Consider the following 112,241-nt stretch of genomic DNA (forward strand, 5'->3'; position numbering starts at 1 on the left):
AAACCGCCCGGCTCCGCACGACAGGCCGTCATTCCCACACCCCGCGCAAGGCCAGCCCGAATGCGACCGCCCATGCCGGGCCGCCCGGCATGCCGGCGGCCGGGCACGGTTGCCCATTCCAGCCGGTGCAGTCGAACGACACCGCAACCGCGCCGAGCACGTCGCCAATCTCGGCGACGGACGTGTCGAAGCGGGCGATACACCGCTCGTCCCCTGACACGAGTACGCAACACACGGCCCCGAGCGCGCGCTGGCGCAATGCATCGGAAAACGCCCCCGGCACGGCGCCGGACAGCGTCAGCACCGGTACGGCCAACGGGCCGTCAATCCGCCAGCCGTGCACGCCCGAGTCATGGAACCAGAGCGCCGCATAGGGGCCCGCCTGCGCGTCGGGTTCGAATTGCGCGGCATAGCGCAGCGCGCGCAGCGCCGCGGCCGACTCGCCGTCGACCACCGTCAGGTCGACACCGGCCTGGGCGGCCACGTCGATCCGCCGTTCGAGCAGCGCCAGCGGAGCCACGGCAATCTCGATCTCGCCGGCTCCCGCGCCGCCGTCCTGCCGCCAGTCGAACGCGAGACTGTCCGGCGCCAGCCCCGAGATGCGTTCGGCCGCCTGCCGCGCGGCGTCCTCGACATCGGCCCGACCGGCCAGGTCGAGCGTCGCGGTGCGCATCTCGTCATCGTGCAACGCCATCACGCCGCGCGTGTCACACCGCACCCCGGCCGCCGACAGTCTCGACACGGCAGCGGCCAGCGCACGCGCAACCGCCGCCCAGCGCGCATCCTCCGGCCCGCCCGCCAACCCGACCGGCTCCCGCTCCAGCCCCTCGACGCACACCTCCGCGCCCCGGCCGCACCGGCTCAGCACGGCCACCCTCACCTCATCCGCACCGACGTCGATTCCCGTCGACCGTTGCCCACCCTGCGCAAACCGCGCTCGCCATCGTCCCGCCATCCCAGCCTCCCGAAATCGTCGCGGCCCATGCCGCGTTTCCGAGACCTGATTCTGCAAATCGGCGCGTGCGGCCGACAGTCGGCCTAACGGCCAGCATCCGCTCGCGACGGCCATGCGCGGGCTATGCTGGAAGCACGCCGGACCGCGTCTTCGCGGCGGGCGCCCCCCGCGTCAGGACCGGTCTTACCGGGCAGCTATAATCGCGGGACTGTTTTCCGGTATGCCTATGCAATCCACGACTCCTACGTCCCCGCCTCCCGCCCCGGAGCCGAAGAAGCGGCCCTGGTGGCAAAAAGTCCTGCTCGGATTCGCCACGATGTGCGTCGCGCTCGTCGTGGCCGGCGGCCTCGTGCTCGGCTATGCGCTCGTCGTTGCATGGCCGAACATGCCGTCGCTCGACGCGCTGACCGACTATCGACCGAAGGTGCCGCTGCGCATCTATACGTCCGATCACGTGCTGATCGGCGAATTCGGCGAAGAGCGCCGCGACGTCGTCCATTTCAAGGACGTGCCCGACTCGCTGAAGAAGGCGATCCTCGCGATCGAGGACGCACGCTTTTACGATCACGGCGGCGTCGACCTCACCGGCATCGTCCGCGCCGGCATCGTCGCGCTGACGAACGGCCATGCGTCGCAAGGTGCGAGCACGATCACGATGCAGGTCGCGCGCAACTTCTTCCTGTCGAGCGAGAAGACCTACACGCGCAAGATCTACGAGATGCTGCTCGCGTACCGGATTGAGCGTGCGCTGACGAAGGATCAGATTCTCGAGGTCTACATGAATCAGATCTATCTCGGCCAGCGCGCGTATGGCTTCGCCAGCGCCGCGCGGGTCTACTTCGGCAAGGACCTGAAGGACATCTCGCTCGCCGAAGCCGCAATGCTTGCCGGGCTGCCGAAGGCGCCGTCCGCGTACAACCCGGTCGTGAACCCGAAGCGGGCGAAGGTGCGCCAGGAATACATCCTGCAACGGATGCTCGAGCTGAACTTCATTTCGCGCGAACAGTACGACGAAGCTTCCGCGCAGCCGCTCGTCGTCAAGGGTCCGGGCCGCGATTTCAGCGTGCACGCCGAGTACGTCGCGGAAATGGTCCGACAAATGATGTACGCGCAGTACCGTGAGGAAACCTACACGCGCGGCTTCAACGTCGTCACGACGATCGACTCCGCGGATCAGCAGGTCGCGTACACCGCGCTGCGCAAGGGCATCATGGATTACGAACGCCGGCACGGCTATCGGGGGCCGGAAGGCTTCATCGAGCTGCCGGCCGGGGCAGACGACCGCGAACAGGCGATCGACGATGCGCTGCTCGAACACCCCGACAACGGCGAACTGATCGCCGCGGTCGTCACGGCCGCCAGCCCGCGCCAGATCACGGTCGCGTTCATCGACGGCAGCAATGCGACGATCGAGGGCGACAACCTGCGCTTCGCATCGGGCGCGCTGTCGGCCAATGCGCAGCCGAATCGCCGCATCCGCCCGGGCGCGATCGTCCGCGTCGTGAAGAACGACGCCGGCAAATGGTCGATCACGCAGTTGCCGCAGGTCGAGGGGGCATTCCTGTCGATCGTCCCGCAGGACGGCGCGATCCGCTCGCTCGTCGGCGGCTTCGACTACAACAAGAACAAGTTCAACCACGTCACGCAGGCGTGGCGGCAGCCGGGTTCGTCGTTCAAGCCGTTCATCTATTCGGCGTCGCTCGACAAGGGCCTCGGGCCGGCCACCGTGATCAACGACGGCCCGCTGTATTTCAGCGCCGCCGAAACGGGTGGCCAGCCCTGGGAGCCGAAGAACTACGGCGGCGGCTTCGAAGGCCCGATGTCGATGCGCACCGCGCTGCAGCGCTCGCGCAACCTCGTGTCGATCCGGATCCTGAACCACATCGGCACGAAGTACGCGCAGCAGTACATCACCCGCTTCGGCTTCGACGCCGAACGCCATCCGGCCTACCTGCCGATGGCACTCGGCGCGGGCCAGGTCACGCCGCTGCAGATGGCGGGCGCGTACTCGGTCTTCGCGAACGGCGGCTACCGCGTCAATCCGTACCTGATCGCCGAAGTCACCGATCCGAACGGCGCGATCGTCGTGCGCGCGCAGCCGCTCGTCGCCGAGCAGAATGCACCGCGCGCGATCGACCCGCGCAACGCGTACGTGATGAACAGCCTGCTGCAGAGCGTCGCGCAGCGCGGCACGGGCGCACGGACCAACGTGCTGAAGCGCACCGACCTCGCGGGCAAGACCGGCACGACGAACGACTCGCACGACGCGTGGTTCGCCGGTTACCAGCACACGCTCGCCGCGATCGCGTGGATCGGCTACGACAATCCGCGCAGCCTCGGCGATCGCGAAACGGGGGGCGGCCTGTCGCTGCCGGTCTGGATCGACTACATGGGCGCCGCGCTGAAGGGCGTGCCCGAGTTCAAGCCGACGATGCCGGACGGCGTCGAATCGCTCGGCGGCGAGTTGTACTTCACCGAGTTCGCGCCGGGCCACGGCTTCGTGTCGACGGTCGGCGTACCGCAGGCACCGGCCGCGCAGAACGTCGACGCCACCGTGCCGCACGTCGACGAGCAGGAAAAGCAAGACATCATGAACCTGTTCGCGCACTGACCACCGGCCGGACATGAAAAAAGCGCCCCGCGGGGGGTAATGCCGTTCAGTTAAGGTCTTTCCGAAGATATCGAACGGCATAACGAGCCGGAAGGGATTTGACGGCCCGATCGCATTTACGATCGGGCCGTTTTACGTTGATGAGCAGTTTGAGGTGCTCACGTAGTCGTTTCAGAACGGCGGGGAGCTTTGCCAATGCTGGCGTACGCGCGGCCCACATCATCTCGTGCTGGATAAGGTGGAAGGAGCGCACGAAACTGAGTTCGGTTGGCTCGCACTTGGCCTCGAAGGCAGCGCAGGCCATTTCGCGACGGATCAGGTTGTAGGCGATCAAAGCGCCCCAGATTTCCTGATAAAGGCCTTCGACAGTCCGGCTGCGTAGCGTCAGTGCGCTGCCAAGCATGGATTGCTTGAGCTCGCGATAGCTGGTTTCAACCTGCCAGCGACGTTCGTAGCAGGCATTCAAATCCGCCACCTTGAATCGACGTCGATCGGTCAGCGAAGTCAGCAGCACCCGCTCACGGCCCGCCGCATCAAGCACGCGAATCGCGCGAGCCATCCACCATTCAGGCAACTCCGGGCACTTCTGCCGCGCCTGCGGTGAAACACGCATTCGCACCAAGGCATCCTCGGATTTGCCAGACACGACTTCCCAGCGCGTATTGGATTTGGCGGGAATCAGGAAGTGGCGATTACGTTCGCCTGCGCTCAGGCCGCACAGGATCTCGGCGGATAGAAAGCCCTTGTCGAAGACCGTCAGCGAATGATCCGGAATCTGTTCCAGCAATTGCTTGGCATACAGCATCTCATTCGTGTCGTAGCGACCAAACGCAATGTTTGCAACGAGGTGAGTCGGAAGCGAGCTCAGGGTCACGGCTCGCACCTGCGGATAGCTCGCCACCTTGCCGCTGGCATAGCCCTGAGCGCCGAAGTGTTCGCGATTGGCCGGACTGTCTGGCGTGCGTAACGTGGTGCCATCCATGGCCCACAAGCTCAACCCCTTGAAGGCGTGGCGTGCCGCGTCTTGCTGGCACCAGGCTTGCGCGGTTCGCTCGAACAACCACGCCATGGGCGCATCACCCAATCGCTGCCGAGCCTGAGCGATGGCGCTCTTGCTGACGAACGTCGCTTCGTTGGGCAACACCAGATCCAGGCTATCGACCACCTCACTGATGGACCAGTGGCGGTAGATCGCCAGCGCGATGACCAACCACACGACTTGTTCGGCCGGTAAGCGTCGGCGACGAATGCTGGCCGTGCCCGTGGCATCAATGGCTTGCTCGATCCACTCCTGCGGCAGATGCTCGCCCAGCCGACTTAGGTCGGCGGGCGCTGCATCCAACAGGAAGGTCAGGTGGTCGCTTAGCATCGCGACCAAAGTTAACAGCTTGCCGCCCCGTTTACAACTCCAAACCCCGAAAACAAAAATGCCGTTCAGGTCTTAACTGAACGGCATTACCCCGCGGGGGGCGCTTTTTCTTTGGCACGACGCGTCGACGCGCAGCCCCGGCTTCGGCCCGAGCGGTTACGGCGCGCTGAACGTGATCGGCAGGCCGGCCTGCTGCGTCGCGTATTCGGTGAGCGCCGAGAAAAACTCGGTGCCCGTGCGCGTATCGCGCCATTCGCCGTCGATGAAACGGTAGTGGAAACCGCCCGCCCGAGCGGCGATCCACACTTCCTTCATCGGCGGCTGCAGGTTGACGATGATCTTCGAGCCGTTCTCGAACGTCAGCGTCAGGACGCTGCCGTTGCGCTCCAGATCGATGTCGTGATCGCCGTCGTTGGCGTCGTCGACAGTACGCTCGACGGCCGCCAGCACGGCCTCGGCACGGGTCAGGTATTCGGTATCGGACATGCTAAACTCTATCGGTTCAATTGTTCAGGGACGATCATGCGAGTCGTTTTCCGGATGAGCGCGATTGTAGCGGCTTTGGCGATTCTTGCCGGCTGCGGTCAAAGCGGCGCGCTCTATATGCCCACCGTGCCTCCGATGCCCAAGCCACTCCAGCAGCAGGACACACCGCCGTCGGACGTGAAGCCGACCGATGAAAACGCGTCGTCCGACAGTGTGCCCGATTCGTCCGGCACGCCGCTCACGCTGTCACCCGAACTGTCGAGCAGCGCATCGTCGATGCCTGCACCGGCGTCGAGCCCGGCCGCGAAGTAACGACGCGCCACCTGCACGGCTCACGAAACAAGGCGATGACTTCCCGTGCATCGCCTTTTGTTTTTTCAGGCTGCGCCGTCACGCGCGCACGCGCCGCCATCCCCATGCGATGAGCCGCCAGCCGAGCAGCACGGCGACGATTCCCGCATACAGCTTCGGCTGCGCCAGATTGTGCTTGCCGGCTCGCATCCACCAGAAGTGCAGCACGGCGAATAGTGCGATCGCATAGATCGCGCGGTGCAGCGTCGCCCAGTGGCGGCCCAGGCGGCGCACCATCGCGCGCGGCGACGTTGCCGCGAGCGGAATCAGCAGCACGAACGCGGCAAAACCGACCGTGATGAACGGGCGCTTGCCGACGTCCTTCAGGATCGCGACGACGTCGAACCACTTGTCGAACCACAGGTAGGTCGTGAAGTGCAGCGTCGCGTAGAAAAACGCGAACAGCCCGATCATCCGCCGAAAGCGCAGCAACGCGGCGAACCCCGTCATGCGCCGAAGCGGCGTGACGGCGAGCGTGATGCACAGGATCACGAGCGTCCAGAGCCCCGTCGAGCGCGTGATGAACTCGATCGGATTCGCGCCGAGCCGGTCGGTCAGCCCGAACAGCACGAGACGCGCGAGCGGATAAAGGCCGGCCGCGAAAACCAGCACCTTGGCCGGTGCGAGCCAGCGCGGCGCGGCGGGACGGACCGCACCCGCCCGGGCGGCACGTGCGGCACCTTGGCCGGTGCCGGCCGTGGGCGCGGCCGTCAGCGTCGAAGGGGGCATGTCGTTTCTCACCGTCGCCCTCAGAAATTCTTCTTCAGGTCCATGCCCTGATACATCGACGCGACCAGGTCGCCGTAGCCGTTGAACATCAGCGTCTTGCGCTTCGGCGTGAAAAAGCCGTCCTCGCCGATGCGCCGCTCGGTCGCCTGGCTCCAGCGCGGATGATCGACGTTCGGGTTCACGTTCGAATAAAAGCCGTACTCGTTCGACGCGTACGTGTTCCAGCTCGTCTTCGGCTGCTTGTCGACGAAGCGGATCTTCACGAGCGACTTCGCGCTCTTGAAGCCGTACTTCCACGGCACGACGATCCGCACCGGCGCGCCGTTCTGGTTCGGCAGCACCTGCCCGTAGACGCCCATCGTCAGCAGCGTCAGCGGATTCATCGCCTCGTCCATCCGCAGTCCTTCCGAGTACGGCCAGTCGAGCACGGGCGCCGAGAGGCCGGGCATCTGCGACGGATCGGCCAGCGTGACGAACTGCACGTATTTCGCGTTGCCGGTCGGCTGCACGCGCTTGATCAGCTCGGACAGCGGCACGCCGATCCACGGGATCACCATCGACCAGCCCTCGACGCAGCGCAGCCGGTACACGCGCTCCTCGAGCGGCGCGAGCTTCAGCAGTTCGTCGAGATCGAACACCTTCGGATGCAGCACCTCGCCCTCGACGCTCACCCGCCACGGGCGCGGCCGCAGCGTGCCCGCGTTCTGCGCGGGGTCGCTCTTGTCGGTGCCGAATTCGTAGAAGTTGTTGTAGCTGGTGATGTCCTTGAACGGCGTCACCTTGTCGGCCGCGACGAACTTCGCATTCGTCTTCGCCGCAAGCTTCGCGGCCCGCGCATCGGGCGACGCATAGGCGGCCAATGCTGCGCCGCTGCCGCCGAGCAACCCGCCCGCCGCCGCGAGGCCAGCCGCCTGCAATACGCGCCGCCGGTTCTCGAACACCGCACGCGGCGTGATTTCGTCGGGCGCAATATCGCCGCCGGTCAGTACGTTCCGCAAAGGGCGTTTGATCCACATCGTGCTGCTCCTCCTGCCTGCGCCGCGCGCAGTTTCATGAGCGTTCGACCCGGCCCGCCCTGCGCCGTTCGACGCCCGGACCACCCGCCCGTTACAAAAGAAAACCGCCGGGCACGCAGTGCACCGGCGGTCTCATAGTCGAACGAGCAGCGGAAATCTTACAGCTTGCCGTAGCTGTGCAGCCCGGACAGGAACATGTTGACGCCGAGGAACGCGAAGGTCGTCACGAGCAGGCCCGTCAGCGCCCACCATGCGGCCACCGTGCCGCGCAGGCCCTTCATCAGGCGCATGTGCAGCCACGCCGCGTAGTTGAGCCACACGATCAGCGCCCAGGTTTCCTTCGGGTCCCAGCTCCAGTAGCCGCCCCATGCTTCGGCGGCCCACAGCGCGCCGAGGATCGTCGCGATCGTGAAGAACGCGAAACCGACCGCGATCGACTTGTACATCACGTCGTCGAGCACGTCGAGCGTCGGCAGGCGATCGGCGAGCACGCCGCGCTCCTTCATCAGGTACGCGACCGACACCATCGCCGACAGCGCGAAGCTGCCGTAGCCGATGAAGTTCGCCGGCACGTGGATCTTCATCCACCAGCTCTGCAGCGCCGGCACGAGCGGCTGGATCTGCTGCGCGTCGCGCGCGACCGAGTACCACATCAGGAAGCCTACGGCCGCGCTGATCACCAGCAGCACGAACGCGCCGAGCGCGCGCGTGCCGTAGTGGCCTTCGTAATACAGATAGAGCAGCGCGGTGATCAGGCTGAACAGCACGAACACTTCATACAGGTTCGATACCGGAATGTGCCCGACGTCCGAACCGATCAGGTAGGACTCGTACCAGCGCACCATCAGGCCGGTGAAGCCCATCAGCACGGCGACCCACGTGAGCTTCTGGCCGATCGCAGAGCCCGACTCCGAGCGCGCGAGCAAGCCGATCCAGTAGAAAATCGTCGCGAGCACGAACAGCGCGCTCATCCACAGGATCGCCGACTGGCTCGACAGGAAGTACTTGAGGAAGAACGCCGAATCGGCGCGCGCGAGATCGCCCTGGTAGATCTGGATCGACAGCAGCGCCAGCACGGCGATCGACGCCATCATCAGCCGCGCGGGCTTCCAGCGCCAGCCGAGCGCGATGAGCGCCGGCACGGTGCCGATCATCACCGCCTTGTCGTAGTAATCCATGTGCGCGTTGTAGTGCACGAGCGCATAGCCCGCGCCCACCACGAGCGCCAGTGCGAACAGCCAGTCGAGCAACGACAGGCGCGCGAGGAACGGACGGTCGTCGAACAGCGGCGCCGTCACCGGAGCCTGGGCCGACGCCCGATGGGAAGAGGAGACTTGCGTGAGATCCATGATGTTACCGGGTGGAATTCTCGGAATCGGAACCGTCGCCGGCAGGCGGACGGGCCGTCGATGCCGCACCGGCCGGCGCGGCGTCGCGAGGTGCGGCGTGCAACGCGGCACCCGCCGCGTCGCGCGTCTGCACGAACTCTTTCTCGAAATCGAAGGTCTTGCGGGCCGTGGACATTGCCATCACCACATCGACGCCCGAACCGGCGTCCTTCAACCAGAACCAGAGGCGCCGCTCGCGCACGTAGAACATCGAGAAGATGCCGGCGACCAGCAGCAGGCTGCCAAGATACACCAGATTCTTGCCGGGTGCGCGCGTCAACTGAAATACCGAAGCTTGCACCTGCTTGAATGAGTCAAGCTGCAAATAGACCGGCGATCCATACAAAAAGCTGTCGGATAGCGCATTGATCGCGTTCTGCACGAAGCGGATCGTGTCGGTGCCCTGCTGCGCCGCCGGCTCGCCCGCACGCTCCCGCGCGATCTGCCAGACCTCCCACATCGACCCTTCGAGCATGCGCAGCAGCAGGCTTGCGGCTTTCTCCTGCTCGGCCTTCGGCACCGAGCGGTCGATGAACGTCGCCACCGCCTGGAAGCCGCCGATCGGCTGGCCATCGGCGCCACGCCCGACGCTGTCGTCGCCCGCCGCAAAAAGGGTCAGCACCTTCAGCGCGCTGTCCTGCAGGCGGCTGCGCAGCGATGCGTCCATGCCCGGCAGCGAACGCTGCGCGAAGCGCGCAGCGGCCTCGGCGCGCGCGGACGGATCCTCGAGCGCGGCACGCAGGTGCATCCATTCGCCGATCGAATCCTGGCTGTCGGCCGGGATCCGCATGTAGCGGAACGGGTCGTTCGGGCTCGCACGCACGCCGGCGAGGAACACGCGCTCGCCGTTCATGTCGACGGGCAGCATGTAGTTGTTGAATTCGCGCGCCTGGCCGTCCTTGCCGCGGATCTTGTACTGCACGGACGGGCCGATGTTGTGGAGCTGCGTCGGCTTCGACGTCTTCGCGCCGGAGCCGAGGCGTTCGTCGAACGCTTCCTTCAGCGAGCTCGTCGTCGCGACGCCGCGCACGTCCGGCTTGCCGTTCGCGTCGGCCATGTTCTCGACGTTGATCGCACGGAAATCGGAGAACTCGATCGTGTCGCCGTCGTTGCCCGGCATCTGCAGCGGCGCCGAACTGCCGATCGTCCCCTTCACGGGGAAGGTTTTCGCGTTGCCGCCGGTCATCGGGTAGGCCGTCATCTGCATCTGCGAGCCGCCGTCCTGGAAGCTCGACTGGTAGATCGACACACCCTTGTACGTGAACGGCTTGTTGACCTCGACGCGCGCCGGGATCTTCTGGCCGGTCTCGCGATCGATCACGACGATGTCGCTCGCGAACAGCTTCGGCATGCCCGTCGTGTAGTAGTCGACGATGAATTTGTTGAGCTGGATCGAGAACGGCAGGTCCTGGATCAGCGAGCCGCTCGGCTGGTTCAGGATCGCGGTCGACACGAACTGCCCCTCGGGCACCCACGCGTAGCCGCGGAACGTCGGGTTCGACGCGGACAGGCGATGGTCGGGCGAGATCTCGCTGATCGTCGCGCTCGTGTTGACCGGGCTCTTGCCGAACATCCACATCTGGAATTTGATCGGCAGGTTGCTGTCGAGCAGGCCGCCGATACAGATCACGACGATCGCGAGGTGCGCGGAGATGTAGCCCCACTTGGTCATCGCACCGCGCTTCGCGGAGATCAGCGTCGCGCCGTCGTTCTCACGCACGATGTGCTTGTAGCCGGCCTTGGTGACGAACGTCGCGAGCGTCGCAGTGACCGTCGCGCGCGTGCCGGACGTCGTGTACTCGGCCTTGTGGTGGAAGGCCCGCAGGCTGCCTTCGCGAACCTTGTCCTTCCAGCTCTTCGCATCGGCGAGCATCTTCGGCGCGTTGCGGATCACGCACAGCGAGATCGACACGACGAGGAAGATCAGGATCAGCATGAACCACCACGCGCTGTACACGTTGTACAGGCCGAGCGAGCGGAAGATGTCCGCCCAGAACGGCCCGAACTGGTTCACATAGTTCGGATACGGATCGTCCTGGGTCAGGACCGTGCCGATGATGCTCGCAATCGACAGCACCACCAGCAGCGCAATCGCGAAGCGCATTGAGCTCAGCAGCTCGACCGCGCGCTTGGACGCACCCTGACCCGACTTCGACTGCAACCCCGACGTGGTAACGCTCATTCAAACTCCGACTCAGGGGAAACAGCCCCCAACGCTCACTTTGATCATTGCCCCGGAAGGGGCGGCCAGCACGCTCGTGACGGCCGGCGCGCGCTGACAAAAAAGAAGGGCGAGGCAACCGCAACGACGCGGCGCCCCACCCTTTTCTTGTTCTGACTCCGGCCGCCCTTCGGGCGCCCGGTCATTCCGCTGGCGGCTGACCGCTCAACGCAGGCCCGCGATGTAATCCGCGACGGCCTTGATCTCGTTGTCCGACAGCCGCGTGGCGATCTGATGCATCGCCTCGTTGTTGTTGCGCGCGCCGGCACCCTGCTGGAACGCGGTCAACTGCGCGACCGTGTAATCGGCCCATTGCCCCGACAGACGCGGATACTGGACCGGGATCCCTTGCCCTGTCGGCCCGTGGCAGCTCGCGCAGGCAGGTACGCCCTTCTCCGCGATGCCGCCGCGATAGATCTTCTGGCCGATCGGCACGGTTGCCGCATCGCGCGCGGTGCCGAGCTTCGTCGTCTGCGCCCCGTAGTACGCGGCGACGTTGCGCATGTCGTCCGCGCTCAGCGCGCTCGCGAATCCGACCATCACCGCGTTGGTGCGCATCGGCCCCTTCGCGCCCGGCTGCGTCTTGAAGTCGTTCAACTGCTTGACCAGATATTCGGGATGCTGGCCGGCGAGCTTCGGGAAACTGCCCGACGCGCTATTGCCGTCGGCGCCGTGACACGACGCGCAGACCTGCCCGGCAATCGCCTTGCCACGGTCGAGATCCGGCTTTGCCGCATCCGCCGCGTTTGCCTCCGCTACGAAACCTACGAACCCTGCTGCAACCTGAAGCACCATCAGAGACTTGCACAGTCGATTCATTCGCACACCCTGTTTCGTCTTGTGGGAATTTGAGGTTCTGCAAAAAACGACGGCGTTCAGTCTACCGCAGAAGCTACATAAAAGCGCGAGGCAGGCGCCCGGTAGCCTTCGGCAAAACCGTCGTATTGTACAATATCGTGTTGAAAGCTCCGGCGCCTATCGGGGCTACCCCGCCTCCACCAAGCGGCTCGCGCCGCCCGTCCTTCCGGTTCCCATGGCCTTTCTGCTCCATCAAGCCCGCTTCTACACGACCGTCAACCATCTGCGCGACCTGCCGCCGACGGTCCAGCCGGAAATCGCGTTCGCGGGCCGCTCGAATGCCGGCAAGTCGACGGCGATCAACGTGCTGTGCAACCAGAAGCGGCTCGCCTTCGCGTCGAAGACGCCCGGCCGCACGCAGCATATCAACTACTTCTCCGTCGGTCCGGCCGCCGAGCCCGTCGCGAATCTCGTCGACCTGCCCGGCTACGGCTACGCGGAAGTGCCCGGCGCCGCCAAGGCGCATTGGGAAATGCTGCTGTCGTCCTACCTCGCGACCCGCTCGCAGCTCTGCGGCCTGATCCTGATGATGGATTCGCGCCGTCCGCTGACCGATCTCGACCGCCGCATGATCGAGTGGTTCGTGCCGACCGGCAAGCCGATCCACACGCTGCTGACGAAGTGCGACAAATTGACGCGGCAGGAAAGCATCAACGCGCTGCGGACCACGCAAAAGGGGCTCGATGCGTATCGTGACCAGGGCGTCCAGGGCAAGCTGACGGTCCAGCTGTTCTCGGCGATGAAGCGCGTCGGGCTCGACGAGGCGCACGAATTGATCGAAAGCTGGGTGCGGCCGTCCGTCGCCGACGAAAAAAGCGAGCCTGTAGCACAATGATCGGGCAACGCGCGGCCGGGATCGGCGGCGCGCACCTGACGGCGCCTGCGGTTTCGGCCGGCTCATAAAAAAACCCGCCGTTGAACGGCGGGTCAAACAGCCTAATCGAAAAACGACAGGCACCCGCTCAGGGAGGAGAAGCGGGGAGCTGCACGCGACGCGTGCCGCTCGATCGCTATCATATACCAACGCTCCCGAAAATGACCTAAGGGTTCCGTAAGGTCTTACTGCCCTGATTTCTACCCAATCGCCATGAGCTTCCATCCGCTTCATCGTCCGCGCCGGATGCGCCGCGACGACTTCTCCCGGCGCCTGATGCGCGAAAACCGCCTGACCACCGACGACCTGATCTATCCGGTGTTCGTCGTCGAAGGCACCCATGAACGGCAGCCGGTGCCGTCGATGCCCGGCGTCGAACGCGTGTCCGTCGATCTGCTGATGCAGGTCGCCGAGCAGTGCGTCGAACTCGGCGTGCCCGTGCTGTCGCTGTTCCCGGCGATCGAGCCGTCGGTGAAAACGCCTGACGGCCGCGAGGCAGCCAATCCGGAAGGCCTGATCCCGCGCGCGGTGCGCGAGCTGAAGAAGCGCTTCCCCGAACTCGGCGTGCTGACCGACGTCGCACTCGATCCGTACACGAGCCACGGCCAGGACGGCGTGCTCGACGAAAACGGCTACGTGATCAACGACGACACGATCGAGATCCTGATCGACCAGGCGCGCGCGCAGGCGGAAGCCGGCGTCGACATCGTCGCCCCGTCGGACATGATGGACGGCCGCATCGGCGCGATCCGCGAAATGCTCGAAAGCGACGGCCATATCCACACGCGGATCATGGCCTATTCGGCCAAGTTCGCGTCGGCGTTCTACGGCCCGTTCCGCGACGCGGTCGGCTCGGCGTCCAATCTGGGCAAGGGCAACAAGATGACCTACCAGATGGATCCGGCGAACAGCGACGAAGCGCTGCGCGAAGTGCGCCTGGACATCGACGAAGGCGCCGACATGGTGATGGTCAAGCCCGGCATGCCGTACCTCGACATCGTGCGCCGCGTGAAGGACGAGTTCCGCTTCCCGACCTACGTGTACCAGGTGAGCGGTGAATACGCGATGCTGAAGGCCGCCGCGATGAATGGCTGGCTCGATCACGACAAGGTCGTGCTGGAATCGCTGCTCGCGTTCAAGCGTGCGGGCGCCGACGGCGTGCTCACGTACTTCGCACTCGACGCCGCGCGTCTGCTGAAAGCACAGCGCTAAGCGCCTGCCGGCAGGTGGAAAGAAAAACGGCGGGACACTTCGGTGTCCCGCCGTTTTTTGTTTGCTGTCGATCGCGGCCGTATGCCTTGTCGATCGTCAATTCATGCCACGCAAGCGCGCCGGTTCGCCACCCGCGCGCCCGCGACGCGCATGGTCATACCGTCGGGACCGCAGCCCGGTCGAGGCTGCGCAGGAACGTTTCGGCCGCCTGATAGCCGACCACGCGCCCGATCTCGTTGCCGCTTCGATCGAAGAAGATGATGCCTGGCGGGCCGAACAGGTTGAAGCGCTTCAGCAGCGCCTGGTCATCCGGGTTGTTCGCGGTGACGTCCGCGCGCACGAGGTGAAGTTGCGCGAGCCGCGCCTGCACGCGCGGGTCGGTAAACGTCAGATGCTCCATCTCCTTGCAGCTCACGCACCAGTCGGCGTAGAAGTCGAGCATCACGGGCTGGCTCGCCGTCTTCAGCAGCGTGTCGAGTTCGCCGCTCGAGCGCACCGATGCGAACGCGGGCCCTTCCTGAGCAGCGGCCGCGCCTGCTGCCGCCGTACCGCCCGACGCAACCGTGCGTGCCGCCAGCACCGCCAGCGGCTTGACCGGATCGGTCGATCCCGCAGCCAGCCCGACGAGCAGCGTGGCCGCCCAGATCGCGAGCGCAGCGCCCACGCCACGGCCAAGGCGACGCCAGATCGACGTGGCGCCGGCATTCGGCGAGAACAACCCGAGCGCCGCGGCCGCGATCAGCAGCCACAACGCAGCGAGCACCATCTTCAGGCCACCCGCCAGCACGGGCCATACGATCCAGAGCGCGGCTGCGAGCAGCACGATGCCGAAGAACACCTTCACGCCGTCCATCCATGCGCCGGCGCGCGGCAGTACCGTCCCGGCCCCGACGCCGACGACCAGCAGCGGCACGCCCAGCCCCAGCCCCATCGCGAACAATGCAGCGCCGCCGAGCAGCGCATTGCCCGTGTGCGCGATGAACGCGAGCACCGCAAACAGCGGCGCCGTCATGCATGCGCCGACGACCAGCGCGGACAGCGCGCCCATCGCCGCGACCGCGATGAAATGGCCGCCCTGGCGCGCGCTCGATGCCTCGGCCGCGCCGTTCTGCCAGCGCGCGGGCAGCGCGATGTCCTTGCCCGAGATCAACGAGACGGCAAACGCAGTCAACAGCACGCCGAACGCGCCGAGCACCCACGGGTTCTGCAACCACGCGCCGAGGCTCTGGCCCACCAGCGCCGCGGCAATGCCGAGCACCGTGTAGACCAGCGCCATGCCGACCACATAGGTCAGCGACAGCGCGAAGCCGCGCGCATGCGTCGCGCGCGTGCCCTGGCCGATGATGATCGCCGACACGATCGGAATCATCGGATACGAACACGGCAGGAGGCTCAACACGACGCCCGCGACGAAATACAGTGCGACGATCGTGAAGAAGCCATGCCCTTCGAGCAGCGACTGCGCAAAATCGGCGCTCGTGACCTTGTCGAACCAGTTGCCCTCGGCAACCGCAACGCCGGGCGACGGTGACGACGACGCGGCGCCCAGCGCGGCGCCGTCGACCTTCACGACGTGCTCGGCCGGCGGATAGCAGATGCCCTCGTCCGCGCACCCCTGCGACGTCACCGCGAGCTCGAACGGGCCCGATGCCTGCTTGACGGGCACGTGCACGACGACTTCGTCACGGTAGGTCTCGACGTCCTTCTGGAACGTCTGGTCGAACTTCACGTGGCCGGCCGGAAATTGCGGATCGCCGAGCGTCGCCTGCCCGCTCTTCACCGCGAACGCGAACCGCTCGCGGTACAGGTAATAGCCGTTGGCGACCTTGAAGCGGACATCCACCTGTCCCGGCGATTCGCTCGCACTGAACTTGAACGCAACCGACGGATCGAGGAAATCGTCGGCCGCGCGCGCGACCGACAGGCCGCCCAGCACGAGCATGAACGACAACAGGACTGCGAGGAATCGCAGCGCGCGCACGCGCACGGGAAGCGCCATACCGTTAAACATGAAATAGACGTTGAGTTTCGCTGGTCACCCACTGGCCGTACGCGGCCGATGCCGTCGTCTGCCACGAGACGATTTCGGGCGTCTCGTAAGGATGATGCGCGAGAATAAATCGCTCCAGTTCGAGCGCCCGCACGGGGCTCGTCTTGAACAGCAACTGGATCTCGTCGGCCGTTTCGACCTTGCCCTGCCAGTGGTAGCGCGACTTGATCGCACCGAGCTCCGACACACACGCGGCAAGCCGCGCATCGAGCGCACCGTCTGAAAGCGCCTTGGCGGTCTCGGCATCGGGCACCGTCGTCAGCATCAGCACCACTATCATCCGCGCCCTCCTGGCTGGTCTATCGGCTCCTGCCGACGCGGATTGCCCACCTGGGGCGCGCGCCGGCTGCCCCGTATCGTAGCGCAGCCCGCGCAACGCTGCCGGCACCGCCCTGCGACAATCGATCGCAGCCGGCGCCGGAAAAACAAAAAGGGCCAAGCAATTGCTCGGCCCCTTTCAGTTACTGCTGCGTACTGGAAGCTTACTCAGCTTCTTGCACGTTTTCCGTTTCGTCGACTTCCGGACGATCGAGCAGCTCGACCAGTGCCATCGGTGCGTTGTCGCCCACGCGGAAGCCGAACTTCAGCACGCGCAGGTAGCCGCCCGGACGGTTCGCGAAACGCGGACCGAGCACGTCGAACAGCTTCGCCACCGAGTCACGATCGCGCAGGCGGTTGAACGCCAGGCGACGGTTTGCCAGCGACGGCTTCTTGCCGAGCGTGATCAGCGGCTCGACGACTTTACGGAGTTCCTTCGCCTTCGGCAGCGTCGTCTTGATGACTTCGTGCTCGATCAGCGAGTTGGACATGTTACGGAGCATAGCCAGACGGTGGCTGCTCGTGCGGTTCAGTTTCCGCAGACCATGACGATGGCGCATTTCAGTTTCCTTGATTCAAAGTTTTGATCCAGCTCTTCTATCGCACCTCGACGGGTGCACGGGCCGGTAACGAAAAAAAGCAAGATGCGGATTTTAAAGGAAAATCCGCATCTTTGCCAACTACAGCAACAGCCGAGCTTACTTGTCGAGACCAGCCGGCGGCCAGTTTTCGAGCTTCATGCCCAGCGTGAGACCGCGCGAAGCGAGCACTTCCTTGATCTCGTTGAGCGACTTGCGACCGAGGTTCGGCGTCTTCAGCAGCTCGTTTTCCGTGCGCTGGATCAGGTCGCCGATGTAGTAGATGTTCTCGGCCTTCAGGCAGTTCGCCGAACGAACCGTCAGCTCGAGATCGTCCACCGGACGCAGCAGGATCGGGTCGATCTGCGGTGCACGCGACGGCGCTTCGGCTGCCGTTTCCGTGCCTTCCAGCGCCGCGAACACGGACAGCTGGTCGACCAGGATGCGGGCCGATTGACGGATCGCTTCTTCCGGCGTGATCACACCGCTCGTCTCGATGTTCATCACGAGCTTGTCGAGGTCGGTACGCTGTTCGACACGTGCGCTTTCGACAGCGTAGCTCACGCGGCGAACCGGCGAGAACGATGCGTCGAGGACGATGCGGCCGATGATCTTGGCCGTGTCTTCGCCGTAGCGACGAACGTTGCCGGGCACGTAGCCGCGACCCTTTTCGATCTTGATCTGAACGTCGAGCTTGCCGCCCTTCGACAGGTGTGCAATCACGTGATTCGGGTTGATGACTTCGCAGTCGTGAGCCAGCTCGATATCGCCGGCCGTGACAACGCCTTCACCTTCCTTGCGCAGCGTAACCGTCACTTCGTCACGGTTATGCAGCTTGAACACCACGCCCTTCAGGTTCAGCAGCAGGTTGACGACGTCTTCCTGCACGCCATCCAGCGTCGAGTACTCGTGCACCACGCCCGCGATCGTCACTTCGGTCGGCGCGTAGCCAACCATCGACGACAGCAGCACGCGGCGAAGCGCATTGCCCAAGGTGTGGCCGTAACCGCGTTCGAACGGTTCCATGACCACCCTCGCGTGGTTCTCGCCCAGCGATTCCACGGCGATGATCTTGGGTTTCAGCAAACTGGTTTGCATGGGCTTTCCTTTTCAATACCCTCGGCTCGTTACACCGATAAGGCTGACCGGTAACAACCAGAAAATAAACAGCCGAGGCCCCTCCTTGCGCAACGCAATCGGGGTACCTCGGCCGTCAATCGGATTAACGCGAATACAATTCGACGATCAGGCTTTCGTTGATGTCGCCTGCGATTTCAGCGCGTTCCGGCATTTGCTTGAACGTGCCTTCGAACTTCTTCGCATCGACTGCAACCCAGCTCGGCATGCCGCCTTGCTCGGCCAGCGATAGCGCTTCGACGATACGCGCCTGCTTCTTCGCCTTTTCGCGGATCGCGACGACGTCGCCTGCCTTCACTTGCTGCGACGGGACGTTCGCGACGACGCCGTTCACGGTGATCGACTTGTGGCTCACCAGCTGACGCGCTTCAGCGCGGGTCGAACCGAAGCCCATGCGATACACGACGTTGTCGAGACGCGACTCGAGCAGTTGCAGCAGGTTTTCACCCGTGTTGCCCTTGCGGCGGTCGGCTTCAGCGAAGTAGCGGCGGAACTGACGCTCCAGCACGCCGTAGATACGCTTGACCTTCTGCTTTTCGCGCAGCTGCGTACCGTAGTCGGACGTACGTGCGCCCGAGGTACGGCCGTGCTGACCCGGCTTGCTGTCGAGCTTGCACTTGTCGGCGAGCGAGCGGCGTGCGCTCTTCAGGAACAGGTCGGTGCCTTCACGGCGGGACAGCTTGGCCTTCGGGCCGATATAACGTGCCACTTTGCATTCCTCTATCAATCAGTCACGCAGATCTGAATCCGCGCTAGTTCGCGCCCTTTGGGGCGAACGGTGGGCTTAGTCAATCAAAAAAGCAACGCCCGTCGACGCTGAGCGGCGACAGGCAATGTGCTAGCACGAACGTGCCAGCACACCTTTAGATACGACGACGCTTCGGCGGACGGCAGCCGTTGTGCGGAATCGGGGTGACGTCCGAAATCGCGGTGATCTTGATGCCGAGGCCGTGCAGTGCGCGCACTGCCGACTCACGACCCGGGCCCGGGCCCTTGATCCGCACTTCCAGATTCTTCACGCCATATTCCATCGCGACGCGGCCAGCCGACTCGGCTGCGACCTGGGCAGCGAACGGCGTCGATTTGCGCGAGCCCTTGAAGCCCTGACCGCCCGACGTCGCCCATGCCAGTGCGTTGCCTTGGCGATCGGTGATCGTGATGATCGTGTTGTTGAACGACGCGTGAACGTGAACCACGCCTTCAGCGACGTTCTTCTTAACCTTCTTGCGAACGCGTTGCGCCGCGGTGTTCGAAGCCTTAGCCATTACGTTTTCCTGTAACTGTCAGTTCCGCTTACTTCTTCAGCGCTTGCGCTGCACGACGCGGACCCTTGCGAGTACGTGCGTTCGTACGCGTACGCTGACCGCGCATCGGCAGGCCCTTGCGATGACGAACACCACGGTAGCAACCGAGGTCCATCAGGCGCTTGATGTTCATCGTCACTTCACGGCGCAGATCGCCTTCGACGACAAACTTGCCCACTTCTTCACGCAGCTTTTCCAAGTCTGCGTCGGTCAAGTCCTTGACCTTCTTCGAAAAATCGACGCCAGCTGCCACGCAGATGCTGCGCGAACGGGTGCGGCCGACACCAAAGATTGCCGTCAGGCCGATCTCGGTGTGCTGGTGATTCGGGATGTTAACCCCTGCGATACGAGCCATTGTTTTTCCTCAAACAAAAAGCGCAAACAAACGCGCGGTCAGCCTTGGCGCTGCTTGTGGCGCGGATCCGAGCTGCAGATCACGCGAACGACGCCTTTGCGCTTGATGATCTTGCAATTGCGGCAAATGCGCTTAACCGATGCCATCACTTTCATGATAATACCCTTTTTTCAAATCACTTCGCCCGGAACACGATCCGCGCACGAGACAGATCGTAAGGCGTCAATTCAACCGTCACCTTGTCGCCCGGCAGGATGCGGATGTAGTGCATCCGCATCTTTCCGGAAATATGCCCCAACACGACATGGCCGTTTTCCAGCTTCACGCGGAAGGTCGCATTCGGGAGGTTTTCAATCACCTCACCCTGCATCTGGATTACATCGTCTTTGGCCATAGTCCTTTCAACGCATCGGGATGTTGCCGCCCTTGAAGTTCGCCTTCTTGAGCAGTGACTCATACTGTTGCGACATAACGTACGACTGCACCTGCGCCATAAAGTCCATCGTGACGACGACAATGATCAGCAGCGACGTTCCACCAAAATAAAACGGCACGTTCCAGCGCAGCACCAGAAACTCCGGCAGCAGACACACGAAGACGATGTAGATCGCACCGGCCAGCGTCAGACGCGTGAGGATGCGGTCGATATATCGTGCGGTCTGATCACCCGGACGGATGCCCGGAACAAACGCGCCACTCTTCTTCAGGTTGTCTGCGGTTTCCCTGCTGTTGAACACCAGTGCGGTGTAGAAGAAGCAGAAAAACACGATCGCCAGCGTGTACAGCAGCACATAGACCGGCTGGCCCGGCTTCAGCGCTTCCGCAACGTTATGCAACGTATTGGAAATCCAGCTTCCCGTCGGCTGACCGGTACTGAACCAGCCGAGAATCGTTGCCGGGAACAGAATGATCGACGATGCGAAGATCGGCGGAATCACACCCGACATGTTCAGCTTCAGCGGCAGATGCGACGACTGCCCACCGTAGATCTTGTTGCCGACCTGGCGCTTCGCGTAGTTCACGAGGATCTTGCGCTGACCGCGTTCGATGAACACGACCAGGTAAGTCACCGCGGCAATCAGGACGACGATGATGATCGCCGAAATGATGCTCATCGAACCCGTACGCACCAGCTCGAACAACCCACCGACGGCATTCGGGAACCCTGCTGCGATCCCGCCGAAGATGATGATCGAGATACCGTTGCCCAGACCACGCTCGGTAATCTGCTCGCCGAGCCACATCAGGAACATCGTACCGGTAACCAGCGTCACGACCGTCGTCAGACGGAACAGCATGCCGGGGTCAGTCACGAGGCCCGGCTGGTTTTCCAGCGCAGCCGCGATACCGAACGCCTGGAAGGTCGCGAGCACCACGGTGAAATACCGCGTGTACTGCGTGATCTTCCGTTGCCCTGCCTGCCCTTCCTTCTTCAGCGCCTCGAGCTGCGGCGAGACAATCGCCAGCAACTGCATGATGATCGACGCCGAGATGTACGGCATGATCCCCAGCGCAAAGATCGTGAAGCGGGAAAGCGCGCCACCCGAGAACATGTTGAACATGCCCAGGATGCCGCCCGCCTGGCTCTGGAACAGCTTAGCCAGTTGATCCGGATCGATGCCCGGCACGGGAATGTGCGCGCCGATGCGATAGACGATCAGCGCCAGGAGCAAGAACATTGCTCGCCGGCGCAGATCGCCGAATTTCGCCGTGCTTCGACCGGGTTTTGCAAGACTCGGGCTGTTAGCCAAGTACCTTCTCCGATGAATGCAAGTGACGACGCGCTACGCGTGTCACTCGGCGAACGAACCGCCAGCCGCTTCGATCGCAGCGCGCGCACCCTTGGTGGCACCGAGACCCTTCACGACGATCTTGCGCTTCAGTTCGCCCGTCGCGATGATCTTTGCGCTCTTCGTCAGCTCGCCGACCAGGCCGGCTTGCTTCAGTGCGAGCAGATCGATCTCATCGACCGGCAGCTTCTCGAGGTCGCCCAGACGCACTTCACCGACGAATTCCTTCGTCAGCGACGTGAAGCCGCGCTTCGGCAGACGACGTTGCAGCGGCATCTGACCGCCTTCGAAACCGACTTTGTGGAAGCCGCCCGAACGCGATTTCTGACCCTTGTGACCACGGCCAGCCGTCTTGCCGAGGCCCGAACCGATGCCACGGCCGACGCGACGCTTGGCGTGCTTGGCGCCAGCTGCCGGCTTCAGGTTATTCAATTCCATATCAACTCCTTGATCCGTAGGGCCGCTTACGCGATGACCTTAACGAGGTACGAGACCTTGTTGATCATGCCGCGGACCGCCGGCGTGTCCTGAAGCTCGCTGACCGAGTTGAGTCGGCGCAGGCCCAGGCCACGCACGGTCGCGCGGTGCGATTCGCGGGTCCCGATCAGGCTCTTAACGAGCTGAACCTTGACAGTTTTTTCAGACATGGTGACCACCCGGGCTTAGCCCAAAATTTCTTCGACGGACTTGCCGCGCTTCGCCGCGATGTCTGCCGGGGTGGACTGCTTGCGCAGACCGTCCAGCGTGGCGCGAACGAGGTTGTACGGGTTCGTCGAACCGTGGCTCTTTGCCACAACGTTCTGAACGCCCATCACGTCGAACACTGCGCGCATCGGGCCGCCGGCGATCACGCCCGTACCTGCCTTCGCCGGAGCGAGGAGGACAGCGGATGCGCCATGCTTGCCGTGCACTTCGTGTTGCAGCGTGCCGTTCTTGAGCGGCACCTTGAACATGTTGCGGCGAGCTTGTTCCATTGCCTTCTGGACAGCGACCGGCACTTCCTTCGCCTTGCCCTTGCCCATACCGATGCGGCCATCACCGTCGCCAACCACGGTCAGTGCGGCGAAGCCGAGAATACGGCCACCCTTCACGACCTTGGTCACGCGATTGACCGAAATCATCTTTTCGCGAAGGCCGTCGTCGCGCTCGTCAGCCTGAACTTTCGCTTGCATCTTTGCCATGACGAATTCCTTCCTTAGAACTTGAGCCCAGCTTCGCGAGCTGCCTCAGCCAGCGCCTTGACGCGGCCGTGGTAGCGGAAGCCCGAGCGGTCGAAGGCGACGGATTCGATGCCGGCAGCCTTTGCCTTTTCGGCAATACGCTTGCCGATCAGCGTCGCGGCATTGACGTTGCCGCCCTTGCCCGACTTGTCGGCCAGTTCTGCGCGCACTTCTGCTTCGAGCGTCGACGCGCTGGCGAGCACCTTGGTGCCGCACGGCGAGAACACTTGAGCGTAGATGTGCGTGTTCGTGCGATGCACGGCGAGACGCGCGACCTGCAGCTCAGCGATCTTGATACGCGTCTGGCGAGCGCGGCGCAGGCGAGATTGAGTCTTATCCATGATTGCGCACCCTTACTTCTTCTTCGTTTCTTTGAGGATCACAACCTCGTCGGAATAGCGCACGCCCTTGCCCTTGTAGGGTTCCGGCGGACGGTAACCGCGGACTTCCGCAGCCACTTGACCGACTTGTTGCTTGTTGATCCCCTTGATCACGATTTCGGTTTGCGTCGGGGTTTCTGCCTTGACGCCTTCCGGCATCTGGTGCACCACCGGGTGCGAGAAACCCAGCGACAGGTTCAGCTTGTCGCCTTGCGCTTGCGCACGATAACCGACGCCAACCAGCGTCAGCTTGCGCTCGAAACCCTTGGTCACGCCGTGCACGGCATTCGCGATAATCGCGCGCATCGTGCCCGACAGTGCATTTGCTTCGCGGCTTTCGTCCACCGGCGACAGGTTCAGCGTGCCGTCGTTGTTCGCCACGTTCACGAGCGGATTGATCGCTTGCGTGATGGTGCCCAGCGGGCCCTTGACGGTGATCGCACCGTCGGCCAGCTTGACTTCCGCGCCTTGCAGCGCGATCGGGCTCTTACCTACTCGAGACATGTTTCTCTCTCCTCGGCTTTAAGCGACGTAGCAGATGACTTCGCCGCCGACGCCGGTAGCGCGCGCCTTGCGGTCGGTCATCACGCCCTTCGGCGTCGACACGATTGCCACACCGAGGCCATTCATGACCTGCGGGATGTCGTTACGGCCGCGGTACACGCGCAGGCCAGGCTTCGACACGCGTTCGATGCGTTCGATGACCGGACGGCCGGCGTAGTACTTCAGCGCGATATTCAGTTCGGACTTCGCACCTTCCGCCTTCACGGCGAAATCGTCGATATAGCCTTCGTCTTTCAGGACTTGCGCGATTGCAACCTTGACTTTCGACGAGGGCATCGACACCGATACCTTCTCGACCATCTGCCCGTTGCGGATGCGAGTCAGCATATCGGCGATAGGATCACTCATGCTCATTTACGTTTCTCCTATTACCAGCTCGCCTTGGTCAGGCCAGGAATCTCGCCACGGAATGCGATTTCACGAATCTTGTTACGCGCGAGGCCGAATTTACGGAACGTGCCACGCGGACGGCCCGTGATCGCGCAGCGGTTACGCTGGCGGGTCGGGTTTGCGTTGCGGGGCAGTTGCTGCAGCTCAAGGCGTGCTTCGTAGCGCTCTTCTTCCGACTTGCTTTGGTCTTCGACGATCGCCTTCAGCGCATCGCGCTTTGCTGCGAACTTCGCGACCAGGCGGGCGCGCTTCTTTTCACGTTCGATCAGTGCCAGTTTAGCCACGGTAACCTCAGTTTCTGAACGGGAACTTGAAGCTGGCGAGCAGAGCCTTTGCTTCGTCGTCGGTCTTCGCAGTCGTCGTGATGCTGATGTTCAGCCCACGCAGTGCGTCGATCTTGTCGTAGTCGATTTCGGGGAAAATGATCTGCTCTTTCACACCGATGTTGTAGTTGCCACGGCCATCGAAAGCACGACCCGACACGCCGCGGAAGTCACGCACGCGGGGCAGGGCAACCGTCACGAAACGGTCGAGGAATTCGTACATCGCTTGGCCACGCAGCGTCACCATCGCGCCGATCGGGTAGCCCTGGCGGATCTTGAAGCCTGCGATTGCCTTGCGTGCCTTGGTCACGACCGGCTTCTGACCAGCGATCTTCGTGAGGTCGCCAACGGCGTTCTCGATGATCTTCTTGTCAGCGATCGCTTCGCCAAGACCCATGTTCAGCGTGATCTTGGTGATGCGCGGCACTTCCATGACCGACTTGTAACCGAACTTCTCGATCAGGCCGGGCACAACCTTTTCTTTGTAAAACTCTTGAAAACGAGCCATTTTTTACTCCGCTGCGTCAGGCGCTCAGTACAGCACCGGTCGTCTTCAGGAAGCGAACCTTCTTGCCTTCCTCGACCTTGATGCCAACACGCGACGCCTTGCCATTCGCGTCGACCAGTGCGACGTTCGAAATATGCAGGGGCATCGTCTTCGCTTCCACGCCGCCCGTCGTACCCTTCATCGGGTTCGGCTTCACATGCTTCTTGACGAGGTTGATACCTTCAACCGTCACATGCTCTGCACCGACAGCCAGCACGACGCCGCGCTTGCCCTTGTCCTTGCCAGTGACGACGATGACTTCGTCACCTTTGCGAATCTTGTTCATCGCGACTCCTTACAGCACTTCCGGCGCCAGCGAAACGATCTTCATGAATCGTTCGCTACGCAGCTCACGCGTGACCGGCCCGAAAATACGGGTGCCGATCGGCTCGAGCTTGTTATTCAAAAGCACAGCGGCGTTGCCGTCGAACTTGATCAGCGAGCCGTCTTGACGGCGCACGCCCTTGGCGGTGCGGACCACCACGGCGTTGTAAATTTCGCCTTTCTTCACGCGCCCGCGCGGCGTTGCCTCTTTGACGCTCACCTTGATGATGTCGCCAATGCCGGCATAACGACGCTTCGAGCCGCCGAGCACCTTGATGCACAGGACTTCACGTGCACCCGTGTTGTCGGCTACTTCGAGCCGAGATTCGGTCTGGATCATGGTTTGTCTTTCCCAACTTAATCCGGATGCACCACCATGATGCATTCGGTCAGTCTTGGTCCCGTCAGCCAATCGGCTGCTTGGGTTGGAACAGCAGCGACGGCAAACGAAACCCGCCATCGCAATTCGGTGAATCTTTCGGACAGGCAGGCGCCAGTCCGCTTCCCCCACCAACTTCGCCCGCGACGGGGCTCCCATAAAGAGGGAAGACCAGGATTATAACAAATAATCCTGGTCACGCAAGCAAATACTTTGCGATTTCAAGCACTTCGCGGAGAAGTGCCTGTTACTGCCTACTGCGCTGCCCGCTTAGATGACGCGAGCTGCTTCGACGAGGCGCGACACCGTCCAGGCCTTCGTCTTCGAAACAGGACGGGTTTCCTGGATTTCGACGAGATCGCCTTCGTTGTAGGTGTTCGCTTCATCGTGCGCGTGGTACTTCTTCGAACGCACGACATACTTGCCGTAGATCGGGTGCTTGACGCGGTGCTCGATCAGCACGGTGACGGTCTTGTCCATCTTGTTGCTGACGACCCGACCGACCAGCGTCCGCTTCAGCGAGGTTTTCACGCTATCGTTCATTTCTGGTTCGCCTTCTGAGTCATGACGGTCCGCACACGTGCGATGTCGCGACGAACCTTCTTCAGCTGGCTCGTGTTCGTGAGTTGCTGGGTCGCGAGTTGCATGCGCAGGCCGAATTGCGCCTTCAGCAGGTCCGCCAGCTCCTTGTTGAGCGCGGCCTGGTCTTTCTGGAGAAGTTCGGAAGCCTTCATATTTTCTCCTTAGGCGCCGAGCTGGCGCACGATGAACGCCGTCTTCAGCGGCAGCTTGGCTGCAGCCAGACGGAACGCTTCGCGTGCCAGTTCTTCGGTTACGCCGTCCATTTCATAGAGCATCTTGCCCGGCTGAATCTCGGCGACGTAGTACTCCGGGTTACCCTTACCGTTACCCATACGCACTTCGGCCGGCTTCTGCGAAATCGGCTTGTCCGGGAAGATCCGGATCCAGATGCGGCCGCCACGCTTGATGTGACGCGTCATTGCACGACGCGCCGCTTCAATCTGGCGTGCGGTCAGACGACCGCGACCGATAGCCTTCAGGCCGAATTCACCGAACGACACTGCGTTGCCGCGCGTCGCCTTGCCGGTGTTACGACCCTTCTGCTCTTTACGATACTTTCTGCGTTTCGGTTGCAGCATCGTTATTCTCCAGTCTTGCCGTCTTCGGGCTTGCCGGCGCCGCGGCGCGGTGCGCCACGACGAGCACCCGGAGCGCCGCCTTCGCCGTCACGGCGCGGACGACGGTCGCCCGGACGCGCATTGCGACGCGGACGCTTGTCTTCGGCTACTTCTTCCACCACCGGTGCGTCGTTGCGGCCGAGCGTATCGCCCTTGTAAACCCACACCTTGACGCCGATGATCCCGTAGGTCGTCTTCGCTTCCGAGGTCGCGTAGTCGATATCAGCACGCAGCGTGTGAAGGGGCACGCGACCTTCGCGATACCACTCCGTACGAGCGATTTCGATACCGTTCAGACGGCCCGCGCTCATGATCTTGATGCCTTGGGCACCCAGACGCATCGCGTTCTGCATCGCACGCTTCATCGCGCGACGGAACATGATCCGGCGCTCGAGCTGTTGCGTGATCGAGTCAGCGATCAGCTGAGCATCGGTTTCCGGCTTGCGGATTTCTTCGATGTTGACGTGAACCGGAACGCCCATGCGGCGTTGCAGTTCCGTCTTCAGCTGCTCGATATCCTCGCCCTTCTTGCCGATGACCACACCCGGACGCGAGCTGTAAATCGTGATGCGCGCGTTCTTCGCCGGACGCTCGATGACGACCCGACCGACCGAAGCGTTCTTCAGCTTCTTCTTCAGGTATTCACGAACACCGATGTCTTCCTGCAGCATCGCCGCGAAATTGTTGTTGTTCGCGTACCAACGCGAAGCCCAATTGCGGCTGACAGCCAGGCGGAAGCCAGTCGGATGAATTTTCTGTCCCATCGTATGGCTCCTTAATTCCCGACCGTCACAGTGATGTGACAGGATTGCTTCTCGATGCGGTTACCGCGGCCCTTGGCGCGCGCGGTGAAACGCTTGAGCGATGCAGCCTTGTCGACGTAGATGCTCTTGATCTTGAGCTCGTCGATATCAGCGCCTTCGTTGTGCTCCGCATTCGCGATTGCCGACAGCACAACCTTCTTCACGATGCCAGCCGCCTTCTTCGGCGAGAACGTCAGAACGTTCAGCGCCTTGTCGACCGGCAAACCGCGGATCTGGTCAGCCACAAGGCGCGTTTTCTGCGCCGAGATGCGGGCACCGCGATGAATTGCTTTCACTTCCATCTTGATTGCCCCTTATTTCTTGGCCTTCTTGTCGGCTGCGTGACCCTTGAACGTACGGGTCAGTGCGAACTCGCCAAGCTTGTGGCCGACCATGTTTTCCGAGATGTACACCGGAACGTGTTGACGGCCGTTGTGAACAGCGATCGTCAGGCCGATGAAATCCGGCAGAATCGTCGAACGACGCGACCAGGTCTTGATCGGCTTTTTGTCGCGCGAAGCTGCAGCCGCCTCAACTTTCTTCAGCAAATGGGCGTCGCAGAACGGACCTTTTTTAACAGAACGTGCCATTGCCTACTCCTTAACGCTTGTGACGGCGCTGGACGATCATCGTCGTCGTGCGCTTGTTGCTACGGGTGCGATAACCCTTAGCCGGCGTACCCCACGGGCTAACCGGATCGCGACCTGCAGCCGTCTTGCCCTCACCACCACCGTGCGGGTGATCAACCGGGTTCATCGCAACGCCACGCACCGTCGGGCGGATACCGCGCCAGCGGTTCGCGCCAGCCTTGCCGATCTGGCGCAGGCTATGCTCTTCGTTGCCGACTTCACCGATCGTTGCACGGCACTCGATGTGCACGCGGCGGATTTCGCCCGAACGCAGACGAACCTGCGCGTAGACGCCTTCACGGGCGAGCAGCATGGCCGACGTACCGGCCGAACGCGCCATTTGCGCGCCCTTGCCCGGCAGCATCTCGATGCAGTGGATCGTCGTACCGACCGGAATGTTGCGGATCGGCAGCGTGTTGCCTGCACGGATCGGCGCTTCCGAACCCGACATCAGCTGTTGGCCGACGGTCAGGCCCTTCGGGGCGATGATGTAGCGACGTTCGCCGTCTGCATAGAGCACCAGCGCGATGTTCGCGCTACGGTTCGGGTCGTACTCGAGACGCTCGACCTTTGCCGGAATGCCATCCTTCGTGCGACGGAAATCGACGATACGGTAGTGCTGCTTGTGACCACCACCCTTGTGACGCGTGGTGATACGACCGTTGTTGTTACGGCCGGCGGTCGAGCTCTGCGAGTCGAGCAGTGCCGCGAACGGCTTGCCCTGGTGCAGGTTCTTGTTGACCACCTTGACCATCGCGCGGCGACCCGGCGATGTCGGCTTAACTTTAACGATTGCCATGATTACTTGGCCTCCGCTTCAAAGTTGATTTCCTGGCCGGGCTTCAGGCAAACGTACGCCTTCTTCACGTCCTTGCGACGGCCCATCGAACGGCCGAAGCGCTTTTGCTTGCCCTTCTGAACCAGCACGTTGACCGAATCAACTTCAACCTTGAACAGCAGCTCGACAGCCGCCTTCACTTCCTGCTTCGTGGCATCCGGTGCGACTTCGAACACGACTTGCTCGTTCTTGTCGGCAACCAGCGTCGCCTTTTCCGAGATCACCGGCGCGAGCAGGACCTGCATCAAACGATGATCGTTCTTGCGAATCTCGCTCATGACAGCAACTCCTCGATCTGGGCGACCGCAGCCTTCGTGACCAGCACTTTCTTGAAGTAGATCAGCGACAGCGGGTCAGCGTAGCGCGGCTCGACAATCGCCACGTGCGGCAGGTTGCGCGAAGCCAGGTACAGGTTCTCGTCGACCGTATCCGTAATGATCAGCACGGAGTCGAGACCCATGGTCTTGAATTTTTCGGCCAGCAGCTTGGTCTTCGGCGCCTCGAGGATGATGTCCTCGACGACCGACAGACGGCCTTCACGGGCCAGCTGCGAGAAGATCGAGCAGAGACCTGCGCGATGCATCTTCTTGTTGACCTTGTGCGAGAAGTTTTCTTCCGGCGAATTCGGGAAGATACGACCACCGCCACGCCACAACGGGCTCGACGACATACCGGCACGAGCGCGGCCCGTACCCTTCTGGCGCCACGGCTTCTTCGTCGTATGCTTGACTTGCTCACGGTCCTTCTGTGCGCGGTTACCCTGGCGAGCATTCGCCTGGTAAGCGACGACGACCTGGTGGATCAGCGCTTCGTTGTAGTCACGACCGAACACGACGTCCGATGCGTTGACCACTGCACCTTCCTGACCATTTTCGTTCAGGAGCTTGAGTTCCATTATTTCGCCCCCTTGGTCTTGACGGCCGGCGTCACGAAGACCTTGCCGCCCTTCGCGCCCGGAATCGCACCCTTCACGAGCAGCAGCTTGCGCTCTGCGTCGATACGGGCGATTTCGAGGTTCTGCACCGTCACCGTCACGTCACCCATGTGACCCGTCATGCGTTTACCCGGGAAAACACGACCCGGATCCTGCGCCATACCGATCGAGCCCGGCACGTTGTGCGAGCGCGAGTTACCGTGCGTGGCACGGCCGGAGGAGAAGTTGTAACGCTTGATCGTACCGGCGTAGCCCTTACCGATCGACACGCCTTGCACGTCGACCTTCTGGCCCACTTCGAAAAGATCGGCACCGACCACGGCGCCATTCGACAGCTCAGCTGCCTTGGCCGCGTCAATGCGGAATTCCTTGAGGATTTCACCGGCTTCGACACCGGCTTTGGCGAGATGACCTGCCAGCGGCTTCGTCACGCGCGAGGCACGACGGGAGCCGAATGCAACCTGCACGGCCGTGTAGCCGTCGGTTTCAACAGTCTTGATCTGCGTCACGCGGTTGTCCGACACGTCCAGCACGGTGACGGGAATCGAATCCCCTTCCGCCGTGAAGATACGGGTCATGCCAACCTTGCGACCTACGAGTCCAAGGCTCATCATTTTCTCCATTCCCGACTGCGATTGGTCGGGGCTGATTTACAAAATGCCGGGCACGCAAGGCCCAACTTTTTTACGCGAATACGCGAAAAGCCAAGCATTATAGCCCGCCTTCGCGTTTTCCGCAAGCAATCAAAGACTTAGCGCCGCCCGGCAAGCCGATCGGCGCTGGAAGCCTTACTGCAGCTTGATTTCCACGTCGACGCCAGCCGGCAGGTCGAGCTTCATCAGCGCGTCAACCGTCTTGTCGGTCGGATCGACGATGTCCATCAGGCGCTGGTGGGTACGGATTTCGAGCTGATCGCGCGACGTCTTGTTGACGTGCGGCGAACGCAGGATGTCAAAACGCTGAATGCGCGTCGGCAGCGGCACCGGGCCACGGACGATTGCGCCAGTCCGCTTCGCGGTATCGACGATCTCGGCAGCCGATTGATCGATCAGACGATAGTCGAATGCCTTCAGGCGAATGCGGATTTTCTGTTGCTGCATGACGATTCCTTGGAAAGAGCGAGGCGATGTTGCATCGCCGGACACTAAAAGAACGTGAAACTTGACGCCTGCGGGGAGCGAGGCATCAGGTTCCGGACGGTACTTCCACTGCTAAGCCCGCGATTCTACACGAAATTCTGGTGCGATGGTGCGAGTTTCTCGCCCCGCGCGTTCGCGTGACGGAAAAACAAAACCGGGTGCCAGCGCAAGCTGGACACCCGGTTTCGACGGTACGGACTGCATACCGCGGAATCGCGGATCCCGTGGGATCCGCGGATCGTCGATATTACTCGATGATCTTGGCGACGACGCCGGCACCGACCGTACGGCCGCCTTCGCGGATTGCGAAGCGCAGACCTTCTTCCATCGCGATCGGAGCGATCAGCTTCACCGTGATCGACACGTTGTCGCCCGGCATCACCATTTCCTTGTCCTTCGGCAGCTCGATCGAGCCCGTCACGTCCGTCGTACGGAAGTAGAACTGCGGACGGTAGTTGTTGAAGAACGGCGTGTGACGGCCGCCTTCGTCCTTGCTCAGCACGTACACTTCAGCCGTGAAGTGCGTGTGCGGCGTGATCGAACCCGGCTTCGCCAGAACCTGGCCACGCTCCACGTCTTCACGCTTCGTGCCGCGCAGCAGGATACCAACGTTGTCGCCTGCCTGACCTTGGTCCAGCAGCTTGCGGAACATTTCAACGCCCGTGCAGGTCGTCTTCACCGTCGGCTTGATACCGACGATTTCGATTTCTTCGCCGACCTTCACGATGCCGCGCTCAACGCGACCCGTCACAACCGTGCCACGACCCGAGATCGAGAACACGTCTTCCACCGGCATCAGGAACGCGCCGTCAACTGCACGCTCCGGCGTCGGGATGTACGTGTCCAGCGCGTCGGCCAGGCTCATGATCGCCACTTCGCCCAGCTCGCCCGTGTCGCCTTCCAGCGCCAGCTTGGCCGAACCCTTCACGATCGGCGTGTCGTCGCCCGGGAAGTCGTACTTCGACAGGAGTTCGCGAACTTCCATCTCGACCAGCTCGAGCAGTTCAGCGTCGTCCACCATGTCGCACTTGTTCAGGAACACGATGATGTACGGAACGCCAACCTGACGTGCCAGCAGGATGTGCTCACGCGTCTGCGGCATCGGGCCGTCTGCTGCCGAGCAAACCAGGATCGCGCCGTCCATCTGCGCTGCGCCCGTGATCATGTTCTTCACATAGTCAGCGTGGCCCGGGCAGTCGACGTGTGCGTAGTGGCGGTTAGCCGTTTCGTACTCGACGTGTGCCGTGTTGATCGTGATGCCGCGCGCCTTTTCTTCCGGTGCCGCGTCGATCTGGTCGTATGCCTTCGCTTCGCCGCCGAACTTCTTCGTCAGAACCGTCGTGATCGCTGCCGTCAGCGTCGTCTTGCCGTGGTCAACGTGACCAATCGTACCAACGTTCACGTGCGGCTTGGTCCGCTCGAATTTACCTTTTGCCATGATTCTCTTCTTTCAAAAATTATCGATTGAGATAACGAATTACTTCGACTTCGCGCTGATGATCGCTTCTGCAACGTTGCGCGGAGCTTCAGCGTAGTGCTTGAACTCCATCGTGTACGTTGCACGACCTTGCGTCAGCGAACGCAGCGACGTCGAGTAACCGAACATTTCCGACAGCGGTACTTCGGCGCGCACGATCTTGCCGCCGCCAACCATGTCTTCCATGCCCTGGACGATACCGCGACGGCCCGACAGGTCGCCCATCACGTTGCCCATGTAGTCTTCCGGCGTCTCGACTTCGACAGCCATCATCGGCTCGAGGACGACCGGGTTCGCCTTGCGCATCGCTTCCTTGAACGCCATCGAACCGGCCATGCGGAACGCGTTTTCGTTCGAGTCAACGTCGTGGTACGAACCGAACGTCAGGTGAACCTTCACGTCGACGACCGGGAAGCCGGCCAGCACGCCCGACTTCAGCGTGTCCTGGATACCCTTGTCGACCGCCGGGATGTATTCACGCGGAATCACACCACCCTTGATCTCGTCGAAGAACTCGTAGCCCTTGCCTTGTTCGTTCGGCTCGAGCGTGATGACTGCGTGACCGTACTGGCCGCGACCACCCGACTGCTTGACGAACTTGCCGTCGACGTCCTTCGCCGTCGAACGGATCGTTTCGCGGTAGGCAACCTGCGGCTTGCCGACGGTTGCTTCCACGCCGAATTCACGCTTCATCCGGTCGACCAGAATTTCGAGGTGGAGTTCGCCCATGCCCGAAATGATGGTCTGGCCCGACTCTTCGTCGGTCTGCACGCGGAACGACGGGTCTTCCTGAGCCAGACGGTTCAGTGCGAGGCCCATCTTTTCCTGGTCAGCCTTGGTCTTCGGCTCGACAGCCTGCGAAATCACCGGCTCCGGGAACACCATGCGTTCGAGAACGATCGGGTTCGCCGGGTCGCACAGCGTGTCGCCCGTGGTCGCTTCCTTCAGGCCGACCGCTGCGGCGATGTCGCCTGCGCGGACTTCCTTGATTTCCTCACGCTGGTTCGCGTGCATCTGCAGAATACGGCCGAGGCGTTCCTTCTTGCCCTTGGTCGAGTTCAGCAGCGTGTCGCCCGAGTTGACGACGCCCGAGTACACACGGAAGAAGATCAGCTGGCCGACGAACGGGTCGGTCATGATCTTGAACGCGAGCGACGAGAACTTCTCTTCGTCCGACGCCTTGCGCTCTGCTTCTTCACCGTTTTCGAGCTCGCCCTTGACCGGCGGGATGTCGACCGGCGACGGCAGGAAGTCGATCACGGCGTCGAGCATACGCTGCACGCCCTTGTTCTTGAACGCGGTACCGCACAGCATCGGCTGGATTTCGCACGCGATCGTACGATCACGCAGCGCCTTGACGATGTCGGCTTCCGGCAGGTCGCCTTCTTCCAGGTACTTGTTCATCAGGTCTTCGCTGGCTTCAGCAGCCACTTCGACCATCTTTTCGCGCCATTCCTTGCAGGTCTCTGCGAGCTCGGCCGGGATGTCGACGTAGTCGAACTTCGTGCCTTGCGACGCTTCGTCCCAAATGATCGCCTTCATCTTGATCAGGTCGACGACGCCCTTGAAGTTCTCTTCCGCGCCGATCGGCACCACGACCGGAACCGGGTTCGCCTTCAGGCGCAGACGGAGCTGGTCGTAGACCTTGAAGAAGTTCGCGCCGGTACGGTCCATCTTGTTGACGAACGCGAGACGCGGCACCTTGTACTTGTTAGCCTGGCGCCACACCGTTTCCGACTGCGGCTGCACGCCGCCCACTGCGCAGTACACCATGCACGCGCCGTCGAGCACGCGCATCGAGCGCTCAACTTCAATCGTGAAGTCGACGTGGCCCGGCGTGTCGATGATGTTGATGCGGTGTTCCGGATAGTTGCCGCCCATGCCCTTCCAGAAGGCGGTGGTAGCAGCGGACGTGATCGTGATGCCACGCTCCTGTTCCTGCTCCATCCAGTCCATCGTGGCTGCGCCGTCGTGGACTTCACCGATCTTGTGGTTCACACCGGTGTAAAACAGAATGCGCTCGGTCGTCGTCGTTTTGCCGGCGTCGATGTGAGCGCTAATACCGATATTGCGGTAGCGCTCGATAGGAGTCTTGCGAGCCACTTTGATCCTCTACTGGGATGACACGATGCAGCCCTGCTGCATCATGCTTCAACACAAACGGGCGAGGCGCCTGAAAAGCGCACCCGCCCGGAATTTATTTCCGCTAAAAGCCCAGCCAGGCGCTTAGAAACGGAAATGCGAGAACGCGCGGTTGGCTTCTGCCATGCGGTGAACTTCGTCGCGCTTCTTCATCGCGCCGCCACGGCCTTCGGCCGCTTCGGAGAGTTCACCTGCCAGGCGCAGGGCCATCGACTTCTCGCTACGCTTCTTCGCAGCCTCACGCAGCCAGCGCATCGCCAATGCCATACGACGCGACGGGCGCACTTCGACCGGAACTTGATAGTTGGCACCACCAACGCGACGGCTCTTCACTTCGACCACCGGCTTGACGTTGTTGAGCGCAACCGTGAACACTTCCAGCGGGTCCTTGCCACCCTTGGTCTGGATTTGTTCGAATGCGCCATAAACGATGCGCTCTGCGACCGACTTCTTGCCGGACAGCATCAGCATGTTCATGAACTTGGCTACATCAACGTTACCGAACTTCGGATCCGGCAACACTTCCCGCTTGGGGACTTCGCGACGACGCGGCATGATTCTTCCTTTACTTGTTCAGTTGGAGCTGGTTCCAGCTCCGCGGCCACCAACAAACCCGATCACATCTTCACGACTAACCAGCTTGGCCGGGTGACCACTTACTCGACAGCACCGGCAATCCGGCACTCCCGCCTTGACCGCCCTGTGGCGATCCCTGATCAAAAACTGCTTACTTGGCAGCCTTTGCACGCTTCGCGCCGTACTTCGAGCGCGCTTGCTTACGGTCCTTGACGCCCTGGGTATCCAGCGAGCCGCGAACCATGTGGTAACGCACACCCGGCAAGTCCTTCACACGGCCGCCGCGGATCAGCACAACCGAGTGTTCCTGCAGGTTGTGGCCTTCACCGCCGATGTACGAAATCACTTCGAAGCCGTTCGTCAGACGAACCTTGGCGACCTTACGGAGTGCCGAGTTCGGCTTCTTCGGCGTCGTCGTGTACACACGGGTGCACACGCCGCGACGCTGGGGGCAGTCCTGCAGGGCCGGGCTCTTGCTCTTCGTCGTTTCCGACTGACGGCCTTTGCGAACCAGTTGGTTGATGGTTGGCATTGTTTATTCCTGAAATTGAACAAAATCTGCGCATCGATTTCGGGCAAAGCGAGAATCGGCGCACAGTTGACTTCCGAACCGGCGAAACGGGTGCGAACCTTGGAACGCGACTCGGCCCACCGAATACCGGAACCCAGCATGATATTCCGGAAATACCAACTAAGTCAACGGCTTGCGTGATTCGCCAGCCGAACGCGTGGTTTACCGGAGGGGTCGGAACACCTGTGTCAGGCTGACTCGACGACGTCGATGATCTCGTCGCCGAAGCGTTCGAGCTTGCGCACGCCCATGCCGGGGATATGGCGCAGGTCGTCGATCGTCTCCGGCGCGTTGCGTGCGATCTCGGCGAGCGTTGCGTCGTGGAAGATCACGTAGGCCGGCACGCCGTCCGTTTTCGCCGTTTCCGCACGCCACGCGCGCAGCGCATCCCACCGTGCGCGCTCACGCGTGCCCATGCCGGCCGTCGGATCGACGCGCGTACCGCTGCGGCTCGACGACTGGCGCGTGCGCTGCGGCTTCACGTAGCGGCGCAGCGTGACCTTCTCCTCGTTCTTCAGCACGGGCTTCGCGGCTTCAGTCAGCACGAGCGCGCCGAAGCCGCCATGATCGACGGCCAGGTAGCCGTACGCGACGAGCTGCCGGAAAATCGCCCGCCATTCGGGCTCCGACAGCGACGCGCCGATTCCGAACGTCGTGAGCTGGTCGTGGCCGCGCTGCAACACCTTCTCGGTGCGCCCGCCGCGCAGGATCTCGATCAGGTGGCTCGAGCCGAAATTGAAGCCGCTTGCACGCTGCGCGCGGAACACACACGACAGCGCCATCTGCGCCTCACGCGTGGCGTCCCACGACGCCGGCGGCTCGAGGCACGTATCGCAGTTGCCGCACGGCTTGCTCTCCTCGCCGAAGTAGTTCAGCAGCCGCACGCGGCGGCACGAGATCGTCTCGCACAGCCCGAGCAGCGCGTCGAGCTTCGCCGTCTGGACGCGCTTGTGCGCATCGTCCGCATCGGACTCGTCGATCATCTTGCGCTGCTGGACGACGTCGCCGAGGCCGTACGCCATCCACGCATTCGCGGGCATCCCGTCGCGGCCGGCGCGGCCCGTTTCCTGGTAGTAGCCTTCGACGCTCTTCGGCAGATCCAGGTGCGCAACGAAGCGCACGTCCGGTTTGTCGATGCCCATGCCGAACGCGATCGTCGCGCACATCACGATGCCTTCCTCGCGCTGGAACATTTCCTGATGCTTCTGCCGCACCTCGAACTCCATCCCCGCGTGATACGGCAGCGCACGCACGCCCTGCGCCTTCAGCCATTCGGCCGTTTCCTCGACCTTGCGGCGCGACAGGCAATAGACGACGCCGGCATCGGTCGTACCGTCGGCATTCGTGTGCTCGGCACGAATGAAATCGAGCAGTTGCGAACGCGCGTTGTCCTTTTCGACGATCCGGTAGCGGATGTTCGGGCGGTCGAAGCTCGACACGAACACGCGTGCATCGTCGAGCGCGAGACGGTGGATGATCTCGTCGCGCGTGATCGCATCGGCCGTGGCCGTCAGCGCGATGCGCGGCACCGCCGGGAACCGCTCGTGCAGCACCGACAGTTGAATGTATTCCGGGCGGAAATCGTGCCCCCATTGCGACACGCAGTGCGCTTCGTCGATCGCGAACAGGCCGATCTTCGCGCGCTCGAGCAGATCGAGGAAGCGCCCCGTCATCAGCCGTTCCGGCGCGACGTACAGCAGGTCGATTTCGCCCTCGCGCAACGCGCGCTCGGTCGCCGCGGCCTCGGCGCCCGACAGCGTCGAATTCAGGTACGCGGCGCGCACCCCCACTTCGCTCAGTGCGGCGACCTGGTCCTGCATCAGCGCGATCAACGGCGATACGACGATGCCGGCGCCCTGCCCGGCCTCGCGGCGCAGCAGCGCCGGAATCTGGTAGCACAACGACTTGCCGCCGCCGGTCGGCATCAGCACGAGGCAATCGCCGCCGCCGGCGACGTGTTCGACGATCTCGCCCTGCTGGCCGCGAAATGCGGGATAACCAAATACTTCGTCGAGGATTTCGAGGGCGCGGGACATGAATGAGGGCAGGGACGGCTAAGCGATGACCGCAATTTTAACAACCCGCTCGCGCGACGCGTGGCGAATCGTGCGGATTTGGCCGATTGGCCAGGATTCGTTCGCGCGCATGACGGGCCTGCGGCAGCCGCGCGGCAGGCCCGTCATGCGCATGAACGACAGATGAAAAAAAAACGCCCGGCATAACCGGGCGGTCTCGGTGACAGCAAGGTAACGCAAGGCGGCTCGCGCCGCCCGCACTTACTCGGCTGCCGGATGTTGCTGCGGCTCTTCTGCCGGCGCGCTCGGCGTGCCGAAGTCGAATGCCTCTTCCGCTGCGATCTGGTCGAAACGCTCGCGATCCGACGATTCCTTCGCCTTGCGTGCCTTGTGGAACGCGAGACCCGTACCAGCCGGAATCAGACGGCCGACGATCACGTTTTCCTTCAGGCCACGCAGATCGTCGCGCTTGCCCATGATCGCCGCTTCGGTCAGCACGCGGGTCGTTTCCTGGAACGATGCCGCGGAGATGAACGAATCGGTCGACAGCGATGCCTTCGTGATACCGAGCAGCACGTTGTCGTACGAAGCCGGACGCTTGTTCTCGGCGATCATGCGATCGTTCTCGTCCAGCATGTCGGAACGCTCGACCTGCTCGCCCGGGATGAAGCGCGTATCACCGTTGTCGGTGATCTGCACACGACGCAGCATCTGGCGAACGATCACCTCGATGTGCTTGTCGTTGATCTTCACGCCCTGCAGACGATACACGTCCTGCACTTCGTCGACGATGTAGCGCGACAGCGCCTCGATACCCTGCAGACGCAGGATGTCGTGCGGATCGGCCGGACCGTCCACGATCATTTCGCCCTTGTTGACCACCTGGGCATCGTGAACCAGAACCTGCTTTTCCTTCGCGATCAGGAACTCGTGCTGATTGCCCTCGAGGTCCGTGATGACGAGACGCTGCTTGCCCTTCGTGTCCTTACCGAACGACGTCGTACCGGTGACTTCCGCGAGAATGCCGGCATCCTTCGGCGAACGCGCTTCGAACAGTTCCGCCACCCGCGGCAGACCGCCGGTAATGTCACGCGTCTTCTGCGCTTCCGTCGGGATACGTGCGAGCACTTCACCGACCTGCACCTGCTGACCATCCTTAACGGTGATCAGTGCGCCGACCTGGAAGCCGATCTGCACTGCGTGCTCCGTGCCCGGAATCTTCACTTCTTCGCCGTTCGCGTCGAGCAGCTTGACCTGCGGACGCACGCTCTTCGAAGCTTGCGAGCCACGACGCTTCACGTCGATCACGACCAGCGTCGACAGGCCGGTCACGTCGTCGATCTGCTTCGCGACGGTCACGCCTTCCTCGACGTTCTCGAACTTCACCGTACCACCGTACTCGGTGATGATCGGACGCGTCAGCGGATCCCACGTGGCGAGCTGCGTGCCTGCCTTGATCGTCGCGCCGTCGAGCTGCAGCAGCGTCGCGCCGTACGGCACTTTGTGACGCTCGCGCTCGCGACCGAAATCGTCGGTGATCATCGCTTCGCCCGAACGGGAAATGACGATCTGCTCGCCCTTCGCGTTCGTGACGTAGCGCATCGTCGCCGTGAAGCGCACGATACCGTTGCTCTTCGCTTCGACCGACGAAGCCACTGCCGCACGCGATGCCGCACCACCGATGTGGAACGTACGCATCGTCAGCTGCGTGCCCGGTTCACCGATCGACTGTGCCGCGATCACGCCGACTGCTTCGCCGACGTTCACGAGCGAGCCGCGGCCCAGGTCACGACCGTAGCAGGCTGCGCACAGGCCGTAACGCGTTTCGCAGGTCAGCGGCGTGCGCACGCGCACTTCGTCGATGCCGAGGCGTTCGATTTCCTCGACCGCCGTTTCGTCGAGCAGCGTGCCCGATTCGTACACCGTTTCCTGCGTTTCCGGGTTCACGACGTCCGCCACCGCAACGCGGCCGAGGATACGGTCACGCAGCGCTTCGACGACTTCACCGCCTTCGACGAGTGCCTTCATCGCCACGCCGTTCGACGTGCCGCAATCGTCTTCCACCACGACCAGATCCTGCGTGACGTCGACGAGACGACGCGTCAGGTAACCCGAGTTCGCGGTCTTCAGTGCCGTATCAGCCAGACCCTTACGTGCACCGTGGGTCGAGATGAAGTACTGCAACACGTTCAGACCTTCGCGGAAGTTCGCGGTAATCGGCGTCTCGATAATCGAGCCGTCCGGCTTCGCCATCAGGCCTCGCATACCGGCCAGCTGACGAATCTGAACCGCCGAACCCCGGGCGCCCGAGTCGGCCATCATGTAGATCGAGTTGAACGATTCCTGGCGCGTTTCCTTGCCGTCGCGGTCCGTCACCGGCTCCGTCGACAGCTGCTCCATCATCGCCTTGCCGACCGCTTCCGACGTTGCCGACCAGATGTCGACCACGTTGTTGTAGCGTTCCTGCGCGGTGACGAGACCCGACATGTACTGGCGGTCGTACTCCTTCACCTTCTTCGCGGCGTCGCCGACGATCGTTTCCTTCTGCGGCGGCACGAGCATGTCGTCCACGCAGATCGAGATACCGGCACGCGTCGCGAGACGGAAACCCGACTGCATCAGCTGATCGGCAAACACCACCGTCGCGCGCAGACCGCACTTGCGGAACGCCGTGTTGATCAGGCGCGAAATTTCCTTCTTCTTCAGCGGCTTGTTCAGCACCGAGAACGGCAGGCCGTGCGGCAGGATCTCCGACAAGATCGCGCGGCCGACGGTCGTCGCATAAAGCGAGATCTTCGGCACGAACGGCGGTGCGCCTTCCGACGTGTCTTCGTTGTGGACCATTTCGGTGATCCGCACGTTGACACGCGATGCCAGCTCGACTTCCTTGTTCTCGTACGCGCGGATCACTTCCGACACGCCCGTGAACGACAGGCCTTCGCCCTTGGCGTTAACCGCTTCGCGGGTCGCGTAGTACAGACCCAGCACGATATCCTGCGACGGCACGATCGACGGATCGCCGTTGGCCGGGAACAGCACGTTGTTCGACGCCAGCATCAGCGTACGCGCTTCCATCTGCGCTTCAAGCGACAGCGGCACGTGAACGGCCATCTGGTCACCGTCGAAGTCGGCGTTGAACGCCGCGCAGACGAGCGGATGCAGCTGAATTGCCTTGCCTTCGATCAGCACCGGCTCGAACGCCTGGATACCGAGACGGTGCAGCGTCGGCGCACGGTTCAGCATCACCGGGTGCTCGCGGATCACCTCTTCGAGGATGTCCCACACCACCGGCGTCTGGTTCTCGACTTCCTTCTTCGCAGCCTTGATGGTCGTCGCGACGCCCATCACTTCCAGCTTGTTGAAGATGAACGGCTTGAACAGCTCGAGCGCCATCAGCTTCGGCAGGCCGCACTGGTGCAGCTTCAGCGTCGGGCCGACCACGATGACCGAACGGCCCGAGTAGTCGACGCGCTTGCCCAGCAGGTTCTGACGGAAACGACCGCCCTTACCCTTGATCATGTCGGCGAGCGACTTCAGCGGACGCTTGTTCGCGCCCGTCATCGCCTTGCCGCGACGACCGTTGTCGAGCAGCGAGTCGACGGCTTCCTGCAGCATCCGCTTTTCGTTGCGGACGATGATTTCAGGTGCCTTCAGCTCGAGCAGACGCTTCAACCGGTTGTTACGGTTGATCACGCGGCGATACAGGTCGTTCAGGTCCGACGTCGCGAAACGGCCGCCGTCGAGCGGCACGAGCGGACGCAGTTCCGGCGGCAGCACCGGCAGCACTTCGAGGATCATCCACTCGGGCTTGATGCCCGAGCGCTGGAATGCCTCGAGGACCTTCAGGCGCTTCGCGTACTTCTTGATCTTCGCTTCCGAGCCGGTGTTCTTCAGCTCGGTGCGCAGCGTCTCGACCTGCTCGTCGATGTTGATCGCGCGCAGCAGTTCACGCACGCCTTCCGCGCCCATTTCGGCACGGAATTCGTCGCCGTATTCCTCGACCTTGTTGTAGTAATCCTCTTCGGTCATGATCTGCCGCGCCTTCAGCGGCGTCATGCCCGGTTCGATCACCACATACGCTTCGAAGTACAGCACGCGCTCGATGTCGCGCAGCGTCATGTCGAGCACCATGCCCAGACGCGACGGCAGCGACTTCAGGAACCAGATGTGAGCGACCGGCGAGGCCAGCTCGATGTGGCCCATCCGTTCGCGACGCACCTTCGCCAGCGTCACTTCGACGCCGCACTTCTCGCAGATCACGCCGCGGTGCTTCAGACGCTTGTACTTGCCGCACAGGCACTCGTAGTCCTTGATCGGCCCGAAGATCTTCGCGCAGAAGAGACCATCGCGTTCCGGCTTGAACGTACGGTAGTTGATGGTCTCCGGCTTCTTCACTTCGCCGAACGACCACGAACGGATCTTGTCCGGCGAGGCCAGACCGATCTTGATCGCGTCGAAAACTTCTTCCTGTTGGACTTGCTTGAATAGATCGAGCAGAGCTTTCATTGCTTTCTCTCCGTAGTCCGATTAATTGCGGTCGAGATCGATATCGATACCGAGCGAGCGGATTTCCTTCACGAGCACGTTGAAGGATTCCGGCATGCCTGCATCGATCACGTGATCGCCCTTGACGAGGTTTTCGTACACCTTCGTCCGGCCGGTCACGTCGTCCGACTTCACCGTCAGCATTTCCTGCAGCACGTAGGACGCGCCGTACGCTTCGAGTGCCCACACTTCCATTTCACCGAAACGCTGGCCACCGAACTGCGCCTTACCACCCAGCGGCTGCTGCGTGACGAGCGAGTACGGGCCGGTCGAACGCGCATGCATCTTGTCGTCGACCAAGTGGTGCAGCTTCAGGTAGTGCATGTAGCCGAGCGTCACGCGACGTTCGAACATTTCACCCGTGCGGCCGTCGTACAGACGGACCTGGTTCTTCGACGGGTTCATGCCGAGCTGTTCAGCGATGTCGTCCGGGAACGCGAGGTCGAGCATCTTGCCCATTTCTTCCTCGGTCGCACCGTCGAACACCGGGGTTGCGAACGGCACGCCTTCGCGCAGGTTCTTCGCGAGTTCGAGGATCTCTTCGTCCGTGAAGCTTTCGAGGTCTTCCTTGCGGCCCGAATCGTTGTAGATCTTCGTCAGGAACACGCGCAGTTCCTCGATCTTCGCCTGACGCTGCAGCATTTCGCCGATACGCCAGCCGAGGCCCTTCGCGGCCCAGCCGAGGTGCACTTCCAGAACCTGACCCACGTTCATCCGCGACGGAACGCCCAGCGGGTTCAGCACGACGTCTGCCGGACGGCCATCGGCCATGTACGGCATGTCTTCGATCGGGACGATCTTCGACACGACACCCTTGTTACCGTGACGGCCTGCCATCTTGTCGCCAGGCTGCAGGCGACGCTTGACCGCGAGGTACACCTTGACCATCTTCAGCACGCCCGGCGGCAGTTCGTCGCCTTGCGTGAGCTTCTTGCGCTTCTCTTCGAACGCGAGGTCGAACTGGTGACGCTTTTCTTCGATCGAGTTCTTGATCGCTTCGAGCTGCGCCGCTGCTTCGTCGTCCGCGAGGCGGATGTCGAACCAGTGGTAGTGGTCGAGGTCTTCCAGGTAAGCCTGGTCGATCTTCGTGCCCTTCGCGAGCTTCTTCGGACCGCCGTTCGCGACCTTGCCCACGAGCATGCGTGCGAGACGCTGGAACGCGTCGCCTTCCACGATGCGCAGCTGGTCGTTCAGGTCGAGACGGTAACGCTTCAGTTCATCGTCGATGATCTGTTGCGCACGCTTGTCGCGCTGGATGCCTTCACGCGTGAACACCTGGACGTCGATCACGGTGCCGCTCATGCCCGACGGCACGCGCAGCGACGTGTCCTTCACGTCGGAGGCCTTCTCGCCGAAGATCGCGCGCAGCAGCTTCTCTTCCGGCGTCAGCTGGGTCTCGCCCTTCGGCGTGACCTTGCCGACCAGCACGTCGCCTGCTTCGACTTCAGCACCGATGTACACGATGCCCGATTCGTCGAGACGGCCGAGCTGGACTTCCGCCAGGTTCGAGATGTCGCGCGTGATTTCTTCCGGCCCGAGCTTCGTGTCGCGTGCAACGACGTTCAGCTCTTCGATGTGGATCGACGTGTAGCGATCGTCGGCCACGACCTTCTCCGAGATCAGGATCGAATCCTCGAAGTTGTAGCCGTTCCACGGCATGAACGCGATCAGCATGTTCTGGCCGAGCGCGAGCTCACCCAGGTCCGTCGAGGCGCCGTCGGCCAGCACGTCGCCGCGCGAGACCTTGTCGCCCATCTTCACGATCGGACGCTGGTTGATGTTCGTGTTCTGGTTCGAACGCGTGTACTTGATCAGGTTGTAGATGTCGACACCGACTTCACCTGCGACTGCTTCGTCGTCGTTCACGCGAATCACGATACGGCCTGCGTCGACATAGTCGACGACGCCGCCGCGGAACGCCTGGACCGTCGTACCCGAGTCGACCGCACAGGTGCGCTCGATGCCCGTACCGACGACCGGCTTTTCGGGACGCAGACACGGCACGGCCTGACGCTGCATGTTCGAACCCATCAGCGCACGGTTCGCGTCATCGTGCTCGAGGAACGGAATCAGCGAAGCTGCGACCGACACGATCTGCGACGGCGCGACGTCCATGTACTGGATGCGGTCCGGCGTGACCATCATCGTTTCGCCGGCTTCACGCGACGACACGAGTTCGTCGATCAGCTGGCCGTTCTCGTCGATCGCGGCGTTTGCCTGAGCGATCATGTAGCGGCCTTCTTCGATCGCCGACAGGTAGTCGATCTGGTCGGTCACCTTGCTGTCCACGACCTTGCGGTACGGCGTCTCGAGGAAGCCATACTCGTTCAGGTGCGCATACAGTGCGAGCGAGTTGATCAGGCCGATGTTCGGACCTTCCGGCGTTTCGATCGGGCACACGCGGCCATAGTGGGTCGGGTGCACGTCGCGGACTTCAAAGCCTGCGCGTTCGCGCGTCAGACCGCCCGGGCCCAGTGCGGAAACACGACGCTTGTGCGTGATTTCCGACAGCGGGTTGGTCTGGTCCATGAACTGCGACAGCTGCGACGAACCGAAGAACTCGCGGATCGCCGACGAAATCGGCTTCGAGTTGATCAGGTCGTGCGGCATCAGGTTTTCGCTTTCGGCCTGGCCGAGGCGTTCCTTGACCGCGCGCTCGACACGCACGAGACCTGCGCGGAACTGGTTTTCCGCCAGTTCGCCGACGCAACGCACACGACGGTTGCCGAGGTGGTCGATGTCGTCCACTTCGCCCTTGCCGTTGCGCAGCTCGACGAGGATCTTGATCGTCGCGAGGATGTCGTCGTCCTGCAGCGTCATCGGGCCGGTGATCTCGTCACGGCTGACGCGGCGGTTGAACTTCATACGGCCGACCTTCGACAGGTCGTACGCTTCTTCGCTGTAGAACAGACGGTTGAACAGTGCCTCGACCGCTTCTTCGGTCGGCGGCTCGCCCGGACGCATCATGCGGTAGATCGCGATGCGCGCGGCCGTCTTGTCGGTCGTTTCGTCGACACGCAGCGTCGACGAGATGTACGGGCCCTGGTCCAGGTCGTTCGTGTAGAGCGTCTGGATGTCCTTGATGCCCGCTTCGCGCAGCTTCTCGAGCACGCTTTCCGTGACTTCGTCGTTCGCGCTCGCGATCACTTCGCCGGTGTCGCCGTCGACGACGTTCTTCGCCAGCACGCGGCCGAGCAGATAGTCTTCCGGCACCGAGATGAACTTGGTCTTCGCGGCTTCGAGGTCGCGAATGTGCTTCGCGTTGATCCGCTTGTCCTTCTGGACGATGACCTTGCCATCACGATCCGTGATGTCGAAGCGCGCGACTTCACCACGCAGGCGCTCGGGCACGAACTCGAGTTGCGCGCCTTCGTCCATCAGCGTGAAGTTGTCGAACACGAAGAAGTTCGCGAGGATCTGTTCCGGCGTGAGGCCGATGGCCTTCAGCAGGATCGTGACCGGCATCTTGCGGCGACGGTCGACGCGGAAGTACAGGATGTCCTTCGGATCGAATTCGAAGTCGAGCCACGAGCCGCGGTACGGAATGATCCGTGCCGAGAACAGCAGCTTGCCCGAGCTGTGCGTCTTGCCCTTGTCGTGTTCGAAGAACACGCCCGGCGAACGGTGCAGCTGCGAAACGATGACACGCTCGGTGCCGTTGATGACGAACGAGCCCGTCGGCGTCATGAGCGGAATTTCGCCCATGTACACTTCCTGCTCTTTCACTTCCTTGACGACCGGCTTGTTCGGCGATTCCTTGTCGAGGATGACAAGGCGGACCTTCGCGCGCAGCGCGGAGCAGTACGTCAGGCCGCGCTGCTGGCATTCCTTGATGTTGAATGCCGGCGCGGACAACGCATAGCTCACGAACTCGAGACGTGCGAAACCGTTGTGCGAAACAATGGGAAATACCGATGTGAACGCGGCCTGCAAACCTTCAGGCTTGCGTTGCGTGGCCGGCACATCGGCTTGCAGAAACGTGCTGAATGATTCAAGCTGGGTAGCCAGCAAGAAAGGAACTTGGTGAACGATGGGGCGCTTCGCGAAACTCTTGCGAATGCGCTTCTTCTCGGTGAAGGAATATTGCATACGATCTCCGAATCACGGCGGGTGCTATCGAGGCGGAATACCTGGACGTTTCAAACCCGAGTGTTCACCGACTGAGACCCGATGGCCGTCCGACGGCTTGAACGAGCCGAGAAGCTTGGTGGTTGGCCGCTACCAACCGCTGGCTGACGGCAGCGGATGCCTGTGTTGCCCGCTACCCGACCAAACTTGCCTTCTGCAGTCGCTTCAGAAGACAAAGAGAACCGCCATTCGTGACCCATGACAACGATCAGGCGGTTTTCTTTGGCTTCTGGGGCCGATTATTCGGGCTCCCGAATGAGTGCCAGAATAACGTCCCCACAAAGCACAAAAAGGCCGGCGGTGAAAATACCGCCAGCCTTCGCACAGCGCGCCGAAACTTACTTGACTTCGACCTTCGCGCCTGCTTCTTCCAGCTTCTTCTTGGCTTCTTCAGCAGCAGCCTTGTCGACGCCTTCCTTGACAGCCTTCGGTGCGCCGTCAACGACGTCCTTCGCTTCCTTCAGGCCCAGGCCCGTCAGTTCGCGAACTGCCTTGATGACTGCAACCTTGTTGCTGCCTGCTTCAGCCAGAACGACCGTGAATTCGGTCTTTTCTTCTGCTGCAGCAGCTGCGCCGCCGCCTGCCGGGCCAGCGACTGCCACTGCAGCTGCCGACACGCCAAACTTCTCTTCGAATGCCTTGACCAGTTCGTTCAGTTCCAGAACGGTCATCCCTTCGACTGCTGCCAGGATGTCTTCTTTTGCGATTGCCATTTGAAATACTCCTAAATTGAATTCGGATACAGCCAGCGATCAATGACGCTGATGCACGCTCGATTACGCAGCTTCCGCTTGCTTCTTCTCGGCCAGCGCGGCCAGAGCGCGCGCGAAGCCCGAAACAGGCGATTGCATAACGAACAGCAGCTTCGAGAGCAGTTCTTCGCGGCTCGGGATGCTTGCCAGCGCTTGCACGCCAGCCTTGTCCATCACCTTGCCATCGAACGCACCAGCCTTGATGACCAACTTGTCATTGCTCTTGCTGAAGTCGTTGACGACCTTAGCAGCAGCAATTGCATCTTCCGAGATGCCGTAGATCAACGGGCCAGTCATCTGCTCTGCCAGCGGAGCAAACGGGGTACCTTCAACAGCGCGACGCGCCAGCGTGTTCTTCAACACGCGCAGGTACACCTGTTGCTCACGCGCTTTCGCGCGCAGCTTGGTCAGATCGCCAACCGCAATTCCACGATACTCAGCCAGCACAACGGTCTGGGCCTTCGCGACTTGCGCGGAAACCTCAGCGACGACGGCTTGCTTGTCTTCTCTATTAAGCGGCACGGTTAGCCTCCAGAAACGATACGTTCGGCGCGGCCGGCATGGCCGAAACCTCACGTACCTCGTTCAACAACGGCGTCCGACCTCGTTAGGAGTATTTCCACCTCACGCCGGGAATCGCTTCGCGGCCTGCGGCTTCACCACTGCAAAACTTTTTCGGGTTCGCCATCTGCGTTGGCTTGAATTAAGGGATCACCTGACTGCTGTGCCCCACCAACGGTCTTTGATAACCGGTTGCCCGCCCTACTGCACGAACAACCGCCCAAAGCCCATGTAGGCCGCTTCGCGAACGAAGCGGCCCGAATACTTGCTTACTGTGCTGCCAGCGTAGCCTGGTCGACACGCACGCCGACGCCCATCGTGCTCGACAGTGCGATCTTGCGCAGGTAGACGCCCTTGCTCGTTGCCGGCTTTGCCTTCTGCAGCGCTTCGATCAGCGCCGACAGGTTCGAACGCAGTGCGGTCGGTTCGAACGATGCACGGCCGATGGTCGCGTGGATGATACCGGCCTTGTCGACACGGAATTGCACCTGACCAGCCTTCGCGTTCTTGACGGCGGTTGCGACGTCCGGCGTGACCGTGCCGACCTTCGGGTTCGGCATCAGGCCGCGCGGGCCCAGGATCTGGCCGAGCGTACCGACGATACGCATCGTGTCCGGCGAAGCGATCACGATGTCGAAGTCCATCTGGCCAGCCTTGATCTGCTCTGCCAGGTCTTCCATACCGACGATTTCCGCGCCTGCTGCACGTGCTTGCTCAGCCTTCTCGCCTTGCGCGAACACAGCAACGCGAACCGACTTGCCCGTACCTGCCGGCAGAACGACCGAACCACGAACGACTTGATCCGACTTCTTTGCATCGATGCCGAGCTGGACTGCGACGTCGATCGACTCGTCGAACTTCGCGCTCGCGCATTCCTTCACGAGGCTCAGTGCGTCTTCGATCGCGTACAGCTTCTGACGATCAACCTTGGCGGCAAATGCCTGACGGCGCTTGGAGATCTTAGCCATTTACACGCCCTCCACAGTGATGCCCATCGAGCGTGCGCTACCAGCGATGGTGCGAACGGCTGCGTCCAGATCAGCTGCCGTAAGGTCCGGCATCTTGGTCTTCGCGATTTCTTCAGCTTGAGCGCGCGTGATCGAACCGACCTTGTCGGTGTGCGGCTTGCTCGAGCCCTTGTCCACCTTCGCCGCCTTCTTGATCAGGACGGTCGCCGGCGGCGTCTTCATCACGAACGTGAAGCTCTTGTCAGCGAATGCCGTGATGACCACCGGCACCGGCAGACCCGGCTCCATGCCTTGAGTCTGCGCGTTGAACGCCTTGCAGAACTCCATGATGTTCAGGCCGCGCTGGCCCAGTGCCGGACCGACCGGCGGCGACGGGTTGGCTTTACCTGCAGGGATCTGCAGCTTGATAAAGCCGATAATCTTCTTTGCCATTTGTGAACCTCATTGGAACGCCAGAGAAGGCGTTCGGTGAGTAATAACGCGCTTTCGCCACGGGCTACTGACGCTCCTCAACGGCCATGACGCGGACCGTAAGCGCGAAGGTGGGCAGCCGAGGCTGCCCACCGAATCGGGATCAAACTTTTTCGACCTGACCGAACTCGAGTTCGACCGGGGTGGATCGGCCAAAAATGGTGACCGATACACGCACGCGCGATTTTTCGTAGTTGACTTCTTCGACGGTGCCGTTGAAGTCCGTGAACGGGCCTTCCTTGACACGCACCATCTCGCCGACTTCGAACAGGGTCTTCGGGCGCGGCTTCTCGACGCCTTCCTGCATCTGCGACATGATCTTCTCGACTTCCTTCGGGGAAATCGGGGTCGGGCGGTTGCGCGCACCGCCGACGAAACCGGTGACCTTCGCGGTGTTCTTCACGAGGTGCCACGTTTCGTCCGTCATTTCCATCTCGACCAGCACGTAGCCGGGGAAGAAACGACGCTCAGTCACTGCCTTGTGGCCGCCTTTGACTTCGACCACTTCTTCGGTCGGGACCAGGATCTGACCGAATTTGTCCTGCATGCCAGCACGTTCGATGCGCTCCTGAAGCGCACGTTGCACGCTCTTCTCCATACCGGAGTAGGCGTGCACGACGTACCAACGCTTTCCGCTCGGGGATGCCGGAGTATCGCTCATATCATTTCCAACCCAGAATCGCCGAGAAAATCACCCATTCGATCGATTTGTCACTCAACCAGAGGAAAATCGCCATCACGAGCACGAAACCGAACACGACGAGTGTGGTTTGCGTTGCTTCCTTGCGGGTGGGCCAAACGACCTTCCGGACTTCCTTGTACGAATCCTTGGCAAAGGCGATGAGACTCTTGCCAGGTGCGGACATCAGCCCGACGGCAACGCCGGCGATGATACCGACCGCCAACGCAGCACCGCGGACATACCATTGCTGATTGGCCAGCCAGAAGAAGCCCACGAATCCGGCCAAGACCAACAATACGCCCAGGGCCAGCATCAGCTTATCGCCGGAGGTATTTACAGTTTCGACGGATGGATTCGCCATAACACCTTAAAACAAATGCCACGTAGGACACGTGGCTATTTTTTGGCAGGGGCAGAGGGAATCGAACCCCCAACCTTCGGTTTTGGAGACCGACGCTCTGCCAGTTGAGCTATACCCCTAAACCATGCTGGGGCTGGCTGTTGCCAGCCCCAAAACTGTCGATCAACGAATAACTGGCTTACTCGATGATCTTGGCGACGACGCCGGCGCCGACCGTACGGCCGCCTTCGCGGATTGCGAAGCGCAGACCTTCTTCCATCGCGATCGGAGCGATCAGCTTCACCGTGATCGACACGTTGTCGCCCGGCATCACCATTTCCTTGTCCTTCGGCAGCTCGATCGAGCCCGTCACGTCCGTCGTACGGAAGTAGAACTGCGGACGGTAGTTGTTGAAGAACGGCGTGTGACGGCCGCCTTCGTCCTTGCTCAGCACGTACACTTCAGCCGTGAAGTGCGTGTGCGGCGTGATCGAACCCGGCTTCGCCAGAACCTGGCCACGCTCCACGTCTTCACGCTTCGTGCCGCGCAGCAGGATACCAACGTTGTCGCCTGCCTGACCTTGGTCCAGCAGCTTGCGGAACATTTCAACGCCCGTGCAGGTCGTCTTCACCGTCGGCTTGATACCGACGATTTCGATTTCTTCGCCGACCTTCACGATGCCGCGCTCAACGCGACCCGTCACAACCGTGCCACGACCCGAGATCGAGAACACGTCTTCCACCGGCATCAGGAACGCGCCGTCAACTGCACGCTCCGGCGTCGGGATGTACGTGTCCAGCGCGTCGGCCAGGCTCATGATCGCCACTTCGCCCAGCTCGCCCGTGTCGCCTTCCAGCGCCAGCTTGGCCGAACCCTTCACGATCGGCGTGTCGTCGCCCGGGAAGTCGTACTTCGACAGGAGTTCGCGAACTTCCATCTCGACCAGCTCGAGCAGTTCAGCGTCGTCCACCATGTCGCACTTGTTCAGGAACACGATGATGTACGGAACGCCAACCTGACGTGCCAGCAGGATGTGCTCACGCGTCTGCGGCATCGGGCCGTCTGCTGCCGAGCAAACCAGGATCGCGCCGTCCATCTGCGCTGCGCCCGTGATCATGTTCTTCACATAGTCAGCGTGGCCCGGGCAGTCGACGTGTGCGTAGTGGCGGTTAGCCGTTTCGTACTCGACGTGTGCCGTGTTGATCGTGATGCCGCGCGCCTTTTCTTCCGGTGCCGCGTCGATCTGGTCGTATGCCTTCGCTTCGCCGCCGAACTTCTTCGTCAGAACCGTCGTGATCGCTGCCGTCAGCGTCGTCTTGCCGTGGTCAACGTGACCAATCGTACCAACGTTCACGTGCGGCTTGGTCCGCTCAAATTTACCCTTGGCCATTTTCGACTCCCAGAAGGAATTTCACAGGTTGCGCCGCGCGCAAACAAGACACTGACTTTTTACTGCTGGTGCCCATGGGCAGGATCGAACTGCCGACCTCTCCCTTACCAAGGGAGTGCTCTACCACTGAGCCACATGGGCGCTTTACGCTTCAACTTCGCGGTCTGGAGCGGGTGAAGGGAATCGAACCCTCGTCGTAAGCTTGGAAGGCTTCTGCTCTACCATTGAGCTACACCCGCACGGGCCACAAACGATTCCTTACCGCTCACTGCGCTGATAATCTTGGTGGAGGAGGTTGGATTCGAACCAACGTAGGCGTAAGCCAACAGATTTACAGTCTGCCCCCTTTAGCCACTCGGGCACCCCTCCGTAGAGAACTGACGATTATGGGGGTGCATCGCACTTCTGTCAAGCGGATCCGGAAGATTATTTTTACTCTCTTCCCGACGCCTGCCTGACCACCGATCTCCCGCCCTTGCCCGGCTAAGGCAAGCATGGGTGCTGCTGATCAATGCCACATCTTCGTCAGACTCCGCCCTCAACGTCGATCTGCATCTACGCTGAAAACGAAAGACCGCCATCATACGACCTCTTACGCACTCTGCCAAGCGGGTAAACGAAAAATTTCCGCAAATTTCGTGCCGAGTGGATGCACCGACATGTCCCCGATACTTTGAGGGATATCGCTTCCAATCTCACCGGTTGTCTGACCGGACCTGCGGGTGGATGACGTGTCGAGGCTTTCGGGTGTTTTCCAGCAACTGCATCGGATCCTGCGGCCACGGCAACCGACAGGAAGTGGTGGGCGCGCCACCGGCCCTAGCCGACTTCAGCCACGGCCGCGATACCATCGCAGGCCAGCTGCCCGCCTCCGGTTCCGATCCTCATGCGCCTGCTTGCCCTTGCGATGACCTTCACGGCTTTGACCGCGCATGCCGCGGGTCCGTCGGATGCCTGGTGTCGCTCGAGCACGATCACCAGGCTCCGCCATCAGGCACTGCCGACAGCCACGCCCCAGGACGCAGCGCGGCAGCTTCATTGCTCGTCGCATATGACCGACTGAAACCCGCGCTCGATGCCCGGCGCCTCGGTTCGGCACACGTCGGTTTCGTTGGGGCGTCCCGCTGAGCAAGATGCAATCGCCTATGCGTGTGGCTGCTCAACGATGCGTCCACGTACCTCGTCGGCGCAGGCGATAGTGCGTCAGAAGGTGAGTGCGGCGGCTCAGCCTGAAGCGACGCATTGCAGCCACTACTCGGCGATGATATGCGGTCCCGCCTGGGCCTGCCCGCAGGCTTGTCGACGCGATCTCGGCGAGCATTCTGCAATGTGCCGCCCACTCCTTCGCCATCATGCAAGCCGACCAACGTCAGCATCTGGTTGGCCTACCGCAGCGAATCCACGGCATACGCATGACATACCGCATGCCCGTACGATGCCCACGTCGTGCAACTGAACGCTAGTACCTGCGCAGGATTCGACGCCGGCGCGTTCTCCGCTCCGCATTCATCCGACGACGACGAAAAGCTGGCGTGCGACATCCAGTCTTCGACATCGATCGCTCGCTGCCCGGCGTTGGTCGTGCTAACCCGAAATCAAGGCAGGAACAGGACCCGCCAGTTTCCGCCGGGCAATGGCTCCGCACTCTGGGATCCCAGTACCGCATGCACGGCGCGATCGACCAGCATCGACGCCGGCGGCAAGCACTTCGCGTTATGGGTAAGGGCGAGACTGCTTTGGCGGCACGGCCCATTCACTCATCGAAGAAATCGATGCGGTGCGAGACGGGCAGCCCGTGCTCGTCAAAAGGAACAGCGCGGATTTCTGATGCTATCGGGTCGACGAACTCGCGGACGCAGGTTCGCGCTAGTAGCTCCCCTGTCCGTCCGGTGCGTTAAACGCGCCCGTGCCCTCGCTCAAGCCTCCTTGAGCGAAGATGCAATCAATTGAGTTACAAACAACCCTGGATGGCTACACAATGCGATTCACCGCGCGATTCGACTTCGTCTGCTCGATGGGCATCATCCACTCAGCGCGCGCAGCGAGAACGCTGCCAAACGTCCGATTGAGGGCCCCGTTGCCCGGCATGCCGAGGGCTCGTTGTGGTGACGGGGGCCGCGAACTTGATAGGCGCGAAATTGCAATAGTGACTTTTGGCCGAGGATGAGCTCGATACGCCGATGAACAACGCCCGAGAATCGGCAATCGAGGGGTTGGCGATGCCCCGCCGGGCCGCACCGCGGCGACGCTCAAATCTGCCCCGAGCGGTAGTCAGATACACGAGATGGAGTCGCTACTCGGCCTGGCCGCCATCGTCGGGAGCAGCAGGAGGATGGATGTTTGAATGTGGGTTTCAGCCGACGCCAGCTACCCGTGCGCGACCAACTCGATCGGCTTGATCAGTAGCGCAGCGCGGCGAGTTCTCGGAAACGGCAGGTGTCTGAATCGACGTATTCGGCGCCTGGATGTGGCCAGGCCGGCCACTCCGCGCCCCATGCGTTTCCGCCGCGCCAATGCAAAAACCCCCGCCTTTCGGGCGGGGGTTTCTGGCTTAGGGAGCCTGACGATTACCTACTTTCACACGGGAATCCGCACTATCATCGGCGTAGAGTCGTTTCACGGTCCTGTTCGGGATGGGAAGGGGTGGGACCGACTCGCTATGGTCATCAGGCAAAGAGGGTTGTTGTGCTGGCTTTGCAGCACAACCAATCCGGGAAGAAGCAGTAATTTTGAGTTGTGTGTATCACACACGAGAATCCAACTTGTCGCTTGGGATCGCAGCTCGTGCAGGGCACGGCGCCGATCTACAAGGCAGACTTGTTATAGGATCAAGCCTTACGGGCAATTAGTATCAGTTAGCTGAACGCATTACTGCGCTTACACACCTGACCTATCAACGTCCTGGTCTCGAACGACCCTTCAAGGGGATCTAGTCCCCAGGGATATCTCATCTTAAGGCGAGTTTCCCGCTTAGATGCTTTCAGCGGTTATCTCTTCCGAACATAGCTACCCGGCGATGCCACTGGCGTGACAACCGGTACACCAGAGGTTCGTCCACTCCGGTCCTCTCGTACTAGGAGCAGCCCCCTTCAAATATCCAACGCCCACGGCAGATAGGGACCAAACTGTCTCACGACGTTTTAAACCCAGCTCACGTACCTCTTTAAATGGCGAACAGCCATACCCTTGGGACCGGCTACAGCCCCAGGATGAGATGAGCCGACATCGAGGTGCCAAACACCGCCGTCGATATGAACTCTTGGGCGGTATCAGCCTGTTATCCCCAGAGTACCTTTTATCCGTTGAGCGATGGCCCTTCCATACAGAACCACCGGATCACTATGACCTGCTTTCGCACCTGCTCGACTTGTCGGTCTCGCAGTTAAGCACGCTTATGCCATTGCACTATCAGCACGATTTCCGACCGTACCTAGCGTACCTTCGTACTCCTCCGTTACGCTTTGGGAGGAGACCGCCCCAGTCAAACTGCCTACCATGCACTGTCCCCGACCCGGATCACGGGCCAAGGTTAGAACCTCAAACAAACCAGGGTGGTATTTCAAGGACGGCTCCACCGAAACTAGCGTTCCGGTTTCATAGCCTCCCACCTATCCTACACAGATCGGTTCAAAGTCCAATGCAAAGCTACAGTAAAGGTTCATGGGGTCTTTCCGTCTAGCCGCGGGTAGATTGCATCATCACAAACACTTCAACTTCGCTGAGTCTCGGGAGGAGACAGTGTGGCCATCGTTACGCCATTCGTGCAGGTCGGAACTTACCCGACAAGGAATTTCGCTACCTTAGGACCGTTATAGTTACGGCCGCCGTTTACCGGGACTTCAATCAAGAGCTTGCACCCCATCATTTAATCTTCCGGCACCGGGCAGGCGTCACACCCTATACGTCCACTTTCGTGTTTGCAGAGTGCTGTGTTTTTATTAAACAGTCGCAGCCACCAGTTTATTGCAACCCCTTCACCCTCCTGGCGCAGGCCAGTCAAGCTACAAGGGCGTACCTTATCCCGAAGTTACGGTACCAATTTGCCGAGTTCCTTCTCCCGAGTTCTCTCAAGCGCCTTAGAATACTCATCTCGCCCACCTGTGTCGGTTTGCGGTACGGTCATCGTTAGACTGAAGCTTAGAGGCTTTTCTTGGAACCACTTCCAATTGCTTCGCTCCCTAAGGAGCTCGCGCCACACCCTTGAATTGCGCACCCGGATTTGCCTAAGTGCCTTCTCCAATGCAGCGACCGGGACTTCCAACACCCGGACAACCTTCCGCGATCCGTCCCCCCATCGCATCTAACAATGGTGCAGGAATATTGACCTGCTTCCCATCAGCTACGCATTTCTGCCTCGCCTTAGGGGCCGACTCACCCTACGCCGATGAACGTTGCGTAGGAAACCTTGGGCTTACGGCGAGGGGGCCTTTCACCCCCTTTATCGCTACTCATGTCAGCATTCGCACTTCCGATACCTCCAGCACGCTTTTCAACGCACCTTCGCAGGCTTACGGAACGCTCTCCTACCATGCGAGCAAAGCTCGCATCCGCAGCTTCGGTATATAGCTTAGCCCCGTTACATCTTCCGCGCAGGACGACTCGATCAGTGAGCTATTACGCTTTCTTTAAAGGGTGGCTGCTTCTAAGCCAACCTCCTGACTGTTTTAGCCTTCCCACTTCGTTTCCCACTTAGCTATATTTGGGGACCTTAGCTGGCGGTCTGGGTTGTTTCCCTCTTGACACCGGACGTTAGCACCCGATGTCTGTCTCCCGTGATTGCACTCTTCGGTATTCGGAGTTTGCTATGGCGGGGTAATCTGCAATAGACCCCCCAACCATGACAGTGCTCTACCCCCGAAGGTGAGACACGAGGCACTACCTAAATAGTTTTCGGAGAGAACCAGCTATTTCCAAGTTTGTTTAGCCTTTCACCCCTATCCACAGCTCATCCCCTAACTTTTCAACGTTAGTGGGTTCGGACCTCCAGTACGTGTTACCGCACCTTCATCCTGGCCATGGATAGATCACTTGGTTTCGGGTCTACGCCCAGCAACTGAACGCCCTATTCGGACTCGCTTTCGCTACGCCTGCCCTATACGGTTAAGCTTGCTACTGAACGTAAGTCGCTGACCCATTATACAAAAGGTACGCCGTCACCCCTTACGAGGCTCCGACTGTTTGTATGCATGCGGTTTCAGGATCTATTTCACTCCCCTCCCGGGGTTCTTTTCGCCTTTCCCTCACGGTACTGGTTCACTATCGGTCGATCACGAGTATTTAGCCTTGGAGGATGGTCCCCCCATCTTCAGACAGGATTTCACGTGTCCCGCCCTACTTGTCGCACACCTAGTTCTTTCATACTGTTTTCGCCTACAGGGCTATCACCTGCTATGGCCGCACTTTCCAGAGCGTTCGGCTAACAATACAAATAAAGAGTGCAAGGCTCATCCCATTTCGCTCGCCACTACTTTGGGAATCTCGGTTGATTTCTTTTCCTGCGGTTACTTAGATGTTTCAGTTCACCGCGTTCGCTTCACATGGCCTATGTATTCAGCCATGGATACTCCAAAAGGAGTGGGTTTCCCCATTCGGACATCTACGGATCAAAGCTTGTTTGCCAGCTCCCCGTAGCTTTTCGCAGGCTACCGCGTCCTTCATCGCCTGTGATCGCCAAGGCATCCACCACATGCACTTGTTCGCTTGACCCTATAACGAGTCTGTCTCGCGACAGTCGCTACAGGTTGAGTTCTCGCGTTGTGCCGTATTCCAATTTAAGTCGAACATAGAGTTCGAATCATCTTGAGATACATCGATACAATCACAACCCGGATAGTTTCCACGTCCATCTCAAGACGCTTCCGCTATCCAAATTACTTGCTTCTTCCAGATTGTTAAAGAACGACAGCCGATATCTGTTGATATCCTCTGACTGGCTCAATCGCCAATGACAAAGATTCGACTCAAGTCGAATGCTTGTCATTGAAGATTGGTGGAGGCAGACGGGATCGAACCGACGACCCCCTGCTTGCAAAGCAGGTGCTCTCCCAGCTGAGCTATGCCCCCATGAGTACAGATTTGCCTCAGGTACCTACCGCCAGACAAGACAATGGTGGGTCTGGTTGGATTCGAACCAACGACCCCCGCCTTATCAAGACGGTGCTCTAACCGACTGAGCTACAGACCCCTGAGTCTGTCTTTAAATTTACAGCCGATAAGCGTGAGCGCTCAACTTGGCGAGAAGCTCTGGAAAGGAGGTGATCCAGCCGCACCTTCCGATACGGCTACCTTGTTACGACTTCACCCCAGTCATGAATCCTACCGTGGTGACCGTCCTCCTTGCGGTTAGACTAGCCACTTCTGGTAAAACCCACTCCCATGGTGTGACGGGCGGTGTGTACAAGACCCGGGAACGTATTCACCGCGGCATGCTGATCCGCGATTACTAGCGATTCCAGCTTCATGCACTCGAGTTGCAGAGTGCAATCCGGACTACGATCGGTTTTCTGGGATTAGCTCCCCTCGCGGGTTGGCAACCCTCTGTTCCGACCATTGTATGACGTGTGAAGCCCTACCCATAAGGGCCATGAGGACTTGACGTCATCCCCACCTTCCTCCGGTTTGTCACCGGCAGTCTCCTTAGAGTGCTCTTGCGTAGCAACTAAGGACAAGGGTTGCGCTCGTTGCGGGACTTAACCCAACATCTCACGACACGAGCTGACGACAGCCATGCAGCACCTGTGCGCCGGTTCTCTTTCGAGCACTCCCACCTCTCAGCGGGATTCCGACCATGTCAAGGGTAGGTAAGGTTTTTCGCGTTGCATCGAATTAATCCACATCATCCACCGCTTGTGCGGGTCCCCGTCAATTCCTTTGAGTTTTAATCTTGCGACCGTACTCCCCAGGCGGTCAACTTCACGCGTTAGCTACGTTACTAAGGAAATGAATCCCCAACAACTAGTTGACATCGTTTAGGGCGTGGACTACCAGGGTATCTAATCCTGTTTGCTCCCCACGCTTTCGTGCATGAGCGTCAGTATTGGCCCAGGGGGCTGCCTTCGCCATCGGTATTCCTCCACATCTCTACGCATTTCACTGCTACACGTGGAATTCTACCCCCTCTGCCATACTCTAGCCTGCCAGTCACCAATGCAGTTCCCAGGTTGAGCCCGGGGATTTCACATCGGTCTTAGCAAACCGCCTGCGCACGCTTTACGCCCAGTAATTCCGATTAACGCTCGCACCCTACGTATTACCGCGGCTGCTGGCACGTAGTTAGCCGGTGCTTATTCTTCCGGTACCGTCATCCCCGACTGTATTAGAGTCAAGGATTTCTTTCCGGACAAAAGTGCTTTACAACCCGAAGGCCTTCTTCACACACGCGGCATTGCTGGATCAGGCTTTCGCCCATTGTCCAAAATTCCCCACTGCTGCCTCCCGTAGGAGTCTGGGCCGTGTCTCAGTCCCAGTGTGGCTGGTCGTCCTCTCAGACCAGCTACTGATCGTCGCCTTGGTAGGCCTTTACCCCACCAACTAGCTAATCAGCCATCGGCCAACCCTATAGCGCGAGGCCCGAAGGTCCCCCGCTTTCATCCGTAGATCGTATGCGGTATTAATCCGGCTTTCGCCGGGCTATCCCCCACTACAGGACATGTTCCGATGTATTACTCACCCGTTCGCCACTCGCCACCAGGTGCAAGCACCCGTGCTGCCGTTCGACTTGCATGTGTAAGGCATGCCGCCAGCGTTCAATCTGAGCCAGGATCAAACTCTTCAGTTTAAACCTGTTACTGTTTTCGGTTCGGTTAAGAACCGGTCGCTCACTCAAAGCTGACAGGTAAATGAATTACTTCATAAACCTGACTTACTTTAGTGTGAGACTCTTGATACTTTCGCTATCTGATCCGAGGATCAGCTCGCTTTCATCAAGCGCCCACACTTATCGGCTGTTAATTTTTAAAGAGCATTCTGCGAGGAACTTCGTGTTTCCCGGCAGCGCTGCGTTTTCAGCAGCAGAGAAGCGAGATTATGAACCGTGTTTCGCAGTTCGTCAACAACTTTTTACACTACATCGTTGCGACTGCGGGGCTCAACTTCCAGGCCAGTGGCGCGCTCCAGACTCCGGCACACCACCCGCCCTGCTTCCCTTCTCCCGCGCCGCGTTTCCGTTAGCGCGAAAGAGGCGTGATTCTAAGCACCCACCCCCGTCTACGCAAGCCCTTTGTGAAAATATTTTGAAAAAGCCCCCGTGCGCTGACGCGCACGGGGGCTTCGGGCTCGACGGGCCAAGTGGTGCCGCCGACCTACGCGTTGCCGGCAACACTTCCCTCTATATATAGAGACGCGTCACTTGCCGACCACCGCAGCCTGCAGTTGCTCGACCGGCACCGCGTCGGCCATCGCCGTGTAGCCGGCGTCGCTCGGATGAATACCGTCCCCGCTATCGTATCGGCGCTGCAGCACGCTCGGGCGCGCCGGATCGCGCAGCACAGCATCGAAATCGACCACGCCATCGAACCCGCCACCGCTCCGGATCCACCGGTTCACCTCGAGCCGGATCGCCTCGCGCGCCGCCGGCAGCCCGGCCGGCGTCAGCGTCGCGCCGAAGACCTTCACGCCCTGACGGTGCGCCGCTTCGATCAGCCGGCGGTAGCCGTCGATCAAGGATGCAGCCGTGACCTGCGTATGCGGGTGGTCGCAATCGAGCCCCGCGTGCGGCGGCATCGCCGCAAAATTGATGTCGTTGATACCGATCAGCACGATCGCGGCCTTCACACCCGCGCGCGTCAGCGCATCGCGCTCGAACCTCGACGCCAGCGACGTGCCATAGCAAGCCGAATCGCTGAGCAGCCGATTCCCGCTGATACCAAGATTCGCGACACCGATCGACTCCACGCCGGCGGCAGTCAGCCGACGCGCGAACGCATCCGGCCAGCGGCGATTCCGGTTCACGCTCGAGCGCAGTCCGTCGGTGATCGAATCACCGATCGCCGCTACGCTGGCGCGCGCTGAACCGGCCTCGACCGCGAGCTCGCTCACCCATGCGTATTGGGTAAATCGGGTGCGAAACGCGGCGGCGCCCGGATCACTCACGTGATCACCCGGTGCAGACACGTAATTGAACTGGTTCGACACGCGGTGCCAGACCGTCATCCGCTGGTTCGCCCCCATCTGGAGGCTGATCGCATACGGCCGCCCGGCCGCCACATCGATCGCCACCGGATCGCTTTCGAGTTCCTGGCCCGGCGCCAGCGTCACCGACGCCTTGCCGCCGAACCGGACCGGCGCCGCGGCACCAGCCAGCGCCGCCCCTTCGCCGGCGCGCGCGAGGCTCGCCGCCTCGACGACCAACGGCGCATGTCCGTAGGCATTGCTGACGCGGATCCGCGCGGCACGCCCCGACACCGTCGGATAGACGATCTGGCGCACGGCCCGTCCGGACACGTCGGGTGCGCGATAGAGCGGCGGCGGTGCGGCCAGGTCGGGGATCGGCTGCAGCGCGGTCGCCCACGCCGCCACCCATCCGGCCGGCGCGGCCGACGCCGACGCCGCGAGCGGCGAGACAAAGACGGCCGCACCCAGCACGGCCGCGGCGATACTGCTTCGAAATGACATCGGCAAAATCCTCGTCGAAAGCGGGCATTGTGCCGCAGAAGGCGCGAACCCCACGCCCCGGATCACCGTCACGCCGGCCGATCGCGCCCCGACGTACCTCGTTTACCCGAGTCTCGCCGCAAATCCGCAAGAAATATATTAACCGACCGGTCGGTTGGTTTATACTTCGCACACACTCAACCGGACGAGAGCTTCGCCATGTACACGCAATCCCTCGACATCCCAGGCAACGTCGCGCCGCTCGACGCCGCAGCCGAGTCGCCCGAGCAGGCGCGGTTCGATGCGGTCATGGCCGCCGACGGCAAGATCGAACCGCAGGACTGGATGCCCGATGCCTATCGCAAGACGCTGGTTCGCCAGATCTCGCAGCACGCGCACTCGGAAGTCGTGGGCATGCTGCCCGAAGGCAACTGGATCTCACGCGCACCGAGCCTGAAGCGCAAGGCGATCCTGCTCGCGAAGGTCCAGGACGAAGCCGGCCACGGCCTCTATCTTTATAGCGCGGCCGAAACGCTCGGCGTGTCGCGCGATTCGCTGATCGACGCACTGCTCGCCGGCAAGGCGAAATACTCGAGCATCTTCAACTACCCGACGCCCACCTGGGCGGACGTCGGCGTGATCGGCTGGCTCGTCGACGGCGCCGCGATCATGAACCAGATCCCGCTGTGCCGCTGCACGTACGGCCCGTACGCGCGCGCCATGATCCGCGTGTGCAAGGAAGAATCGTTCCACCAGCGCCAGGGTTTCGACGCACTGCTGTCGATGATGAAGGGCACCGACGCGCAACGCGCAATGGTCCAGCAGGCCGTGAACCGGTGGTGGTGGCCGGTGCTGATGATGTTCGGCCCGAGCGACGCCGATTCGGTCCACAGCAACCAGTCCGCGAAATGGGGCATCAAGCGGATCTCGAACGACGATCTGCGGCAGAAGTTCGTCGACGCGACGGTCGACCAGGCGAAGGTGCTCGGCGTGACGCTGCCCGACCCCGACCTGAAGTGGAACGAGGCGCGCGGCCATCACGACTACGGCACGATCGACTGGGACGAATTCTGGCGCGTGGTCAACGGCGACGGCCCGTGCAACAAGGAACGCCTCGCGACCCGCGTGAAAGCGCACGAGGACGGCGCATGGGTGCGCGAAGCCGCACTCGCCCACGAAGCCAAGCGCCGCGCCCGCGCCGAACAGCACGCTGCCTGAGCGGCGGCACACCATCGAATTCAGGATTGAGGAGAAAGTGATGAACAAGGAATGGCCGATCTGGGAAGTGTTCGTGCGCAGCAAGCAGGGGCTCGACCACAAGCATTGCGGCAGCCTGCACGCCGCCGACGCATCGATGGCGCTGCGCATGGCGCGCGACGTCTACACGCGCCGCCAGGAAGGCGTGAGCATCTGGGTGGTGCCGTCGGCGGCCATTACCGCGTCCGATCCGAACGAGAAGGCGGAGCTGTTCGAACCGGCGGGCGACAAGATCTACCGTCACCCGACGTTCTACACGCTGCCCGACGAAGTCAACCACATGTAACGCCCGCGCCATGACGATCACGCCCGAACACCTCTCCTATGTGCTGCGCCTCGCGGACAACGCGCTGATCCTCGGTCAGCGCAACGCCGAATGGTGCGGCCACGGCCCGATCCTCGAGGAAGACATCGCGCTCACCAACATGAGCCTCGACCTCATCGGCCAGGCGCGCATGCTGTATACGCACGCGGCCGAACTCGAGCGCCAGCTCACCGGCGCGACGAAGACCGAAGACGACTACGCGTACTTTCGTACCGAGCGCGAGTTCGCGAACTTCACGCTCGCCGAGCTGCCGCACTATGGCCCGATCGCCGGCACCGCGCGCGCCGACAACGATTACGCGGTGACGATCGTGCGCAACTTCCTGTACTCGGCGCTGATGCTGCACGTGTGGACCGCGCTCGAAACGTCGACCGACACGCAGCTCGCCGCGATCGCCGCGAAATCGGTAAAGGAAACCCGCTATCACGTGCAGCACGCACGCGAGTGGCTGGTTCGCCTCGGTGACGGCACCGACGAATCGCACCGCCGCGCGCAGAACGCGCTCGACTACCTGACGCCGTACACGCGCGAATTCTTCGCTGCCGATGCAATCGACGACGCGGTCGTCGCCGCGGGCATCGCCCCCGCGCCGGCCACGCTCGAAGCAGCGTGGCGCGCGAACGTGGACGACGCGCTCGCGGAAGCGACGCTCACGCTGCCGGCCCCCGTGCAGCATGTGACGACCGGCAAGCAGGGCGAGCACTCGGAGCACATGGGCTACCTGCTCGCGGAACTGCAGAGCCTCGCACGCCAGCATCCCGGCGCGAGCTGGTAACCGGCCGCCCCCGCCCAACGGAGCCCGACGATGTCCGTCCAGACCGCCCCCGCTAACGCCGATCCCGTCGCGCGCCACGCCGACCCGTTGCTCGCCCGTGCATGGGACGTGCTCGAAGCCGTGCCCGATCCCGAGATCCCTGTCGTGTCGATCCGTGAGCTCGGCATCCTGCGCGACGTCCGCCGCGCGGACGACGGCCAGCTCGAGGTCGTGATCACGCCGACCTACTCGGGCTGCCCGGCCATGTCGCAGATTGCGGAGGACATTGCCGCCGCGCTGCAGGCCGCGGACCTCCCGGCGCACCGGATCGAGACGGTGCTCGCCCCTGCGTGGACGACCGACTGGATCACGCAGGAAGCGCGCGACAAGCTGCGCGCGTACGGCATCGCGCCGCCAGTCGGACAGTGCGGCACCGCCGCGCCGCGGGAAAACGTCGTGCGCTTCGTGCCGCGACCGGTCGCGGCCCCCGCATGCCCGCGCTGCGGCTCCGCCCGCACCGAGCGTCTCGCGCAATTCGCGTCCACGGCCTGCAAGGCGCTGTATCGCTGCGTCGACTGCCGCGAACCCTTCGACTACTTCAAACCTTATTAATCGATATGGCGACCCCGCAATTTCATCCGCTGCGTATCCGCGACGTGCGGCCCGAGACCGCCGACGCCGTCACCGTCTCCTTCGACGTGCCGCCCGAGCTGCGCGATGCGTACCGCTTCACGCAGGGCCAGTTCGTCACGCTGAAGACCCACATCGACGGCGAGGAAACGCGCCGCTCGTATTCGATCTGCGTCGGCACGACGGACTACGATCGTGACGGCGAACTGCGCATCGGCATCAAGCGGGTGCGCGGCGGCCGCTTCTCGAACTTCGCGTTCGACTCGCTCAAGCCGGGGCACACGATCGACGTGATGACGCCGGACGGCCGGTTCTTCACGCACCTGAACGCCGATCACGGCAAGCAGTACGTCGCGTTTTCCGGCGGCTCCGGCATCACGCCCGTGCTCGCGATCGTGAAGACGACGCTCGAACTCGAGCCGCGCAGCACGTTCACGCTGATCTATGGCAACCGCAGCGTCGACGCGATCATGTTCGCGGAGGAGCTCGAGGACCTGAAGAACCGCTACATGAACCGCTTCGTCCTCTATCACGTGCTGTCGGACGACCAGCAGGACGTCGCGCTGTTCAACGGCGTGCTCGACCAGGCGAAATGCGCGGAATTCCTCGACACGCTGATGCCGGCCGACGCGATCGACGAGGCATTCATCTGTGGCCCCGCGCCGATGATGGATGCAGCCGAGGCCGCGCTGAAGGCGGCCGGCGTGCCGCAGGCGAAGGTGCACGTCGAGCGCTTCGGCACACCGTTGCCGCAGGCCGGCGCGCCGATCGTCGAAATCACCGACCAGACCCCGGCCGCCGACCTCGAAATCGTGCTCGACGGCAAGAAACGCAAGCTGCGCCTGCCGTACGAAGGCGTGAGCCTGCTCGACATCGGCCTGCGCGCAGGCCTCGCGCTGCCGTACGCGTGCAAGGGCGGCGTGTGCTGCACGTGCCGCGCGAAGGTGCTCGAAGGCGAAGTGCGGATGGAGAAGAACTACACGCTCGAAGAACACGAAGTGAAGGACGGCTTCGTGCTCACGTGCCAGTGCCACCCGGTCAGCGACAAGGTCGTCGTGAGCTACGACGAGCGTTGAGCGACGTCGCGTCGCGGCGCCGGACGGTTTCTCGCCGTCACACATCTCGCTTACACTAGGGGCCGCCGGCCGGCTGGACATCGCAACGTCCGCCCGGCCGGCGGTTTTCTTTTGTTGACGACAGGCCGATGAGTACCATTCATGTGATTCAGGGCGGCACCGCCGCCGCGTCGCTGCGCGAGGCACTCGCGCAAGCCGGACGCGACGAGCGCGTCGTCGGATTGCTCGACGATCTCGGCGTCGGGCCGCTCAAGGGCGCCGACGAGACGCCCGACACGCGCGCCGCCTTCTGGCAGCGCGTGCTCGGCGACCAGATTCCCGACTGGAACGCGGAGATCGAAGGCGAGTTCGCGCGCCTCGACCAGCTCGCGACGGATACCGGCCAGGTGGTGGTGTGGCACGCGCCGAGCGTCGGCGACAAGCTGCTGCTGCGCCGCGTCGCCTATCACCTGCGCAACGTCCCGCAACGCCTGAACGAAGTGCGTCTGTCGGCCGCCGATCTCGACTCGGCGCAGCGCACGGCGCTGTCGCGCACCGACCAGGCGTGCGCGACCGGCATGTTCTCGCCGGCCGAGCTGGCGCGCAAGCGCCCGGTGGCCGCGCCGATCTCGGTACTGCGCATCGGCCGCCTCGCACTCGAATGGCAGGAGGCGAAACACCTGAACGCCGAGCTGCGCTACTGGGTCAGCAACACGATCAAGAGCGGCTACTATGAGGACCTCGACGCGCTGATCGTCGCGCGCGCGGAAACCGACTGGCGGCCCGCGGCGCGCCTCGTCGGCACCATCATGGCCGACGCCGACCGCGGCGGGCTGTTCGTCAGCGACTCGATCGCCTGGTGGCGCTGCCGCGAACTCGCGGCAGCCGGCCGGCTCGAGCTGCAGGACGACGCGCCCGACGCCCTCTCTTCCACGCAGGTGCGCGCGGCCCGCACGGCCACCGCGCACCGCTAATCTTCCCCATTCGACCATGGCCCGTACCCGAGCGCCCGACCACGAATCCCAGCGCGAGCAGATCCTCGATCTGGCCGCCGAGAAATTCGCGCAGACGAGCTACCCGAGCACGTCGATGTCCGATCTCGCGACCGCGAGCGGCACGTCGAAGGCGCGCCTCTATCACTACTACGAGAGCAAGGAAGCGATCCTGTTCGACCTGCTCGACCGCTACACGAAACGGCTGATGCTGATCATCGCCGAGGTCGAAGGGGCGAGCCAGCGACGCGGCCTCAGCGAGCGTGACGCGTTCGCGGAGCTCGTGCGTGCGTTCCTCGCCGAATACGAGACGTCGCACAGCCGGCACGTCGCGCTGCTCAACGACGTGAAGTATCTCGAGGACGCGCAGCGCGAAATCGTGCTCGACCGCCAGCGCGACATCGTCGCGGCATTCACGCGGCAGCTCGCACGCGCATACCCGGACCGCATCTCGAAGGAAAACCAGACGTCCGTGACGATGATGGTGTTCGGGATGATCAACTGGACGTTCACATGGCTGAAGCCGGGCGGCCGCCTCGGCTACCGGGACTTCGCCGAGCAGGTGATCGACCTGATCGAGCGCGGGCTGTCGACGGCGGCCTGATTGCCGCGCAGCAGCATGCGTTGCGCGACGGGTACACTTCGACCACTCGCCGCGCATTTCATATGATGAATTTTAAATTCGTTAAAAATCAAATAGATACTAAATTAACTAAGCGGTTTTAGAATTTCTCCTCGGCACAAATAACGTCAAATACGGGTTTTCCCCAACCCTCGTCGGGTAAAATGCTGTTGCATTGCACAACCCGCTTGTGCAGCCACACACTGAGGAACCCACGATGAACACGCAATTCAACGGCCCTGCCGAAGTTGTCGGCACGGTCGGCAGTGCGCCGGTTCTCGTCAGGGAACTGGCTTCCAAAGACCGTGAGCAGATGCTCACCCACTTTCTCTCGCTCGACGAAGAGGACCGCCTGCTGCGCTTCGGCCAGATGGTGCCCGACCACGTGATCGAGAATTATGTCCGCACGATCGACTTCGGCCGCGACACCGTGTTCGGCGTGTTCGACCACGACCTCGAACTGATCGGCGTCGGCCACCTGGCCTACCTGCCGGCCGAGGGCGACAAGCGCACGGCCGAATTCGGCGTGTCGGTGCTCGAAAGCGCACGCGGCCGCGGCGTCGGCTCGAAGCTGTTCGAGCGCGCGGCGATCCGCAGCCGCAACACGCACGTGACGATGCTGTACATGCACTGCCTGTCGCGTAACGCAACGATGATGCACATCGCGAAGAAATCCGGGATGCGGATCGAGTACGCGTACGGCGAAGCCGATGCGTACCTGTCGCTGCCGCCGGCCGACCACTCGACGATCATCGCCGAGATGCTGCAGGAGCAGGCCGCGGTGTTCGACTACGCGATGAAGCGCCAGGCGCGCCGCACCACGAAGTTCATCGAATCGCTGATGCCCGCCGCGCTGACGGCGTAACTTCAGCCAGCCGGGCCGCGCCTGCCGCGCGCCCGGCCCCTCCCCGCCGCGCACTAGCGCACCGAACGAATCGGCAACGCCGTCGTCTCCTTGAAGCATTCGAGCGAAAAGCTCGTCTTCACGTCGATCACCGACGGGTGATGCAGCAGGTGCTCCTGCACGAAGCGGGAGAAATGCGCCATGTCCTCGACCTGCACGCGCAGCAGGTAATCCATGTCCCCCGTCATCGCATGGCACGCGACCACTTCCGGCCAGGTCTGCACGGCCGCGCGAAACAGGTCCGCATGGGTCGCGCCCGCCCGCGCCGACGTTTCGTCGGCCCGCACCGGCGCCAGGCCGCCGCGCTTCTCGAGCCGCACGCTCACGTATGCGAGCAGGTCGAGCCCGAGCTTTTGCGGGTCCAGCAGCGCGACATAACCGGTGATCACGCCGATCTCCTCGAGCCGCCGGATCCGCCGCAGGCACGGACTCGGCGACAGGTTCACGCGCTCGGCGATCTCCTGGTTCGACAGGCGCCCGTTCTCCTGAAGAATCGCGAGAATCCGCCGGTCGATGGCATCCAATTCGGCTTGCGCCATCTTCTGCCCTCCAATGAATGGTTTGAGACGGGAAATTGCGCCATCGTAGGTTCGGGCAATTAAGTTCGCAAGTTTACGCTCGCGGCTGCCCGCTACACTCTGTCGCACGTACCGATTCGTCGCGCACGCCACCGCGTGTGCCACGTTCGACATCGAACCAGGCCGGGCCTGCACACGTCGCCCCGGCCGATCGCCCCCACAGGAGACACGCCATGCAGATCCCGAACTGGGACAACCCCGTCGGCACCGACGGCTTCGAATTCATCGAATACACGGCACCGGACCCGAAAGCGCTCGGACAACTGTTCGAACGGATGGGTTTCACCGCGATCGCGCGCCACCGCCACAAGGACGTGACGGTGTACCGCCAGGGCGACATCAACTTCATCATCAACGCCGAACCCGATTCGTTCGCGCAACGCTTCGCGCGCCTGCACGGCCCGTCGATCTGCGCGATCGCGTTCCGCGTGCAGGACGCCGCGAAGGCGTACCAGCACGCGCTGGAACTCGGCGCATGGGGCTTCGACAACAAGACCGGCCCGATGGAGCTGAACATCCCGGCGATCAAGGGCATCGGCGATTCGCTGATCTACTTCGTCGACCGCTGGCGCGGCAAGAATGGCGCGCAACCGGGCGCCATCGGCGACATCAGCATCTACGACGTCGACTTCGAGCCGATCGCCGGCGCGAACCCGAACCCGGTCGGCCACGGCCTCACCTACATCGATCACCTGACGCACAACGTGCATCGCGGCCGCATGCAGGAATGGGCCGAGTTCTACGAGCGCCTGTTCAACTTCCGCGAAGTGCGTTACTTCGACATCGAAGGCAAGGTGACGGGCGTGAAGTCGAAGGCGATGACGTCGCCGTGCGGCAAGATCCGCATCCCGATCAACGAGGAAGGCTCGGATACGGCCGGCCAGATCCAGGAATACCTCGACGCGTACCACGGCGAAGGCATCCAGCACATCGCGCTCGGCGCCGCCGACATCTACCAGGCGGTCGATGGCCTGCGCAGCAAGGAAGTGAAGCTGCTCGACACGATCGACACGTATTACGAACTGGTCGACCGCCGCGTGCCGAACCACGGCGAATCGCTGGACGAACTGAAGAAGCGCAAGATCCTGATCGACGGCGCACGCGACGACCTGCTGCTGCAGATCTTCACCGAGAACCAGATCGGGCCGATCTTCTTCGAGATCATCCAGCGCAAGGGCAACCAGGGCTTCGGCGAAGGCAACTTCAAGGCGCTGTTCGAATCGATCGAACTCGACCAGATCCGCCGCGGCGTCGTGCAGGACAAGGCCTGACGCATCCGGCGGGCGGCTGCCCAGGGCAACCCGGCAGCCTGCACGATCCGGCGGCGCAAATAAAAAGGGCGGGAATCCGTGGATTCCCGCCCTTTTTGCATTCCGGCGCGGCCCGCGGGCCGCGCGAGCGGATCAACCCGCGTTCGCCTTCGACTCGACGGCGCGCTCGGCCGACGGCTGCGCGACGGCGTCCTGGGCCGGCACGATCTGCTGCATCTGCGCGCCGGCGGCCGCCAGTGCGCTCGCGCCTCGCGCGTGCACCGGGCCGGTCATCGAGAAAAACGCGGCGGACACGATCAGGAAACTCTGGATATGACGTGTGTTCATTGCACCTCCTGTAAAACTGCCGGCGCCTCCCCGATTGCGTCGAAACAAGCCAACGCGACCGGACACCTCCGGCAGGCCGACAAGATTAACGGCGTTTGCCCGAAGATGGGGCCGGCTTTACATGCTTTTACATGATGTAACGCATGGTTCCGCCCTGTTTTTCTGATGCGCCGCCGCAATTCCCCCGCGTTCCAACCGATGGGCGGCGGGTTTGCCCCAGTGCTACCATCGCTTAAAACCGGCCAATATGCCGGCCACTGCAGACGCGTCCACAAGACGCCTGAAGCAGTCGAGTTTTGGTGATCCCAAACTGGGTGGAGGAGACAGTTAATGAATGCCCCGCTAGACGCAGGCCAACGCGCATCGCTAGAAGCCGCGCTGAAGTCCGTCACGCTTGACGACAAATACACACTGGAACGCGGCCGCGCTTACATGAGCGGCATCCAGGCCCTCGTGCGCCTGCCGATGCTCCAGCAGGAACGCGATCGTGCCGCCGGCCTCAATACCGCCGGCTTCATCTCCGGCTATCGCGGTTCCCCGCTCGGCGGCCTCGATCTGTCGCTCTGGAAAGCCAAGCAGCACCTGGCCGCCCACCAGATCGTCTTCCAGCCCGGCCTCAACGAAGATCTCGCCGCCACCGCCGTGTGGGGCTCGCAGCAGGTGAACCTGTACCCCGGCGCGAAGCACGACGGCGTGTTCGGCATGTGGTACGGCAAGGGCCCGGGCGTCGACCGCACGGGCGACGTGTTCAAGCACGCGAACTCGGCCGGCTCGTCGCAGCACGGCGGCGTGCTGGTGCTCGCCGGCGACGACCACGCGGCGAAATCGTCGACGCTCGCGCACCAGTCCGAACACATCTTCAAGGCCTGCGGGCTGCCGGTGCTGTTCCCGTCCAACGTGCAGGAATATCTCGACTTCGGCCTGCACGGCTGGGCGATGAGCCGCTACTCGGGCCTGTGGGTCGCGCTCAAGTGCGTGACGGACGTGGTCGAATCGTCGGCATCGGTCGACATCGATCCGCACCGCACCGAGATCGTGCTGCCGACCGACTTCATCCTGCCGGAAGGCGGGCTGAACATCCGCTGGCCCGACCCGCCGCTCGTGCAGGAAGCCCGGCTGCTCGACTACAAGTGGTATGCGGCGCTCGCCTACGTCCGTGCGAACAAGCTCGATCGCATCGAGATCGATTCGCCGAGCGCGCGCTTCGGGATCATGACCGGCGGCAAGGCGTACCTCGACGTGCGCCAGGCGCTGACCGACCTCGGCCTCGACGACGAAACCTGCGCGCGGATCGGCATCCGGCTCTACAAGGTCGGCTGCGTGTGGCCGCTCGAAGCGCAGGGCGCGCAGGCGTTCGCGCGCGGGCTCGACGAAATCCTCGTCGTCGAGGAAAAGCGCCAGATCCTCGAATACGCGATCAAGGAAGAGCTGTACAACTGGCCCGACGGGCAACGTCCGCGCGTGTTCGGCAAGTTCGACGAGAAAGACGGCGCCGGCGGCGAATGGTCGGTGCCGATGGGCAACTGGCTGCTGCCCGCGCACTACGAGCTGTCGCCCGCGATCATCGCGAAGGCGATCGCGACGCGCCTCGAGAAGTTCGAGCTGCCGTCCGACGTGCGGGCGCGCATCGCCGCACGCCTCGCCGTGATCAACGCGAAGGAAATGGCGCTCGCGAAGCCGCACGTGCAGACCGAGCGCAAGCCGTGGTTCTGCTCGGGCTGCCCGCACAACACGTCGACCAACGTGCCGGAAGGCTCGCGCGCGATCGCCGGCATCGGCTGCCACTACATGACCGTGTGGATGGACCGCAGCACGAGCACCTTCAGCCAGATGGGCGGCGAAGGCGTGCCGTGGATCGGCCAGGCGCCGTTCACGGACGAGAAACACGTGTTCGCGAACCTCGGCGACGGCACCTATTTCCACTCGGGCCTGCTGGCCGTGCGCGCGGCGATCTCGTCGAAAGCGAACATCACCTACAAGATCCTCTACAACGACGCCGTGGCGATGACGGGCGGCCAGCCGGTCGACGGCGTGCTGACGGTGCCGCAGATCACGCACCAGCTCGCGTCCGAAGGCGCGAAGAAGATCGTGATCGTCACCGACGAGCCGGAAAAGTACGACAGCCAGAAGGCGCTGCTCGCGCCGGGCGTGACGATCCATCACCGCGACCAGCTCGACGACGTGCAGCGCGAGCTGCGCGAGATCGAAGGCACGACGATCCTGATCTACGACCAGACCTGCGCGACCGAGAAACGCCGCCGCCGCAAACGCGGCACGTATCCGGACCCGGCCAAGCGCGTCGTGATCAACGACGCGGTGTGCGAGGGCTGCGGCGACTGCTCGGTGCAGTCGAACTGCCTGTCGGTCGAGCCGCTGGAAACCGAATTCGGCACGAAGCGCCAGATCAACCAGTCGAGCTGCAACAAGGACTTCTCGTGCGTGAAGGGCTTCTGCCCGAGCTTCGTCACGGTCGAGGGCGGCCAGCTGAAGAAGCCGAAGGCCGTGTCGGTCGACGGCAACGCACTGCCGCCGATCCCCGAACCGACGCTGCCGGACATCGACCGCGCCTACGGCGTGCTCGTCACGGGCGTCGGCGGCACGGGCGTCGTCACGATCGGCGCACTGCTCGGGATGGCCGCGCACCTGGAAAACAAGGGCGTGACCGTGCTCGACGTCACCGGCCTCGCGCAGAAGGGCGGCGCCGTGATGAGCCACGTGCAGATCTCGCACGCGCCGACCGACATCCACGCAACGCGGATCGCGATGGGCGAAGCCGACCTCGTGATCGGCTGCGACGCGATCGTCACGGCCGGCGACGAATGCACGTCGCGGATGCGGCACGACACGACGCGCGTGGTCGTCAACAGCGCGCAGACGCCGACCGCCGAGTTCATCAAGAACCCGAACTGGTCGTTCCCCGGCCTGTCCGCGGAAAACGACATCCGTGCGGCGGCGGGCGAAGCCGTCGATTTCATCGACGCGAACCGCTTCGCGGTCGCGCTGCTCGGCGACGCGATCTACACGAACCCGTTCGTGCTCGGCTACGCGTGGCAAAAGGGCTGGCTGCCGCTGACGCTCGCGTCGCTGGTCCGCGCGATCGAGCTGAATGCGGTATCGGTCGAGAAGAACCGTGCGGCCTTCGACTGGGGCCGCCGCGCCGCGTACGACCTGGCGAGCGTGAAGCAGGCCGCGGCCGGCGACGCGCGCCCCGTGCAAGGCGCCACGGTGATTTCGCTGCACACGAAGAAGGCGGTCGACGCGCTGATCGCGAAGCGCGTGGAATTCCTCACCGCGTACCAGAATGCAGCGTACGCGGCACGCTATGCGGCGTTCGTCGACAAGGTGCGCGCCGCCGAGCGCGCACTGGCGGACGGCGACACGGCGCAGGAGCAGCTGACTGAAGCGGTCGCGCGCAACCTGTTCAAGCTGATGGCGTACAAGGACGAATACGAGGTCGCGCGGCTGCAGTCCGATCCGGCATTCCTCGCGCGCCTGACCGCGCAGTTCGAAGGCGACTGGAAGCTGAAATTCCACCTCGCGCCGCCGCTGTTCGCGAAAACGGACGCCCACGGCCATCTCGTGAAGAAGGCGTACGGCCCGTGGATGATGTCGGCGTTCCGGCTGCTCGCGAAGGCGAAGTTCCTGCGCGGCACGGGGCTCGACCCGTTCGGCCGTACCGCGGAGCGTCGCACCGAGCGTGCGCTGATCGGCGAGTACGAAGCGCTGATCGACGAGGTGCTCGCCAAGCTGAACGCGGCCAACCGCCCGCTCGCCGTCGAGCTCGCGGCGCTGCCGGACGGCATTCGCGGCTATGGCCACGTGAAGGAGAACAACCTGCGCGCGGTACGGGTGAAGTGGGACACGCTGCTCGCGAAGTGGCGTTCGCCGGCCGGCGGCCAGTCGCACCAGCAGGTCGCGTAACGGCACGCGGCGGGCATTCGCGGCCGGATGCCCGCCGGTGAGCGGCTATCCGATCACGTCGCTTCACGATAAAAAAACGCCACGGAACGCAGGTTCCGTGGCGTTTTTCATTGCGCCGCGCGTGAAGCGCGGCACACGCGGGCGTGGACTTACTTCGTGTTCACGTTCGCGGCGGCAACGGCCGTCATGTTGATGATCCGGCGCACGGTCGCGGCCGGCGTCAGGATGTGGGCCGGCTTCGCCGCGCCGAGCAGGAACGGGCCGACCGTCACGCCTTCGCCGCCGACCATCTTCAGCAGGTTGTACGCGATGTTCGCCGCTTCGACGTTCGGCATGATCAGCAGGTTCGCTTCGCCCGACAGCGTCGTGCCGGGGAAGGCCTGCTTGCGGATCATTTCCGACAGCGCCGCGTCGCCGTGCATTTCGCCGTCGACTTCCAGGTTCGGCGCACGTTCGACGATCAGCTTGCGGGCTTCGCCCATGCGGCGCGACGACGCCGACGGCGCGCTGCCGAAGTTCGAGTTCGACAGCAGCGCAGCCTTCGGCACGATGCCGAAGCGCTCGATCTCGGCCGCGGCCTGGATCGTCATGTCGGCGAGCTGTTCCGCGCTCGGCAGCTCGTTCACGTACGTATCGCACACGAACAGGTTGCGGCCCGGCAGCATCAGCAGGTTCATCGCCGCGAAGTGCTCGGCGCCCTTCGCACGGCCCAGCACCTGCTCGATGAACTTCAGGTGGCTGTGGAACGTGTCGATCATCCCGCAGATCATCCCGTCCGCGTCGCCCAGATGCACGAGCATCGCGCCGATCAGCGTGTTGAACTTGCGCATCGCGGCCTTCGCGACTTCCGGCGTCACGCCGTCGCGCGCGCCGATCTCCTGATACGCCTGCCAGTAGCGGTGGTAGCGCGCATCGTCTTCCGGATCGACGATCTCGAAATCGGTGCCGGCCTTCAGCTTCGAGCCGATCTTCGCGAGGCGCATGTCGATGACCGACGGACGGCCGACGAGGATCGGCTTCGCGATCTTTTCCTGCAGCACGAACTGCGCGGCACGCAGCACGCGCTCGTCCTCGCCCTCGGCGAACACGATGCGGGCCTGCTTCTGCTTCGCGGTGGCGAACACCGGACGCATCACCATGCCGGTGCGGTAGACGGTCGCGCCGAGCTGCTCGCGGTACGCGTCCATGTCCTGGATCGGACGGGTGGCTACGCCCGAATCCATCGCGGCTTGCGCGACGGCCGGCGCGATCTTGATGATCAGGCGCGGGTCGAACGGCTTCGGAATCAGGTAGTCCGGCCCGAATTCGAGCGAGTGGCCTTCATACGCCTTCGCGACTTCCTCGCTCTGGTCGGTTTCCTGCGCCAGCTCGGCGATCGCGCGCACGCACGCGAGCTTCATTTCTTCCGTGATCGTCGTCGCGCCGACGTCGAGCGCGCCGCGGAAGATGAACGGGAAGCACAGCACGTTGTTGACCTGGTTCGGGTAGTCCGAACGGCCGGTCGCGACGATCGCGTCCGGGCGCACGGCCTTCGCGTCTTCCGGGCGGATTTCCGGTTCCGGGTTCGCGAGCGCCAGGATCAGCGGGCGCTCGCCCATCGTCTTGACCATGTCCTGCTTCAGCACGCCCGCGCTCGAGCAGCCGAGGAACACGTCCGCGCCGACGATCGCGTCGGCGAGCGTGCGTGCGTCGGTGGTCGCCGCATAGCGCTGCTTCGACGGATCGAGGTTGCCGCGCCCTTCGTAGATCACGCCCTTCGAATCGGCGACGAGGATGTTCGACTTCGTCAGGCCGAGGTTCACCAGCAGATCCAGACACGCGATCGCTGCCGCGCCCGCGCCCGAGCACACGAGCTTCACTTCGGACAGCTTCTTGTCGACGACCTTCAGGCCGTTCAGGATCGCGGCCGACGCGATGATCGCGGTGCCGTGCTGGTCATCGTGGAAGACGGGGATCTTCATGCGCTCGCGCAGCTTCTGCTCGATGTAGAAGCATTCCGGCGCCTTGATGTCCTCGAGGTTGATGCCGCCGAGCGTCGGCTCGAGCATCGCGATCGCCTCGACGAGCTTGTCGGGGTCGGACTCCGACAGTTCGATGTCGAACACGTCGATGCCCGCGAATTTCTTGAAGAGGCAGCCCTTGCCTTCCATCACCGGCTTCGCGGCGAGCGGGCCGATGTTGCCGAGGCCGAGCACGGCGGTGCCGTTCGTGATGACGCCGACGAGGTTGCCGCGCGACGTGTACTTCTGCGCGTCGAGCGGATCGGCGTGGATCGCTTCGCACGCAGCGGCGACGCCCGGCGAATACGCGAGCGAGAGATCCAGCTGGTTCGACAGCGGCTTGGTCGGGGTGACCGAAATCTTGCCGGGTTTCGGGTTCAGGTGATAAGCGAGTGCGGCCTGCTTCAGTTGTTCGTCCATGATTGACCTGCGAGAGACATGCGAAATATTGACGGTTCAGTACGCCGCACCTTCGGCCGCGTCTGCTTGAATCGAGGGGGTGATCGACTGCGAGACGGCACGCGACGCGCCGGATCGGCACGCCATCGAACCTTGGCGGGTGGCAAGAGGAAAGTACAAAGTACTGAACGATTTCTAAGGGTCGCCTAGTGTACACCCCCTAAATGACGCATGTTGGTGCAACGCCGCATCCCCCGCATCAGCGCAAGCGATCCGGCCCCGCTTGTTTCGCCGGTGGTGAGCCGCGCGGCGAACCCGCGCGAATTCCGCCGAAAACCGGCCTGAATCGGGTAAAATAGCGGGCTACGCGCGCAGCGATGCGATTGGCCCTCCGATCGCGCCCCCGCCCTCCGGGCAGGTTCCCCTTGCTGCGCCACCGGGCCCGCGCCCGCTCTTCGCTCATCACCCAAGGAATGCCCATGACAGGCTACGATCGTCAGTCGATCTCGGATACGACCGCCAAAATCCTGCTCGAAGTACAGGCAGTGCACTTCAACGCAGAAAAACCGTTCATCTTCACGTCCGGCTGGGCAAGCCCCGTCTACATCGACTGCCGCAAGCTGATTTCGTATCCGCGCGTGCGCCGCGCGCTGATGGAAATGGCTGAAACGACGATCACGCGCGACATCGGCTTCGAGCAGATCGACGCGGTGGCGGGCGGCGAGACGGCCGGCATCCCGTTCGCGGCCTGGATCGCGGACCGGATGATGGTGCCGATGCAGTACGTGCGCAAAAAGCCGAAGGGTTTCGGCCGCAACGCACAGATCGAAGGCCATCTGGAAGAAGGCTCGCGCGTGCTGCTGGTGGAAGACCTGACGACCGACAGCCGCAGCAAGATCAACTTCGTCAACGCGCTGCGCACCGCGGGCGCGACGGTGAACCACTGCTTCGTGCTGTTCCACTACAACATCTTCAAGGAAAGCGTGTCGGTCCTGAAGGACATCGACGTCGACCTGCACGCGCTCGCCACGTGGTGGGACGTGCTGCGCGTCGCGAAGGCCTCGGGCTACTTCGAGACGAAGACGCTCGACGAAGTCGAGAAATTCCTGCACGCACCGGCCGAGTGGTCGGCTGCGCACGGCGGCGCAACGTCCCCGAAGGACTGACGCCGCGCCGGCCCGCCGGCCGGCGTCCTGGCTGAACGAGCCGCCCGCTTCATCGCGGGCGGCTTTTTTTCGTCCGTCGATTTTGCGTCCGCCGATTCGTGCGGGAAACGATCGCGACCACGCGTCGCGGCGTGCGTCGCTCATCGAACCCTAATGCTAGACTTGATCCATCGCTGCCATCAGCTGCGCAGGCAACGCACTACGCCAACAATGCCGGACGCATCGGTCCGGCCCACGTGACGGGAGAAGCGCCATATGCGTGTGGATCGCCGGATCACTCCGCCTGCGCCATCAGGTCGCCCGTCGCCGTTCCTCGCCGCCCTCCTTTACGCCGCCGCCCTCTCTGCCCTGCCCGCGCATGCGGAAGGCCCGTTCACCGTGACGAGCGACGACCTGACGCCGGGCGGGCGCGTCCGCGCCGCGAACGTGTTCGACCGCGGCGACTGCAAGGGCGGCAACCACTCGCCGCAGCTCGCCTGGCACAACCCGCCGCCCGGCACGCGCGGCTACGCGGTCACGGTCTTCGATCCCGATGCGCCGGGGCACGGCTGGTGGCACTGGGCGGTGGCGGGCATTCCGGCGACGGTCACGAGCCTGCCCGCCGACGCGAGCGCGTCCGGGTTCCTGCGGCGCATCGGCGCGAGCGAGGCGCGCAACGACTTCGGGACCGACGGCTACGGTGGCCCGTGCCCGCCGCCAGGCAAGCCGCACCGCTACGTGATCACCGTCTATGCGCTCAAGGGCGACGACCTGCGCGTCGCGCAGGGCCGCCCCGCGCCGATGTTCGAGCACGAGATCGGCACGCTGGCGATCGGCACCGCGCAACTCACGGTCAGCTACGGGCAGTAACGGGGCAGTGACGGGCGGCGGGCGTGACGCGCCGCCACGCCGCCGCACCGCGATTGCCGGCTGCCGGCTGCCGGCCGCCGCGGCATGGCATGCTCCGCGCTCACGCGTTCTCCCGTCATTTCGGCTTGCTAGACTCGTCGTCACCGGTCGCGGCACCCTGCCGCGCATCCGTCGCGCCGCCCGCCGGCAGCGCGTGACGCGGCGAGCCTGCGGGCCGCCGTTCCCGTTCCTTTCCGGAGAACGCTTCATGTCGAACATCGTCATCGTCTATCACAGCGGCTACGGTCACACGCAGAAACTGGCCGAGGCCGTGCACGCGGGCGCGCAGGATGCCGGCGCGACCGTGCGCCTGCTCGCCGTCGGCGACGTCGACGACGCGGGCTGGGCTGCGCTCGACGCGGCCGACGCGATCGTCTTCGGCGCGCCGACCTACATGGGCGGCCCGTCGGCGCAGTTCAAGCAGTTTGCCGACGCGACGTCGAAAGCGTGGTTCACGCAGAAATGGAAGGACAAGATCGCCGCAGGCTTCACGAACTCCGCGACGATGAACGGCGACAAGTTCTCGACGATTCAATATTTCGTCACGCTGTCGATGCAGCATGGGATGGTGTGGGTCGGCACGAGCCTGATGCCGGCCAACTCGAAGGCGGCCACGCGCAACGACATCAACTACCTGGGCGGCTCGACGGGCCTGCTCGCGCAGTCGCCGGCCGATTCGACGCCCGACGAAGGCCCGCTGCCGGGCGACCTCGAGACCGGCAAGGCATTCGGCCGGCGGGTTGCCGAAGCGACCGCCCGGTGGGTGGCCGGCCGCGGCTGAGCATGCCCTGGCGCCCGCTCCGGCGGGCGACAAAGGGACACAAGACGGCCCGCCGGCCGTCTTTTTTTCGCCCCGCGCGGTGCAGGGCCGCCGGATGACGTCTTAAAATGGCGGATTCAGGGCGCGGGCCCCCGTTTCATTCAGTGAGAGCGAAATGAGCACCAAAGTTTTTGTCGACGGCCAGGAAGGCACGACCGGCCTCAAGATCTTCGAATACCTGTCGGCACGCAGCGACATCGAGATCCTGCGCATCGATGAGGCGAAGCGCAAGGACGTCGAAGAACGCCGCCGCCTGATCAACGCGTCGGACGTCACGTTCCTGTGCCTGCCGGACGTTGCATCACGCGAATCGGCCTCGCTCGTCGAGAACCCGAACACGACGCTGATCGACGCGAGCACCGCGTTCCGCACGAGCGCCGACTGGGCGTACGGCCTGCCGGAACTGACCCGCGCGCAGCGCGAGAAGATTCGCACGTCGAAGCGCATCGCCGTGCCGGGCTGCCACGCGTCGGCGTTCGTGCTCGCGATGCGCCCGCTCGTCGATGCCGGCATCGTCGCGCCGACGTTCGCCGCGCACAGCTACTCGATCACCGGCTACAGCGGCGGCGGCAAGTCGATGATCGCCGACTACGAAAACGCGGCGCCGGGCGGCAAGCTCGCGAGCCCGCGCCCGTATGCGCTCGGCCTCACGCACAAGCACCTGCCGGAAATGGCCGCGCACACGGGCCTTGCGAACCCGCCGATCTTCACGCCGATCGTCGGGCCGTTCCTGAAGGGCCTCGCGGTGACGACCTACTTCACGCCCGAGCAGCTCGCGAAACGCACGACGCCGCAGGACGTGCAGCGCGTGTTCGCCGAGTACTACGCGGACGAAGCATTCGTGCGCGTCGCACCGTTCGATGCGGACGCGAACCTCGACGGCGGCTTCTTCGACGTGCAGGCGAACAACGACACGAACCGGGTCGACCTGTTCGTGTTCGGCAACGCGGAGCGCTTCGTCACGGTCGCGCGCCTCGACAACCTCGGCAAGGGCGCATCGGGCGCCGCGATCCAGTGCATGAACCTGAGCATCGGCGCGGCCGAGGACGCAGGTCTCAAACGCTGATTCAGCATCGCATGCAATGCAAAGCCGGCCACTGGCCGGCTTTTTATTTACCCCTGTCAGGCAATATATAAAAAATTCCGGATCGCGCATTTACAAATATTTACAAGCTTTCCATTGCGCGATTACCAGTGAATTAACCCCGCCCTTTCTTTATCCAGTCAATCCCGAATAGGGATAAACCGGATACCGCCGCTTTAAACACTGCCGTTATACGCAGGAAGGCGCTGCGCCGGCCCGTCCGGCGTCGCACATCCCCCACTCCAGCCGCTTTCGGCAGCCCGTCTCACGTTTTAATTCTTACCGAATGCCGTGTCGGACAAGGATTCAATACACGCTGCCCGTTTCAATCGCCTTTTTTAGACGGGTTCATCAATTGACAGCAAAAATCAAGGCGGCGACATTAGCTCGCACAATTAAACGATTGGAGACAGCGGCATGTCGCACACCTTATCGAAGGGGGTGGCAACGGCCTTTGCCATTGCCCCTTTCCTGGTTGCATGTGGTGGGGGGGACGGCGGCGCACCCGCGCCGATCAATGCGCCCCAATGTTCCGGATCCAGCTGCGGCACGCAAGGGCCGCCGCCGTCACAGCCCATCAACGGTGCGCTGTGCCCGGCCAACGCCGACATCGTGAAGAGCACGTACCTCGGCGGCGCCGGTAGCGGCGAGATCGTCAGCGTCAACATCGACGCGGTGGCGATGACCTACACGCTCAAGTGGCTCGAATCGCCGATTCCGCTCGCGACCGGCACGGTCACGCCGAGCCGCGCCGGCACGACGATCACCGGTGCAGTCATGCACCCACCGACCGGCGTACTGCCGACCGCCGAGCAGACGCGCTGCGCGTTCATCCTGACACCCGGCACGGGCAAGGCGCCGAGCGGCGCTACGTACTCGACGGCCGCCGACTTCAACCAGGCGAACCCGCCGATGCTGCTGGTCGGCATGGGCGTCGCAGGCGGCGGCATTCCGGGCGCGACGATCCAGTACGACGGGCTGACGATCAGCGTGGTCGGCCTCCCCGTATTCAAGAACGTCGGCCAGGTGCCGAATCGTCACTTCGATTTCTATCCGTTCCTCGGCTTCGCAAGCACGACGACGGATATCTCGAAGCTGCCGGGCACGTACAACGCGCTGATCTACCACCTCGTGCCGTCGGGCAACTACGCGACGAAGGGCACGAACTCGAGCGAGACGTTCGACGCGAACGGCGCGTGCACGTCGAGCAGTTCGGGCGGCTGCCAGACGACCGGCAACCCGTGGACCGTGAACACCGCGAACGGCGGCTACTTCGACAGCACGAAGGCGCCGCAGACGCTGCCGCAAACGCAGTTGCCGCTCGTCGGCGCGACCGGCAAGTCGGCGACGGCGCACATGGTGATCGGCCAGCTCAACGGCGCGACGGTGCCGGTGATCGTGCGCACGGGCAACGTGAACCTCGGCACGCCGCCGCTGCATACCGACGCGCAGGTCGACGACGAATCGGGCATCGCGGTGCTCGGCGCGGCGACGGCGATCACGTCGGGCGCGATCGACGGCGGCTACGCGGGCGCGGACTCGAACTTCAAGTACACGGCAGCGCTGATCCGCGGCAGCAACGCGTCGTTCATCAACCCGTCCACGCAGGTCGAGGAAGACGGCTTCACGCTCGACTACGGCCAGACGACGCCGGGCCTGCTGAACGCGACGACGACGCCGCCGAGCGGCGCGACCTATCCGTCCGCTTCGGGCGTGGTGATCGCGACGGGCGGCCTGTATGCGGCGCTGATCCAGGGCACCGTGAACGGCGGCGTCACGTCGACCTCGGCGAATTCGACGACGTCGTCGACCCCGTACTTCGGCGTGGGCGCGCAGATCAGCAAGTAGCGAACGAGGGCGCGGCGGCGGGCTGACCGCCGTCGCGTGACGCTGGGAAGGCACGAAGGCGCTCGGCACGGCGCAAGCAGGACGAGCACGACCAACAGAAGCGGCCGACAGGGAGCTGGCCGCCGCACAAGACAAATCTGGAGGAGCAACATGAAGCGCAACCTCATTCTGGCGGCGGCCTTTGCCGCCCCCCTTCTTTCCGCTTGCGGCGGCAGCGGCAGCGGCGGCGACAACCCGCCCCCGCTCGTCGAAGACCGGCTCTGCCCCGCCACGCTTGACTACAACACCGTATTCACGGGCGGCGCGGGCAGCGGCGAGCTCGCGAAAGTCCAGCTCGACACGACCAAGATGACCTGGCAGGTCACCTACGTCGAATCGGCCGTCCCGCAAAAGACCGGCACCGTCACGCCGACCCGCGCAGGCACCGTCGACAGCGGCACGCTCACGCAGGAAACGCTGCTGCCGACCAACAAGCTGAACCAGTGCGCGTTCCGGCTGAACGGCGCGAGCCTCGATGCGTCGCGTCCGGCACGCATCTTCGTCGGCTTCGGCGTCGCGGGCGGCACGATCCCCGGCAAGGAAATCCAGTTCGACGGCGTGCTCGGCCAGGCCGCGGTGCCCGATACGAAATTCCCGTACTACCCGTTCATCGGCTTCTCGTCGATCGAAACCGACATCACGAAGGTCGCGGGCACGTACAGCCACGTCGGCTTCGGCGAAGTGCCGTCGCAGAAGTTCGCGCCGGCGTCGATCGACGCGAAGGTGACGATCAACGCGGACGGCACGTGGACCAAGTGCGACACGACCGGCCAGTTCGCCGGCGGCGCCTGCACGCAGCAAGGCACGAACTTCGTGCAGTCGGCCGACGGCAGCGGCGCGTTCCAGTCGAACAACTACGCGAGCCAGCTGAAACCGACGCTGTCGGCGACGCCGCAGGGCAAGGGCTTCATGATCGTCGGCAAGCTGCGCAACCAGCTCGTGCCGATCCTCGTACGCACGGGTGTCGCGAACCCGAACCCGACGCCCGACAGCAACGGCGTGCCGGGCCTCACCGCCGACGACGAATCGAGCATCTCGATCCTCGCGCCGCAGACGGCGATCGCGCTCGGCTCGCAGAACGGCGAGTACATCGGCGTCGACAGCCAGTTCGACTACCGGACCACCGCGCTGATCGACAAGCAGGCCACGCTGCTCGATCCGTTCAACGCGTCGCAGGCCTCGCTCGCGACCGCGCTCGATCTCGACTACACGCAGAAGGTGCCGGGCACGGTCACGACGATTCACACGGGCTCGGGCAGCACGTCGCCGACCGGCAAGTTCATCTTCACGGGTGGCGTGTTCGGTTTCCTCGACAACGCGGGATCGACGCCGTATTTCACGATCGGCGCATTCGTCCAGTAAGCGGAGGGAAGAGCCGTGATGAAGAAGACCCTTCTCTGCGCGGCGGCCAGTGCCGCCGCCGTGGCGCCGCTCGCGGCGCACGCGCAGAGCGCCGGCAGCAACGTCGTGACGCTGGGCTGGTTCCATATCATGCCGCAGCAGAGCAGCACGCCGATGACGACCAACGTCGCGCCGACGCCGATCAACACGCCGCTGCGGCTGCCGCCGTCGTTCACGTCGCCGGGCACCGGGCTGCACACGAGCGGCGCCGACACCGTGGGGCTGACGGTCAGCCACTTCCTGACCGACCATATCGCAGTCACGTCGGTGGCCGGCGTGCCGCCGGTGTTCAAGGTGTCGGGCCAGGGCACGATCAAGCCGCCGGGCCCGGCCGGCGCGCTCGGCACGCAGAACATCGGGCTGGCGTCGGTCAACCCGATCGTGAAGAGCGTGCGGCAGTGGAGCCCGGCGGCGATCCTGCAGTACTACTTCGGCGCGGCGAACGCGAAGTTCCGGCCGTTCCTCGGCCTCGGCGTGTCGTACAACTGGTTCAGCGACCTGCAGCTCAACACGAACTTCATCAAGCAGACGCAGGACAACCTCGGCGCGGTTCTCGCGGCGGGCGCGGGCAAGCCGGGTACGACATCGGTGGAGGCGAAGGCGTCGTCGTCATGGCAGCCGGTGTTCAACGCGGGCCTGCAGTACAACATGACGGAGCATTTCGGGCTGATCGCGTCGGTCACGTACATCCCGCTGAAGACGACGTCGACGGTGACGATCAAGGCGGCCGACGGCACGGTGCTCTCGGAGTCGAAATCGGACCTGAAGGCCGATCCGATCATCAGCTACGTCGGGATGACGTACAAGTTCTGAGCGCAACGACCGACGACGAATGGAAGGCCGCGACAAAATCGCAGGCAAAAAAAAGCCCGCCTAAGAGGCGGGCTGAATCCATATCAGAGGAGACATGGAGGAGACAGGTGCAACTATAGCGAATCGGTTTCCGCATTGCAACATTTCCGTAGAGAAAATAAGGATTTTCCCTCGAATGTCGCCTCTAGACCGTCTTTACCGCATCTGACCCCGCCCTGTTTTCCCGGTCGAGCACTTCGCCCAGCGCATCGCGCAGCAGCGCGACGGGCCGCACCAGCCGGCCCGGCAGCGCGCCGTGCACGATCCACACGTTGATCCGCGTCTCCAGCCCCACCGTTTCCACCACCCTCAGCGCATCGCGATGCGCGCTGCGCGCCAGCGCGTTCGGCGCCGCGATGCCGATGCCCGCGCCGCGCGCGACGAGCGATAGCTGCAGCTCCGAGCCGAACGCCTCGACCGCGACGTCGAACGGCAGCCCGGCCGCGCCGAGCATGCGGCTCAGCGCCGAACGCATCCCGCAGCCGTCCTGGCTCAGCACCCACGGAAAACCCGACAGCGTGTCGATCGACAGCGGACCGTCCGGCAGCGGATAGTCGCGCGCGGCGACGAGCACCGTCGGCTGCGTGCCGATCAGCGTCGACGCGAACGTATCGGGCAGCGTCGAACTGGCCGGCACCATCACGGCCGCGACGTCGAGCGTGCCCCGCTCGACGCCTTGCATCAGCGCCGGCGACCAGCCGGCCGTCACCCGCAGCGTGAGGCGCGGAAACGCGTCACGCAGCCGGTCGATCGGCTGCTCGAGTGCCAGCTCGGACAGGAACGGCGGCACGCCGATGCGCAGCTCGCCCGATGGCTCGCTGTCCGGCGCGCCCGCCGCCATCAGCTCGTCCACCGCGCCCAGCACGTTGCGCGCGAGCGCATAGACGTCGCGCCCGGCGGCGGTCGGCTTCAGCGGCTTGCTTTGCCGCTCCAGCAGCGGCATGCCGAGCAGCGTTTCGAGGTTCTGCACGCGCCGTGTCAGGCCCGGCTGCGTCAGGTGGAGCTTCGCGGCCGCGGCGACCATCGACCCGCTGTCGACCACCGCGACGAATGCCTGGAGATCACGCGTATTCAAAACAAACTCGCATAATCATGTTAGAGATATTTCAATTGTCGCATAAACATCGGACACCTACGATGAGGACTCCTTCGACCCATTCGCCAGGCTTCCAATGAACTGCCCTGCCAACCCTTGCCATTCCGCCGCGCGCCCGCCCGTCAACGCGCCGGCCGGCGCCGGCACGCCGCCCGCGCTGAGCGCCGGCATGACGCTGTTCTTCGCCGCGACGGTCGGCGTGATCGTGATGGACCTGTTCGCCGCGCAGCCGCTGACGGGCCCGATCAGCGCCGACCTGCACCTCCCGCCCGGCCTGGCCGGCCTCGTCGCGATGCTGCCGCAGCTCGGCTACGCGGCCGGGCTCGTGCTGCTCGTGCCGCTCGTCGACCTGCTCGAGAACCGCCGCCTGATCGTCACGACGCTGGCCGCGTGCGCGGCTGCGCTCGCGCTGCCGGCGTTCACGCGGTCGGGCACCGTATTCCTGCTGGCGACGCTCGTGGCCGGCGCCGCGTCGAGCGTGATCCAGATGCTCGTGCCGATGGCGGCGTCGATGGCGCCCGAGGCGCAGCGCGGCCGCGCGGTCGGCAACGTGATGAGCGGGCTGATGCTCGGCATCCTGCTGTCACGGCCGCTCGCAAGCCTGATCGCGGGCTCGGCCGGCTGGCGCGGGTTCTACGTGCTGGCCGCGCTCGCGAATGCCGCGATCGCCGTGGTGCTCGCGCTGCGCCTGCCGGCGCGCACGCCGTCGATCTCGGCCGGCTACCGCACGCTGCTTGCGTCGATGGGGCGCCTGCTCGCCGACGAGCCGGTGCTGCGCCGGCATGCGCTGTCGGCCGCGCTCGCGATGGCCGCGTTCAGCGCATTCTGGACCGCGGTCGGGCTGCGGCTCGCGCGGCCGCCGTTCGGCCTCGACCTGCACGGTATTGCGCTGTTCGCGTTCGCCGGCGCGAGCGGCGCGATCGTCACGCCGCTCGCGGGCCGTGCCGGCGACCGTGGGCATGGACCTGCGGCGCAGCGGATCGCGCACGGCACGATGCTCGTGGCGCTCGTCGTGCTCGGGACCGCGGGCGCCGGCTGGTTCGGCTTCGACGCACGCATGCATCGCGGCCTCGCGCTCGCGCTGCTGGCCGGCGGCGCGGCGCTGCTCGATGCGGGTGTCATCGTCGACCAGACGATTGGCCGCCGCGAGATCAACCTGCTGAACCCGGCCGCGCGCGGCCGCCTGAACGGCTTGTTCGTCGGGCTGTTCTTCATCGGTGGCGCGCTCGGCGCGGCGCTCGCAGGCAGTGCGTGGGCCTGGGGCGGGTGGAGCGCGGTGTGCGGCGTGGGGTTTGCGTTCGCCGGCGCGGCCGCCGTCTTCGGGATCGCGTCCGGACGTGGCCCCGACGCGGCGGCATGGACGCGCCCGCGTGCATGAGCGAGCGCGTGACGGAGGCCCGAAAAGCAGAACGCCCCGCCCTCTTGCGAGGGACGAGGCGTTCGGTACGCCGGTGTCAGTGCGAAATCAGTGACGGACCAGCGCCATCATCGCGCCGAAGCCGACGAAGAGGCCGCCCGTCAGCCGGTTGAAGATCTTCGCCACGCTCTGGCTCTTCAGCGTCGCGCCGATGCGCGTGCCGAACGACGCGTAGACGAGATACCAGCTCACCTCGATCACCGCGAACGTGACGACGAGGACGCCGAACTGCGGCAGCGTCGGCTCGGCCGCGTTGATGAACTGCGGCAGCAGCGCGGCCGCGAACAGGATCGCCTTCGGGTTGCTGCCCGCGACCAGGAAACCGTTGCGGAACAGCGTCCCGCGCGATGCCGGCGTGGCCTGGCGCGACACGGTGTCGACGTCGGCGGCAGGTTGCGCGTCGTCGACGCGTGCGCGCCACGCCTTCACGCCGAGGTAGATCAGGTAGGCCGCACCCGCGAAGCGCAACGTGTTGAACATCGCCGGCCACGCTTCGAGCACCGCGCCGAGGCCCGCCGCCGACACCGACAGCATCAGCACCAGCGCGGTGAGGCAGCCTGCCATCGTCCACGTCGAGCGCCGCAGCCCGTGCCGCGCGCCGTGCGTCATCACCAGCAGCATGTTCGGGCCCGGAATCGCCGACACGACGAACACCGTCGCCACGAAAAGCCACCACGTATGCAAGTTCATGCCCGCCTCTGCGTCGATGTAAGGAAAAACGAACTGTCGATTATGCCGGTGTGCCGGACTTCTGTCGCGCGTCGGCTCAGCGGCCAGCGCGGCGCAGCGCGACTTCGCCGAGCACCGCGAAATCCTGCTCGCCGCCGCCGTGCGCCAGCGCGTCGAGCAGGTTGTCGCGCACGACGCTCGCGACCGGCAGCGGCACCGACACGGCGTCGCCGGCTTCCAGCGCGAGGCGAACGTCCTTCAGCCCGAGGCGCGCCTTGAAGCGCGCGGGCTCGTAGCGCCGCTCGGCAATCATCGAGCCGTAGCCTTCGTAGACGGGGCCCGGAAACACGCTGCCGGTGATCACGTCGAGGAAGTCGCGCATCGCGACGCCGTGCGCGCCCAGCAATGCGGAGGCCTCGCCGAGCGTCTCGATCGCCGACGCGAGCGTGAAGTTCGCGGCGATCTTCGCGACGTTCGCGTGCTGCGGCAACGACCCGAACCGCCAGGTCTTCTGGCCGATCGCGTCGAACAGCGGCTGCACGCGGTCGATCGCCTCGGCCGGGCCACCCGCCATGATCGTCAGGCGCGCGGCGGCGGCGACGTCGGGCCGCCCCATCACCGGCGCGGCGACATAATGGATGCCGCGCGATGCATGCGCGTGCGCGAGCGATTCGGCCAGCGCGACCGACACCGTCGCCATGTTGACGTGGATCAGGCCGCGCGGCGCCTGGGCGAGCAGCGCGTCGTCGAAGATCGCGCGCGCCGCGGCGTCGTCGGCCAGCATCGAGAACACCGCGTCGCCGCGAAACGCGTCGGCCGGCGTGTCGACGATCTGCGCGCCGACGGCCGCGAGCGGCTCGGCGCGCTCGCGCGACCGGTTCCAGACCCGCACCGTGTGCCCGGCCTTCAGCAGGTTCGTCGCGATTGCCTGCCCCATTTCACCCAGCCCGATAAATCCGAGATCCATTACCCGCTCCTTCGCTCCGTGAAGCGGGGAGTTAAACACAGATGCGTGGCGTCTGCAGGGCACGCGGCCGCCCAGGCGCGGTGCCATACTGCCCGCATGGCGACCGCGACCTTCCGCTTCCACGACGAACTGAACGCCTTTCTGCCGCGCGCCCAGCGCGACCGCGCGTTCGGGCATGCGTGTGCGCGCGACGCGACGGTGAAGCACGCGATCGAGGCACTTGGCGTCCCGCATACCGAAATCGGCCGGCTGTGCGTGAACGGTGCGCCGGCCGCGCTCGACCGGCCGCTCGACGACGGCGACCGGGTCGAAGCCTTTCCGGAGCGCGCACGGCCGGCTGCCGTGAACGGGGCCGCCGCGCCGCCACCAGCGCAATGGCGCTTCGTCGCCGACGCGCATCTCGGCGGCCTCGCGCAACTGCTGCGCCTCGCGGGCTTCGACACCTGCTATGACAACCACTACCGTGACGACGCGCTGGCGGCGCTCGCCGCGCGAGAGGGCCGGATCGTGCTGACCCGCGACCGCGAGCTGCTCAAGCGGCGCGCGGTCGAGCGTGGCTGCTACCTGCACGCGCTGCAGCCGGCCGACCAGTTGCGCGAACTGTTCGAGCGGCTCGATCTCGCGCCGCACATGCGGCCGTTCCGGCTGTGCCTGCGCTGCAATGCGCCGCTGCATCCGCTCGACGCGGCCGCTGCCGCGCCGCGCGTGCCGGCCGGCGTCCGGCTGCGGCATCGGCGCTTCGCCGCATGCGACGTGTGCCGGCGCGTGTTCTGGGAAGGTTCGCACTGGCGGCGCATGCTTACGGTGGTCGACGCGATGCGCGCGCCGCCGCCGTCGCGGCCGGACGGCGAACACTTGGCCTGAAAAAACAAAACCCCGCATGCATGAACATGCGGGGTCTCGCGACTGGCGGCCGGCGGTGCGGCCGCGGCGTAACGCGCTTCTTAGTTCTGCGCGCCTGCGTCGTTCGTGCCGGCGGCCGATGCGGCTGCGGCCTTCGCCTGGCCCTTCTTCGAGCCGTGGTGCTTCAGCTGGTGCTTCGGCTTGCTGTGATCCTTCTTGGCCGGTGCAGCGGCCGACGTGTCGGCTGCCGGTGCCGACGCATCCTGTGCGAATGCCGAAACCGATGCGAGTGCGAATGCTGCGGCGATGATCGAAGCGAGCGTCTTCTTCATTGTTCTTCCTTTAGCGGAGAAAAAATCAAACGTACCGGTAAGTAGAGATGCGAGGCATTCGCATCGGAGCCCCAGGCCGCGAGGCCGGCTTGCGCCGTGCCGTCGCGACAAAACCTGACGCACTGGTTCCATAACGCACCGTGTTCGCGGCAAGTTGACACGTTGCTTGCGCACCTCGGGTTTCCCCGGAGGAGCACGCTTATCCCGTACCGGCGGCCGCGGCGGCGCTGCAAACCGGCTCGCGCACCGTCGGGGCGACGCTTATACTGGCGTCCATCCGTCCCTTTCCCCGGAAACCGGATCGCGGCCGGTCGCCAGACCGCCGCCGTCTCGAGGCGCTCAAATTGCCCGATCACAATCTGGACAAACTGAAGATCGACCGGCGTCCGCTCGCACCGGCGCCCCGTCGCCGCCGGTGGCTCCGCTATGCGGCGGCCGCCGCGCTCGTCATCGGCGCGATCGCCGCCGGCCTCGCGCTCACCGGCCGGCCAGCCGTCGAAACCACCGCCGTCACGTCCGCCTACCCGTACCAGAACGACACGCAACTCAATGCGACCGGCTACGTCGTGCCGCAGCGCAAGGCCGCGGTCGCGTCGAAAGGCCAGGGGCGCGTCGAATGGCTCGGCGTGCTCGAAGGCACGCGCGTGAAGCAGGACGAGATCATCGCGCGGCTCGAAAGCAACGACGTGCGAGCATCGCTCGCGCAGGCGCGCGCGCAGGCGCAGGTGTCCCGCGCGAACCTCGGCGTCGCGCAGGCAGAACTGAAGGATGCGGAGATCGCGTTGCGCCGCACGTCGGCGCTCGCGCCGCGCGGCGCCGTGCCGGCCGCGCAGCTCGACACCGACACGGCCCGCGTGAACAAGGCGCGCGCGACGCTCAACAGCGACCAGGCCGCGATCGCATCGGCCGAGGCGAACGCACAGGCCGCGCAAGTGGCGGTCGACCAGACGGTGATCCGCGCGCCGTTCGACGGCATCGTGCTCGCGAAGCACGCGAACGTCGGCGACAACATCACGCCGTTCTCGTCCGCGTCGGACAGCAAGGGCGCGGTCGTGACGATCGCCGACATGGACACCCTCGAGGTCGAGGCCGACGTCGCCGAATCGAACATCGCGAAGATCCGCGCCGAGCAGCCGTGCGAGATCCAGCTCGACGCGCTGCCCGACATGCGCTTCGCGGGCCGCGTGTCGCGCATCGTGCCGACCGTCGACCGCTCGAAGGCCACGGTGCTCGTGAAGGTCCGCTTCGTCGACCGCGACGACCGCGTGCTGCCCGACATGAGCGCGAAGATCGCGTTCCTGTCGAAGCCCGTGTCGGCGCAGGACCGGCAGCCCGTGACGGCCGTGCAGGCCAGCGCGGTCGTGGAGCGCGACGGCCGGCCGGTCGTGTTCGTCGTGAAGGACGATGCGGTGCGCGCCGTGCCCGTGACGCGGGGCATGCGGATCGGCGAACTCGTCGCGCTCGCCGGCGTGAAGCCCGGCGACACGGTCGTGCTCGCGCCGGGCGCGAAGCTGAAGGACGGCGCGAAAGTGACCGTCGCGAAGAAGTAGCGCACGCGTGAACGACGCCCCGCTGCCCCTCGTCGAGATCAGCCACGTCGCGAAGTCGTACCGGCGCGGCAACCAGATCGTGCCCGTGCTGACCGACATCACGCTCGATATCCGCGAAGGCGACTTCGTCGCGCTGATGGGGCCGTCCGGCTCCGGCAAGAGCACGCTGCTGAACCTGGTGGCCGGCATCGACCGGCCCGACAGCGGCGAGCTGCGCGTGGGCGGGCTCGACATCTCGCTGCTCGCGGAGGCGCAACTGGCCGAATGGCGCGCGGCGAACGTCGGCTTCATCTTCCAGTTCTACAACCTGATGCCGGTGCTCACTGCGTTCGAGAACGTCGAGCTGCCGCTGATGCTCACCCACCTGTCGCGCCGCGAGCGGCGCGAGCGCGTCGAACTCGTGCTCGACATGGTGAACCTCGGCGACCGGACGAGCCATTACCCGTCCGAGCTGTCGGGCGGCCAGCAGCAGCGCGTCGCGATTGCGCGCGCGCTGATCACCGATCCGGTGCTGATCGTCGCCGACGAGCCGACCGGCGACCTCGACCGCGCATCGGCCACCGACGTGCTCGCGATGCTGCAGCGGATGAACGCCGAGCTCGGCAAGACGATCATCATGGTGACCCACGACGCGCACGCGGCCGGCGCCGCGCGCTCGCTCGTGCATCTGGAAAAAGGGGAGCTGATCGATGGGCACGCCGGCTGACCGGCTGCGGGAGCGCGCGCGATGTATGTGCTGAAGCTGATCGCGCGCAATGCGCTGCGGCACCGGCTGCGCACGCTGCTGACCGTGCTCGGGCTCACCATCGCCGTGCTCGCGTTCGGGCTGCTGCATACCGTGGTCGACGCGTGGTACGCGGGCGCGGCGGCCGCGTCTAGCGGGCGGCTCGTCACGCGCAACGCGATCTCGCTCGTGTTTCCGCTGCCCGTGAGCGATGAGAACCGGATCCGCGGCGTCGAAGGCGTGACGGCCGTGGTCCGCTCGAACTGGTTCGGCGGCATCTACCGCGACCCGAAGAACTTCTTCGCGAGCTTCGCCGTATCGGACAACTACCTCGACCTGTACCCGGAATTCATCATCCCGGCGCAGCAGCGCGCCGACTACGATCGCGACCGCCGCGGCTGCCTCGTCGGCCGCCAGCTCGCGACGCAATTCGGCTTCAAGATCGGCGACGTGATCCCGCTGAAGGGCACGATCTACCCGGGCACATGGGATTTCGTCGTGCGCGGCATCCTGGACGGCCGTGACGACTCGACGATCACGCGGCAACTGGTGTTCCACTGGGAATACCTCAACGAGACGGTGCGCCAGCGCACGCCGAAGCAGGCCGACCAGGTCGGCGTATTCGTGCTCGGCATCGCGAACCCCGACGACGGCGCGTCGATCGCGCGCCACGTCGACGCGGTGTTCAAGAACTCGCTCGCCGAGACGCTGACCGAAACCGAGCAGGCGTTCCAGCTCGGCTTCGTCGCGATGTCGAACCAGATCATCGCGGCGATCCGCCTCGTGTCGTACGTGGTGATCCTGATCATCATGGCCGTGATGGCCAACGCGATGGCGATGAGCGCGCGCGAACGCACGGCCGAATACGCGACGCTGAAGGCGCTCGGCTTCGGCCCCGGCTTCCTCGCGCTGATCGTGTTCGGCGAATCGGTCGTGATCGCGGTGGCCGGCGGCGGGCTCGGGATCCTCGCGACGCCGCCCGCCGCGAGCCTGTTCAAGCAGGCGGCCGGCGGCATCTTCCCGGTGTTCAAGGTGTCGACCGAGACGGTCGTGCTGCAGGCCGCGTGCTCGGTCGCGGTGGGCTTCGCGGCGGCGATCGTGCCGGCGTGGCAGGCGGCGCGCGTGCGCGTGGTCGAAGGCCTCAGGGCAATCGGTTAGGTTGGCACATGGCGATCCCGCTCAACTACATCGCGCGCAACCTGTGGACCCGGCGGCTCACCACCGCGCTGACCGCCGGCGGGATGGCGCTCGTGATCTTCGTGTTCGCGACCGTGCAGATGCTCGATGCGGGGCTCACGAAGACGCTCGTGTCGACCGGCGAACCCGACAACGCGGTGGTGATCCGCAAGGGCGCCGAAACAGAGATCCAGAGCTCGATCGACCACCAGCAGGCCAATGCGCTCGAGATGCATCCGGCCGTCGCGCTCGGCCCCGACGGCCGGCCGCTCGTGTCGAAGGAAGCGGTCGTGCTGATCTCGCTGGTGAAGACCTCGACCGGCAAGCCGTCGAACGTCGTGATCCGCGGCGTGTCGCCGACGGGCCTCGCGCTGCGCCCGCACGTGAAGCTCACCGCCGGTCGCATGTTCGCGCCCGGCTCGTCGGACATCATCGTCGGCAGCGCGATCGCGAGAGGCTTCAGCGGCACGCAGCTCGGCGACAGCCTGCATTTCGCGCAGCGCGACTGGACCATCGTCGGCATCTTCGACGCGGGCGGCAGCGGCTTCGATTCGGAGATCTGGGGCGACGTCGACCAGCTGATGCAGTCGTTCCGGCGCACCAGCTATTCGTCGATGGTGCTGCGCATCCCGAGCGCCGACGGCTTCGCGCGCTTCAAGGCCGACATCGACGTCGACCCGCGCCTCACCGACGAGGCCAAACGCGAACAGACCTTCTACGGCGACCAGTCGAAGGCGCTGTCGACGTTCATCAATATCCTCGGCATCACGCTGTCGACGATCTTCTCGATCGCCGCGATGATCGGCGCGATGATCACGATGTATGCGTCGGTCGCGAACCGCGTCGCCGAGATCGGCACGCTGCGCGCGCTCGGCTTCAAGCGCATGAACGTGCTCGCCGCGTTCCTGCTGGAAGCGCTGCTGCTCGGCTTCGTCGGCGGCGTCGCGGGGCTCGCGTGCGCGTCGCTGATGCAGTTCGCGTCGTTCTCGACGACCAACTTCCAGACCTTCGCCGACCTGTCGTTCCGCTTCGTGCTGACGCCCGCGATCGTCGTGAAGACGTTGCTGTTCTCGCTGGTGATGGGGCTCGTCGGCGGGTTCCTGCCGGCGATGCGCGCCGCGCGGCTGAAAATCGTCGACGCGCTGCGCGCGCAGTGACGCGCGCCGCCGCTCGCGTTCAACGTTCGCGCGGCACCCACGCGCCATGGAACCCGGCCGGCACGCGGCGCGGCAGGTGCACGGTGGCAACCGGCCCCGCGTCGATCGCGCGCGCATCGAGGATCACGACGTCGCTCGTATCTGTCGCCGCGCGGTAGATCATCACCAGCAGCCAGCCGTCGTCCTCGTCCGCGCCGCCCGGGCGCGGCACGAACACCGGCTCGCTGTTCTGGTCGCCCGGCGGCAACGCGTAGCGCGTCGTCGTGCCGCTCGCGTGGTCGAAGCGCATCACGCCGCGCATTTCCACAGGGTTCGGCTGCTCGACCGCATACAGGTAGCGGTAGCGGCGCCCCGTCCGGCTTTCGTTGATGCGCGGCATCTCGATGCCGCCGTCGGCGAGCGGCCCTTCGTCGATCAGCCCGTTCGCCGTATCGATCACGTAGCGCCACAACTCGCCGACCGGGTTGTCGGCGAAGCGGCCCGTGCCCGCGTCGAGCCGCAGGTACGACGGATAGCGCACCGCATCGAGCACGATGCACGACGCGTCGCAGTCGTATGCGTTCACGACGTGCAGAATGAAGCACGGCTCGACGTCGAACCACCGCACCGCGCCGCCGTGGCGCGGGATCACGCCGATGCGCGCGGGCCGGTCGTCGTGCCAGCGCAGCGGCATCCGGTGGCCCTGCTTCAGCAGCGAGAAGTCGTAGCCGACGTTCAGGTCGAGCAGCAGGCTGCGGGTTTCGGTGATCGCGAGGTCGTGCATCATCGACGGCGCGTTCAGCGCGATCTCGAGATCGACGCGCTGCACGCCCTGCGCATCGGCCACGCCATAGCGCAGCCATGGCGCGCGCCAGTCCGCGCGGAACGCGATCAGCTCGCCGGTCACCGGATCGACCTTCGGATGCGCGGTCATCCCGCCGCCGAGGCCTGCGTGCCGCGCCGGCGCGCCGAGCGAATCGAGCGCGGCCGTGATCGCGAACGGTGCGCCGCCCTCCGACAGCGCGAGCAACTCGCCGGCATGCTGCAGCACGTTCACGTTCGGATTGGTGTCGGGCAGTTGCGATGCTTCCTCAGGCGCATGCACGGCGGCCCAGCGCTGCGTGCGCGCCCAGCGGTTCCGGTAGCCGGTCGCGCGGCCGCCTTCGAACGCGATCGCGTGCAGCATCGCGGCTTCCGGCCACCACGCCAGCACGCCGTTCCCGTCGAAGCGGCCGCCCGGCGGATTCGGGCCGTTGCGCAGCAACGTGCCGGCGAGTTCGTGCGGGATCGCACCCGTCACGCGCAGGTCGACGAGATCGACCTCGTCGGCAACCGGCGCGAGCGCGCCGCGGTTCAGATCGAATGCGGTCATGACGTCCGTTGCTCCGGTCAGCAGTCTTCGGTGGCCGGCGGCAGCTCGCCGCCCGCCAGCGCGAGCGCGTGGTCGCGCACGTCGTCCGGCCAGCCGGCGATCAGCTCGGCGACGCGTGTCAGGTCGTTCGCATACAGCGCGCGCGCGGCCTCCTCGAAGCCGGGCAGGTCGCCGGCCATCGCCGACATGAAGTGGTACGCGCGCGCCTGCGCGTCGCGTCGCCGGTCGGCTTCCGCGTGCGTGCGCCGTGCGTCCTCGACGAGCTTGCGCAACGCGACCGACGCGCCGCCGGGCTGCGTGGCCAGCCATTCCCAGTGACGCGGCAGCAGCGTGACCTCGCGCGACACGACGCCGAGCTTCGGCCGGCCGCGGCCGCGCTGTTCGCTCGCGCCGGCCCGCTCGCCTGAGTCGGCCGATACATCGCCCGACGGCGGCGCATAGCGCGCGCGGATCTCGTCCGCCGTGCCGCGCAGATCGAGGTCGATCGAACGGCCGGTCGCGTCGTCAAAGATCAGGATCGTGGCGGACATCGCATCGCCGGCAGCGTGGCGAACCGCGAGCGCGACGGTCGCGAGCGGGCCCGACGCGAGCCGCCGGTGGCCGTCGAACGCCGTGTAGGAAGGAAGCAGTGTGGTGGTCATCGTGGTCGCCCGCAGGCTGGAATCGGAATGACGCTATTTTTATCCGGGTATAAATCGGATGTCAATATCATCCGGGTAAAAATATTCCGGCAGCCATGGCCCGGCCCTGGGCCAGCCGGCCGATCGATTCAATTGCTGAATCGATCAAGTCAGCAATTGGCATGAAGGCGCAAATTTCGACATGACAGAATGGCCCGGACGCCCTGCCCACGGGCAGCGGCGTCCGGCCTCCGGCCGGCCGCACCCACACGAATGGCGCGCACCGATGCGCCTGCCGCACGACGGCACCTTCCGCCCTTCGGAGGAGACAGTCATGAATCCGCTTCAAGCGCTGCCGGCGTCCGCGTCGGCAACGGCCCGGCGCACGCGCGTGCGCTGGCTGGTGCTGGCCGTCCTGTTCGCGGTCACGACGATCAACTACGCGGATCGCGCGGCGATCGCGATCGCGGGCCCGAGCCTCGCCCGCGCGCTGCACCTGAGCCACGTGCAGATGGGCTTCATCTTTTCCGCGTTCGGCTGGTCGTACGTGATCGCGCAATTGCCGGGCGGCTGGCTGCTCGACCGCTACGGGTCGCGCATCGTCTACGCATTCAGCATCTTCTTCTGGTCGCTGTTCACGCTGCTGCAGGGCGGAATCGGCTTCTTCGGCGGCGCGGCCGCGTTCGCGCTGCTGTTCGGGCTGCGCTTTCTCGTCGGCGCGGCCGAGGCCCCGTCGTTCCCCGCCAACAGCCGGATCGTGTCCGCGTGGTTCCCTGCGCCCGAGCGCGGCACCGCGTCGGCGATCTTCAACGCCGCGCAGTACGCGGCGACCGTCGTGTTCGCGCCGCTGATGGGCTGGCTCGTGCACGCGTTCGGCTGGCAGTCGGTGTTCGCAGTGATGGGCGTGCTCGGCTTCGCGTTCGTCCTGGTGTGGAACCGCACGATGTTCGACCCGAAGGAACACCCGACCATCAACCGTGCGGAACTCGACTACCTCGCCGAAGGCGGCGCGCTCGTCAACATCGACCAGGCGAGCGGCGGCCGCGACGGCGGCCCGTCGATGCGCCACGTGAAGGCGCTGCTGAAGAGCCGGATGCTGATCGGCGTGTACGTCGCGCAGTACTGCATCAACGCGCTCACGTATTTCTTCATCACGTGGTTTCCCGTCTATCTCGTGCAGGCGCGCGGGATGTCGATCCTCAACGCGGGGCTCGTCGCGTCGATCCCGGCCGTGTGCGGGTTCCTCGGCGGGATTCTCGGCGGCGTCGTGTCCGACGGGCTGCTCAAGCAGGGCCGCTCGCTGTCGGTCGCGCGCAAGGTGCCGATCGTGGTCGGCATGCTGCTGTCGATGTCGATGATCGTCTGCAACTACACCGATTCGCACGTGCTCGTCGTGCTGTTCATGGCGCTGTCGTTCTTCGGCAAGGGGCTCGGCGCGCTCGGCTGGGCCGTCAACGCCGACACCGCGCCGCGCCAGATCGCGGGCTTGAGCGGCGCGCTGCTCAACACGTGCGGCAACCTCTCCAGCATCACGACGCCGATCGCGATCGGCTACATCGTCGACCGCAGCGGCTCGTTCAACGGCGCGCTCGTCTACGTGGTCGCGCACGCGCTCGTCGCCGTGATCTGCTACCTGTTCGTCGTCGGCAAGATCCGCCGCGTCGAGCTTCAATGAACGGCACGAGCCGCGCCGGCGCAGCCGGCGGCCCGTGCCCCATCGGAACCAGGAGCGAACCGATGTCCGAATCCCGCCGTGCCGGCACCCCGCACGTCACGCGTATGCAGGTAATTCCCGTCGCCGGCCGCGACAGCATGCTGCTCAACCTGTGCGGCGCGCACGCACCGTACTTCACGCGCAACCTCGTGATCCTCGACGACAGCAGCGGACACACGGGCGTCGGCGAAGTGCCGGGCGGCGAAGGCATCCGCCACGCGCTCGAGCGCATGACGGATCTCGTGGTCGGCCAGTCGATCGGACGCTACCAGGCGACGCTCAACGCGGTGCGCGCGGCGCTGTCCGGCGCGGGCGCGGGTGCGGGCCGCACGATCCGGCACGAGGTGACGTCGGCCGGCGAAGCCGCGGTGCTGCGCCAGCCGCACGAGATCAACCTGCGGCTCGACAACGTGATCACCGCGATCGAGGCCGCGCTGCTCGACCTGCTCGGCCAGCATCTCGACGTGCCGGTCGCGGCGCTGCTCGGCGAAGGCCAGCAGCGCGACGCGGTGCCGATGCTCGCTTATCTGTTCTACCTCGGCGACCGGCGCCGCACCGATCTGCCGTACCGCGACGAGACGCACGCGTCGGACGCCTGGTTCCGGCTGCGCAACGAGGAAGCGCTCACGCCGGCCGCGATCGCGCGGCAGGCCGAGGCCGCGGTCGAGCGCTACGGCTTCGCCGATTTCAAGCTGAAGGGCGGCGTGATGGCCGGCGCCGACGAGATGGAAGCGATCGCCGCGATCAAGGCGCGCTTCACCGATGCCCGCGCGACGCTCGACCCGAACGGCGCGTGGTCGCTCGACGAGGCCGTCGCGCTGTGCCGCGGGCAAGGCCACCTGCTCGCGTATGCGGAGGATCCGTGCGGGCCGGAAGGCGGCTATTCGGGCCGCGAAGTGATGGCCGAATTCCGCCGCGCGACGGGCATTCCGACCGCGACCAACATGATCGCGACCGACTGGCGGCAGATGGATCATGCGGTGCGGCTGCAGGCAGTCGACATCCCGCTCGCCGACCCGCATTTCTGGACGATGCAGGGCTCGGTGCGGCTTGCGCAGCTGTGCCGCGACTGGGGGCTCACGTGGGGCTCGCATTCGAACAACCACTTCGACGTGTCGCTCGCGATGTTCACGCATGCGGCGGCCGCCGCGCCCGGCACGATCACCGCGATCGACACGCACTGGATCTGGCAGGAAGGCGACGCGCGGCTCACGCGCGAGCCGTTGAAGATCGTCGGCGGCCAGGTGGCCGTGCCGGAGCGGCCGGGGCTCGGGATCGAGCTCGACATGGCGCAGGTCGAGGCCGCGCATGCGCTTTATCGGCAGGTTGGCGGCACGGCGCGCGACGACGCGATCGCGATGCGCTATCTCGTGCCGGGGTGGACGTACGATCCGAAGCGGCCGAGTGTCGGGCGGGGGTGAGGGGACTAGCGAGCGACGGCGGGTGGTTGCCAAACGCGGCAAACGCCCGCATCCTGCCGGCTGCCTGAATCCGCCTGGACGGCGAACGGTTCGGCTGCCCGTCCACCCGAATAAGAACCGCCCGTCATGACGTCTTCCGATCCGACACCGCGACAGCTCATCGTCTACATCCTGTATTCGGTGCTGGGCCTGCCCGCGAGCATGACCGCCGCTGGCTATGTCGCGCCGCTGATCACGCGGAACGTGTCGAACTTCGAAGGCGGCGCCGGCTACGCAACGTTGTGGTGGCTGATCCTGCTGACCTGCGCGTTCTACGCGCTGTCGTTCGTCATTTTTGCGCTGCTGCGGAAGAGAACGGTGATTCTCGCAATCGTCACGATGGCGCTCGCCGCGTTGGTGGTGCCGACGTTCAGGCTCGCGCACGAACTGCTGACCTGACTGACCGGCCACCGGTCGACCCGCCCCGCCACGTCGAGTGCGGCGCCTGGGTCCGGCGTGCCATCGCGGACCCGCAAAAACAAAAAGGCCCGATCTTGCGATCGGGCCTTCGAATTCCGTTGGTGGAGCGGAGGAGGATCGAACTCCCGACCTTCGCATTGCGAACGCGACGCTCTCCCAGCTGAGCTACCGCCCCAACAGTCAACCATCATACACACGCATTTCCGCGCTTGGCAATAGGGGTTGAATCGCCCCCGAAACCTTATTTTGACGGCGCGCCAGCCAGCACCCATTCGACCACCGAACGCACGTCGGCGTCGCTCATGCGCGGGTGCGCGGGCATCGGAATGGCGCCCCAGACGCCCGAGCCGCCCTCCTTCACCTTCTTCGACAGCTTGGCCACGGCCTGCGGATCGGCCTTGTAGCGGGCGGCGATATCCTTGAACGACGGGCCGACGAGCTTGCGGTCGACCGCGTGGCAGCCCATGCATGCGTTGCCGCGCGCGACCTTCAGGCCGTCGCCGACATCCGCGTGCGCGACGCCCAGGGCGCCAACCACGAGCGCCGCGGCCGCGGCGCCCTGCACCATCCACTGTTTCATCTGCTTCATCTGCCTGTTCTTCATTGCGACGGGGCCTTCGGGTTGCCCGGATGCACGTTCGACGAATTCGAGATCGGTGCGGGCGGCTGCAGCGGCGTGGACTGCACCGACGCGTCGGGCACGGCGCCCACCGTCGCGGTATCCGCCGGCGCGGCGGCAGCCTGCGCGCCGGATGCGCCGCTCGCGGGCGCTGCGTTCTGCAGCGCCTGCGCGTCCTGCGGCTTCACGTACTGGAACACCTTCACGACCTTCTCGACGCCCGGCACCTGGCTGGCGGCTTCCGCGCCGCGATTGCCCTCGTCGACCGTCACGAGCCCCATCAGGTAAAGGTTGCCGCGTTCGCTGACGACCTTGTAGTAGTTCGACGAGATGCCCTTCGTCGCGATCAGCTCGGACTTCACGCGCCCTTCGAGGTACGAGTCGTTCGCGCGCGACGACAGCGACGACGCCGGCTCGACCGACAGCTCGTTGACGATGCCGTTCACGTTGTTGATGCCGCGCACGATTTCCTCGGCGCGCTGCTTCGATGCATCGTTCGGCACTTCGCCCGTCAGCAGCACGCGGCGGTTGAACACCGTCACGTTCACGTGCGACTGATCGGGCAGCCCGTTGTTGATCTGCGTGAGCGACTTGACCTGGATCTCGCGATCTTCCGTCTGCGCGCCGAGCGTACGGCGATCGGTCGCGATCAGCGCGCCGCCGCCGGCCGCTGCGCCCACGACCCCGAGCACACAACCTTGCAGCGACACGGCGAGGCCCGCCGTCAGCGCAGCGAGCAGCGTGGTTCTGACGAGCGTCTGTTTGACGCGGCTTTGATTCATCGACGGCTCTCCTTCGTTCAATCCTCACCCAGCAGCATCGCGTCGATGCCGTCGCACAGGCAGTGGATGGTCAGCAGATGGACTTCGTGGATGCGCGCCGCGCGAACGGCGGGCACGCTGATCGGAATATCGGTATCGGACAACGCGGCGGCGACCGCATGGCCGTCGCCGCCCGTCAGCGCGACGACGGTCATCTCGCGCTCGTGCGCTTCGTCGATCGCCGCCAGCACGCGCGGCGACGCGCCGGCCGGATCGAGCACCAGCAGGATGTCGCCGGTCTGGCCGAGCACGCGCACCTGCTGCGCGAACAGCTGATCGGCGGACACCGCGCCCGCGAGGCCGCCCTGCGACGCGTCGGTGGCCAGCGCGATCGCGGGCAGGCCCGGGCGCTCACGCTCGAAGCCGCCGACGAGGGACACGGCGAGGTAGTGCGCGGCGGCGGCCGACGGGCCGTCACCGCACGCGACGATCTTGTTGCCGTTCGCCAGCGCGGCGAACATCGCATCGACCGCGGCTGCGATCGGCAGCGACAGCGCGTCGGCCGCTTCGGCGTGAAGCGCGGCGCTGTCGCGGAAATGTTGCTGAATACGTTCGACTGACATCGATTCCTGGTGAACTGGGCGCGTGGCACGCATCGCGCGACATCGTGGGTGCGGCGAGTTTACCGTACTCCGGCACCCTCTCCGGCGGTCCGGCAAGAACTCTTTACATCTCGTCACAGCTCGCCGCTACGCATCGTCGGCACGAAATGCGTCGCGCAGCCACGCGAGCCGGCCGGCCTCGAATGCGACGACGTCGAAGCGGCACGCGGCGCCGGCGCCATGCCGCGCCCAGAACTGGAGCGCGGCCGCCACCAGGCGACGCCGCTTGCGCCAGCCGACGCTCGCGGCCGCGCCGCCGTGCCGGACGCTGCGCCGCGCGCGCACCTCGACGAACACGAGCGTGCCGTCGGGCTCGCGCATCACGAGATCGAGCTCACCGCCGCGCATCGTCACGTTCGCCGCGACGAACCCGAGGCCGCGGCGTTCGAGAAACTGCCGCGCACGCAGCTCGAACGCCGCGCCGACCGGTTTGGATCGTGCCGCATCCGAAAAGTTGTCGCCGGCGCGTGCCAAACCGCGCCCGTCGCCCGGCCGGGCCGGCGCCGCGTGGCACAATGCCGTCCTTGTTCCGCTTGCGCCGCGATTGCGCGCATTGCCTGCCATGACTGCCCTCCTCGAACTCGCGCACACGCAGCACTACCCGGACGCCGCGCTCTACGTGGTCGCCACGCCGATCGGCAACACCGCCGACATTACGCTGCGCGCGCTGCACGTACTCGGCCTCGCCGACCGCATCGCAGCTGAAGACACCCGCAGCACGGGCCAACTGCTCGCCCGCTACGGGATCTCGAAACCGCTCGTCGCCGTGCACGAGCACAACGAACGCGAAGCCGCGCAACGCGTGATCGAACTGCTGCGCGGCGGCGAGCGCGTGGCCTACGTATCGGACGCCGGCACGCCCGGCATCTCGGACCCCGGCGCGCGGCTCGTCGACGCGGTGCGCGCCGCCGGCTTCGCGGTGATCCCGCTACCGGGCGCGAGCGCGGCCGTGACCGCGCTGAGCGTGGCCGGCGACTGGGCCGGCGCGTTCACGTTCGCGGGCTTCCTGCCGCCGAAGACGAAGCAGCGCGCGACCGCGCTGCAGGCGCTGGTATCGCACCCGTATGCACTGGTGTTCTACGAAGCCCCGCACCGGATCGCCGAAACCGTCGCCGCACTCGCCGACGCATTCGGCCCCGCGCGCCGGCTGCTGATCGCACGCGAGCTCACCAAGCTACACGAGCAGTTGTTCCAGGGCACCCTGGCCGAAGGACAGACCTGGCTCGCCGGCGATGCGAACCGGCAGCGCGGTGAGTTCGTGCTGGTGGTCGAAGGCGCACCGGCGACGAGCGGCGAAGCCGACGACACCGCGCACGACGCGCTGCTCAAGCTGCTGCTGGAAGAGGTGCCGGTGAAGAGCGCGGCCAAGCTCGCGGCCGCGCTGACGGGCGCGTCGCGCAACACGCTGTATGCGCGTGCGCTGGTGCTGAAGGACGAAAGCTGACGCGCGAGACGGCCGGCCGGCACCGGGAAGCCGGCGTCGGCATCGCGCCGCGCAGGAAAGACAAAGGGCTGCCCGCGGGCAGCCCTTTTGCATGAGCGGTCGAGCCGCTGCGTTACTTCGCCGAGACCGACGCGAACATTTCGTCGCGAGCCTCGCGCGCTTCCTGCGGCGACAGCCCTTCGATCTTCACGCGGCCCGTGCCGGCATGCACGAGGCCGATCATCTTGGCGGCCGCATACGACAGGTCGAGCACGCGGCCGCGCTTGAACGGCCCGCGATCGTTGACCTTCACGACGACCCACTTGCCGGTCGACGCGTTCGTCACCCTGATGTACGACGACAGCGGCAGCGTGCGGTGTGCGGCGGTGAGTGCGTTCATGTTGAAGCGCTCGCCGTTCGCGGTGCGGCGGCCGTGGAAATCCCGCCCGTACCACGATGCGCGGCCCGTCTGGCGGAACTCGGACACATCCTTGCCGTCGATCGGCTCGGCGTCCGCCAGCGACGACTTCTTCGCGTCCTTGCTGTCGGCAGCGGGCATCGATGCCAGTGCGGAATCAAAACTGAGTTGCTGCTTGTCGTCGTCCGCCTTCGCGGCAGCGGTCGTCTTGTCGACCGCTTTCTTCTGGTTCGCGCTGCTGGTGGTCTGGCTGGGTGGCACCGCGCAGCCCGTCAGCGCGAAAAACAATGCAATGGTCCCGAATCGACTCGGAAAACGTAAATTCATCGACGTGTCGCCTTCTGGTTCGGGCCGCTGCTTCATCACGCCGATTCACAGCGCAGATATGCGGCCCGGACGGCAAATGCGTGCACGCCCCGCTCGGATGCGAGCAGGCGGCTAGCATGGGCGCGGCTTTCGTCTAGGCCGCAACCGTCCTGATTAGCTTTCACGTCTGGCACAACCTGTCCCCAACAGCCTGACCAGACCCCACATGCCGCCATCGAACATGGCTTCACGTTCGCGCGCGTCGAAACGACCGACTCACAGGAACGGCGGCACAGGCCCCATCCGGCGGCGCGGCAGCAGGGCCGCAGGCGGGCGCGCAGCACCCGGCCGGACAAGACGTGAGCACCGAATATTCGGTGCTGGATACACCGCCGGACTACCCGGCGGCTGATGCTTGACGGTGCCTCCGACGCCCCTTTTTTAACGGGGCCGAAACACCAGCGAATTGCGTGAAATTCACGTGCAATGGGGCGCATTATACATAAACCAAAAGGTTGTCTCGGAAAGCGCCCGTCGGGGACCATTGATTCTCGCTATGGCGGTAACAATCGACATGCTCCGGGAATGCCCTGAGGCGCGCACCGCGACGCGCGTCGCGCGACCGGCAGGCAGCACGCGCGACCGGTACAATCGCTCCTTTTAGCCGCCGGTGCCTCCATGAAAGTCACGCTCATTCCGGTCACGCCGTTCCAGCAGAACTGCTCGCTGCTCGTCTGCGAAAAAACGGGCCGTGCCGCCGTCGTCGATCCGGGCGGCGATCTCGACCGGATCGAACAGGAAGTCGCGCGGCAGAACGTGCAGGTCGAGAAGGTGCTGCTCACGCATGGGCACATCGATCACTGCGCGGGCGCGAAGACACTCGCGACGCATTACGGCGTGCCGATCGAGGGGCCGCAGGAAGAAGAGCGCTTCTGGATCGAGAAGCTGCCGATGCAGAGCGAGCGCTTCGGCTTTCCGGCCGCCGAAACCTTCGAGCCGGATCACTGGCTGAACGACGGCGACACCGTGCAGTTCGGCGACGAGACGCTCGAGGTCTATCACTGCCCGGGCCACACGCCCGGCCACGTGGTGTTCTTCAGCCGCGCGCATCGCGTCGCGATCGTCGGCGACGTGCTGTTCGCGGGCTCGATCGGCCGTACCGATTTCCCGCGCGGCAATCACGAGGATCTCGTCCGGTCGATCAAGGAGAAGCTGTGGCCGCTCGGCGACGACGTGACGTTCGTGCCGGGCCACGGCCCGGTGTCGACGTTCGGCGACGAGCGCCGCACCAACCCGTTCGTGTCCGACAAGGTATTCGGATGAACCAGACCGCCATCCCGGAAATCTACGTCAGCACCGACGTCGAGGCCGACGGCCCGATTCCCGGCCCGCACTCGATGCTGAGCTTCGCGTCGGCCGCCTATACCGAGGACAAGCAGCTGATCGCGACGTTCTCGGCCAATCTCGAAACGCTGCCGGGCGCGCAGGCGCACCCGGTGCAGGAAGCGTGGTGGAAGACCGAGCCCGAAGCATGGGCCGCGTGCCGGAAGGATCTGCAGGCGCCCGAAGCGGCGCTGCTCGCGTACGTCGACTGGGTCGAGGCGCTGCCCGGCAAGCCGGTGTTCGTCGCGATGCCGGCGGGCTTCGATTTCACGTTCATGTTCTGGTACATGATGCGCTTCGCGGGCCGCTGCCCGTTCTCGTGGTCGGCGCTCGACATCAAGACGCTCGCGTTCGCGATGACGGGCCTGCCGTACCGCAAGGCGATCAAGCCGCGCTTTCCGAAGCACTGGTTCGACGACCATCCGCACACGCACGTCGCGCTCGACGACGCGATCGAGCAAGGCGCGCTGTTCTGCAACATGCTGGCCGACCTGCGCCGCCAGCAGGCCGCGCTCGCGGGCCTCGCGGTGTCGGACACCGATCGGTCGGAAAACGCGGGGGCGGGACAAAATCCTACGGATCCGCGAGCAAATTAGCGAATCTCGCTCAACAACGCGACGCCAGATTGCCTTTCCTTTCCCGGCCCTCTAACATTCAGCGTGTTGTAGCTGCCGCATGGAGGCGCAGGTGACGCTCGATTCCTTTTCGCAAAAAATCCTTCGCCTGTTGCAGCTCGACGCGCGCCGTTCGGTCCAGGAAATCTCGGACCAGGTCGGCCTGTCGAGCACGCCGTGCTGGCGCCGCATCAAGGACATGGAACAGTCGGGCGTGATCCAGCGCTACACGGCGCTGCTCGATCGCGAGAAGCTCGGCCTGCACGTCTGCGCGCTCGCGCACGTGCACCTGACCCGCCACAACGAAGGCGGCGTCGAGCAGTTCGAGCGCGAGATCTCGACCTGCCCGGAAGTCACCGAGTGCTACAGCACGACCGGCGAAGCCGATTACATCCTCAAGATCGTCGCGCCGGACATCAAGGCCTACGACGTGTTCCTGCACGAACGCATCTTCAAGATCCCCGCCGTGTCGCAGGTGCGCACGAGCGTCGTGCTGCGCGAGATCAAGTTCGACACGCAACTGCCGCTGTAACGCGCCGGCACGCGCGGGCGACCTTCCATCCCGTGTGCCCGCGGCGGGTCACGCCTGCGCGGGCATCGTGCGCGTGAAGCCGATCCGGCGCGCGCCGAACTCGCGCTCCAGCGCGTCGGCGCCGAGCCGGCCGGCCAGCGCCGCGTCAGGCTCGTGCGGATCGCAGTCAAGCGTCACGTCGATCTCGAGCCCCGTACTCAGGTAATGCAGGTTGATGGCCGCCGCATGCAGCCCGCGCTGCGCGAGCGCGGCCTCGAGCCGTGCCACGATCTCGCCGCGCGGCGGCAGCGCGAGCGCCGGACGGCGCGCCGCGTCGTTCTCGGGATCGACGTGGATCAGCGCATCGAGCACGCGCGGATCGTGCAGCACGCGCGCACGCGCGGTCTCGGCGATGTAGTGCCCTTCGGAGACGGAGATTTTCGGATCGACGAGGATGTGCGCGTCGACGAGCGCGGCATCGCCCATCTTGCGCGTGCGCAGGTCGTGCACGTCGCGCACGCCCGGCGTCGCCGCGAGCAGCGCGCGGATCTCGTCCGTATCGGTCGTGTCGAGCGCGCGGTCGGAGAGGTCCTGCAACGCGTCATAGCCGAACGTCCAGCCCATACGCGCCACCATGAAGCCGACGATCGCCGCTGCGATCGGGTCGAGCAGCCGCACGCCGGCCAGGCTGCCGACGATGCCGATCGCGACGACGAGCGACGATGCGGCATCCGAACGCGCATGCCATGCGTTCGCGACGAGCAGCGCCGAACGGACGCGCCGCGCTTCGCGCAGCATGTAGCGAAACAGCGCCTCTTTCGACACGAGCACCGTCAGCGCGACGAGCAGCGCGGAAAAATGTACCGCCGGAATGTTTTCGAGATTAACGAGGCGGTCGCCGGCCCGCCAGAGCATGCCGACGCCAACCGCAATCAGGATAGCGCCGAGAAACAGCGACGCGACGGTCTCGTAGCGGCTGTGGCCGTAATTGTGGTCGGCATCCGGCGATGCGCCGCTATGCCGATTCGCAACCAGCACGACAAAATCCGAGATCAAATCGGAAATCGAATGCACCCCGTCAGCAATCAATGCCTGCGAATGGGCAATCACGCCGACGACGATCTGAAATGTCGCAAGCACGACATTCAGCACAATACTGACGAACGTGCTCTTGCGTGCAACCGCGTGCTTATCTGCGCTCTGCGCGTCGCCGGAAAACGTGGACATGAAATATGGGATATGGGTGTACGGAAACCCGATTCTATCAAGGGCGCCCCGCGAACCCGGCCAATACCCACAAATTTCTTATTTAAATCAATCGCTTATGCGAACGGGTCGTATTTTCATTCACGCCCCATTATTACAGTTCCATGACACCGCCATGTGCGAGGCGGCCGCTGAAAACAAAAAAGCCGCGCTCCTTAACGGACACGCGGCTCTTTTGAAGAGCAGGCTATTTAAACAGACGTTTAAATCGCAAACTGTTCGCGGTTCTTGCCTGCGATCCAGCGCGGCGGCTTGCCGCGGCCCGACCACGTCGCGCCCGTTTCCGGATCGCGGTATTTCGCGGCAACGCCTGCGCGCGGACGCCCAACCTTACCTGCCTTCGCGCGGCTGAGACCGAGTTCGGCGAGCGAAAAGCCGTAGTCGGCAATTTTCTGCTTCACGTCATTCAGCACTTCAGCGTATTCACGCGACTTTGCTTCTTCGATTTGCTTCTCCAGCTTTTCCCGCTGGGCCAGCAGGTCCTTGTAAGAAGACATAGTTTCCCTTTCTATCTGACCAATGGCGCCGGTCTGCAGCCAGCTCACCATTCATGAAATATATGTGCCTCGGATTTTCGAAGGCAGAGATTAGCACAAAAAAGATTTGATAGAAGCGGGATTCATGAAAATCCCGAGATCAATTGGAATTCACACGTGTCATTTTGACCGGCCGCGGCCTTTTCTCAAATTTTTACGTTCCTACACAGAGATTAGGACATTAGCGATTGGCTATTAGGCCTATCAACATACGCAATTACCCTGCATTTGAAAAATAGAAGCTTTCATCGGACGACAGCTTTACGAAAATCGCATGGCGCGCCTCGCTAAACGGGTTCGGCGCGCACCCGCCGCTATCCGCGACGTCACGTCACATCCCGCGCGCACGCAATCAGCCGGTCGCGCCATTCGCCCGCATCGGCCAATGGCGTATCAAACGGCGTACGCACGCGGCGGCCGTCATGTCGCCAGTCGGCGCCGTGGCGATCGACGCCGAGCAATTCGAGCCCGTCGCGGCGCGCAGCGCCGGCATCGTACGCGTCCCATAACGCCTGCTCCTCGTCGAACGCGAGCGGCGGCAGCGTCTCGAGATGCGTGCCGTCGACCCAGCCCATGCGCCCGAACCCGCCGATATAGCGCAGCCGCTCGACGTCGAGTGCCCAGAACGTGAAATCGCCCAGCGCGAGATAGCGCGTGGCATCCGGCTCATAACGACAGTAGCGCGCGGTGACGTGCGGATCGTCGCCGAGCGGCACGAACCGGCCGAGCAGCGTCGCGCGCTCGGCGTTCAGCACGTCGCCGTCGGGCGCATCGACGACGAGGAAGCCCGCGCGCGGATCGGCGGCCAGATTGCGCGTGTGCTCCGCGAGGCCGCTCACGAGGATCACGGGACGGTGGCTTGCATCGGGTGCAAACGGAACGACCGTCGGATACGGGAAACCCTGTGGATCGCGAGAATGGGTGGCGAGCGTGCCGAGCGCGCAGCGGTGCAGCAGATGCACGGCGAGAGCGGGATCGATGTTCAAGAGGACTCCTGCGGTCGAAGGGTGGCGCATCGGGCACGCCACGCGCTCCGATGTTACCCGCGGGCGCGGCGCACCGTGCATCGGTCGAACGGCCAGGGCAGTCGATGCGGCCGAACGCGGGTCACTGACTAATCGCCGGACCATCGGCCGAACGGCCAACGCCCGGCAGGATCGTAAGCGGTTCGATAGAATCGGACGGATCCGACGGGCGCCGCGCGCGTCCGTGCATTTCCCTTGATGAGCGTCATCGTGTCCGAATCCTCCTCCCCCGAATCGTCGTCCCCGTTCGCCGCGCCGCCCGACGCGCATCGCGTGCTGTCGCTGCCGGCCCGCCAGCGCGCCCGCGCGGCATCGATGGCGCTGTTCTTCGTCGCCGGCATGATGTTCGCGTCGTGGGGCGTGCACGTGCCGACCGTGCGCGACAAGTTCGCGCTGAGCCCCGGGCTGCTGTCGATCGCGCTGTTCGCGGTCGCCGTCGGGTCAATCGCCGCGATGCTGACCATCGCGCGCTGGATCGCGCGCGTCGGCTCGCGCACCGCGTGCCTCGCGGGCGGGCTCGTGATGTCGGCCTGCGCGGCGCTGATCCTCGTCGTGCCCGACTACCCGATGCTGCTGGCCGTGCTCGCGCTGTTCGGCTTCTCGATGGCGACGCTCGACGTGGCGATGAACGCCGAGGCCAGCGCGGTCGAAATCGCGATCGGCAGGCCGATCATGTCGTCGCTGCACGGCATGTTCAGCATCGGCGGGATGGCCGGCGCGGCCGCCGGCGGCGCGCTGCTGTCGGCCGGCATGGCGCCGGCCGTGCATCTCGCGCTCGCGGCGGCGACCAGCGCGACGGTGCTGGTGGTCGCCAGCCCGGCCGTGCTCCCGCATGTGCCGCATCACGAGCACGCGCACGGCGGCGGCAACCGCTGGCGCTCGCCGGCGTTGTGGATGCTCGGCGGCATCGCGCTCGTCGCGCTGATCGCCGAAGGCGCGATGTACGACTGGGCGACGGTGTACATGCGCGACGTCGTCGTCGCGAGCCCCGCGCTCGCCAGCGCCGCCTATGCCGCGTTCTCGGGCGGGATGGCCATCGCGCGCTTCGCGGGCGACGCCGTGCGCGCCCGCTTCGGCGCGCCGCAGCTCGTGTTCGCGAGCGCGTCGCTCGCCTGCGCGGGGATGATCGGCGCGCTGCTGCTGCCGTATTCGGCCACGGTGCTGACCGGCTTCACGCTGATGGGCCTCGGCCTCGCGAACATGATGCCGGTGCTGTTCGCGGCCGCCGCGCGCGTGAAAGGCATCCATGCGGCCGAAGGGCTCGCGCACGTGGCCGGGCTCGCGTATTTCGGCATGCTGTTCGGTCCGGTCGTGATCGGCGCCGTCGCGCAAGCCTCGAACCTGACGATCGGCCTGTCCGTCGTCGCGCTGTGCGCGGCGCTCGTCGCGGCCGTCGCGCCGAAGGTGCTCGCGCGGCTGAAGATCTGACGGGGCGCGGCACGCGCCGGCCCAAAAAGAAAGCGCGCATGCGTTGCCGCATGCGCGCCTTCACCCCTTCTGTTGACCGCTTGTATCGTTACATCTTCACTTCGTCGAGCAGCGACTTCTTGCCGCCCTTGTAGTTGTACAGCGAGATCACGCCGTGCTGCAGGTCGCCCTTCGAGTCGAAGGTCGTCGTGCCGATCACGCCCGAGTAGTTCGTCGCCGGCATCGCGGCGAGGATCTTCGCCGGATCCGCCGAGTTCGCGCGCTTCATCGCATCGACGATGATGTACACGGCGTCATACGTGAACGGTGCGTAGATCTGGATCGGCTGGCCGAAGCGCTTCTCGTACTTCGCCTTGAACGCCGCGCCGCCCGACATCTTCTCGAGCGAAGCACCGGCTTCCGAGCACACCACGTTGTCGGTCGCGTCGCCGGCCAGGTCGGCCAGCTTTTCCGTGCACACGCCGTCGCCCGCGAAGATCTTCGCGCGCAGGCCGAGCTGCTTCGCCTGCTTCGCGAACGGGCCGCCGGTGGCGTCCATGCCGCCGTACATGATCGCGTCCGGATTCTCGCCCTTGATCTTGGTCAGAATCGCGCGGAAGTCGACCGCCTTGTCGTTCGTCGCGTCATGCGACATCACCTTCAGGCCGAGCGCCTTGGCCTTCTTCTCGAACTCGTTCGCGAGACCCTGGCCGTACGCGGTCGAATCGTCGACCACGGCCACGCTCTTGATGCCCTTCGAGTGCGCGTAGTTCGCGAGTGCCGGGCCCTGCTGCGCATCGGTGGCCACCACGCGGTACGTGGTCTTGAAGCCCTGCTGCGTGTAGGCCGGGTTGGTCGCCGACGGCGAGATCTGCACGATGCCCGCATCGCTGTAGATCTTCGAGGCCGGGATCGACGTGCCCGAGTTCAGGTGGCCGACCACCGCGACGACCTTGTCGTCGACGAGCTTCTGCGCAACCTGCGTGGCCTGCCGCGGGTCGGCCGCGTCATCCTGCGGGTCGAGTTGCAGCGTGATTTTCTGGCCGCCGACCGTGAGACCCTTGGCGTTGATCTCTTCGACAGCGAGACGTGCGCCGTTTTCGTTGTCCTTGCCCAGGTGTGCAATGCCGCCCGTCAAGGGCGCGACGTGGCCGATCTTGACGACTTGATCGGCCGCTGCGTTGCCCGCAGCTGCAGCGCA

Annotated in this window: 108 protein-coding genes, 7 tRNA genes and 3 rRNA genes (2 of these 118 running past the window's edge); 35 read left to right on the forward strand and 83 right to left on the reverse strand. The window is 64.1% G+C overall.

What is annotated here, in order from left to right; translation table 11 throughout:
* On the reverse strand, positions 1-32 hold the beginning of the coding sequence (locus CFB34_RS22570; RefSeq protein ID WP_089439050.1) for a fimbrial protein. It extends 577 nt beyond the left edge of the window; the window shows 32 of its 609 coding nt (coding positions 1-32); the start codon lies at positions 30-32; its stop codon lies off the left edge, out of view.
* Entirely contained in the window at positions 29-955 is a 927-nt protein-coding gene (locus CFB34_RS22575) for a competence protein ComA (RefSeq protein WP_089439049.1), read from the reverse strand. Before CFB34_RS22575 ends, CFB34_RS22570 begins: the two co-directional genes overlap by 4 nt.
* A 220-nt stretch (positions 956-1,175) precedes the next feature.
* On the opposite strand from CFB34_RS22575, the gene CFB34_RS22580 reads away from it, so the two are divergent.
* Positions 1,176-3,566 carry a penicillin-binding protein 1A gene (locus CFB34_RS22580; RefSeq protein ID WP_179243602.1) on the forward strand — a complete coding sequence of 797 codons (2,391 nt, stop codon included), beginning with the start codon at positions 1,176-1,178 and terminating at the stop codon, positions 3,564-3,566.
* A 46-nt stretch (positions 3,567-3,612) separates the two neighbouring features.
* Here the strand turns inward: CFB34_RS22580 and CFB34_RS22585 are convergent, their stop codons facing one another.
* Positions 3,613-4,935 (reverse strand): IS4 family transposase, encoded by a 1,323-nt coding sequence (locus CFB34_RS22585; protein ID WP_089439146.1) that lies wholly within the window; start codon positions 4,933-4,935, stop codon positions 3,613-3,615.
* A 156-nt stretch (positions 4,936-5,091) separates the two neighbouring features.
* Positions 5,092-5,421 (reverse strand): iron donor protein CyaY, encoded by a 330-nt coding sequence (gene cyaY / locus CFB34_RS22590; RefSeq protein ID WP_069246934.1) that lies wholly within the window; start codon positions 5,419-5,421, stop codon positions 5,092-5,094.
* A gap of 36 nt (positions 5,422-5,457) precedes the next feature.
* Here cyaY and CFB34_RS22595 point away from each other — a divergent pair, with 36 nt between their 5' ends.
* Positions 5,458-5,733, forward strand: coding sequence for a lipoprotein (locus CFB34_RS22595; RefSeq protein WP_089439047.1), 276 nt, complete (start codon positions 5,458-5,460; stop codon positions 5,731-5,733).
* Between the two features lie 78 nt (positions 5,734-5,811).
* Here CFB34_RS22595 and msrQ read toward each other — a convergent pair whose 3' ends face one another.
* The 5 genes from msrQ to CFB34_RS22620 form a co-directional block, all read right to left on the reverse strand.
* Complete coding sequence (msrQ, locus tag CFB34_RS22600) at positions 5,812-6,501, reverse strand: protein-methionine-sulfoxide reductase heme-binding subunit MsrQ (protein WP_089439046.1); 690 nt, start codon at positions 6,499-6,501, stop codon at positions 5,812-5,814.
* 20 nt (positions 6,502-6,521) lie between these two features.
* Positions 6,522-7,517 carry a protein-methionine-sulfoxide reductase catalytic subunit MsrP gene (gene msrP / locus CFB34_RS22605; RefSeq protein ID WP_089439045.1) on the reverse strand — a complete coding sequence of 332 codons (996 nt, stop codon included), beginning with the start codon at positions 7,515-7,517 and terminating at the stop codon, positions 6,522-6,524.
* Between the two features lie 158 nt (positions 7,518-7,675).
* Complete coding sequence (ccsB, locus tag CFB34_RS22610; RefSeq protein WP_089460168.1) at positions 7,676-8,866, reverse strand: c-type cytochrome biogenesis protein CcsB; 1,191 nt, start codon at positions 8,864-8,866, stop codon at positions 7,676-7,678.
* Between the two features lie 4 nt (positions 8,867-8,870).
* Positions 8,871-11,087, reverse strand: coding sequence for a cytochrome c biogenesis protein ResB (locus CFB34_RS22615; RefSeq protein WP_089439043.1), 2,217 nt, complete (start codon positions 11,085-11,087; stop codon positions 8,871-8,873).
* Positions 11,088-11,291: 204 nt separating this feature from the next.
* Complete coding sequence (locus tag CFB34_RS22620; RefSeq protein WP_089439042.1) at positions 11,292-11,945, reverse strand: c-type cytochrome; 654 nt, start codon at positions 11,943-11,945, stop codon at positions 11,292-11,294.
* A gap of 214 nt (positions 11,946-12,159) precedes the next feature.
* Here CFB34_RS22620 and yihA point away from each other — a divergent pair, with 214 nt between their 5' ends.
* The gene (yihA, locus tag CFB34_RS22625) at positions 12,160-12,819 is read left to right on the forward strand and encodes a ribosome biogenesis GTP-binding protein YihA/YsxC (RefSeq protein ID WP_089424303.1); all 660 of its coding nucleotides are present in this window, start codon (positions 12,160-12,162) and stop codon (positions 12,817-12,819) included.
* A gap of 252 nt (positions 12,820-13,071) precedes the next feature.
* Positions 13,072-14,070 carry a porphobilinogen synthase gene (hemB, locus tag CFB34_RS22630; RefSeq protein WP_089439041.1) on the forward strand — a complete coding sequence of 333 codons (999 nt, stop codon included), beginning with the start codon at positions 13,072-13,074 and terminating at the stop codon, positions 14,068-14,070.
* Between the two features lie 154 nt (positions 14,071-14,224).
* Here the strand turns inward: hemB and dsbD are convergent, their stop codons facing one another.
* The 55 genes from dsbD to CFB34_RS22905 all read right to left on the reverse strand — a co-directional run bounded on the left by dsbD (position 14,225) and on the right by CFB34_RS22905 (position 61,501).
* Positions 14,225-16,081: a protein-disulfide reductase DsbD gene (gene dsbD, locus CFB34_RS22635; protein WP_089439040.1), complete on the reverse strand. Its 1,857-nt coding sequence runs from the start codon at positions 16,079-16,081 to the stop codon at positions 14,225-14,227.
* Positions 16,074-16,400 carry a divalent-cation tolerance protein CutA gene (cutA, locus tag CFB34_RS22640; protein WP_089439039.1) on the reverse strand — a complete coding sequence of 109 codons (327 nt, stop codon included), beginning with the start codon at positions 16,398-16,400 and terminating at the stop codon, positions 16,074-16,076. Before cutA ends, dsbD begins: the two co-directional genes overlap by 8 nt.
* Before the next feature lie 202 nt (positions 16,401-16,602).
* On the reverse strand, positions 16,603-16,998 hold the full coding sequence (rplQ, locus tag CFB34_RS22645) for a 50S ribosomal protein L17 (protein ID WP_006477175.1): 396 nt from the start codon (positions 16,996-16,998) through the stop codon (positions 16,603-16,605).
* Between the two features lie 138 nt (positions 16,999-17,136).
* Positions 17,137-18,114 (reverse strand): DNA-directed RNA polymerase subunit alpha, encoded by a 978-nt coding sequence (gene rpoA, locus CFB34_RS22650; RefSeq protein WP_006477176.1) that lies wholly within the window; start codon positions 18,112-18,114, stop codon positions 17,137-17,139.
* A 124-nt stretch (positions 18,115-18,238) separates the two neighbouring features.
* Positions 18,239-18,862, reverse strand: coding sequence for a 30S ribosomal protein S4 (rpsD, locus tag CFB34_RS22655; RefSeq protein ID WP_006477177.1), 624 nt, complete (start codon positions 18,860-18,862; stop codon positions 18,239-18,241).
* 154 nt (positions 18,863-19,016) lie between these two features.
* Positions 19,017-19,418, reverse strand: coding sequence for a 30S ribosomal protein S11 (rpsK, locus tag CFB34_RS22660; RefSeq protein ID WP_004197937.1), 402 nt, complete (start codon positions 19,416-19,418; stop codon positions 19,017-19,019).
* 28 nt (positions 19,419-19,446) lie between these two features.
* On the reverse strand, positions 19,447-19,812 hold the full coding sequence (gene rpsM / locus CFB34_RS22665) for a 30S ribosomal protein S13 (RefSeq protein WP_006477178.1): 366 nt from the start codon (positions 19,810-19,812) through the stop codon (positions 19,447-19,449).
* 38 nt (positions 19,813-19,850) lie between these two features.
* Positions 19,851-19,967 carry a 50S ribosomal protein L36 gene (rpmJ, locus tag CFB34_RS22670; protein WP_004199844.1) on the reverse strand — a complete coding sequence of 39 codons (117 nt, stop codon included), beginning with the start codon at positions 19,965-19,967 and terminating at the stop codon, positions 19,851-19,853.
* 20 nt (positions 19,968-19,987) lie between these two features.
* Complete coding sequence (gene infA, locus CFB34_RS22675; RefSeq protein ID WP_004521905.1) at positions 19,988-20,206, reverse strand: translation initiation factor IF-1; 219 nt, start codon at positions 20,204-20,206, stop codon at positions 19,988-19,990.
* A 7-nt stretch (positions 20,207-20,213) separates the two neighbouring features.
* Entirely contained in the window at positions 20,214-21,563 is a 1,350-nt protein-coding gene (secY, locus tag CFB34_RS22680) for a preprotein translocase subunit SecY (protein WP_006482915.1), read from the reverse strand.
* A 42-nt stretch (positions 21,564-21,605) separates the two neighbouring features.
* Entirely contained in the window at positions 21,606-22,040 is a 435-nt protein-coding gene (gene rplO, locus CFB34_RS22685) for a 50S ribosomal protein L15 (protein WP_006482880.1), read from the reverse strand.
* Positions 22,041-22,066: 26 nt separating this feature from the next.
* On the reverse strand, positions 22,067-22,249 hold the full coding sequence (gene rpmD / locus CFB34_RS22690; protein WP_006400644.1) for a 50S ribosomal protein L30: 183 nt from the start codon (positions 22,247-22,249) through the stop codon (positions 22,067-22,069).
* Positions 22,250-22,264: 15 nt separating this feature from the next.
* Positions 22,265-22,783 (reverse strand): 30S ribosomal protein S5, encoded by a 519-nt coding sequence (gene rpsE / locus CFB34_RS22695; RefSeq protein WP_006482895.1) that lies wholly within the window; start codon positions 22,781-22,783, stop codon positions 22,265-22,267.
* A 14-nt stretch (positions 22,784-22,797) separates the two neighbouring features.
* The gene (gene rplR / locus CFB34_RS22700; protein ID WP_006477183.1) at positions 22,798-23,163 is read right to left on the reverse strand and encodes a 50S ribosomal protein L18; all 366 of its coding nucleotides are present in this window, start codon (positions 23,161-23,163) and stop codon (positions 22,798-22,800) included.
* Between the two features lie 12 nt (positions 23,164-23,175).
* Positions 23,176-23,706, reverse strand: a complete 531-nt coding sequence (gene rplF, locus CFB34_RS22705; protein ID WP_006758786.1) for a 50S ribosomal protein L6 — start codon at positions 23,704-23,706, stop codon at positions 23,176-23,178.
* 18 nt (positions 23,707-23,724) lie between these two features.
* A complete protein-coding gene (rpsH, locus tag CFB34_RS22710; protein WP_011350677.1) occupies positions 23,725-24,120 on the reverse strand; it encodes a 30S ribosomal protein S8 in 396 nt (131 codons plus the stop codon).
* Positions 24,121-24,134: 14 nt separating this feature from the next.
* On the reverse strand, positions 24,135-24,440 hold the full coding sequence (gene rpsN, locus CFB34_RS22715; protein WP_011350676.1) for a 30S ribosomal protein S14: 306 nt from the start codon (positions 24,438-24,440) through the stop codon (positions 24,135-24,137).
* Positions 24,441-24,447: 7 nt separating this feature from the next.
* Complete coding sequence (gene rplE / locus CFB34_RS22720) at positions 24,448-24,987, reverse strand: 50S ribosomal protein L5 (protein WP_006477186.1); 540 nt, start codon at positions 24,985-24,987, stop codon at positions 24,448-24,450.
* A gap of 16 nt (positions 24,988-25,003) precedes the next feature.
* Positions 25,004-25,312, reverse strand: a complete 309-nt coding sequence (gene rplX, locus CFB34_RS22725) for a 50S ribosomal protein L24 (protein ID WP_006477187.1) — start codon at positions 25,310-25,312, stop codon at positions 25,004-25,006.
* A 9-nt stretch (positions 25,313-25,321) separates the two neighbouring features.
* Entirely contained in the window at positions 25,322-25,690 is a 369-nt protein-coding gene (rplN, locus tag CFB34_RS22730) for a 50S ribosomal protein L14 (protein WP_006482918.1), read from the reverse strand.
* A 309-nt stretch (positions 25,691-25,999) separates the two neighbouring features.
* Positions 26,000-26,272: a 30S ribosomal protein S17 gene (gene rpsQ / locus CFB34_RS22735; RefSeq protein WP_006477189.1), complete on the reverse strand. Its 273-nt coding sequence runs from the start codon at positions 26,270-26,272 to the stop codon at positions 26,000-26,002.
* The gene (gene rpmC / locus CFB34_RS22740; RefSeq protein WP_006400652.1) at positions 26,269-26,463 is read right to left on the reverse strand and encodes a 50S ribosomal protein L29; all 195 of its coding nucleotides are present in this window, start codon (positions 26,461-26,463) and stop codon (positions 26,269-26,271) included. The genes rpsQ and rpmC overlap by 4 nt, the downstream gene beginning before the upstream one ends.
* 9 nt (positions 26,464-26,472) lie before the next feature.
* Positions 26,473-26,889, reverse strand: a complete 417-nt coding sequence (gene rplP, locus CFB34_RS22745) for a 50S ribosomal protein L16 (RefSeq protein ID WP_006482873.1) — start codon at positions 26,887-26,889, stop codon at positions 26,473-26,475.
* A 2-nt stretch (positions 26,890-26,891) separates the two neighbouring features.
* Positions 26,892-27,692 carry a 30S ribosomal protein S3 gene (rpsC, locus tag CFB34_RS22750; protein WP_006482899.1) on the reverse strand — a complete coding sequence of 267 codons (801 nt, stop codon included), beginning with the start codon at positions 27,690-27,692 and terminating at the stop codon, positions 26,892-26,894.
* A gap of 11 nt (positions 27,693-27,703) precedes the next feature.
* Positions 27,704-28,033: a 50S ribosomal protein L22 gene (rplV, locus tag CFB34_RS22755; RefSeq protein WP_004199272.1), complete on the reverse strand. Its 330-nt coding sequence runs from the start codon at positions 28,031-28,033 to the stop codon at positions 27,704-27,706.
* 12 nt (positions 28,034-28,045) lie between these two features.
* Positions 28,046-28,321 (reverse strand): 30S ribosomal protein S19, encoded by a 276-nt coding sequence (rpsS, locus tag CFB34_RS22760; protein WP_004199273.1) that lies wholly within the window; start codon positions 28,319-28,321, stop codon positions 28,046-28,048.
* 10 nt (positions 28,322-28,331) lie between these two features.
* Positions 28,332-29,159, reverse strand: coding sequence for a 50S ribosomal protein L2 (gene rplB / locus CFB34_RS22765; RefSeq protein ID WP_006482900.1), 828 nt, complete (start codon positions 29,157-29,159; stop codon positions 28,332-28,334).
* Positions 29,160-29,161: 2 nt separating this feature from the next.
* Positions 29,162-29,476: a 50S ribosomal protein L23 gene (rplW, locus tag CFB34_RS22770; RefSeq protein WP_004199275.1), complete on the reverse strand. Its 315-nt coding sequence runs from the start codon at positions 29,474-29,476 to the stop codon at positions 29,162-29,164.
* Positions 29,473-30,093 (reverse strand): 50S ribosomal protein L4, encoded by a 621-nt coding sequence (gene rplD / locus CFB34_RS22775; protein ID WP_011350675.1) that lies wholly within the window; start codon positions 30,091-30,093, stop codon positions 29,473-29,475. The genes rplW and rplD overlap by 4 nt, the downstream gene beginning before the upstream one ends.
* Positions 30,093-30,743 carry a 50S ribosomal protein L3 gene (gene rplC / locus CFB34_RS22780; RefSeq protein ID WP_006482922.1) on the reverse strand — a complete coding sequence of 217 codons (651 nt, stop codon included), beginning with the start codon at positions 30,741-30,743 and terminating at the stop codon, positions 30,093-30,095. Before rplC ends, rplD begins: the two co-directional genes overlap by 1 nt.
* A gap of 177 nt (positions 30,744-30,920) precedes the next feature.
* Positions 30,921-31,232, reverse strand: coding sequence for a 30S ribosomal protein S10 (gene rpsJ / locus CFB34_RS22785; RefSeq protein WP_004199280.1), 312 nt, complete (start codon positions 31,230-31,232; stop codon positions 30,921-30,923).
* Positions 31,233-31,518: 286 nt separating this feature from the next.
* Positions 31,519-32,709, reverse strand: a complete 1,191-nt coding sequence (tuf, locus tag CFB34_RS22790) for an elongation factor Tu (RefSeq protein WP_011350666.1) — start codon at positions 32,707-32,709, stop codon at positions 31,519-31,521.
* Between the two features lie 39 nt (positions 32,710-32,748).
* Positions 32,749-34,851, reverse strand: coding sequence for an elongation factor G (gene fusA, locus CFB34_RS22795; protein ID WP_006482929.1), 2,103 nt, complete (start codon positions 34,849-34,851; stop codon positions 32,749-32,751).
* A 123-nt stretch (positions 34,852-34,974) separates the two neighbouring features.
* Positions 34,975-35,445: a 30S ribosomal protein S7 gene (rpsG, locus tag CFB34_RS22800; RefSeq protein WP_006477195.1), complete on the reverse strand. Its 471-nt coding sequence runs from the start codon at positions 35,443-35,445 to the stop codon at positions 34,975-34,977.
* Between the two features lie 172 nt (positions 35,446-35,617).
* Positions 35,618-35,998, reverse strand: coding sequence for a 30S ribosomal protein S12 (rpsL, locus tag CFB34_RS22805; RefSeq protein ID WP_006400662.1), 381 nt, complete (start codon positions 35,996-35,998; stop codon positions 35,618-35,620).
* Between the two features lie 227 nt (positions 35,999-36,225).
* Positions 36,226-38,073: a DNA helicase RecQ gene (gene recQ, locus CFB34_RS22810; protein WP_089439038.1), complete on the reverse strand. Its 1,848-nt coding sequence runs from the start codon at positions 38,071-38,073 to the stop codon at positions 36,226-36,228.
* A gap of 240 nt (positions 38,074-38,313) precedes the next feature.
* On the reverse strand, positions 38,314-42,558 hold the full coding sequence (gene rpoC / locus CFB34_RS22815; RefSeq protein ID WP_089439037.1) for a DNA-directed RNA polymerase subunit beta': 4,245 nt from the start codon (positions 42,556-42,558) through the stop codon (positions 38,314-38,316).
* A 21-nt stretch (positions 42,559-42,579) separates the two neighbouring features.
* Positions 42,580-46,686, reverse strand: coding sequence for a DNA-directed RNA polymerase subunit beta (gene rpoB, locus CFB34_RS22820; protein ID WP_089439036.1), 4,107 nt, complete (start codon positions 46,684-46,686; stop codon positions 42,580-42,582).
* A 377-nt stretch (positions 46,687-47,063) separates the two neighbouring features.
* A complete protein-coding gene (gene rplL / locus CFB34_RS22825) occupies positions 47,064-47,438 on the reverse strand; it encodes a 50S ribosomal protein L7/L12 (RefSeq protein ID WP_021161757.1) in 375 nt (124 codons plus the stop codon).
* A gap of 63 nt (positions 47,439-47,501) precedes the next feature.
* Complete coding sequence (rplJ, locus tag CFB34_RS22830) at positions 47,502-47,999, reverse strand: 50S ribosomal protein L10 (protein WP_085043647.1); 498 nt, start codon at positions 47,997-47,999, stop codon at positions 47,502-47,504.
* Positions 48,000-48,307: 308 nt separating this feature from the next.
* Positions 48,308-49,006, reverse strand: coding sequence for a 50S ribosomal protein L1 (rplA, locus tag CFB34_RS22835; RefSeq protein WP_006482906.1), 699 nt, complete (start codon positions 49,004-49,006; stop codon positions 48,308-48,310).
* On the reverse strand, positions 49,007-49,438 hold the full coding sequence (gene rplK / locus CFB34_RS22840; RefSeq protein ID WP_006477201.1) for a 50S ribosomal protein L11: 432 nt from the start codon (positions 49,436-49,438) through the stop codon (positions 49,007-49,009).
* Between the two features lie 142 nt (positions 49,439-49,580).
* Entirely contained in the window at positions 49,581-50,138 is a 558-nt protein-coding gene (nusG, locus tag CFB34_RS22845) for a transcription termination/antitermination protein NusG (protein WP_006400672.1), read from the reverse strand.
* Between the two features lies 1 nt (position 50,139).
* Positions 50,140-50,520 (reverse strand): preprotein translocase subunit SecE, encoded by a 381-nt coding sequence (gene secE / locus CFB34_RS22850; RefSeq protein ID WP_006482892.1) that lies wholly within the window; start codon positions 50,518-50,520, stop codon positions 50,140-50,142.
* Between the two features lie 43 nt (positions 50,521-50,563).
* Positions 50,564-50,639: transfer RNA gene (locus CFB34_RS22855), tRNA-Trp, on the reverse strand.
* A gap of 59 nt (positions 50,640-50,698) precedes the next feature.
* Complete coding sequence (gene tuf / locus CFB34_RS22860) at positions 50,699-51,889, reverse strand: elongation factor Tu (RefSeq protein WP_011350666.1); 1,191 nt, start codon at positions 51,887-51,889, stop codon at positions 50,699-50,701.
* A gap of 66 nt (positions 51,890-51,955) precedes the next feature.
* Positions 51,956-52,030: transfer RNA gene (locus tag CFB34_RS22865), tRNA-Thr, on the reverse strand.
* Between the two features lie 24 nt (positions 52,031-52,054).
* Positions 52,055-52,128 (reverse strand) — tRNA-Gly (locus tag CFB34_RS22870).
* Between the two features lie 44 nt (positions 52,129-52,172).
* A tRNA-Tyr gene (locus CFB34_RS22875) sits at positions 52,173-52,258 on the reverse strand.
* A gap of 2,189 nt (positions 52,259-54,447) precedes the next feature.
* A 5S ribosomal RNA gene (gene rrf / locus CFB34_RS22880) occupies positions 54,448-54,560 on the reverse strand.
* A 153-nt stretch (positions 54,561-54,713) separates the two neighbouring features.
* Positions 54,714-57,595: ribosomal RNA gene (locus CFB34_RS22885) — 23S ribosomal RNA — on the reverse strand.
* A gap of 281 nt (positions 57,596-57,876) precedes the next feature.
* Positions 57,877-57,952: transfer RNA gene (locus CFB34_RS22890), tRNA-Ala, on the reverse strand.
* 44 nt (positions 57,953-57,996) lie between these two features.
* A tRNA-Ile gene (locus CFB34_RS22895) sits at positions 57,997-58,073 on the reverse strand.
* 63 nt (positions 58,074-58,136) lie between these two features.
* A 16S ribosomal RNA gene (locus CFB34_RS22900) occupies positions 58,137-59,666 on the reverse strand.
* The 16S, 23S and 5S rRNA genes sit together here with 2 tRNA genes alongside, the layout of an rRNA operon.
* Before the next feature lie 566 nt (positions 59,667-60,232).
* A complete protein-coding gene (locus CFB34_RS22905) occupies positions 60,233-61,501 on the reverse strand; it encodes an SGNH/GDSL hydrolase family protein (protein WP_089439025.1) in 1,269 nt (422 codons plus the stop codon).
* 198 nt (positions 61,502-61,699) lie between these two features.
* On the opposite strand from CFB34_RS22905, the gene paaA reads away from it, so the two are divergent.
* The 8 genes from paaA to CFB34_RS22945 all read left to right on the forward strand — a co-directional run bounded on the left by paaA (position 61,700) and on the right by CFB34_RS22945 (position 67,980).
* On the forward strand, positions 61,700-62,698 hold the full coding sequence (gene paaA, locus CFB34_RS22910) for a 1,2-phenylacetyl-CoA epoxidase subunit PaaA (RefSeq protein ID WP_069246920.1): 999 nt from the start codon (positions 61,700-61,702) through the stop codon (positions 62,696-62,698).
* A gap of 40 nt (positions 62,699-62,738) precedes the next feature.
* The gene (gene paaB, locus CFB34_RS22915) at positions 62,739-63,023 is read left to right on the forward strand and encodes a 1,2-phenylacetyl-CoA epoxidase subunit PaaB (RefSeq protein ID WP_089439024.1); all 285 of its coding nucleotides are present in this window, start codon (positions 62,739-62,741) and stop codon (positions 63,021-63,023) included.
* 10 nt (positions 63,024-63,033) lie between these two features.
* Positions 63,034-63,837, forward strand: a complete 804-nt coding sequence (paaC, locus tag CFB34_RS22920) for a 1,2-phenylacetyl-CoA epoxidase subunit PaaC (protein ID WP_089439023.1) — start codon at positions 63,034-63,036, stop codon at positions 63,835-63,837.
* 30 nt (positions 63,838-63,867) lie between these two features.
* Complete coding sequence (paaD, locus tag CFB34_RS22925) at positions 63,868-64,428, forward strand: 1,2-phenylacetyl-CoA epoxidase subunit PaaD (protein WP_089439022.1); 561 nt, start codon at positions 63,868-63,870, stop codon at positions 64,426-64,428.
* A gap of 5 nt (positions 64,429-64,433) precedes the next feature.
* Entirely contained in the window at positions 64,434-65,522 is a 1,089-nt protein-coding gene (gene paaE / locus CFB34_RS22930) for a 1,2-phenylacetyl-CoA epoxidase subunit PaaE (RefSeq protein WP_089439021.1), read from the forward strand.
* Between the two features lie 128 nt (positions 65,523-65,650).
* Positions 65,651-66,475 (forward strand): DUF1835 domain-containing protein, encoded by an 825-nt coding sequence (locus tag CFB34_RS22935; RefSeq protein WP_089439020.1) that lies wholly within the window; start codon positions 65,651-65,653, stop codon positions 66,473-66,475.
* 16 nt (positions 66,476-66,491) lie between these two features.
* The gene (locus tag CFB34_RS22940) at positions 66,492-67,097 is read left to right on the forward strand and encodes a TetR/AcrR family transcriptional regulator (RefSeq protein ID WP_006482923.1); all 606 of its coding nucleotides are present in this window, start codon (positions 66,492-66,494) and stop codon (positions 67,095-67,097) included.
* 235 nt (positions 67,098-67,332) lie between these two features.
* A complete protein-coding gene (locus CFB34_RS22945) occupies positions 67,333-67,980 on the forward strand; it encodes a GNAT family N-acetyltransferase (RefSeq protein ID WP_039366876.1) in 648 nt (215 codons plus the stop codon).
* 53 nt (positions 67,981-68,033) lie between these two features.
* Here CFB34_RS22945 and CFB34_RS22950 read toward each other — a convergent pair whose 3' ends face one another.
* On the reverse strand, positions 68,034-68,558 hold the full coding sequence (locus tag CFB34_RS22950; protein ID WP_089439019.1) for an Lrp/AsnC family transcriptional regulator: 525 nt from the start codon (positions 68,556-68,558) through the stop codon (positions 68,034-68,036).
* Between the two features lie 212 nt (positions 68,559-68,770).
* On the opposite strand from CFB34_RS22950, the gene hppD reads away from it, so the two are divergent.
* Positions 68,771-69,868, forward strand: coding sequence for a 4-hydroxyphenylpyruvate dioxygenase (gene hppD / locus CFB34_RS22955; protein ID WP_089439018.1), 1,098 nt, complete (start codon positions 68,771-68,773; stop codon positions 69,866-69,868).
* A gap of 132 nt (positions 69,869-70,000) precedes the next feature.
* Here the strand turns inward: hppD and CFB34_RS22960 are convergent, their stop codons facing one another.
* Positions 70,001-70,195, reverse strand: a complete 195-nt coding sequence (locus tag CFB34_RS22960; protein WP_089439017.1) for a hypothetical protein — start codon at positions 70,193-70,195, stop codon at positions 70,001-70,003.
* A 330-nt stretch (positions 70,196-70,525) separates the two neighbouring features.
* On the opposite strand from CFB34_RS22960, the gene CFB34_RS22965 reads away from it, so the two are divergent.
* Positions 70,526-74,116, forward strand: a complete 3,591-nt coding sequence (locus tag CFB34_RS22965) for an indolepyruvate ferredoxin oxidoreductase family protein (RefSeq protein ID WP_089439016.1) — start codon at positions 70,526-70,528, stop codon at positions 74,114-74,116.
* 149 nt (positions 74,117-74,265) lie between these two features.
* Here the strand turns inward: CFB34_RS22965 and CFB34_RS22970 are convergent, their stop codons facing one another.
* Entirely contained in the window at positions 74,266-76,536 is a 2,271-nt protein-coding gene (locus CFB34_RS22970) for an NADP-dependent malic enzyme (protein ID WP_089439015.1), read from the reverse strand.
* 458 nt (positions 76,537-76,994) lie between these two features.
* Between CFB34_RS22970 and CFB34_RS22975 the strand changes: the two genes are divergently transcribed.
* From CFB34_RS22975 to CFB34_RS23005, 7 genes are all read left to right on the forward strand, one after another.
* Positions 76,995-77,681 carry an orotate phosphoribosyltransferase gene (locus CFB34_RS22975; RefSeq protein WP_011350651.1) on the forward strand — a complete coding sequence of 229 codons (687 nt, stop codon included), beginning with the start codon at positions 76,995-76,997 and terminating at the stop codon, positions 77,679-77,681.
* A 255-nt stretch (positions 77,682-77,936) separates the two neighbouring features.
* The gene (locus tag CFB34_RS22980; RefSeq protein ID WP_089439014.1) at positions 77,937-78,530 is read left to right on the forward strand and encodes a YbhB/YbcL family Raf kinase inhibitor-like protein; all 594 of its coding nucleotides are present in this window, start codon (positions 77,937-77,939) and stop codon (positions 78,528-78,530) included.
* Between the two features lie 247 nt (positions 78,531-78,777).
* Positions 78,778-79,350, forward strand: a complete 573-nt coding sequence (locus tag CFB34_RS22985) for a flavodoxin family protein (protein ID WP_039366855.1) — start codon at positions 78,778-78,780, stop codon at positions 79,348-79,350.
* Between the two features lie 154 nt (positions 79,351-79,504).
* A complete protein-coding gene (argC, locus tag CFB34_RS22990; protein WP_089439013.1) occupies positions 79,505-80,455 on the forward strand; it encodes an N-acetyl-gamma-glutamyl-phosphate reductase in 951 nt (316 codons plus the stop codon).
* 435 nt (positions 80,456-80,890) lie between these two features.
* Positions 80,891-82,321 carry a DUF2957 domain-containing protein gene (locus CFB34_RS22995; RefSeq protein ID WP_089439012.1) on the forward strand — a complete coding sequence of 477 codons (1,431 nt, stop codon included), beginning with the start codon at positions 80,891-80,893 and terminating at the stop codon, positions 82,319-82,321.
* Between the two features lie 150 nt (positions 82,322-82,471).
* A complete protein-coding gene (locus CFB34_RS23000; protein WP_089439011.1) occupies positions 82,472-83,722 on the forward strand; it encodes a DUF2957 domain-containing protein in 1,251 nt (416 codons plus the stop codon).
* Positions 83,723-83,740: 18 nt separating this feature from the next.
* Positions 83,741-84,574: an OmpW family outer membrane protein gene (locus tag CFB34_RS23005; RefSeq protein ID WP_089439010.1), complete on the forward strand. Its 834-nt coding sequence runs from the start codon at positions 83,741-83,743 to the stop codon at positions 84,572-84,574.
* 184 nt (positions 84,575-84,758) lie between these two features.
* On the opposite strand, the gene CFB34_RS23010 is transcribed toward CFB34_RS23005, so the two are convergent.
* The gene (locus CFB34_RS23010) at positions 84,759-85,688 is read right to left on the reverse strand and encodes a LysR family transcriptional regulator (protein ID WP_089439009.1); all 930 of its coding nucleotides are present in this window, start codon (positions 85,686-85,688) and stop codon (positions 84,759-84,761) included.
* Between the two features lie 97 nt (positions 85,689-85,785).
* Between CFB34_RS23010 and CFB34_RS23015 the strand changes: the two genes are divergently transcribed.
* The gene (locus CFB34_RS23015; RefSeq protein WP_089439008.1) at positions 85,786-87,087 is read left to right on the forward strand and encodes an MFS transporter; all 1,302 of its coding nucleotides are present in this window, start codon (positions 85,786-85,788) and stop codon (positions 87,085-87,087) included.
* 87 nt (positions 87,088-87,174) lie between these two features.
* On the opposite strand, the gene CFB34_RS23020 is transcribed toward CFB34_RS23015, so the two are convergent.
* Positions 87,175-87,816, reverse strand: a complete 642-nt coding sequence (locus tag CFB34_RS23020) for a LysE family translocator (RefSeq protein ID WP_089439007.1) — start codon at positions 87,814-87,816, stop codon at positions 87,175-87,177.
* 76 nt (positions 87,817-87,892) lie between these two features.
* A complete protein-coding gene (locus CFB34_RS23025; protein WP_039366834.1) occupies positions 87,893-88,762 on the reverse strand; it encodes an NAD(P)-dependent oxidoreductase in 870 nt (289 codons plus the stop codon).
* Positions 88,763-88,858: 96 nt separating this feature from the next.
* On the opposite strand from CFB34_RS23025, the gene CFB34_RS23030 reads away from it, so the two are divergent.
* Positions 88,859-89,626, forward strand: coding sequence for a Mut7-C RNAse domain-containing protein (locus CFB34_RS23030; protein WP_089439006.1), 768 nt, complete (start codon positions 88,859-88,861; stop codon positions 89,624-89,626).
* An 80-nt stretch (positions 89,627-89,706) separates the two neighbouring features.
* On the opposite strand, the gene CFB34_RS23035 is transcribed toward CFB34_RS23030, so the two are convergent.
* The gene (locus CFB34_RS23035; RefSeq protein ID WP_039366831.1) at positions 89,707-89,937 is read right to left on the reverse strand and encodes a hypothetical protein; all 231 of its coding nucleotides are present in this window, start codon (positions 89,935-89,937) and stop codon (positions 89,707-89,709) included.
* Between the two features lie 344 nt (positions 89,938-90,281).
* Here CFB34_RS23035 and CFB34_RS23040 point away from each other — a divergent pair, with 344 nt between their 5' ends.
* The 4 genes from CFB34_RS23040 to CFB34_RS23055 are packed head-to-tail and all read left to right on the forward strand — an operon-like array spanning position 90,282 to position 94,544.
* Positions 90,282-91,487 carry an efflux RND transporter periplasmic adaptor subunit gene (locus tag CFB34_RS23040; protein WP_089439005.1) on the forward strand — a complete coding sequence of 402 codons (1,206 nt, stop codon included), beginning with the start codon at positions 90,282-90,284 and terminating at the stop codon, positions 91,485-91,487.
* A gap of 7 nt (positions 91,488-91,494) precedes the next feature.
* Positions 91,495-92,193 (forward strand): ABC transporter ATP-binding protein, encoded by a 699-nt coding sequence (locus tag CFB34_RS23045; RefSeq protein ID WP_089439004.1) that lies wholly within the window; start codon positions 91,495-91,497, stop codon positions 92,191-92,193.
* Positions 92,194-92,214: 21 nt separating this feature from the next.
* The gene (locus tag CFB34_RS23050) at positions 92,215-93,369 is read left to right on the forward strand and encodes an ABC transporter permease (RefSeq protein ID WP_089439003.1); all 1,155 of its coding nucleotides are present in this window, start codon (positions 92,215-92,217) and stop codon (positions 93,367-93,369) included.
* Between the two features lie 8 nt (positions 93,370-93,377).
* Positions 93,378-94,544 carry an ABC transporter permease gene (locus CFB34_RS23055; RefSeq protein WP_089439002.1) on the forward strand — a complete coding sequence of 389 codons (1,167 nt, stop codon included), beginning with the start codon at positions 93,378-93,380 and terminating at the stop codon, positions 94,542-94,544.
* A gap of 19 nt (positions 94,545-94,563) precedes the next feature.
* Here CFB34_RS23055 and CFB34_RS23060 read toward each other — a convergent pair whose 3' ends face one another.
* Positions 94,564-95,895 carry a carotenoid oxygenase family protein gene (locus CFB34_RS23060; RefSeq protein WP_089439001.1) on the reverse strand — a complete coding sequence of 444 codons (1,332 nt, stop codon included), beginning with the start codon at positions 95,893-95,895 and terminating at the stop codon, positions 94,564-94,566.
* Between the two features lie 17 nt (positions 95,896-95,912).
* Positions 95,913-96,536, reverse strand: coding sequence for a DUF2239 family protein (locus CFB34_RS23065; protein WP_089439000.1), 624 nt, complete (start codon positions 96,534-96,536; stop codon positions 95,913-95,915).
* 313 nt (positions 96,537-96,849) lie between these two features.
* Here CFB34_RS23065 and CFB34_RS23070 point away from each other — a divergent pair, with 313 nt between their 5' ends.
* The 3 genes from CFB34_RS23070 to CFB34_RS23080 all read left to right on the forward strand — a co-directional run bounded on the left by CFB34_RS23070 (position 96,850) and on the right by CFB34_RS23080 (position 100,088).
* Complete coding sequence (locus tag CFB34_RS23070; RefSeq protein ID WP_089439035.1) at positions 96,850-98,190, forward strand: MFS transporter; 1,341 nt, start codon at positions 96,850-96,852, stop codon at positions 98,188-98,190.
* A 62-nt stretch (positions 98,191-98,252) separates the two neighbouring features.
* Positions 98,253-99,650 (forward strand): enolase C-terminal domain-like protein, encoded by a 1,398-nt coding sequence (locus tag CFB34_RS23075; protein ID WP_089438999.1) that lies wholly within the window; start codon positions 98,253-98,255, stop codon positions 99,648-99,650.
* Between the two features lie 126 nt (positions 99,651-99,776).
* Positions 99,777-100,088, forward strand: a complete 312-nt coding sequence (locus tag CFB34_RS23080) for a hypothetical protein (protein WP_089438998.1) — start codon at positions 99,777-99,779, stop codon at positions 100,086-100,088.
* Between the two features lie 120 nt (positions 100,089-100,208).
* On the opposite strand, the gene CFB34_RS23085 is transcribed toward CFB34_RS23080, so the two are convergent.
* The 5 genes from CFB34_RS23085 to CFB34_RS23105 form a co-directional block, all read right to left on the reverse strand.
* Positions 100,209-100,284: transfer RNA gene (locus CFB34_RS23085), tRNA-Ala, on the reverse strand.
* A 66-nt stretch (positions 100,285-100,350) separates the two neighbouring features.
* Positions 100,351-100,713 (reverse strand): c-type cytochrome, encoded by a 363-nt coding sequence (locus CFB34_RS23090; RefSeq protein WP_089438997.1) that lies wholly within the window; start codon positions 100,711-100,713, stop codon positions 100,351-100,353.
* A complete protein-coding gene (locus CFB34_RS23095; protein ID WP_089438996.1) occupies positions 100,710-101,510 on the reverse strand; it encodes a BON domain-containing protein in 801 nt (266 codons plus the stop codon). The genes CFB34_RS23090 and CFB34_RS23095 overlap by 4 nt, the downstream gene beginning before the upstream one ends.
* Before the next feature lie 17 nt (positions 101,511-101,527).
* Complete coding sequence (locus CFB34_RS23100; RefSeq protein WP_069246887.1) at positions 101,528-102,112, reverse strand: SIS domain-containing protein; 585 nt, start codon at positions 102,110-102,112, stop codon at positions 101,528-101,530.
* 126 nt (positions 102,113-102,238) lie between these two features.
* Entirely contained in the window at positions 102,239-102,667 is a 429-nt protein-coding gene (locus tag CFB34_RS23105) for a YraN family protein (protein ID WP_179243601.1), read from the reverse strand.
* Between the two features lie 46 nt (positions 102,668-102,713).
* Here CFB34_RS23105 and rsmI point away from each other — a divergent pair, with 46 nt between their 5' ends.
* Entirely contained in the window at positions 102,714-103,595 is an 882-nt protein-coding gene (gene rsmI, locus CFB34_RS23110; RefSeq protein ID WP_089438994.1) for a 16S rRNA (cytidine(1402)-2'-O)-methyltransferase, read from the forward strand.
* A 112-nt stretch (positions 103,596-103,707) separates the two neighbouring features.
* Here rsmI and CFB34_RS23115 read toward each other — a convergent pair whose 3' ends face one another.
* Positions 103,708-104,319 carry a septal ring lytic transglycosylase RlpA family protein gene (locus CFB34_RS23115; protein ID WP_089439034.1) on the reverse strand — a complete coding sequence of 204 codons (612 nt, stop codon included), beginning with the start codon at positions 104,317-104,319 and terminating at the stop codon, positions 103,708-103,710.
* 657 nt (positions 104,320-104,976) lie between these two features.
* Here CFB34_RS23115 and CFB34_RS23120 point away from each other — a divergent pair.
* From CFB34_RS23120 to CFB34_RS23130, 3 genes are all read left to right on the forward strand, one after another.
* A complete protein-coding gene (locus tag CFB34_RS23120) occupies positions 104,977-105,621 on the forward strand; it encodes an MBL fold metallo-hydrolase (RefSeq protein WP_043185095.1) in 645 nt (214 codons plus the stop codon).
* Positions 105,618-106,277, forward strand: coding sequence for an exonuclease (locus CFB34_RS23125; protein WP_039346779.1), 660 nt, complete (start codon positions 105,618-105,620; stop codon positions 106,275-106,277). The genes CFB34_RS23120 and CFB34_RS23125 overlap by 4 nt, the downstream gene beginning before the upstream one ends.
* Positions 106,278-106,356: 79 nt before the next feature.
* Positions 106,357-106,827 (forward strand): Lrp/AsnC family transcriptional regulator, encoded by a 471-nt coding sequence (locus CFB34_RS23130; RefSeq protein WP_011882933.1) that lies wholly within the window; start codon positions 106,357-106,359, stop codon positions 106,825-106,827.
* 48 nt (positions 106,828-106,875) lie between these two features.
* Here CFB34_RS23130 and CFB34_RS23135 read toward each other — a convergent pair whose 3' ends face one another.
* The 3 genes from CFB34_RS23135 to CFB34_RS23145 all read right to left on the reverse strand — a co-directional run bounded on the left by CFB34_RS23135 (position 106,876) and on the right by CFB34_RS23145 (position 109,594).
* The gene (locus CFB34_RS23135) at positions 106,876-108,033 is read right to left on the reverse strand and encodes a cation diffusion facilitator family transporter (protein ID WP_089438993.1); all 1,158 of its coding nucleotides are present in this window, start codon (positions 108,031-108,033) and stop codon (positions 106,876-106,878) included.
* Between the two features lie 242 nt (positions 108,034-108,275).
* Positions 108,276-108,569: an H-NS histone family protein gene (locus tag CFB34_RS23140; RefSeq protein WP_006491875.1), complete on the reverse strand. Its 294-nt coding sequence runs from the start codon at positions 108,567-108,569 to the stop codon at positions 108,276-108,278.
* 365 nt (positions 108,570-108,934) lie between these two features.
* Complete coding sequence (locus CFB34_RS23145; protein ID WP_089438992.1) at positions 108,935-109,594, reverse strand: pyridoxamine 5'-phosphate oxidase family protein; 660 nt, start codon at positions 109,592-109,594, stop codon at positions 108,935-108,937.
* Positions 109,595-109,831: 237 nt separating this feature from the next.
* Between CFB34_RS23145 and CFB34_RS23150 the strand changes: the two genes are divergently transcribed.
* The gene (locus CFB34_RS23150; protein WP_089439033.1) at positions 109,832-111,061 is read left to right on the forward strand and encodes an MFS transporter; all 1,230 of its coding nucleotides are present in this window, start codon (positions 109,832-109,834) and stop codon (positions 111,059-111,061) included.
* An 88-nt stretch (positions 111,062-111,149) separates the two neighbouring features.
* Here the strand turns inward: CFB34_RS23150 and CFB34_RS23155 are convergent, their stop codons facing one another.
* A protein-coding gene (locus CFB34_RS23155; protein WP_089438991.1) for a branched-chain amino acid ABC transporter substrate-binding protein crosses the window boundary here: on the reverse strand, positions 111,150-112,241 show its 3' portion. 51 nt of this gene lie beyond the right edge of the window; only the last 1,092 of its 1,143 coding nucleotides appear in the window; the start codon falls outside the window, past its right edge; it ends in the stop codon at positions 111,150-111,152.

The organism is Burkholderia sp. HI4860, from assembly GCF_002223045.2.
Taxonomy (GTDB): domain Bacteria; phylum Pseudomonadota; class Gammaproteobacteria; order Burkholderiales; family Burkholderiaceae; genus Burkholderia.

What these genes read in the sequence shown, in the direction of transcription:
- CFB34_RS23050 (WP_089439003.1), top strand. Translation starts at nt 92,215, where the DNA reads ATGTATGTGCTGAAGCTGATCGCGCGCAATGCGCTGCGGCACCGGCTG.
- CFB34_RS22970 (WP_089439015.1), bottom strand. Translation starts at nt 76,536, where the DNA reads ATGGACGAACAACTGAAGCAGGCCGCACTCGCTTATCACCTGAACCCG.
- CFB34_RS22950 (WP_089439019.1), bottom strand. Translation starts at nt 68,558, where the DNA reads ATGGCGCAAGCCGAATTGGATGCCATCGACCGGCGGATTCTCGCGATT.
- rpsK (WP_004197937.1), bottom strand. Translation starts at nt 19,418, where the DNA reads ATGGCTAAGGCTTCGAACACCGCGGCGCAACGCGTTCGCAAGAAGGTT.
- CFB34_RS23120 (WP_043185095.1), top strand. Translation starts at nt 104,977, where the DNA reads ATGAAAGTCACGCTCATTCCGGTCACGCCGTTCCAGCAGAACTGCTCG.
- CFB34_RS23070 (WP_089439035.1), top strand. Translation starts at nt 96,850, where the DNA reads ATGAATCCGCTTCAAGCGCTGCCGGCGTCCGCGTCGGCAACGGCCCGG.
- tuf (WP_011350666.1), bottom strand. Translation starts at nt 32,709, where the DNA reads ATGGCAAAAGGTAAATTCGAGCGGACCAAGCCGCACGTGAACGTTGGT.
- CFB34_RS22620 (WP_089439042.1), bottom strand. Translation starts at nt 11,945, where the DNA reads ATGAATCGACTGTGCAAGTCTCTGATGGTGCTTCAGGTTGCAGCAGGG.
- msrP (WP_089439045.1), bottom strand. Translation starts at nt 7,517, where the DNA reads ATGTGGATCAAACGCCCTTTGCGGAACGTACTGACCGGCGGCGATATT.
- rplO (WP_006482880.1), bottom strand. Translation starts at nt 22,040, where the DNA reads ATGGAATTGAATAACCTGAAGCCGGCAGCTGGCGCCAAGCACGCCAAG.
- rsmI (WP_089438994.1), top strand. Translation starts at nt 102,714, where the DNA reads ATGACTGCCCTCCTCGAACTCGCGCACACGCAGCACTACCCGGACGCC.
- CFB34_RS23115 (WP_089439034.1), bottom strand. Translation starts at nt 104,319, where the DNA reads ATGAATTTACGTTTTCCGAGTCGATTCGGGACCATTGCATTGTTTTTC.
- paaA (WP_069246920.1), top strand. Translation starts at nt 61,700, where the DNA reads ATGTACACGCAATCCCTCGACATCCCAGGCAACGTCGCGCCGCTCGAC.
- CFB34_RS23080 (WP_089438998.1), top strand. Translation starts at nt 99,777, where the DNA reads ATGACGTCTTCCGATCCGACACCGCGACAGCTCATCGTCTACATCCTG.
- dsbD (WP_089439040.1), bottom strand. Translation starts at nt 16,081, where the DNA reads ATGTTTAACGGTATGGCGCTTCCCGTGCGCGTGCGCGCGCTGCGATTC.
- rpsL (WP_006400662.1), bottom strand. Translation starts at nt 35,998, where the DNA reads ATGCCAACCATCAACCAACTGGTTCGCAAAGGCCGTCAGTCGGAAACG.
- rplW (WP_004199275.1), bottom strand. Translation starts at nt 29,476, where the DNA reads ATGAGCGAGATTCGCAAGAACGATCATCGTTTGATGCAGGTCCTGCTC.
- CFB34_RS23095 (WP_089438996.1), bottom strand. Translation starts at nt 101,510, where the DNA reads ATGAATCAAAGCCGCGTCAAACAGACGCTCGTCAGAACCACGCTGCTC.
- CFB34_RS22905 (WP_089439025.1), bottom strand. Translation starts at nt 61,501, where the DNA reads ATGTCATTTCGAAGCAGTATCGCCGCGGCCGTGCTGGGTGCGGCCGTC.
- CFB34_RS22985 (WP_039366855.1), top strand. Translation starts at nt 78,778, where the DNA reads ATGTCGAACATCGTCATCGTCTATCACAGCGGCTACGGTCACACGCAG.
- rpoA (WP_006477176.1), bottom strand. Translation starts at nt 18,114, where the DNA reads ATGCAAACCAGTTTGCTGAAACCCAAGATCATCGCCGTGGAATCGCTG.
- CFB34_RS23065 (WP_089439000.1), bottom strand. Translation starts at nt 96,536, where the DNA reads ATGACCACCACACTGCTTCCTTCCTACACGGCGTTCGACGGCCACCGG.
- rpsG (WP_006477195.1), bottom strand. Translation starts at nt 35,445, where the DNA reads ATGCCGCGTCGTCGCGAAGTCCCCAAGCGGGAAGTGTTGCCGGATCCG.
- rpsS (WP_004199273.1), bottom strand. Translation starts at nt 28,321, where the DNA reads ATGGCACGTTCTGTTAAAAAAGGTCCGTTCTGCGACGCCCATTTGCTG.
- rplA (WP_006482906.1), bottom strand. Translation starts at nt 49,006, where the DNA reads ATGGCTAAGATCTCCAAGCGCCGTCAGGCATTTGCCGCCAAGGTTGAT.
- CFB34_RS23030 (WP_089439006.1), top strand. Translation starts at nt 88,859, where the DNA reads ATGGCGACCGCGACCTTCCGCTTCCACGACGAACTGAACGCCTTTCTG.
- paaD (WP_089439022.1), top strand. Translation starts at nt 63,868, where the DNA reads ATGTCCGTCCAGACCGCCCCCGCTAACGCCGATCCCGTCGCGCGCCAC.
- CFB34_RS22615 (WP_089439043.1), bottom strand. Translation starts at nt 11,087, where the DNA reads ATGAGCGTTACCACGTCGGGGTTGCAGTCGAAGTCGGGTCAGGGTGCG.
- hppD (WP_089439018.1), top strand. Translation starts at nt 68,771, where the DNA reads ATGCAGATCCCGAACTGGGACAACCCCGTCGGCACCGACGGCTTCGAA.
- rpoB (WP_089439036.1), bottom strand. Translation starts at nt 46,686, where the DNA reads ATGCAATATTCCTTCACCGAGAAGAAGCGCATTCGCAAGAGTTTCGCG.
- rpsM (WP_006477178.1), bottom strand. Translation starts at nt 19,812, where the DNA reads ATGGCTCGTATCGCAGGGGTTAACATCCCGAATCACCAGCACACCGAG.
- CFB34_RS22575 (WP_089439049.1), bottom strand. Translation starts at nt 955, where the DNA reads ATGGCGGGACGATGGCGAGCGCGGTTTGCGCAGGGTGGGCAACGGTCG.
- CFB34_RS22940 (WP_006482923.1), top strand. Translation starts at nt 66,492, where the DNA reads ATGGCCCGTACCCGAGCGCCCGACCACGAATCCCAGCGCGAGCAGATC.
- rplL (WP_021161757.1), bottom strand. Translation starts at nt 47,438, where the DNA reads ATGGCAATCGCAAAAGAAGACATCCTGGCAGCAGTCGAAGGGATGACC.
- CFB34_RS23000 (WP_089439011.1), top strand. Translation starts at nt 82,472, where the DNA reads ATGAAGCGCAACCTCATTCTGGCGGCGGCCTTTGCCGCCCCCCTTCTT.
- rpmJ (WP_004199844.1), bottom strand. Translation starts at nt 19,967, where the DNA reads ATGAAAGTGATGGCATCGGTTAAGCGCATTTGCCGCAATTGCAAGATC.
- recQ (WP_089439038.1), bottom strand. Translation starts at nt 38,073, where the DNA reads ATGTCCCGCGCCCTCGAAATCCTCGACGAAGTATTTGGTTATCCCGCA.
- rpsE (WP_006482895.1), bottom strand. Translation starts at nt 22,783, where the DNA reads ATGGCAAAGATGCAAGCGAAAGTTCAGGCTGACGAGCGCGACGACGGC.
- CFB34_RS22960 (WP_089439017.1), bottom strand. Translation starts at nt 70,195, where the DNA reads ATGAACACACGTCATATCCAGAGTTTCCTGATCGTGTCCGCCGCGTTT.
- rpsC (WP_006482899.1), bottom strand. Translation starts at nt 27,692, where the DNA reads ATGGGACAGAAAATTCATCCGACTGGCTTCCGCCTGGCTGTCAGCCGC.
- rpmD (WP_006400644.1), bottom strand. Translation starts at nt 22,249, where the DNA reads ATGTCTGAAAAAACTGTCAAGGTTCAGCTCGTTAAGAGCCTGATCGGG.
- ccsB (WP_089460168.1), bottom strand. Translation starts at nt 8,866, where the DNA reads ATGGATCTCACGCAAGTCTCCTCTTCCCATCGGGCGTCGGCCCAGGCT.
- rpsJ (WP_004199280.1), bottom strand. Translation starts at nt 31,232, where the DNA reads ATGCAGCAACAGAAAATCCGCATTCGCCTGAAGGCATTCGACTATCGT.
- CFB34_RS22585 (WP_089439146.1), bottom strand. Translation starts at nt 4,935, where the DNA reads ATGCTAAGCGACCACCTGACCTTCCTGTTGGATGCAGCGCCCGCCGAC.
- CFB34_RS23125 (WP_039346779.1), top strand. Translation starts at nt 105,618, where the DNA reads ATGAACCAGACCGCCATCCCGGAAATCTACGTCAGCACCGACGTCGAG.
- cutA (WP_089439039.1), bottom strand. Translation starts at nt 16,400, where the DNA reads ATGATAGTGGTGCTGATGCTGACGACGGTGCCCGATGCCGAGACCGCC.
- rplB (WP_006482900.1), bottom strand. Translation starts at nt 29,159, where the DNA reads ATGGCAATCGTTAAAGTTAAGCCGACATCGCCGGGTCGCCGCGCGATG.
- CFB34_RS22975 (WP_011350651.1), top strand. Translation starts at nt 76,995, where the DNA reads ATGACAGGCTACGATCGTCAGTCGATCTCGGATACGACCGCCAAAATC.
- rplX (WP_006477187.1), bottom strand. Translation starts at nt 25,312, where the DNA reads ATGAACAAGATTCGCAAAGGTGACGAAGTCATCGTCGTCACTGGCAAG.
- CFB34_RS23055 (WP_089439002.1), top strand. Translation starts at nt 93,378, where the DNA reads ATGGCGATCCCGCTCAACTACATCGCGCGCAACCTGTGGACCCGGCGG.
- rplK (WP_006477201.1), bottom strand. Translation starts at nt 49,438, where the DNA reads ATGGCAAAGAAGATTATCGGCTTTATCAAGCTGCAGATCCCTGCAGGT.
- rplF (WP_006758786.1), bottom strand. Translation starts at nt 23,706, where the DNA reads ATGTCTCGAGTAGGTAAGAGCCCGATCGCGCTGCAAGGCGCGGAAGTC.
- paaC (WP_089439023.1), top strand. Translation starts at nt 63,034, where the DNA reads ATGACGATCACGCCCGAACACCTCTCCTATGTGCTGCGCCTCGCGGAC.
- CFB34_RS23005 (WP_089439010.1), top strand. Translation starts at nt 83,741, where the DNA reads ATGAAGAAGACCCTTCTCTGCGCGGCGGCCAGTGCCGCCGCCGTGGCG.
- CFB34_RS22945 (WP_039366876.1), top strand. Translation starts at nt 67,333, where the DNA reads ATGAACACGCAATTCAACGGCCCTGCCGAAGTTGTCGGCACGGTCGGC.
- CFB34_RS23015 (WP_089439008.1), top strand. Translation starts at nt 85,786, where the DNA reads ATGAACTGCCCTGCCAACCCTTGCCATTCCGCCGCGCGCCCGCCCGTC.
- infA (WP_004521905.1), bottom strand. Translation starts at nt 20,206, where the DNA reads ATGGCCAAAGACGATGTAATCCAGATGCAGGGTGAGGTGATTGAAAAC.
- rplN (WP_006482918.1), bottom strand. Translation starts at nt 25,690, where the DNA reads ATGATCCAGACCGAATCTCGGCTCGAAGTAGCCGACAACACGGGTGCA.
- CFB34_RS22580 (WP_179243602.1), top strand. Translation starts at nt 1,176, where the DNA reads ATGCCTATGCAATCCACGACTCCTACGTCCCCGCCTCCCGCCCCGGAG.
- yihA (WP_089424303.1), top strand. Translation starts at nt 12,160, where the DNA reads ATGGCCTTTCTGCTCCATCAAGCCCGCTTCTACACGACCGTCAACCAT.
- CFB34_RS22595 (WP_089439047.1), top strand. Translation starts at nt 5,458, where the DNA reads ATGCGAGTCGTTTTCCGGATGAGCGCGATTGTAGCGGCTTTGGCGATT.
- paaE (WP_089439021.1), top strand. Translation starts at nt 64,434, where the DNA reads ATGGCGACCCCGCAATTTCATCCGCTGCGTATCCGCGACGTGCGGCCC.
- CFB34_RS22980 (WP_089439014.1), top strand. Translation starts at nt 77,937, where the DNA reads ATGCGTGTGGATCGCCGGATCACTCCGCCTGCGCCATCAGGTCGCCCG.
- tuf (WP_011350666.1), bottom strand. Translation starts at nt 51,889, where the DNA reads ATGGCCAAGGGTAAATTTGAGCGGACCAAGCCGCACGTGAACGTTGGT.
- rpsQ (WP_006477189.1), bottom strand. Translation starts at nt 26,272, where the DNA reads ATGAACGATAGCGTGAAAACCTCGCTGAAGCGGACGCTGGTCGGTCGG.
- CFB34_RS22935 (WP_089439020.1), top strand. Translation starts at nt 65,651, where the DNA reads ATGAGTACCATTCATGTGATTCAGGGCGGCACCGCCGCCGCGTCGCTG.
- rplE (WP_006477186.1), bottom strand. Translation starts at nt 24,987, where the DNA reads ATGGCTCGTTTTCAAGAGTTTTACAAAGAAAAGGTTGTGCCCGGCCTG.
- CFB34_RS23075 (WP_089438999.1), top strand. Translation starts at nt 98,253, where the DNA reads ATGTCCGAATCCCGCCGTGCCGGCACCCCGCACGTCACGCGTATGCAG.
- cyaY (WP_069246934.1), bottom strand. Translation starts at nt 5,421, where the DNA reads ATGTCCGATACCGAATACCTGACCCGTGCCGAGGCCGTGCTGGCGGCC.
- CFB34_RS23090 (WP_089438997.1), bottom strand. Translation starts at nt 100,713, where the DNA reads ATGAAGAACAGGCAGATGAAGCAGATGAAACAGTGGATGGTGCAGGGC.
- msrQ (WP_089439046.1), bottom strand. Translation starts at nt 6,501, where the DNA reads ATGCCCCCTTCGACGCTGACGGCCGCGCCCACGGCCGGCACCGGCCAA.
- rplR (WP_006477183.1), bottom strand. Translation starts at nt 23,163, where the DNA reads ATGGATAAGACTCAATCTCGCCTGCGCCGCGCTCGCCAGACGCGTATC.
- rplC (WP_006482922.1), bottom strand. Translation starts at nt 30,743, where the DNA reads ATGAGCCTTGGACTCGTAGGTCGCAAGGTTGGCATGACCCGTATCTTC.
- CFB34_RS22995 (WP_089439012.1), top strand. Translation starts at nt 80,891, where the DNA reads ATGTCGCACACCTTATCGAAGGGGGTGGCAACGGCCTTTGCCATTGCC.
- CFB34_RS23135 (WP_089438993.1), bottom strand. Translation starts at nt 108,033, where the DNA reads ATGTCCACGTTTTCCGGCGACGCGCAGAGCGCAGATAAGCACGCGGTT.
- rplV (WP_004199272.1), bottom strand. Translation starts at nt 28,033, where the DNA reads ATGGAAGTGAAAGCAATTCATCGCGGTGCCCGCATCTCGGCGCAGAAA.
- nusG (WP_006400672.1), bottom strand. Translation starts at nt 50,138, where the DNA reads ATGAGCGATACTCCGGCATCCCCGAGCGGAAAGCGTTGGTACGTCGTG.
- argC (WP_089439013.1), top strand. Translation starts at nt 79,505, where the DNA reads ATGAGCACCAAAGTTTTTGTCGACGGCCAGGAAGGCACGACCGGCCTC.
- CFB34_RS23130 (WP_011882933.1), top strand. Translation starts at nt 106,357, where the DNA reads ATGGAGGCGCAGGTGACGCTCGATTCCTTTTCGCAAAAAATCCTTCGC.
- CFB34_RS23020 (WP_089439007.1), bottom strand. Translation starts at nt 87,816, where the DNA reads ATGAACTTGCATACGTGGTGGCTTTTCGTGGCGACGGTGTTCGTCGTG.
- secE (WP_006482892.1), bottom strand. Translation starts at nt 50,520, where the DNA reads ATGGCGAATCCATCCGTCGAAACTGTAAATACCTCCGGCGATAAGCTG.
- CFB34_RS23150 (WP_089439033.1), top strand. Translation starts at nt 109,832, where the DNA reads ATGAGCGTCATCGTGTCCGAATCCTCCTCCCCCGAATCGTCGTCCCCG.
- hemB (WP_089439041.1), top strand. Translation starts at nt 13,072, where the DNA reads ATGAGCTTCCATCCGCTTCATCGTCCGCGCCGGATGCGCCGCGACGAC.
- CFB34_RS22965 (WP_089439016.1), top strand. Translation starts at nt 70,526, where the DNA reads ATGAATGCCCCGCTAGACGCAGGCCAACGCGCATCGCTAGAAGCCGCG.
- rplP (WP_006482873.1), bottom strand. Translation starts at nt 26,889, where the DNA reads ATGCTGCAACCGAAACGCAGAAAGTATCGTAAAGAGCAGAAGGGTCGT.
- rpsH (WP_011350677.1), bottom strand. Translation starts at nt 24,120, where the DNA reads ATGAGCATGAGTGATCCTATCGCCGATATGCTGACTCGCATCCGCAAC.
- rplQ (WP_006477175.1), bottom strand. Translation starts at nt 16,998, where the DNA reads ATGCGCCATCGTCATGGTCTGCGGAAACTGAACCGCACGAGCAGCCAC.
- CFB34_RS23100 (WP_069246887.1), bottom strand. Translation starts at nt 102,112, where the DNA reads ATGTCAGTCGAACGTATTCAGCAACATTTCCGCGACAGCGCCGCGCTT.
- CFB34_RS23140 (WP_006491875.1), bottom strand. Translation starts at nt 108,569, where the DNA reads ATGTCTTCTTACAAGGACCTGCTGGCCCAGCGGGAAAAGCTGGAGAAG.
- CFB34_RS23025 (WP_039366834.1), bottom strand. Translation starts at nt 88,762, where the DNA reads ATGGATCTCGGATTTATCGGGCTGGGTGAAATGGGGCAGGCAATCGCG.
- paaB (WP_089439024.1), top strand. Translation starts at nt 62,739, where the DNA reads ATGAACAAGGAATGGCCGATCTGGGAAGTGTTCGTGCGCAGCAAGCAG.
- rpoC (WP_089439037.1), bottom strand. Translation starts at nt 42,558, where the DNA reads ATGAAAGCTCTGCTCGATCTATTCAAGCAAGTCCAACAGGAAGAAGTT.
- CFB34_RS23060 (WP_089439001.1), bottom strand. Translation starts at nt 95,895, where the DNA reads ATGACCGCATTCGATCTGAACCGCGGCGCGCTCGCGCCGGTTGCCGAC.
- CFB34_RS23035 (WP_039366831.1), bottom strand. Translation starts at nt 89,937, where the DNA reads ATGAAGAAGACGCTCGCTTCGATCATCGCCGCAGCATTCGCACTCGCA.
- rplD (WP_011350675.1), bottom strand. Translation starts at nt 30,093, where the DNA reads ATGGAACTCAAGCTCCTGAACGAAAATGGTCAGGAAGGTGCAGTGGTC.
- rpmC (WP_006400652.1), bottom strand. Translation starts at nt 26,463, where the DNA reads ATGAAGGCTTCCGAACTTCTCCAGAAAGACCAGGCCGCGCTCAACAAG.